We start from the raw sequence: 92,500 nt of genomic DNA on the forward strand, positions 1-92,500 counted from the left end.
GCCATCGACGATGCCGATGCCTGGCAGGCGATCTGCAAGGACGGCACCCGGGTGCGGGCCGTGGTGGAGGAGGGGATCTGCGCGGATCATCGCGGTGTTGCCATGTGGACGAATAAGCCAAGGGCCGCACGGATGGCAGAGGAAGCCGCCAAGTAGTGTGATCCAGACGCCATAAAATGACACGACCGGCCGATTGGCCGGTTTTTTTCGCGATCCCGTCGGCACTTTGCCACCTTGTTCATGGTGCGCTCAGTTTTCTCTTCCCATACTGGCCCTACAGTTCCAAAAGAGGAGAGACGAGATGCAATCATCGTTGGTTGGGCTCTCCATTCTGTGGGGGCTGGCCAGTTTTGGTGTTCAGGGGGATTTCATCGAGAGCCGTGATTCCGTTGCGCCATCCTGGCAAGCCGAGTCCAGAGTGGAGATGGAAGGTTATCTGATCGAGTCGCTGGGGGAGGATCGCTGGCTGTTCGACAACGGCAGCGAGAGTCTGCTGGTCTCCCTGCCCCAGGGGCAGTGGGTGCCGACCGGCGAGCGGCTGCGGGTCAGTGGTGAGCCGCAGCAGGAGCAGGCCGGCTGGCTCCTGCAGGTGCAGGACGTGAGCCAGGTGGCGGTCTGAGTACCCTGCCTGCTCCAGCAGTTTGAACATGTAAAAAGAGGAGGCCCTTGGGCCTCCTCTTTTTGATCTCGTTGATCTCGCGCTGATCTGAGCGGCCGGCAATCAACCCAGGTGGTTGAGCGGCAGCGCCGTCTTGTGCTTGATCCGGCGCAGCACGAAGCTGGATCGCACTCCGGTCACCCCCGGAATGTGGGTCAGCTTGTCCAGCAGGAAGTGCTGATAGTGCTCCATGTCCCGCACCACCACCTTGAGCTGGTAGTCGGCGTCGTTGCCGGTGATGAGGTCGCACTCCAGCACCTCCGGCAGTTCGCTGATGGCCCGATCGAAATTCTCGAACCGCTCCGGGGTATGCCGGTCCATGGAGATATGAATGTAGGCGGTGAGGGTCAGCCCCAGCTGGCGGGCGTTGAGCAGGGTGACATGGGTGTCGATGAGACCGGCATCTTCCAACGCCTTGACCCGGCGGGAGCAGGGGGAGGGGGAGAGTCCGACCAGCTCGGCCAGCTCCAGGTTGCTGATGCGGCCATTCTCCTGCATCAACTCCAGAATATGCCTGTCAATGCGATCAAGTTTCAGCATTCTCCGTTCCTCGTTGCAATTACTAATTCACTTTTCCTAGATTAAGGGTGAACTATTGCAAAAACAACTGAAAATACATGCTACTTCGCAACCACTCACCGGGCCGGCAGGGGTACCATGGTTGCATCTTCCGGTGGCAAGACAGAAACCCAACCCGGTCTCTGTGGCAAATGACTTTACCGGGTCAAGAGCCCCATCAGCCGTCCCACCTTATCGGGCTACGACGGGCTGGAACGAGGACATCCCCTCCCCGAAGGCAACAAAGCAGGCATCCCGGCGCCTGCTTTGTTGTTTTTGTGCGCGGCGTTCAACTCTGCTGCGGCTTGATGCGATAGAGGCAGCGGTGATCCCCCTCCAGCAGATACTGTTCCCGCTCCACCTCGGCCGGCGCCAGTAAGCGGCGAAACAGCGCCAGCTCGCTGCGACAAAAGCCCCGGCAGGCGCTCGCCGCCGCGCAGATGGGGCAGTGACTCTCCCACAGCAGCCAGCTGCCATCCTCCTCCTGACGCAAGTCAGCCATATAGCCTTCCCGGCAGCGCAGCTCCTTGAGCCTGGCCAGCCGGTCGGCCAGCGCCGGCTGGTTCAGCTCGGCCTGATAGCGGGCGAGCTGCTGCTGTTCCCGCTGATCGATCAGCCGCTCCATGCCTACCGCGCCAAACAGCTGCTGGATGTTGTCGATAAGCTGCAGGGTCAGCTCGCTGTGGCTGTCGGGGAAGCGCTGCCAGGCCTGCTCGGTGAGGTGCCACAGCCGCACCGGCCTGCCGCGCCCGCGGGCCTCGTCGTTGAAACTTACCCAGCCGTCGGCTTCCATCGTCATCAGGTGCTGGCGGGCGCCCATGGAGGTCATCTGCAGCTGCTCCCCAAGCTCGGCGGCACTCTGGGGGCCTTTGGTCTTCAACAGGTGGAGTATCTTGTCGGTGCTGGCATTCATGGGGCGGCTCTCGTGATCGGCTGGCACGCCAGAGGGGTGGCGCTCAGGTACCCATTATGGGGAGAGGGATTTTTTAAATCAACAATTCGCTTTACTTAATCCCGTTCACTGGCCAACATAAATAAACCAATAACTTTATTTAATGGGGCGAAGATGGAGAGGATCAAGGGACAGGCCAGCTTGTGGGTATTGGTGATGACGGTGACGCTGGCGGTGGCGGGCTTCAGCCTGCCATCCCCGGTGCTGGCGCCGCTGTTGCTGGATCCGGCCCAGGGCATGTTGACGCCGGAAGCGTCGGACTGGAGCCGCAAGGTGTGGCTGGGGGTCATCATGGGACTCTATCCGTTGTTCCAGCTGGTGGGTTCCCCCTGGCTGGGCAAGCTCTCCGATCGCCATGGCCGCAAGCCGGTGCTGACCCTCTGTCTGGTGGGCGTGCTGGTGGGCTATGCCCTGATGGCGCTGGGGATCGCCTGGCGTTCCCTGCCACTGCTGTTGCTGAGCCGGGTGGTGGAGGGCTTCTTCAACGGTGACATCGCCATCGTGCAGGCCATGGCGGCCGACATGAGCACCGCCAAAACCAAGGCACGCAGCTTCGCCTGGATCAACATCGGCATGAACCTGGGCTGGGTGGTGGGCCCCATGATCGGCGGCTATGCGGCCGTGGTATCCGGTGATTACAGCCTGGCGGCCTGGCTGGCGGTGGCCATGACCCTGGTCAACCTGCTGCTGGTGCTCTGGCTGCTGCCCAATCGGCCGGCGGTGGCCCGCAGTGAGCAGCCGGCACCGGCCCTCTCTTCCCGTCAACTGTTGCTGCAGCCGGTGCTGCTGCCCTACTTCGTGCTGACCCTGCTCAGCTACGGGGCGGTGCAGCTCTATTTCACCTACTTCAACGTCTGGCTGGTGGAGCGGTTGGCCTGGGATCCGGTGCAGCTGGCGCAGGCCGCCGTGCTGGTGAGCGTGCCCATGATCGCGGGATCCTGGCTGGGCTCCCGTCTGGCTCGCCATTGGCGCGGCAGCTCCCTCGGGATCGTCGGTCATCTGGTGATGGCGGCTGGCATGTTGCTCTTCATCCTGCCCAGCCACTGGTGGGGGCTGGCGCTCACCTTCATCCCGGTCGGCATCGGCATGAGCCTGGGGGAGCTGGCCACTTCGGTGGCCGTCTCCAACCGTAGCCACGCCGAGCAACAGGGGCAGGCGATGGGGCTCTATCGCGGGCTGGCGGTGGGCAGCGAGATCCTGGCGGTAGTGGTCGGCAGCCTGGTGCTGCTGGCGGGCACCGAGTGGCCCTTCTATCTGGCGGCGCTGTGTGGTTTGCTCTGCGCAGTCGGCTTCTATGGCCTGCGCCGGGCGGCGGATCGGCGGCAGCGGTTCGACGCTCAGGTGGAGGCCGGTTGACGGGATCACAGAACGAGACGGAGGGGGCTGCCGGCGCTTGCATCGTGGCGCCGACTCTGGGACGGTATGGCGGCGTATTCGTTTCGATATTTTGGAGGTGATATGAGTCGTTTTCAGGCCATTGCTCTGGATATGGATGGCACTCTGCTGACCCGGGATCACAAGATCTCGTCCGCCACCCGGGCCGCACTGGCCCAGGCCCGCGCCCACGGCATCAAGGTGCTGCTGGTGACCGGGCGCCACTTCATGACGGCTCGCCCCTTCCATCACGAGCTGGCCCTCGACACCCCCATCATCTGCAGCAACGGCGCCTACCTCTATGATCCGGTGCAGGAGAAGATCCTGAGCGGGGATCCGCTGGCGGTATCCCCCCTCGGCCGGCTGCTGGCGGAGGTGCAGGCGCACCAGATGGGAGCCCTGTTCCACCTCGATGAGGGGATCGGCTACCTCGGCTGCGAGGAGCATGTGACCCGGATGCGGCACTGGTCGGCGGCCCAGCCGGATCATCTCAAGATCTCCCTGCTGCCGGCGGAGGATCTGGCGAGCTGGCTCAGCCGGCCGGTCTGGAAGCTGGAGCTGTTCAACCAGGATCCCGCCCTGCTCCATCACTTCATGGCTGAGGTGGTCGCGCAGCTGCCCTTCACCTGCGACTGGGCGGCGCCCTATGCGGTGGAGCTGGTGCAGCCCGGCTGCAGCAAGGGCAACCGGCTGGCCCAGTGGGCCGCGAGCGAAGGGATCGCGATGGAGAACGTGGTGGCGTTTGGCGACAACAACAACGACATCAGCATGTTCGAACAGGTGGGGCTGGCGGTGGCCATGGGCAACGCGGCGTCACAGATCCAGGCGCTGGCGGATCGGGTGACTGCCGATCACAACGAGGACGGTATCGCGCTGGCGCTGCAGCGCTGGGTTCTGCCCGCCTAGGGGGCAGAAACAGAGAGGGACAGAAGCAAAAAGGGGCCCTGTCGGCCCCTTTTGGTTTGTCAGTTCCCGAAGGTGAACTGGATCACCCGATCCGGGAAGCGGATCCGGTTGTAGTCGCGGCGCAGCCCCTCGTATTGCCGGATGGCGCGCTCGCGCTGGGCGCGGTAGTAGTCGCGCTGCTTGCTGTCGTTCTCGTTGCGGATCTGGCGCTCCAGCGTCTCGATGTCGCGCTCGGTCCGCTCCATCTCGCTCTTGATGTCGCTCAGCTGCTTCTCCACCAGGTACTCCTTGCGGCCGCGATCGTACTGGGTCAGGAAGCTGGCATCGTTGGGGCAGACCCCCAGATACTCGGCGCCGGACTTGCCCTTGCTGTAGGCGAGCTCGGGAATGCAGTAGAGCTCCAGCCCCTTGGCATAGCCCCGTTTCCACTCCGCCTCGTCCACCTTGAGGCCGTATTCGCCGCAGGTCGAGACGTAGTCGCGGGTGGCGCTCGGGGTCTTGCCCTGCTCGCCATCCTGATAACCCAGGTTGTACCAGCTCATGGTGCGGCACTCTTCTTCCGACAGCGAGCTGCAACCGGCGAGCAGGAAGGGCAGGGTCAGCAACAGGATCTTGGGGGACATGGACGACGGGCTCCGAGAGAGATGATGGGGGGCATTCTAGAGAGGATGCCGGGGCAGGACAAGGAATGAAAAGCGGCGTCGGCCGACACCGTTTTTTGAGCGGTTTGTCACTATTTGCGCAGGCTGGCGACGTGGCGGCCCGTGCCCTTTCCTTGTCGCCGGTCACGGGGTAAACTGCGCCATCTTTTAACTGGCGCGTAACAAAAACAATGAAAGTCCTGACCGTCGATTACCGCTCGCCCGATGCGGCGCAGCGCTTCACCGAATCCCTGCGGACCACCGGCTTCGGGGTGCTGACCAATCACCCCATCCCGAAAGAGCTGGTGCAGTCCATCTATGACAACTGGTATCGCTTCTTCATGAGCGAGCAGAAGCAGGATTTCCTGTTCAATCGCGAGACTCAGGACGGTTACTTCCCGCCGTCGGTGTCCGAAGTGGCCAAGGGCCACAGCCAGAAGGACATCAAGGAGTACTTCCACATCTACCCCTGGGGCCAGATGCCGGCCGAGCTGAAAGAGCAGGCGATGGAGTACTACCGCCTCGCCAACGACCTGGCGGCCGAGCTGCTGGGCTGGGTCGAGCAGTACACCCCGAGCGACATCGCCGCCCACTACAGCTGCCCGCTCTCCTCCATGATTGAAGAGAGCCAAAAGACCCTGCTGCGGGTGCTGCACTACCCGCCGTTCGACGGCACCGAAGAGCCGGGCGCTATCCGCGCCGCCGCCCACGAAGACATCAACCTGCTGACCATATTGCCCGCCGCCAACGAACCTGGCCTGCAGGTGAAGGGGTCCGACGGCGAGTGGATGGACGTGCCGTGCGATTTCGGCACTCTCATCATCAACATCGGCGACATGCTGCAGGAGGCCTCCCGCGGCTACTACCCCTCCACCACCCACCGCGTCATCAACCCGACCGGCGGCAGCGCCGCCAAGTCCCGCATCTCCCTGCCGCTGTTCCTCCACCCGCGGCCGGACGTGGTGCTCTCCGAGCGTCATACCGCCCACAGCTACCTGATGGAACGGCTACGGGAGCTGGGGGTGATCTAGTCCCCGAACCGGGCTCACCACAGTGCCAAACCGGAGCAAAATTGCTCCGGTTTTTATTTGTTGGCAGGATTGCGCGCTAAATAGAATTTAATTAGTCAGTACTGCCAATAATGCGTGTTTTATCCAGATAAACGGCGTTGTGATTGCGCAGCCCCCCCCGTACTCTGAGCGTCATTTTGGGCCCCTTGTGGCGGGCCCCACGGTTGGAGTTCTTATGAAGCAGTCCCAATGGTCATCCCGGCTCGGTTATATCCTGGCCGCCGCCGGTTCCGCAGTCGGTCTCGGCGCTATCTGGAAGTTTCCCTATGTGACGGCCGCCAACGGCGGCGGCGCCTTCCTGCTGGTGTTTCTGCTGTTCAGCTTCACCCTGGGGGTGGCGGTGCTGATGGGGGAGACGCTGCTCGGCAGCCTGAGCCGGCGCGGGGTGGTGGGCGCCTTCGGTGAACTGATGGGCAAGCGCTGGCGCTGGGTCGGCGCCATGGGGCTGCTCAGCAGCCTGCTCATCTACAGCTTCTACAGCGTGGTGGGCGGCTGGACCCTGGGCTACACCGGCATGGCGCTGGCGGGCAGCCTGCAGCACGGTGACGGCGCGGCCCTGACCGCCCGCTTCAACGACTATGTGGGGGATCCGCTCTGGCCGGTGCTGACCCACCTGCTGTTCGCCGGGCTCACCTGGTGGTTCGTGCAGGGGGGCGTGCAGAAGGGGGTGGAGCGCACCCTGCGCTGGATGATGCCGGCCCTGTTCATCATGATCCTGATGCTGGTGGCGTTTGGTCTTACCCTGCCCAATGCCATGGCCGGGGTACGCCACTTCCTGATGCCGGACTTCAGCAAGCTCGGCATGTCCGGCGTGCTCGATGCCATGGGGCTGGCGTTTTTCTCCCTCTCCATTGGTCTGGGCATCCACACTACCTATGGCGCCTATCTGCCCTCCAGCGAGGGGGTCGGCCGCTCCAGCCTCTGGGTGGTATTGCTGGCAAGCCTCATCGCCGTGCTGGCGGGCTTGATGATCTTCCCTGTGCTGGCGGCCACCGGCATCGATCCCGCCTCCGGCCCGGGTCTCACCTTCATGACCATGCCGGCGGTGTTCCAGCAGTTGCCGTTCGGCCAGGGGCTGGCGGTGGTGTTCTTCGCCCTGCTGGTGGTGGCGGCACTCTCGTCCGCCATCTCGCTGCTGGAGCATCTGCAGTGCTTCGTCAGCGAGAGTCTGGGCTGGTCGCGACGGGCCGCCTGCAGCCTGATCACCGCGCTGGTGATGGCCAACGGCATTCCGGTCAGCCTGTCGTTCGGCCCCTGGGCGGACGTGACCCTGTTTGGCAAGAACATCTTCGAGCTGCTCGACTTCGTCACCTCCAACCTGATGATGCCGATGTTCGGGCTGGCGCTCACCCTGCTGCTGGGCTGGCGGCTCGGTCGCCAGGCGCTGCCCGCCGGCCTGGCCCTGCATTGGCACACCCTGCTGATGGGCTGCTGGCGCTGGCTGGCACCGCTGCTCATCGGCGGCATCCTGGTTCGCGGGCTGGTATAACCGGTTCAGGGATGAAGAGGGGCCGGCGTCGCCTGTGGGTGGCGGGCCCGCACCTTGTCGACGGCGGCCTGCCAGCGGGCGATCACGGCGTCATCCTCGCTCTTCGAGAAGACGATGTAGAGCCAGTTCTCCTGCAGCAGCAACCCGGAGTTCACCACGCTGCGGGGGGAGAACTTCATCTTGGCCAGGATGGCCGGCATGATCTGATCCCCCATGGGGAAGGCGTCTATCTTGCCGAGCACCAGGAGCTCGATGGCATCCTCGATGGTCTGGCAGCGCACCAGGTTGGTGTAACCCTCCCGGGTGAGCAGCTCGTCATCGGCGTTGCCGAGCAGCACGCCGACCCGCGGCAGCTTGCGCAGCTGGGCCAGGTCGGTCAGCGGCTTGCTGCCTCTGGTCTGGTAGATCACCACCCGGTTCGGGAACAGCGGCCCCACCCACTTGAACTGGGACTCCCGATGGGGCGTGCGCAGGATGACGAACAGGGCGAAACCGGGTTCGACCCGGGTCAGGGCGAGCGCCCGCTTGAGGGGGTAGATCTTGATGGGGTAGTGAACCCCCATCTCCTGCTGGACTTCCTGCACCAGCTGCACCGCCAGCCCGCCGAGCTTGCCGTTACTGGTGTGGGTAAAGGGGGGCAGCTCGTGGCTGATGAGGGTCAGCGGGGGCTGCGGCGTGGCCAGCGCCAGGGCGGGCAGCAGTAGCCAGGGCAGCAGCCAGTTCATCCAGTATCCGGTCAGGTGCGTCACGTCGGTGCATCCATGTTGCGCAAGGGGGTCGCCACGGGCGGTCGCTGACCGGCCTGCCGAGGCTAACTCTATTATTGCTCAAGGGATTGGGCTGCCTGATGATCTTTGCCGGCCGCGGCAGAGAATCCCTTTTTGAAGGGGGGGATGAAAAAAAGTTGATCGCGTTGTGTCAATTTTTCTTTCCATGGTTTAGGCTGTGATCCCGTTTGGCATTCAGGCCCGCTTATTCATGTCACCCCACTGCGCACTGTTCGGTCGATTTTTTGGCTCGCAAGAGAGGTGACCTTGCACGCACAGCTTGTCTGAATGTTCATTGCAAAGGTCGCCACCAGGCGGCCTTTTTTGTTGCCCGCACCGTGCGGTTATCCATGGAGTATCGATGTGATGTTGTCTTGCCCGGAGGTTGTATGAGCCAGGTTCAGTGGTCTTCCCGTCTCGGTCATGTGCTGGCAGCCGCCGGTTCGGCGATCGGTCTTGGCGCCATCTGGAAGTTTCCCTATGTGACCGCCACCAACGGCGGCGGCGCCTTCCTGCTGGTGTTTCTGCTGTTCAGCTTCACCCTGGGGGTAGCGGTGCAGGTGGGGGAGACCCTGCTCGGCAGCCACAGCCAGCGCGGGGTACTCGGTGCCTTCCGCAAGCTGGTGGGGCCGAACTGGCGCTGGATGGGTTACATGGGGATCCTGTGCGGCTTCTTCATCTACAGCTTCTACAGCGTGGTGGGGGGCTGGACCGTGGGATACGCGGCTCTGGCCATCGGTGGCGAGCTCAACCTGAGTGAGGCGAGCGCCCTCACCGCCCTCTTCACCGGTTACGTGAGCGATCCTCTCTGGCCGGCCATCACTCACCTCATCTTTGCCGGGCTCACCTGGTGGTTCGTGCAGGGGGGCCTGCAGAAGGGGGTGGAGCGAGCGCTGCGCTGGATGATGCCGGCCCTGTTCGTGATGATGCTGCTGCTGGTGGTGACCGGCCTCTCCATGCCCGGCGCCATGACCGGGGTGCGCCAGTTCCTGCTGCCGGACTTCAGCCAGCTTACCGGCCAGGGAGTGCTGGACGCGCTGGGGCTGGCCTTCTTCTCCCTCTCCATCGGTCTTGGCGTGCACACCACCTATGGTGCCTATCTGCCGAGCAGCGAGGGCGTGCTGCGCTCCGGCGTCTGGGTCGTGACCCTGGCAAGCCTCATCTCGGTGCTGGCGGGGCTGATGATCTTCCCGGTGCTCGCCTCCACCGGCATCGATCCGACCGCCGGCCCCGGCCTCACCTTCATGACCATGCCGGCGGTGTTCAACCACCTGCCGTTCGGCCAGGGGCTGGCAGTGGTCTTCTTCTTGTTGCTGCTGGTGGCGGCGCTCTCCTCCTCCATCTCCATGCTGGAGCACCTGGTGCGCTTCACCACCGAGGAGTGGGGCTGGTCGCGCCGTGGCGCCTGCCGGGTGCTGACCCTGCTGATCATGGCCTGCGGCATTCCGGTGAGCCTGTCGTTCGGCCCCTGGGCCGAGTACACCCTGTTCGGCAAGACCATCTTCGATGTGCTGGACTACCTCACCTCCAACCTGATGATGCCGCTGTTCGGCCTGGTGCTGACCCTGCTGCTGGGCTGGCGACTGGGGGATCGCATGGTGCCGGCGGATCTCTCGCCAGTGTTGCGGTTCTGCCTGCTCTGGTGCTGGCGGCTGGTGGCCCCGCTGCTGATCGGCGGGATCCTGGTGCGGGGATTGCTGTAAGAGCGGCCCGGTGCTGGCCGGGCCTGAGGGCCTAGTTGGGGGGCGTGGTGGGCAGGCGGGTATTGAGGTGTGAGCGGATCTGCAACAGCGTCTTCTGGTACTCCTCGGCATGATGCTCCATGAAGGAGGCGCTGTGGTTGAGACGCCGCTCCAGCCGGTCTACCAGCAGCGCCACCCTGGGAGCTGCCATGCCGGCCGGCCAGCACAGTTGCAGCAGCTCCAGCAACTGCCAGGCATCGCCTGGCAGGGCCGGGAACTCCTCCTGCAGCGTCAGCGCATACTGCACGGCCAGCTGGTGCTGGCCCGCCGCGCTGGCCCGCTGCCGCTCCTGGCGCAGATAGGTCAGCCGCAGCTCGCGCCGCTCCAGTTGTTTCGTCAAGTCGATGACGACCTGCTTGAACAACTGTTGCAGCAGCGGGGCCGGGGCGACCCTGGCCTGATACTGGCCGAGCTGGGTCAGGTAGCGTTTGGCGTGGTGGGGCAGGCCGCAGAACTGGCTGACGGCGAAGCCGAGCAGCTGGTTGAGGTGGTTGTCCCGCGCGCTCTCCGGCGGGTGCTTGGCCAGCAGCAGCAGGGCCTCGTCGAAGCGGTAGTCCAGGCTCAGCATCAGCGCCTTGAGCAGGGCGTCCTCATGAGCCCGCAGGGTGACGGCCTGGTTGAGGTAGCGATACTCCTGCTGCAGTGAGCTGATCCTGGCGGCGCTCGGGTAATGCCAGAGCACCGCCAGGCTGGCATTGAGGATGAAGTTCTCGATGGATACCCGCAGCTTGTGATCGGCAAAGAAGCGCAGGCAGAGGGCATTTGCCTGCTCCAGCGCCTTGCCCTCATCCTTGATCAGCAGTGCCAGCAGGATGGCCGCCTGGCGCCACTCCGGTTGCCAGGCGTTTTTTTGCAGCAGATGGCCGATCACGTCCCAGGCTGCCTCCCACTGCCCCTCGTGCAGCAAACAGGCCAGCGCCAGCTCCAGCTGCAGGGCCGGCGGCAGCCGCTCCCGGTTGCGGGCCAGATCCTTGCGCGCGCTCTCCAGCCTGCCGAGTCCCAGCAGGGCGTAGATCAATCCCTTGCGCGGCCACCAGGCGTCATATTCCGTGGTACAGACTGCGTAGTGCTGGGAGGCATGGAAGTGATCCTGCCATTGCAGCAGCATGTAGCCCTTGCTCCGGTCCAGCTGTTGTCCCAGCTCCCGATACTTCTGCTGCTCATAGAGCAGGTCCTCGCACAGGGCACAGCTCAGTTGCCACTCCCTGAGCCGCATCGGGGCCGGCAGGGCCCGGGTCAGCCCGGTCAGCTGTACCAGCTCGTGCAGGCGGGTGGTCAGTTGCTCCTGGGTAAAGGGGATGGTCAGCTGCAGGGAAAAGTAGAGATCCGAGGGGGGATAGTGGAGTGGCTCCGGGTCTGCATTGAGCAACAACAGTACGCAGCCCGGCTCCAGTAGCCCCAGATAGTGAGCCTCCTGCAGCATGCGTACTCCCTCCAGGTCCTGGTGATGGCTCTGGTGGCAGATGATGGCGTCGAACGACTGCTGGCGCAGCAGGGTTGGCAGGGTTGCCAGCTCCTTGCAGTGGGTCAGCTGGGTTGATGCTATGCCCTGCTGGCTCAGCCCCTGGGAGAGCGCCGTGCTGAGCATGGTGTCGTCTTCGATCAGGAGGATCTGCATCCTTGGCACTCCTTGGCCGGTTCAGGATCGGAACAAGTATGGCATGTGATGGAGTCAAAAAGAGCTATTACTCTGTTACAGAGGTGCCGTGCCGGTCAACCCCTCGTCCGAGTTCACCTGCGGTGGGGGGAGGGCGCCGGATTGACAAGAAACACCACCACGCCGCCATAGGCCGCCGCGTCGGCCAGCCTGCTTTCCCACGTTTGATCCCACTCACCTCCCTGTACCAGCCCCACCTTGAAGGGGAGGGTCAGCCGCGTCAGCGCCTGCAGGTAGCGCGCGTAGCCGGGCTCAGTGCGGCGGCCACGGTAGGTCTGCACCACCAGCTCGTCGACCGTGCCGGCGAGGGCGTTGAGGGTCGTCACATCGCCGGTGCGGGTCCAGTCCAGCAGGCCGGTGATGCTGATGGCGCAGTCGGCGGGCAGCTGGCTGCGCAGTTTGCGCAGGAAGTCGCCATAGTCCGCCAGCCGGTGGGTGCGGGCATCGAAGTCTATCTGGATGCCGCGCACCTCATTGCCCTTGCGCTGCCAGGCCGCCAGCTGGTTGGTCAGGCTCTTGATAAGGGCCTCATCCCAGTCGAGCCGCTCCACCCGATAGGCGAGCCAGAGCTCCTTTACCGGCAGCTTGCTCGGCGCTATGCCCTGCCCCTGAAAACGTACGGGCTGGCGCGCATCGAGGGGGCCTATCTCCCCCTGATGCAGATAGAGGCGCTCGGCCTGCTGCAGCACCGGCTGGGGCCTGACCCCGGCCCACAGCCAGAACTGGCGGTAGTGGCTCGCCTCGACGGCGGCGCTGGCCTCGGCGCCCAGCAGCGCCAGTATCACCAGTAATATTTGAGCTGTTTGGCCCACTGGCTCGTTCCGTACTGGCGTTTGAGGGTGTTGAACCAGCCCTTGCGCTGACTGAGGGGGATCTCCTGGCTGCCGCAGCTGTTGTTGCCGCTAGGGGCGTAACAGTTGATGGCGCGGTAGAGGGCGTAGGCCTTCTCCTCCTTGGCGGCCTTGGGGTTGGCGATCACCTGTTGATACCAGTCGAGCCGGCTGCGCTGCTGGCCGGCAAAAAGATCCCGGCTGCCCGCCAGGGTGTCGGCCCCCGGCCGCTGCAGGAGCGGATCCCAGTCCAGCCCCTTGCTCAGGAAGAACTCGCCGAGGCAGTTGAGCGCCTTGGGGGATCTGGGGTTGTCCGCCAGGGTGGTGACCACCGCGGTGAGCGCCGGGCATTGATACTCCAGGCTCCCTTGCCAGTCGAACGGGGCGGCCAGCGGGGCCAGCGCCAGATCCTGCAGGAAGCCCCGGTAGTCGCCGTGGGTCAGCTGCTTGTAGCGCAGGGTGTGGCCGGCACGCTGGCGCAGGGTGTCGGAGGCCTGCTCATCCTGCACCATGCGGCGCAGCAGCGGGGCCGGCGCCACGTACTCCAGCAGCGGAATGCGGTAGTGATCGCTCTGGATGGGACTCTCCTTGGCAAACACCTGCTCCAGCCGGCCGGCCCGCTCCAAGGTCATGGCCAGCGCCAGTTGCAGCAGCTGATCCTGCAAGGGGGTGGGCTGGCTGGCGAGCAGGGCGCGCCACTGCTGCTGTGCCTCGGGCAGCGCCTGACTGGCCGCCAGCGCCATGCCCTTGAGCACCTGCTGGCTGAATGCCAGGTTGTCGAGTGGCCCCTTGCCGAGGGCGGGAGCGGCGGCGATGACGGCGGCATAATCCTTGGCCAGATAATAACGCTCGGCCTGCTGCAGGTAGGCGAGCCAGGCCGGGTTGTCGGCAAACTGGGCGCTTTGCTGGGCCAGCTCGCCGTTTTGCAGCGGCTGCCACTCGTCCCAGCTCTCGTGCAGCCGCAGCCGGCGCAGATCCTGCACCAGGGTCAGCTGCGGCATGGCGGCTGAGCCGGTGAAGCCGGGTTGCATCAACAGCTTGAGGTCTATTTCGTTGAGCAGCTCCGGGTTGCCCGGCTGGCGGCTCGCCTGCTGGAACAGGCTGGCCAGCGTCGCTTCGTCCCCCCTGAACCAGGCGAGCCGGCGCAGCAGCCCGTTGGCGGAGGCGAGATAGCGCCCCTCTGGGTAGCGGCTGCGATAGTCGGCGATGAACTGCTCGGCGCGCTGCACGGCGGCCTGGTCAATCTGGTTGCGATCCAGGGTGCCCCAGTCATCGAAGGCGCTGTGCTGGGACTGGTTGAGGGCGACCCGGATCCGCATGTAGTCCGCCGTCTCTTTCAGCCAGGGCTGATCCTGGCCGGCGAGGGCGGCAAATAGCGCATCGGCCTGCGCGAACTCCCCCTGATAGAAGCGCTGGCTGGCGGCCAGGTAGTCGGCAAAGCCCTGGCCGGCGGCCGACAGCGGCGCGGCCTTGTCTTCCGGCGCCGTTTCGGCCTGCTGGGCGCACTGACCCAGCATGGCCAGCCGCTGGCGGGCCAGCTGGCTGCGCTCGTCGGCGCCAAGGGCCGGGGTGTCGACCAGCGCCTGCAGGAAGGCTTCGGCAGAAACGGGGTTGTTGCTGATGCAGCGCCCCTCGCTCCAGCCGGCGGCCCGCTCCAGGGCGGCCTGGGTGGTGTTCTGCTCGATGCCGAGACCGGCGGCCAGCGCCAGCAGGGGATCCGGCACGGCGGGGGCCGGCTCGGCCTGGGTCGGGTTGAGCAGGGCCGGGTTGAGCAGATCCTCGATGGCGAAGGGGAGCGGCAGCGGCGCCTTGGGCAGCGAGAAGGCCTGCTCATCGGCCAGCAGCAGCGCCAGGTTGGTGCGGGTGTCGTTGTCGGGGGAGAGGAACGGCAGCCCGTTCAGGTGGCACTGGGCGGCGGTCAGTTGCAGGGTGAGCGGCGTCTCGCAGCCATCCGGGCCGCAGGCCAGGACGGGCAGGCTGCACAGGGCCAGCCACAGGGGAGTCAGTTTCATGGGCGCTTCCAGCAGGAGTCGGGATGCTGGCACGCTACAAGATGCCTTCACCCCTTTCAACTGACCATAGGGGCAGGTCGGCCGGCGGCGGGCCTACTGCAGGCCGGGCCCTTTGGCCGAAAAGGGGCAGTCGCGCTGCTGGATCAGTTGTTCTCCCGAGCCCGCCGCCCCCTGCCAGTGCAGGGCGAGCTGGCCGAGGCGGCCCAGGTGGCGCAGCTCGAATTCGTAGCGCAGGCAGGGCTCGGCGAGGGGCAGGCTGGCCATGCCGGCCGGCAGCCGGTAGTCGTAGCGCAGCAGGGGGCCGTCTGTCAGCGTGCTGCGGCTGGGCAGCAGCCCTTGTGCCGTGGGGACGGGGGTGGTCAGCCGGCGGCGCAGACTCAAGGGAGCGTCAATCGCCTTCTGATAATGAAGGCCGTTCATGGCCGCCAGCTCCTCTTCCAGCCGCTGCAACTCCCCCTCCAGCCCGCTCAGCGCCGCCCCTAGCTGTTGATGGGCGGGGGCGGCGCAGCCCCCCAGCAGCAGGGTGAGAAGCAAAAGCGGGGCGCGGGTCGGGTGCATGGGCTCTCCTTTGAGCGCACGGATGGGCAGGGCCGGGCTGACTATAGCAGGGTATTGGTGGGCGGCGCGGTGCGCAGCAGGCCGGCGAGCCGCTCCAGCGCCTCGGCGACGCGGGCGTCGGTGGCCGGCTGGCTCAGGCTCAGCCGCACCCCTTGCGGCGCGGCGAACTGGCCGGCGGCGAAGTGTTCCCCGCTCGCTACCCCGACGTCAAGGGCGTTGGCGGCCTCGGCAAACTCCTGGCTGCGCCAGGGCTCCGGCAGCGGCAGCCAGGCGTGCATGGAGCCCGCCTGCCAGCAGGCCTCCGGCAACAGGTGGCGCAGCAGCTCGCCGCGACGTGCCAGGATCTGCCGCTGCTGCTCTACAAGAGGCATGATCTGGCGCTGGCTCACCAGCTTGCAGGCCAGCTCGATGAGCAGCGGGCTCACCATCCAGCTCGACAGTCGCATCGCCTGGGCGAAGGCGCCGCGCAAGTGGGGCGGGGTCAGCACGAAGCCGACCCGCAGGCCGCCGCAGGCGATCTTGGCCAGACTGCCGAGGTAGATGACCCGCTCCGGCGCCAGGTTGACCAGCGGCGTCACCGGCTGCTGGGGCAGCAGGCCGTTGACGTCGTCCTCGATGATCAGCAGATCGTGACGGCGGGCGATGGCGATGATGGCCTCGCGCCGCGCCAGGCTCATGGTGGCTGTGGTGGGATTCTGCAGGGTGGGGGTGAGGTAGAGCAGCTTGGCGCGGCGGGTGTGGCAGGCCGCCTCCAGCGCGTCGGGCAGCAGCCCCTCCTCGTCCATCGCCAGCCCCACCACCTGATTCTTCAGCTGGCGGGCGTTGCCCAGCATGCCGGGGTAGCTGAGCCCTTCGCACAGCAGGGTCTCCCCCACGCAGCCGGTGGCCAGCAGGGAGAGCATGATGCCGTGCTGGGCGCCGTGGCTGAACAGCAGATGCTCCTCGCTGCCCGCCACCCCCTGCTCGGTCAGCCAGTCGATAAAGAGCTGGCGCTGGCCGGGCTGGCCCGCCTCCTTGTCGTAACCGAGCAGGGCGTTGAGATCCCCGTCTGCCACTTCCGCCAGCATGGGGCGGATGATGGCGGCCCGATCCAGCTGCACCGGCAGGTTCTGCCACAACTCGATGCGGTGCCCCTCCTCCTTGCGGATCACCCAGGCGTTGGCCGGATCCTCATGCTCCCCCTTGACCCAGGTGCCATGGCCGACCCGGGCGGCCAGCAGCCCGCGCCGCTCCGCCTCGCCATAGGCGCGGGTGACGGTGCCGACGGTGACCCCCAGCCTGTCCGCCAGCGCCCTGTGGGTGGGCAGCCGGGTCTGGGGCGGCAGAGAGCCGTCCTGAATGGCTTGCTCGATGGCCTTCACCAGCTTGAGGTAGAGGGGGCCGGCGAAGGGGGTGAGGTCCGGGGTCCAGATTGTCATGGTGACAATAAATCCATTGATCGAAATGTATCGGCAATATAGCGTGATTTTGAACCCGATAACAATCAAAAACAGCACATTGTATCGATACAATGTGTGCAGTTCAGGAGTACAAAGATGACGATCGAATGGTATGCCACCCTGTTTGGCTTTGCGGTGCTCACCTGTGGCACGCCGGGCCCCAATAACCTCATGCTGACCGCCTCCGGCGCCAACTTCGGGGTGCGCCGCACCCTGCCCCATCTGATCGGGGTGGCGGTGGGTCAGCCGGTGCTGCAGATGGTGCTGGCGCTGGGGCTCTACCCCCTGTTCGAGCGCTGGCCGCTGCTGCGTCTCGGCTTGCAGATCTTCGGCAGCCTTTATCTGCTGTGGCTGGCATGGCGCATCGCGGTGGCCGGCGCTCCCGGTGATCCGGCCCGGCGCGCCCGTCCGCTGACCCTGCTGGAGGGGCTGGGCTTTCAGTTTCTCAATCCCAAGGCCTGGATGATGGGGATCTCCGCCATCAGTCTGTTCAGCCTGCCCGGTGCCAGCTACTGGCCGAGCCAGTTCGCGGTGATGGCCATGTTCGTGCTGGTGGCGCTGCCGGTCTGCTTCGTCTGGGTGCTGTTCGGTCATCAGCTCAGCAACTGGATCAGCACGGATCGGGGCTGGCGCCGCCTCAACGGCAGCCTGGGGGCGCTGACTGCGCTCTGCGTGGTGATGCTCTGGTACTGAGCCTTGCCAGAGGCCGCATAAAGATGCGAAGAAAGTGCATTTGCGGCCTTGTCTGACGGGCACCGGCTCTGCATATTAGAAGGCTTGTCGCCGAGTCGGTGCCCTGCATCATCAAGAGGTTGAGATGGATCTGAACTGGTTGCTTCCCCTGGCGGGCTTTGCCCTCATCACTTGTGGCACGCCGGGCCCCAACAACATGCTGCTCACCAGCGCCGGTGCGGCCCAGGGCTTTCGCCGCAGCGTGCCCCTGCTGGTGGGGGTGGTGGGGGGGATCAACCTGATGATCCTGGCCACGGCGCTGGGGCTGGGGGTGATGTTCGAACAGGTGCCGCTGCTGCACGACGGGCTCAAGCTCATCGGCTCGGCCTACCTGCTCTGGCTGGCCTGGAAGGTGGCGACCGCCAGCGGCCCGGCCGAGGGTAATCGGCCGCTGATCCCGGCCCATCAGGGGGCCATGCTGCAGCTGCTCAACCCCAAGGCGTGGATGATGGCGCTCTCCGCCATCAGCGGTTTCACCCTGGCGGGGGAGGCCTACTGGCCCTCCGCCATCTGGGTGCTCGCCATCTTCTTTATTACCGGCCTCTATACCGGGGCCTTTTGGGTGCTGTTCGGTGCCCAGGTGCGCCGCCTCATTCGCACCGCCAGAGGCTGGCGTCGTTTCAACCTCGGCATGGGGATCGCTACGGCGGCCTGCGTGCTGATGATCTGGATTTAGTCCGGGCCTGTGCCCGGGCCTTTACCGGCTGTCTTGTTGGCCCTGCGGGGCCTTTTTTATTCCTGGGCGGTGCGATGACGCGCGCCGCCCTCTGTCTGGTTTGCACGATCGATTTACACGATCGGTTCACAGAAGGAGATCCCATGAAATGTATCGGTCTGCTGGGTGGCATGAGCTGGGAGTCCACCGTCAGCTACTATCAGGCGCTCAACCGGGGCGTGCGAGCACGGCTCGGCGGCCTGCACTCGGCGCGGGTGCTGCTGAGCAGCATCGACTTTGCCGAGATAGAGCGGCTGCAACACGCCGGGGACTGGCCCGCCACCGCCCGTCTGCTGGCGGCCGAGGCGCGGGCCATCCAGGCCGGTGGCGCCGATTTTCTGCTGATCGGCACCAACACCATGCACAAGGTAGCGCCCGAGATTGAGGCCGCCATCGACATCCCGCTGCTCCATATCGCCGATGCCACCGCACGTCAGCTGCAAGCGGACGGGATCCAGAGGGTCGGTCTGCTCGGCACCCGCTTCACCATGGAGCAGGAGTTCTACAAGGGGCGCTTGCAGGAGAAGTTCGGGCTGGAGGTGCTGGTGCCTGATGCGGCGCAGCGGGAGCGGGTGCACCGCATCATCTATGACGAGCTGTGTCTCGGCGACATTCGTGACGCCTCGCGGGCCGAGTACCTGGCCATCATCAGCGCGCTGGCCGCTGCGGGCGCCCAGGCGGTGATCCTCGGCTGCACCGAGATTGCCCTGCTGGTGGGGGAGGCCGACGCCGCGGTGCCGCTCTACGATACTACCGCGATCCACGCAGAGGCGGCGGTGAGCCTGGCGCTGGCTTGACGACCATGGCTCTGCTGGCAAGCGGATAAGCCAGAAACTGTCCGGCCGCCGGCTCGGCAGGGCTTGACCTTGCCGCAGGGTTGCTGCATAGGCTGAAGGTCCGCTTTGGCCAACGAGGAGTGACTCATGCAGCGTCGCGATTTTCTCAAACTCTCCACCGCCGTCGGTGTCGCCGGTGCCCTGCCCTGGTGGGGGCGGGCGGTTGCCGCCGAGCGGCCCGCTCTGCCGATTCCTGCGCTGCTGGAGGCGGACGCCAGCGGTATGTTCCAGCTCAGGGCCCAGCCGGGCCAGATGCAGTGGCGACGCCAGCCGACCCGCAGCTGGGGCTACAACGGCAACCTGCTTGGCCCCACATTGCGTGCCCGCCAGGGGCAGGCGGTGCGAGTCCGGGTCGCCAACCAGCTGGCGGAGACCACCACGATCCACTGGCACGGGCTGGAGGTGCCGGGCACCGCCGATGGTGGCCCGCAGGCCAGCATCCCCTCCGGCAAAGAGTGGCAGGCGGCGTTTCGCATCGAGCAGCCGGCGGCCACCTGCTGGTATCACCCCCACACCCACGGACAGACCGGCCATCAGGTGGCCATGGGGCTGGCCGGACTCTTCATCCTCGACGACGAGGAGAGCCTGCGGTTGCCGCTGCCCCAGCGCTGGGGGGTGGACGATATCCCGCTGGTGCTGCAGGACAAGCGGCTCGACGGGCGGGATCAGGTGGACTACCAGCTGGACGTGATGAGCGCGGCGGTCGGCTGGTTCGGTGATCTGATGCTGACCAACGGCGCCGTCTATCCGACCCACGACGCCCCCCGCGGCTGGCTGCGGTTGCGGCTGCTCAACGGCTGCAATGCCCGCTCCCTCACGCTGGCGACCAGCGATGGCCGCCCCTTGTATGTGATCGGCAGCGATGGCGGCCTGCTGGCGGAGCCGGTGGCGTTGAGCGAGCTGGCGCTGCTGCCGGGGGAGCGCTTCGAGGTGATGGTGGATGCCCGCAACGGCCAGGCGTTCGACCTGCTCACCCTGCCGGTGCGCCAGATGGGGATGACCCTGGCGCCGTTCGATGCGGCTCTGCCGCTGCTGCGGATCCGGCCCTCCCTCATCGAGGGCAAGGGGCGCCTGCCGGACAGCCTGGCCCGGCTGCCGGCGCTGCCCGCCACTCAAGAGTTGCCGAGCCGCACCTTGACCCTGTCGATGGATCCCGAGCTGGATCGGCAGGGGATGCAGACGCTGATGAGCCGCTACGGCCACGGCGCCATGGCGGGCATGAGCATGGAGCACGGCGATACGGGCAGCATGGCCGGGATGAAGATGGACGGGCAAGGCGACGGGATGGCCGGGATGTCGATGGCGGGGATGGATCACGGCGACATGGCCGACATGAAGCAAGCGGGCGGCGCGCTGGACTTGCACGGCGGCAACCGGATCAACGGCCAGGCCTTCGCCATGAACGACCCGCAGTTTGCGGTCAAGCGCGGCCGCACCGAGCGCTGGATCATCTCGGGGGAGGGGGACATGATGCTGCACCCCTTCCACATTCACGGCACCCGTTTCCGGATCCTGAGCGAGAACGGTCAGCCGGTGGCCCCTCATCGCGCCGGCTGGAAGGATATCGTCAAGGTGGAGGGCGGGCGCAGCGAGGTGCTGGTGCGCTTCGATCACACGGCGCCGAAGGAGCGGGCCTACATGGCTCACTGCCATCTGCTGGAGCATGAAGACACCGGCATGATGCTCTCGTTCACGGTGGAAGAGTGAAATAATGGCCCGTTCGGGGCCATTGTTTTTTACTGGTCAGATCTCACTATCTGGCTGCGCCGCATACCCCTCGGCATAAAAGCGTGTAAAATTGCGCCCTGAATTTTCCGGCCGGCGCACGCCGGCCGCGACTCCTTACACGCAAGGCTGACATTGTGACAGAAGTAGATAGATTCGCGGACATTCGCCCCTACCGCGATGAGGAAGTACCGGCAGCCATCGAGCGGCTGATCCGGGATGATGAATTCATCGGCGCCATCGCCAAGTATCGCTTCGGCTCCCTGATGAGCTGGCTGGGCTGGGCCATTCGCCCGCTGATCCGCCAGTTCCTGCGCTACAAGTGGTCCAAGGTGACCACCATCCATCAGGTGCAGATGGGGGTGACCCGCTACATGAGCCGGATGATCGCCACCTCCACCCAGGGGGTGACCTTCTCCGGGCTTGAGCATCTGAAAAAGGAGCAGGGCTATCTGTTCGTCTCCAATCACAGGGACATCGCCATGGATCCGGCGTTCGTCAACTGGGGTCTGCACACCCATGGTTTCGATACCGTGCGCATTGCCATCGGCGACAACCTGCTGCGCAAGCCTTGCGCCACCGAGCTGATGAAGCTCAACAAGAGCTTCATCGTCAAGCGCTCCGCCAAGGGGCCGCGGGAGATGATGAAGGCGCTCGGCGAGCTGTCTGCCTACATCGGCCAGTCGGTGCACGAAGGCCACTCCATCTGGATTGCCCAGAAGGAAGGGCGCGCCAAGAACGGCGATGACAAGACGGATCCGGCCATCCTCAAGATGTTCTACGTGGACGGCAAGAAGCAGAAGATCGAGTTCGTCGACTACATGCGCAGCCTCAATATCGTGCCGGTCAGCATCAGCTATGAGCTGGATCCCACCGACAAGGCCAAGGCGCGCGAGCTGTACGAGAAGTCCATCAACGGCAGCTACGAGAAGGGCGAGTTCGAGGACATCGAGAGCATAGTCGCCGGCATCGTCGGCCAGAAGGGGCGGGTACACGTCTCCTTCGGCGCCCCCATCACCGAAGGCTTCAGCGATCCGGACGAACTGGCGGCGCTGATCGACAAGGCGATCTGGGGCAACTACCGCCTCTTCCCGGGCAACTACCTGGCTGCGGATGTGGCAGGCCACGCCAATACCATCGAACAGGCCGCCTTCCTGAGCCGTCAGTCGGAGGTGCCGGAAGAGCACAAGGCCATCTGGCGTGCCATGTACGCCAAACCGGTGGAGAACGCCGCCAAGGCTTGAATGACACCGGTTTTGACCAGGTGATGCGAAAAAAACGGGAGCTGATGCTCCCGTTTTTGCGTCTGGTCAAAGTCGCCGGCAATGGAGTAGTGAATAATATTGTTTCAGCTGGTACGATCACCCGGCGAACGCGCTTGCCCCGCTTGGCAAGCCGAGGATGAGTGTGTAACAGTGCACTCACCACGCCGGACAGAGCCATGGCTCCATCCCGGTCTGCACGGATAGCAGACGGTGTGACACAAGGACCTTCAACGGGTCCTTTTTCATTTTGCGGCTAAGATGTCGCCTGAATACACCTAAGGAAGCGCCATGATCACCGGCAGTCTGAATACCTTGCAGCGTACGCCGCTGCCCGCCCCGCTCGACCGCATCCTGGTCGAGGTGGTGCAAAGCGTCGACCGGTGGCGGCATGCCCCGCTCGGCAAGCAGGAGGTCGACGGCCTCAAGCTGTTCTGCCTGGTGAGCGAAGAGCTGACCGAGCCGGCGGCGGATCGCCGTGGCGAGTTCCATCAGCAGTACCTGGACATCCAGCTGCTGCTCGCCGGCGAGGAGTGGATCGGGGTCGGCCCGCACACCTACGCGAGCGAAGGGGCGGATCACCCCCATCCCGATCTCTGGTTCGTCGACGATGAACAGACCAGTTATCTGGCGTTGCAGCCCGGCGACTTCGCCATCTTCTGGCCGGGAGAACTGCATCGCCCCCTCTGCACCCCCAACCCGCCGGCCAAGGTGAAGAAGCTGGTGGTCAAGGTGCACCGGGATCTGCTGGCCGGCCTGTAACCGCTGGCGCAGCCTGACTGAGACGAGTGGCCGGAATCGTCCGGATTTGCACTTAACATATTGAAAAATTGGGCGCACTTTCCTGCGACCATAAGCCCCCGGCAGGGGAATCCCATCCATGTTGGATGACACGACACTGTCGGCATAAAGCCGAAGCACAGGAAGATGTAGAACATGAGCAAGTTGGTATTGATCCTTAACTGCGGTAGCTCTTCCCTGAAATTTGCCGTAATGGACGCCGAAACAGGTGAGGACATGCTGTCCGGCCTGGCCGAATGCTTCAATCTGGATGATGCACGTATCAAATGGAAACTCCACGGGGTCAAGGGCGAGGCCATGCTGGGCGCGGGTGCCGCGCACCAGGAAGCCCTCGACCACATCGTGGGTCACATCCTGCCGCAGGATCCGACCCTGGCCGAGCAGCTGGTGGCCATCGGCCATCGCATCGTGCACGGCGGCGAGCAGTTCTCCCGTTCCGTTCGCATCGATGACAGCGTGATCGCCGGCATCGAAGCCGCCATTCCGTTCGCTCCCCTGCACAACCCGGCGCACCTGATCGGCATCCGTGCCGCCCTCAAGGTCTTCCCGGCGCTGGCAGAGAAGAACGTGGCCGTGTTCGACACCGCCTTCCACCAGACCCTGCCAGAGGAAGCCTACCTCTACGCGCTGCCCTACAAGCTCTACAAAGAGAACGGCATCCGTCGTTACGGCGCCCACGGCACCTCCCACCGCTTCATCGCAGAAGAGACCGCCAAGGCGCTGGGCAAGCCGCTCGCAGAGCTCAACATCATCAACTGCCACCTGGGTAACGGCGCCTCCGTCTGCGCCATCCGTGGCGGCGAATCCGTCGACACCTCCATGGGGCTGACCCCGCTGGAAGGGCTGGCGATGGGTACCCGCTCCGGCGACATCGACCCCGCCGTGGTCTTCTTCATGCACGACCAGCTCGGTTACAGCGTGGAGCAGATCAACCACACCCTGACCCGCGAGTCCGGCCTGCTGGGCATGACAGAGGCGAGCAGCGACTGCCGCTACGTCACTTCCAACTACGCCACCGACGCCGGTGCCAAGCGCGCGCTGGACGTGTTCACCTACCGGGTGGCCAAGTATGTCGGTGCCTATGCCGCCGCCATGGACGGTCGTCTGGACGCCCTGGTATTCACCGGCGGTATCGGTGAGAACGCCGCCATGGTGCGCGAGATGGTGCTGGATCGTCTGGCCCTGTTCGGCTTCAAGGTCGACAAGGAAGCCAACAACGCCGCCGTGCTGGGCGGCGAGGGCCCCATCACCGCCGAAGGCAGCCGCTTGGCGCTGGTGATGCCCACCAACGAAGAGCTGGTCATCGCCCGCGATGCCCTGAGCCTGGTCGGCTAACGCCCCTCGCTCCCAGACAACGCCCGGCCCCTGCCGGGCGTTGTCGTTTGTGGGCCGGTGCCCATTTGACATGGGGTGGCAGATACGTACCCTGACCGCAGTTTCACGCACAGGAGGATGGGATGAAGGAGACGATTTTTCGCTGGCTGGCCGGGCTCGGACTGGAGGTGACCGGCATGACGGGGCTGGTGATCGCCCTCGGCTTCATCGTGCTCACCTCGCTGGTGCTGCACATGCTGCTGCACCGGGTGTTGCTGGTGCGGCTGGTGGGCGTGCTCGGCAAGACCATGCAGGTGTGGCTGCCGCCCCAACTGCAGCAGCGGCTGTTCTACCGGCTCGCCTTCGTGCTGCAGGGGGCCGTGCTGCTGGGGCAGGCCGAGATCTGGCTGCCGCGCGACTCCGAAAGCCTGCAGCTCATAGAGACGGTGGCCCAGCTCTGGATCCTGCTGTTCCTGCTGCTCTCCCTGTTCGCCCTGCTCGACTGCCTGCTGTCGGTGAGCCGCTATACCCGGCTCGGGCGGGATCTGCCCCTGCGTGGCATCTTCCAGGGGGTGAAGCTGGTGGGCAGCATCCTGGTGGGCATCCTGATGATCGCCCTGCTGCTCGGCAAGTCACCGTTGTTCCTGTTCAGCGGCCTGGGGGCCATGACCGCGGTATTGATGCTGGTGTTCAAGGACCCCATCCTCGGCCTGGTGGCCGGTATCCAGCTCTCCGCCAACCGCATGCTGAGCGTCGGCGACTGGCTGCAGATGGACAAGTACGGCGCGGATGGCGAGGTGACCGACATCGGCCTCACCACGGTCAAGGTGTCGAACTGGGACAAGACCATCACCACCATCCCCACCTATGCCCTCATCTCCGACTCATTCAAGAACTGGCAGGGGATGACAGAGTCGGGCGGGCGGCGCATCAAGCGCAGCGTCAACATCGACATGACCAGCGTGCGCTTCCTGACGGCGGACGAGCAGCTGCAGCTCAAGCAGGCCCAGCTGCTGGCGCCCTATCTGAGCCGCAAGGAGCAGGAGCTGAGCGCCTACAACCAGCAGCTGAGCGACGCCATCAGTTGCCCCATCAACGGCCGCCACCTCACCAACCTCGGCACCCTGCGCGCCTATCTGGACGCCTACCTGCGCGCCCACCCCGGCATTCGCAAGGACATGACCCTGATGGTGCGCCAGCTGGCACCGACCACGGACGGCCTGCCGCTGGAGATCTACTGCTTCACGGCGACCACCGCCTGGGCCGATTACGAAGGGATCCAGGCCGACATTTTCGACCACATTTTTGCCATCATCGAGCAATTTCATCTGCGGTTGCACCAATCTCCCACAGGTTACGATATGCGCGCCTGGCAAAAGGGGTGAACGGCCATCAGACAAGGGCTGGCGGCGGATAAAAAAAGCGATATTAATCGCTGACCCGCCGCCACTTGTCAGTTGAAATTTGCCCGGCAGAGGAGAAAAATGGCGGCCTTCTCTTCGCCCCCGGATCGCCTGCCGCTCCCGGGTCAGCCCAGAGTCTTGAACCACGTCATCCATTACAGGAAAGTTATGAAGCTCCTCCACACTACTGCGGCCGCGCTGTGCTGCAGCCTCCTCTTGGGCGCCGCGCCTGCGCTCGCTGTTGAATACGCCCTGCCTGCGGCCAACAGCCGCCTGGTGGGTGAAAATCTGGAATACGTGGTCCCGGCCGAAGAAAACGGCCAGCCGCTGGAGGCCGCCGCCGCCAAATTCCAGCTGGGGCTGACCAACATGCTGGAGGCCAACCCCAAGGCGGATCCCCTGCTGCTGCAGACCGGCGAGAAGCTGATCGTGCCGCACCAGCTGATCCTGCCGGATGCGCCCCGTGAAGGCATCGTGCTGAACGTGGCCGAGATGCGCCTCTACTACTACCCGAAAGGCAAGAAGGTGGTGGAAGTGCTGCCCATCGGCATCGGCCAGCTTGGCACCGACACCCCGGAAAACTGGGTGACCAGCGTGCAGCGCAAGAAAGCGGGCCCGACCTGGACCCCGACCGCCAAAATGCATGCCGAATATGCCGCCCGTGGCGAGACCCTGCCGGCCGTGTGGCCGGCCGGCCCGGACAACCCCATGGGGCTGTTCGCGCTCTACATCGGCAAGATGTACGCCATCCACGGCACCAACGCCCAGTTCGGCATCGGCCTGCGGGTGAGCCACGGCTGCGTGCGCCTGCGCAACGACGACATCGAGTACCTGTTCAAGAAGGTGCCGGTCGGTACCCGCGTGCAGTTCGTCAACCAGCCCATCAAGGCCAGTGTCGAGCCGGATGGCCGCCGCTACCTGGAAGTGCATCAGCCGCTCTCCCGCAATCAGGAGGAGTTCAACTCCAGCCTGCCTGCGCCGCTGCCGATGACCCCGGCGGTGACCCGCTTCATCGCCCACGCCGACAGCGACTCCCAGCTGGTCAAGCAGGCGCTGGAGCAGCGCAGTGGCATGCCGATCGCGATCAACCGCTGATTGGCACCTGCCGAGATGGCCCCGACTTCTGGTCGGGGCTTTTTTTTTGCCGCCGTGGCGGGATCGGGCCCCTGAACGTGCCTGGTGGATAAGCAGTTGCTGCGTCAGGATAAAATCTGGCGGAACGGCGCAAAGCTGGTCTGTTGGTTAAAGATGAAACGTTTGTATTGTGTTTTCTGTTTGTTAAAAAAGGTTGAGGTCATGGGATCTGCTGATTAAGCTAGGGCGGTTTTTTAAGGAAGAGTCCGTCGTCAGAACGGGCACACACGTCACATAACGGAGTTTTGAATGACAGCCAGCACACCCATGCTCATCACCTTTCTGGTGTATATCCTCGGGATGGTCCTGATCGGCTTTATCGCCTATCGCGCCACCCGCAACTTTGACGACTACATTCTCGGCGGCCGCCGGATGGGGAGCTGGGTGACCGCTCTCTCCGCCGGTGCCTCCGACATGAGCGGCTGGCTCCTGATGGGCCTGCCGGGCGCCGTCTTCATCGGCGGCATCTCCGAGAGCTGGATCGCCATCGGCCTCACCCTGGGCGCCTATCTCAACTGGCGCTGGGTCGCCGGCCGGCTGCGGGTGCATACCGAGAAGAACCGCAACGCCCTGACCCTGCCGGACTACTTCACCTACCGCTTCGAAGACAAGAGCCGGGTGCTGCGCATCCTCTCCGCCCTGGTGATCCTGCTGTTCTTCACCATCTACTGCGCCTCCGGCGTGGTGGCCGGTGCCCGCCTGTTCGAGAGCACCTTCGGCATGAGCTATGACACCGCCCTCTGGGTCGGTGCCGCGGCCACCATCACCTACACCTTCTTCGGCGGCTTCCTCGCGGTGAGCTGGACCGATACGGTGCAGGCCACCCTGATGATCTTCGCCCTGATCCTCACCCCGGTGTTCGTCATCATCGCGGTGGGCGGCATCGACACCGCCATGGTGCAGGTGGCGGCGCAGAACGCCGGCAACCTCGACATGTTCAAGAACCTGGACTTCATCGCCATCATCTCCCTGATGGCCTGGGGCCTGGGCTACTTCGGCCAGCCCCACATCCTGGCGCGCTTCATGGCGGCGGACTCCCACCACTCCATGACCAATGCCCGTCGCATCAGCATGACCTGGATGGTGCTGTGCCTCGGCGGCGCCGTGGCCATCGGCTTCTTCGGCCTCTCTTACTTCTCCACCTTCACCGAGCAGGCTGGCGGCGTGACTGCCAACCCTGAGCGGGTCTTTATCGAGCTCTCCAAGATCCTGTTCAACCCCTGGATCGCCGGCGTGCTGCTCTCCGCCATCCTGGCGGCGGTGATGAGTACCCTCAGTTGCCAGCTGCTGGTCTGCTCCAGCGCCATCACCGAGGATCTCTACAAGCCGTTCCTGCGCAAGAACGCCTCCCAGCAGGAGCTGGTGTGGGTCGGCCGCGCCATGGTGCTGGTGATCGCGCTCATCGCCATCGCCGTCGCCATGAACCCGGAAAACCGGGTGCTGGGGCTGGTGAGCTACGCCTGGGCCGGCTTTGGTGCCGCCTTTGGCCCCGTGGTGCTGCTCTCCGTGCTCTGGTCGCGGATGACCCGCAACGGCGCCCTGGCGGGCATGCTGGTGGGCGCCCTGACCGTCATCGTCTGGAAGCAGTTCGGCTGGCTGGGGCTCTATGAGATCATCCCTGGCTTCCTCTTCTCCGGACTCGCCATTGTCGTCTTCAGCCTGCTGGACAAGGCCCCCTCCAAGGCCATGCTGGAGCGCTTCGACGACGCCGAGCGCGAGTTCCAGACCCCGCCGGATGCGATTGGTCAGCCGGTTACGGTCAACTGAGTTGGCTACTGCCGATAACAAAAAGCCCCGCAATGCGGGGTTTTTTTTATGGCACTTAGTTGGGCATAGCCTGCGGTGCGACTGGTGTAGATCAGGCCGGTCGGCAAGGGTCTCTGCTCAGCCTTGCGCGGCGAGCCAGCGCTGCAACTGATGCACAAACAGCGTGGGCTGCTCGATGAGGTAGAGGTGGCCGACATCCACCACCTGCAGGCGCTGGCAGGTGGGGATAGCATTGCCAAGTGCCTCGCACACTTGCGCAAACAGCGCTCTGGTCTGTGCGCCCCGCACGATGCAGGTGGGCACGTTGAGCGCGGCAAGGCGCGACGGCGACCAATCCGGCCGCTCGCCCTGGCTCAGTTGCTTGGGCAGGCTTGCGGCCTCCGCCAGTTGGGCCTGCTGTCACTTGAGGGGTTGTGCGGCAAAATAGCCCGGGTGCCCCCCTGAGCCATCAATCAGGGTGGCCACCGCCTCTTGCAACTGCCCAGCTTCAACCTGACCAAACACGCGGCCGAACATGGCGCCGGCATCGGCCATAAAGGCGGCGAGCCCCTGCTCGTCAAGCACTCCCGGGCAGCCCGGCTCCACCAGATAGAGGCTTCGGACGTGCTCCCGCGCTTGCAAGGCGGCTGTCAGCGCCACACCCGCGCCATAAGACCAGCCGACCAGATGGACAGGCCCGCACGGCAACTGCTCCAGCAGGGCAAGCAGATCGCCGGCATGGGTCTCAAGACCGAAAGGCCCTTCTTTGCCCGCCTCACCAAAGTGGCACAGGGTGGGGGCATAGACGGTGTAGTGCTGTGAGAGCTGCTCGATATGTTCGAGCCAGAGGTATGGTTGGCCAGCGCGCCATGGATCAGCAGCAGCGGCTCACCGGAACCGGCCTACAGGCAAGGCATTGGGCTGCCATTGATGATAAAGGTGTGAGTCTGTGACTGCATATCAACGCCTCCTCGGCGTGTCGTAGTAGCGGGAGAATATATAGCAAGGGCCTTGCGGCCACTAATAGGGCCGCAACAAGTGCTCATAGGTTGGCGATAGCCGTTATATTAAGCTGCGATTATTGTTTTGCAACGCGGAGATAACAGCGTTCGATGTAGAGTCTTCCGGGGCGGAAGGGAATGAAATTATTGGTTATGAGTTTTGTTAGCGGCCAAAAAATTATCCCCAAAAGCCTTTTTTCTCATGTATCATCGTTTTTTTGATGAAATCTGTCTTGTTTTTTCGTCTATCGGACTCTTTTATCAGTTCCATCACCACATTACCAGAACTGATGTAGGTACGGATATGATATTGGTCAGTTTCGTAACATCTATCGAATAGACCCTTGAATATATCCCTTCAGGTCGAGTAATACTTCATGCATTGTTTCTCAGTGCCGAACATCACCCCGTAGTTTCCAACAACAAGCGCATGAGTTATTTGCTTACGCTTTCCATTTTCATCTTTCGCTTTGGCTATCTGTTCTACATCCAGCACCACTAATATGAGGTCATTTTCCATAGGAGATCCATACACTCATAACGCCTAGTCTAAGAGGCTGGCAAAAAATTACAAACGACTCAAACACAACAACTGTAATCCACTCGGCCCATCAGGAATGTAAATGCCGCACGTTTAAAGCAACTTTAAATGTATCTGTTAAAGCTTACATCTTGTCAGTATTAACTTTAATTCATCTATTGATAAAGGTGGACTTTTAGTATGAAGCATTGCGTGGCAGTTAGGGCAAACTGGTACCAGGTCTTTAGTTGGCTTAATCAAATACTTTTCTGAAATTCCAGCCAATGGCTTGATGTGGTGTACATGTATGAAATCTTTACCAATCTCCCCGTAAACCTCTAAAAACGAGAAGTTGCATACTTTACATCTATAGCCATGTTTATCTAGACAAGCTTTCCTAGCCTTTAAGCATCGCTCATAAAAATTAACTGTAACTTGTTTTTTAGAACCTTCGGTGAAAATACTATTATCTTCTATTTCACCAGTAAAATTTCTGTCTGGTTCAACGTTCTGACGCCATGCATAGTCGGGAACAGTTGATAAGCGTCGTTGAGCTTCATCGAGATTTGATTTTGTGAATAGAGACCTGAATTCTGGCTTAAGGATAGAATACTCCATCGATAAATCAGGACGCCCAACTTCTATCAAGGTTTGAAATCCACCTTGAATTTTATCTATTTTTGATAATGCATTTTTTGCATGTGCCACTGCCCCGTTCTTTCTTACAGAACGAAGGTAGTAATTAGCCCAATACCCAGTGGTTCTACCCACGACTGTATAGAGATGCTCCAATTCATGCTGAAATGATTCTTCTTGGTTCATAATTCCTCATGAGTGCTGGTGGTAATTATATGAAAGATTGTGCTAATTAGAGTGTTGGGGTTTTCGTATAACGTTTTTTAGACGTTATAGGCACTTCTTGATATTTGATTACATTGCCAACTTGGATTAGGTCTACGAGCCGTATATGAATGTTTTTCTCTCTTTTTTACCTTTGTTACTGTAAAGGCAAAAATAAGGAAATCAGTGGATTCCTATTTTTAACGAGGCATAGACGACATTGTCGTACCATGGTGATATCTAAATGACAAGTGTTTCTTTTTATTTCTAAAACCTAATCTCCACCGACTCTGCACTGCGCTTTGCCTCACCGTGATAAACCGCTTCGATATTATTGCCGTCCGGGTCGAGCACAAAGGCGGCGTAATAGCCAGGGTGATAATTGCGCTCGCCGGGGGCGCCGTTGTCCTGGCCGCCATGGGCCAGCGCTGCCTGATAGAAGCGATCCACCATGGCTCTGTCTTGTGCCTGAAAGGCGAGGTGATGGCGGCCGGTCAATGCTCCCAGCGCCGCCGGGCTGTCGATGGCGGTGACAAACAGCTCGTCTGCCCAGAAGTAACCCTCACCGGCGCCGCCTATGGGAATATCGAGGGCGGCCAGTGCGGCTGTGTAAAAACGCTGGCTGGCAGCCAGGTCTTGCACCACCAGCTGGAGATGGTCGATCAGCCGACCGCGATGCAGAGTTTGTGTTTCCATACACCACCTTGCTTTGCATGTTGTGGATGAATCGCCGACTGGCCCCTTGCTGTGAGCGGCAGGGGTTGGCAAGCCGATGACATGGCTACCGCCCCTGAATTTCAGCTTCCAGTGTGCTGCTTGTTACCTGCGAGAGGGTTGGCATGGCTCATGGGGGAGACTCCGACGAGGCGAATGTTGCCATTTGGCCATAGTAACGCCCCTTGGATGGGGGAAAAGGGGGCTGTGAGTTATTTCTGAGCAAGATCAATAAATTGATAGATATGGCGTGAGCAGAGGGGGCGGGCAGGAGAAGGCGGCGTGGATGCCGCCGTCCCCAAGTGATCGGTTTCTGGATTAGCGCTGCGTGCAGGTGAGAGTTGGCTGGCCGACACGCTCCAGCCTGGCTTCGCCCCCCTTGGTAAAGAGGGTGAGGTTTTGCCCTTCATAACGAGCACCGCTGGCGCTGGGGGTTTCATAGGCGAGCACCTGCAGCGGGTCAGTACCCTCACCCTCGTCCAGGTTGATCACCGCGGCGGGCCGCTTGGCCTCGTTGTAGAAGTAGGTGGAGAGAGTGACGTTTTTGCCGCACAGGTAGTTCACCGGTGCCGGCACCATCAGCTGGCCCCCTTTTATCTGCAACTCGGTGATCCGCAGCTGGTAGCTCTCTTCCACGCACTGGCGCAGATCGCCCGCCTTCCAGCAGTCGTTGCGCCCCTTGAGCCAGCCGCGCTGGATGGCGCGCTCGGTTTTCTGCTGCTCGGGTGAGAACGCGGCAATTGCCTTGGGGTAGAGGGCCGCCAGCTCGTTATCCAGCGCCGCCAGCGCGGCATCCTTGCAGATCAGGGTTTCGGCGGCGCCTTTCGCCTTGGCGCAATCGAAGGAGGGGGTGGCAGCGGTGGCCAATAAAGGGGCAAACAGCAGAGTGGCAAGCAAGGTCTTGTTCATCGAGGGGGCTCCAGCAAGGGGGACCCGGCTACTAAAGCACAATGGCGCTGGGCCGCCGAGCATTTTTTGCGCCGGGCGGCCCCAGACAAGGGGAGGGAGATCAGGCCAGCGCCAGGGACTGGCGGGCGCGCCACAGCCGCTCGTGGAAGAAGAACACGACGGTGTTGATGGCAGGCTCGATCATCGCCATCACGCCGCCGGTGAGCAGCTCGCCGCTCAGCAGGTAGGCGACGCCGAAGGCCACCGAGAAGTGCACCAGGGCGAAGCTGCTGGTCTTGGCCTGCAGGCTGTGGTGGGGCTTGAGCTTGTGCCAGCCGAGATCGTGGAAGTAGAAGGCGACCGTGTTGACGGCGGGTTCGATCAGGGCGATCAGGCTGGCGGTGAGCAGTTCACCGGTCAGCAGGTAAGCCACGGTGAAGGCCACGGTGAAGTGCAAAACGGCAAAGCTGATGGTCTTTTTCATGATGGCGGCTCCCTCTGGTGATGAGCAGAGTATCCCCCGAAACCCCACTAAATGAAAACTATTCTCATCTAATGGTTGGATAGGGAGGGCCTATCAAGTGAGAACACCCTCACCGGATTGGGAGTTGCCTGGGGCCACAGCGGCGTTAGAGTGAGCCTTTGCCATGAAAAAGGAGCTTTCATGCATATGAATATCAACGCCACCCTGATGGGGCAGTTCATCCTGTTGCTGATGATCATCGTAGGGGTACTGGCCTATTGGCTGGCTCGTCGCAGAAGCGAGCGCCCCGCCCTGATCGCCACCCTTTGCGCTTTGCTCTCCCTGTTTCCACCCTTGGGTCTGTTGGCCCTGCTGTTGCTGGTCTTGCACCTGGACAGATCCTCCGGCCCCTGATTGCCAGCCAGGGCACTCGAGCTGCCCGCCGATCCTGCCAATAAAAAGGGCCTGCAGTGGCAGGCCCTTGGCGGTGTGCGAGTGATGCAAGGCGTTACGCTTCAACCTTGTTGAGCCACTCGACCTTGTACTGGGCGCCGGCGCCCTGGGCCAGTTTGGCGCACAGAGGTTTGAGGAAGGCTTCAATCTGCTCGTCCAGCAGCCAGGGGGGGCTCACTATCAGCATGCCTGAGCCATTCATACCCCAGTCGGCGGTCTGGCCGGCCACTTCCAGCTCGGCGACCAGGACGTTGCCGAAGTTCTCCCGCTTGATGGCGCGCAGCATGTCGCGGGATTTGTCCGCCTCCTGGCCGAGGATGGGATACCAGAGGGCGTAGATGCCGGTGGCCCAGCGTTTTTGCGCCTTTTTCAGGGTATCGACCACCGCGAAGTAGTCTTCTTTGAGCTCATAGGGGGGGTCGATCAGCACCAGGCCGCGGCGCGGAGTGGGTGGCAGCAGGGCCACCAGCCCCTCGAAGCCATCACGATGGTGCACGGCGACGCGGGGGTCGTAACCCATGTTGGCGCGCAGGTCCTCCACCTCGTTGTTGTGCAGCTCCATCAGTGCCAGCTTGTCCTGCTCGCGGGCGAGGCGACGGGAGAGCTCCGGCGAGCCGGGGTAGTAGTGCAGCTGACCATCGACATTCATATCGGCGATGACGTCCAGATAGGGGGCCATGGCAGACCACTGGGCTCGCTCATCCCACAGTCGGCCAATGCCATCGGCATATTCCGCCTTCTTCTGGGACCAGTCGCCGCGCAGGTCGTAGAGACCGCCGCCGGCATGGGTGTCCAGCACGATGAAGGGTTTCTCCTTCTTCTTGAGGGACTCGATGATCAGGGCCTGGACGGCGTGTTTCAGCACGTCGGCGTGGTTGCCGGCGTGAAAGGCGTGGCGATAACTCAGCATATTAGGTCTCTGAGGGGGCCCTGCTGGGCCCCCAGTAACGATAGATAGTTCAACAGGTTGCGGCTGTCGCCGCGAAACAGGGTGAGGCTGCGCAGGGTCTGCAGCAGGACCCCTTGTTGCAGGCGCTCCAGCTCCAGCTCGTGGGCCAGCATGGCCTGATACTCCTGCTCGCCGAGCCGCGCCTTGGCGCTCGAACGCAGGGTGCGCCAGGGGCCGAGCACCGCCTCGGTCTGCACCAGCGCCGGTTGCAGGTCGGTGAGATCCACCGGGATGCTGCTCTGATCCAGCCGGTGCAGCAACAGGGCCAGATTGACGTTGCCCCCCAGCGCCTGCACGCTGAGCCAGTCCTGGCTGCGCGCGCCGTAAACCTCACCGCTCCAGTGCCAGAAGTCGAGTGGGCCTGGCAGTTCGTGGGCGGAGATCCGCTCGCTCGTCATCAGCTGTTCGTCACGCAAGGAAGGCCTGCTCCATGGTTTCCAGCTCCTCACTGAGGCTCATCCAGTCCAGCTCCACCCCTTCCAGCTCCTCCTTGATGGGGCCCTGGGACTTGAGCAGCTCGGATAGCTTCTGCTTGGCGCTCTCTTCATAGATGGCGGGATCGGCCAGCTGCTCTTCCACCGCGGCCAGCTTGGCCTGCAGCTTCTCCATGCTGGTTTCGAGCTTCTCCAGCTTCTGGCGCAGTGGTCGGGTCGCTTGCCGGAACTCCGCCTCGCGCCGCTTCTGATCCTTGCGCGCCACCGCCGAGTTGGCGGAGACGACGCCGTCGTCCTGTTTGGCGTTGGCCTCTTTCTCCTGCTCGCCGAGCCACTTGTGGTAGTCGTCCAGATCGCCGTCGAAGGCCTCGACCCGGCCACCGTGCACCAGATAGAAGTCATCTGTGGTGGTACGCAGCAGGTGACGGTCGTGAGAGACCACCACCATGGCGCCCTCGAACCCTTGCAGCGCCATGGTCAGGGCGTGGCGCATCTCCAGATCCAGGTGGTTGGTCGGTTCATCCAGCAGCAAGAGGTTGGGTTTTTGCCAGGTGATGAGGGCCAGCACCAGCCGCGCCTTCTCGCCACCGGAGAAGGGGGCCACCTTGTCCAGCGCCTTGTCACCGTGAAAACCAAAGCTGCCGAGGTAGTTGCGCAGCTCCTGCTCGGTCTTGTCCGGCGCGAGGCGTACCAGATGATCGAGGGGTGAGTCGTCCAGGCGCAGGGTCTCCAGCTGATGCTGGGCGAAGTAGCCGATGCTCACCCCGGCGCTCACTTCCAGCTTGCCGGAGAGCGGCGGGTTGGAGCCGGCCAGCATCTTGATGAAGGTGGATTTGCCGGCGCCGTTGCGACCGAGCAGGCCGATGCGCGAACCCGGTACCAGGTTGAGTTTGATCTTCTCCAGGATCACCTTGTCGCCGTAACCGGCGCTGAGGTTTTCCATGGCAATCAGCGGGGTCGGCAGGGCCGACGGCTCGCGAAACTCGAAGCTGAACTCGGAGTCGGCGTGGGCGGGCAGGATCTTCTCCATCCGCTCCATGGCCTTCAATCGGCTCTGGGCCTGGCGCGCCTTGGAGGCTTTGTAGCGGAAGCGGTCCACATAGGATTGCATGTGGGCCATCTCCCGCTGCTGCTTCTCGTACATGGACTGCTGCTGGGCCAGGTGTTCGGCGCGCTGCAGTTCGAAGTCGGAGTAGCCGCCGCTGTATTCGTTGAGCTTGCCGTTCTCGATATGGATGATGCGAGTCACCACAGAGTCGAGGAAGTCGCGGTCGTGCGAAATCAAGACGAGCGTGCCCTGATAGCCCTTGAGCCACTTCTCCAGCCAGATGACGGCGTCGAGATCCAGGTGGTTGGTCGGTTCATCGAGCAGCAGCAGATCGGAGCGGCAGAGCAGCGCCTGGGCGAGGTTCAGGCGCATGCGCCAGCCACCAGAGAAGCTGCGCACCGGCGAGCCGAGCTGCTCGTCGCCAAAGCCGAGGCCGTGCAACAGCTCGGCGGCGCGAGCGCGGATGCTGTAGGCACCTATGGTGTCGAGCTTGCCGTGCAGCTCGGCCACCAGCAGACCGTTATCATCCCGCTCGGCCTGGGCCAGCTCGGCCTCCAGCGCGCGGAACTCCTTGTCGCCGTCGATCACGTAGTCGAGGGCGGAGCAGTCCAGCGCCGGGGTCTCCTGTGCCACCCCGGCAATCTGCCAGCCGGCGGGTAGGCTGAAGCTGCCGCTGTCGATGGCCAGCTCGCCCCGTACCAGTGCAAAAAAGGTGGACTTGCCACAGCCGTTCTTGCCCACCAGACCCACTTTGTGGCCGGGGTGAATGGTGGCGGATGCGTTGTCCAGCAGCTTGCGGCCGCCGCGGATCAGTTCGATTTGACTGGCAACTATCATGGATTGGTCTGCTTGGCTCAAATGGAGGAGAAAAACTGGCGCGGATCTTACGTGAAATGGCGCCGGTTTGCACTTTAGGTACGGGCCTGCTACTGGCTGGCACCACAAAAACATGTCATAACAGAACTATCAAACAGTATGACGGTGGAGGCTAGCATGCTGCATATCAGGGACATCATGACGACCCGGGTCGCCACCGTATCCATGGACGACAGGTTGAGCGTCATCAAGGAGATCTTCGAGCAGGCCCACTTTCGCCATCTGCTGGTGCTGGAAGAGGAGGAGCTGGTAGGGGTCATCTCCGATCGCGACCTGTTTCGCGCCATCAGCCCCTATCTCGACTCCGAGGCCGAGATGAGCCGCGACACCGAGACCCTCAATCGGCGCGCTCACCAGATCATGAGCCGCCACCCCATCACCATTGCCCCCCAGCTCACGGTGCGGGAAGGGGTCAAGCTGATGCTGGAGAAGAACGTCTCCTGCCTGCCGGTGCTGGAAAACGGCGCCCTGGTCGGCATCATCAGCTGGAAGGATCTGCTGCGCGCCGCCCTCGACAGCGACGCCTTCTAGCCCGCCGGCGCGGCTTGCAAGAGAATGAAAAAGGGCTCCGCGGAGCCCTTTGTTGTTGGTCACAGGCGCCAGCCCTTGTGTCAGGGCAGCGGCTCTACCAGCAGGATATGGGAGTCATGCCCCGTCACCCGCACCTTGCTGCCGGCGAGCAGTGGCTGGCTGCAGCGCACCGTCCAGGCGGTGTCGTCCAGGTGTACCCGGCTCATCCCCTGAGTCACGTCATCCAGCAGCACCAGCTCGCGCCCCAGATACCCCTGCATCCGCTCGTTGATGGGGGCGGCGGCATCTTGATCGGAGCGATCCCGGCGGTGCTGCCAGCGCCACCAGGCCCAGGTGGTGAGCAGGGATTGCAGGGCGAACAGCAGCAGCTGGGCCTGCCAGCCGAAGGGCCAGACCAGCAGCAGCAGGCCCACCTCCAGCGCGGCGATGCCGGTCCAGAGTAGAAAGCCCACCGAGCCCAGCACCTCGATGGCCAGCAGCACGAAGCCGAGCCCCAGCCAGTGCCAGTGGGTCAGTCCCTCGAACAGGGCTGTCATGACTTGCCGCCCTTGCCATCCTTGAACAGCTCGGCCATGCCGGCCACGGCGCCGATCAGGCTGCCCGCCTCCAGCGGCATCATCACCACCTTGCTGTTGGGGCCTTCACCGATGCGGGCCAGCGCCTCTGTGTATTTCTGGGCCACGAAGTAGTTGATGGCCTGCAGATCCCCTTCGGCGATGGCTTTTGACACCATGTGGGTCGCCTTGGCTTCCGCTTCGGCGGCCCGCTCCCGCGCTTCGGCGGCGAGGAAGGCGGCCTGACGCTCACCCTCGGCTTTGAGGATCTGGGACTGCTTCTCCCCCTCCGCTTTCAGGATCTTGGACTGGCGCACCCCTTCGGCTTCCAGCACCTCGGCCCGTTTCTGACGCTCGGCCTTCATCTGGGCGTTCATGGCTTCGACCAGGGCCAGCGGCGGACGTACATCCTTGATCTCGATCCGGGTTACCTTGATGCCCCAGGGGGCGGTGGCCGCATCCATGGTGCGCAGCAGTTTCTCGTTGATGGTGTCGCGCTGGGAGAGCATCTCGTCCAGCTCCATGGCGCCCAGCACGGTCCGCATGTTGGTCATGGTCAGGTTGCGGATGGCGCTGGTGAGATCGTTGACCTCATAGCCCGCCTTGCGGGCGTCCACCACCTGCACGAAGCTGATGGCGTCTATGGTCACGTTGGCGTTGTCGCGGGAGATCACCTCTTGCGCCGGGATGTCCAGTACCTGCTCCATCATGATGATCTTGTGGCCGATGCGATCTATGTAAGGGATCAGCAGGTTGAGGCCGGGGGAGAGGGTGCGGGTGTAGCGGCCGAAGCGCTCCACGGTCCAGTTGTAACCCTGTGGCACTATCTTGATGCCGGCGCTCAGGGTGAGAAGTACCAGAAACACAAAGATCCCCAGCACAATCAATGACTCATTCATCATTTAGCTCCTTATGAAACACTTTCACTAGCCTATGGTCTTGCGTGCGGCACCACAAGCGCCTTTGTCATCATACGGTTTTGTTAATTACTAAAACGCATTAAAAAGCATTTTTTATTATTTTGAGGGATAAGCAGCCCTGCCTATAGTCGCCCCATATTAGTCGTGTTCCGAGGGATGGGCCGAAATGGATTATTTGCCGATGTTTGCCAAATTGGACGGTCGCCCGGTGCTGCTGGTGGGTGGGGGCGAAGTGGCCCTGCGCAAGGCACGCCTGCTGCTGGCGGCCGGTGTCAGGCTGACCCTGGTCTCCCCCGAGCTTGAACCCGACTTCCATGAGTTTGCCGGTCGCTTCACCCATCTGGCGGAGCGCTTCACCCCGGCCCACCTGGCCGGCCAGATCCTGGTGGTGGCCGCTACCGATGACCTCGAGGTGAACGCCCTGGTCTATCAGAGCGCCAACCAGCTCGGTCTGTTCGTCAACGTGGTGGACGACCCCAAGCGCTCCAGCTTCATCTTCCCCTCCATCATCGATCGCAGCCCCATCATGGTGGCGGTGTCCAGCGGCGGCAAGGCGCCGGTGCTGGTGCGCCTGCTGCGCGAGCGGCTGGAGAGCCTGTTGCCGCGCCACCTCGGCGGCCTGGCCGAGCTCTCCGGTCGGGTACGCGACCGGGCCAAGCGGGTGCTCTCCTCCATTTCCGACCGTCGCCGCTTCTGGGAGCGCGCCTTTGCCTCCAACACCCTGGCCGGTTTGATTGAGAAAGCCGATTGGCAGGGGGCCGAGCAGTGGTTGAACGAGGGGCTCGACAAAGCCCAGACCGAGGTGGGCGAGGTGGTGCTGGTAGGGGCGGGCCCCGGCGATCCGGGCCTGCTGACCCTCAAGGCGCTGCAACAGATCCAACAGGCCGAGGTGGTGCTCTATGACCAGCTGGTCTCCGCCGAGATCCTGGATCTGGTGCGCCGCGACGCCACCCTGGTGTCGGTCGGCAAGAAGGCGGGCGCCCACAGCGTGCCCCAAGAAGAGACCAACCGCCTGCTGGTGGAATACGCCAGGGCGGGCAACCGGGTGGTGCGGCTCAAGGGGGGCGATCCCTTCATGTTCGGCCGTGGTGGCGAGGAGCTGGAAGTGCTGGCAGAGGAGGGCATTCCCTTCTCCGTGGTGCCCGGCATCACGGCGGCTGCCGGTGCCACCGCCTATGCCGGCATTCCGCTCACCCACCGCGACCATGCCCAGAGCGCCGTTTTTATCACGGGCCACTGCCAGAAGGAGGGCAAGGAGCCCGACTGGCAGCAGCTCGCCGCCACCAGCCAGACCCTGGTCATCTACATGGGGCTGATGCGCTCCGAGCATATCCAGCAGCAGCTGGTGAACCATGGCCGAAGTGCCGCCACCCCCATCGCCATCATAGAGCGTGGCACCACGGCGCGGCAGCGGGTGCTGACCGGCACCTTGGCGGAGCTGGCCGAGCTGGCCGCCCAGGCGGTGAGCCCCTCCCTTATCGTCATCGGCGAGGTTGTTTCCTTACGCAAACAACTCGCCTGGTTTGGCGAGACGGCGCAGGGACAGGAGGCCGACAGCGGCCACGAGCTCAAGCTGGTGAGCCTGGCCTGAGGCCGAGACCCGAATAGATTTGACGGTGTTGCCATGGCGGCACCGACCTGAACCAAGACCGCGTACCGACCAGGCGCGTCAGCAATGAACCGAGGACCCAGACATGGACCGTGAAAGATTGACCCATCTGCAGCAACTGGAAGCCGAGAGCATCCACATCATCCGCGAGGTGGCTGCCGAATTTGAAAACCCGGTGATGATGTACTCCATCGGCAAGGACTCCTCCGTCATGCTGCACCTGGCCCGCAAGGCCTTCTATCCGGGCAAGATCCCGTTCCCCTTGCTGCACGTCGACACCGACTGGAAGTTCAAGGAGATGATCAAGTTTCGCGACGAGACCGCCAAAAAGTACGGGCTGGATCTCATCGTTCACAAGAACCCGGAAGGGCTCGCCATGGGCATCAACCCCTTCGTGCACGGCAGCGGCAAGCACACCGACATCATGAAGACAGAGGGGCTCAAGCAGGCGCTCAACAAATACGGCTTCGATGCCGCCTTCGGTGGGGCCCGCCGCGACGAGGAGAAGTCTCGTGCCAAGGAGCGGGTCTACTCCTTCCGCGACAAGTCTCACCGTTGGGATCCGAAAAACCAGCGCCCGGAGCTGTGGCGCGTCTACAACAGCCAGGTCAACAAGGGGGAGAGCATCCGGGTGTTCCCGCTCTCCAACTGGACCGAGCTCGACATCTGGCAATACATCTACCTCGAGAACATCGACATAGTGCCGCTCTACTTTGCGGCCCATCGCCCGGTGGTGGAGCGCAACGGCATCAAGATCATGGTGGATGACGAGCGCATGCCCATCGGCCCTGAAGACGAAGTGAAGCAGGAGCTGGTGCGCTTTCGTACCCTCGGCTGCTACCCGCTGACCGGGGCCATCGAATCCAATGCCACCACCTTGCCGGAGATCATCGAAGAGATGCTGATCACCACCTCGAGCGAGCGGCAGGGGCGGCTCATCGACCACGATCAGGCCGGCTCCATGGAGCAGAAGAAGCGTCAGGGCTATTTCTAAAAAAATGTTCTAAGGAATCGCAACATGAACAACCACATTCAGACCGCCATCAGCGAACAGGGCATTGAAGCCTACCTGCACGCCCAGCAACACAAGAGCCTGCTGCGCTTTCTCACCTGCGGCAGCGTGGACGACGGCAAGAGCACCCTTATCGGCCGCCTGCTGCACGACTCCCAGCAGATCTATGAAGATCAGCTCAAAGCGCTGGAGTCCGACAGCCAGAAGCTCGGCACCACCGGCGAGAAGCTGGACCTGGCCCTGCTGGTGGACGGCCTGCAGGCAGAGCGCGAGCAGGGCATCACCATCGACGTGGCCTACCGCTATTTCTCGACCGCGAAACGCAAATTCATCATCTCGGACACTCCGGGCCACGAGCAGTACACCCGCAACATGGCCACCGGCGCCTCCACCTGCGATCTGGCCATCATATTGATCGACGCCCGAAAGGGGGTGCTGGATCAGACTCGTCGCCACAGCTTTATTGCGAGCCTGCTCGGCATCAAGCAGTTCGTGGTGGCGGTCAACAAGATGGATCTGGTGGAGTTCAGTCAGGAGGTGTTCGAGCGCATCAGTGCCGATTACCGCGAATTCGCCAAGAAGCTCAGCGTCGACACCATCCATATCGTGCCGGTCTCGGCGCTGGACGGTGACAACGTGGTCAACCAGAGCGACAAGCTGGCCTGGTACGAAGGCGAAACCCTGCTCTCCCTGCTTGAAACCGCCGAGGTGGAACGCGAGCTGGAGCGCCATCCGGTGCGCCTGCCGGTGCAGTATGTGAACCGCCCCAACCTCGATTTTCGCGGCTTCGCGGGGACGCTCGCCTCCGGCATCCTGCGGGTGGGCGACCGGCTTGCTGTGCTGCCGTCCGGCAAAGAGAGCACGGTGACTCGCATCGTCACCTTCGACGGGGATCTGGAGTACGCCCTGCCGGGTCAGGCCATCACGGTCACCTTCGCGGACGAGATCGACATCAGCCGGGGCGACCTGCTGGTGGATGCCGCCAGAAAGCCCCAGGTGACTCAGAACGTGCTGGCCCACATCGTCTGGATGGGGGAAGAGTCCCTGCAACCGGGCCGGGTCTATGACGTCAAGCTGGCGACCAAGAAGAGCCGTGGTCAGGTGGAGGCCATCCGCCACCGCATCGAGATCAACAAGCTGGACCAGCTGGATGCGAGCGAACTCAAGCTCAACGAGATCGGCCTGTGCGAACTGAGCCTGACCGACCCGGTGGCGTTCGATCCGTATCAGGAGATCCGCGATACCGGCAGCTTCATCCTGATCGACCGGCTGACCAACGTCACCGTGGGCGCGGGCATGATAGTGGAAGGGCTGGCGGCCAAGGTTGTGGCAGGGCACTACAGCGAGTTCGAAGTCGAGCTCAACGCTCTGGTGCGCAAGCACTTCCCCCACTGGCAGGCGCTGACCATCAGCAACGATTCCGGCAAGGAGTAAGCCCATGACCTGGCAACAATCCCTGGTGCTGGGTCTGCTGGCTGCCCTCGTCGCCCTGCTGATCCAGGGCAAACTCCGGCCGGCGCAGCTCTTCTCGGGCGCCGTGCTCATCACCTACCTGAGCGGCCTGGCGGACATCAACGCCGTGGTGGCGGGCTACACCAACAGCGCCCTGCTGACCCTGGTGCTGTTGCTGCTGGTGTCGCTCGCGGTGGAAAAGACCCGGGTCATGAGCTGGTTCGCCAACCTGGTGGGCACCGGCTCCTTCAACAAGGTGCTGGTGAAGGTGTGGTTCTCCACCGCCTTCCTGTCGGCGTTCGTCAACAACACCGCCGTGGTGGCCTCCATGCTGGGGGCGGTCAAGCGCAACCCCAACCATGCGCCCTCCCGGTTGCTGCTGCCCATGTGCTTCGCGGCGACCTTTGGCGGCGTGCTGACCCTGATTGGCACCTCCACCAACCTCATCGTCAACAGCTTCCTCATCAAGATGGGGGCCAAGCCGCTCGGCATGTTCGACTTCTTTATGGTGGGGGCGGGGACCCTGGTCACCGGCCTGGTTGCCGTGTTGCTGTTTGCCCGCCACCTGCCGGAGCAGGACACCGAGATGAGCCGGGAATCCGGCTACTTTCTCGAAGCCAAGGTTGGCCCCGGTTCCCCCATGGCCGGGCGCAGCGTCAAGGAGAACGGCCTGCGCAGCCTGAAAAGTCTCTATCTTGCCGAGATCATCCGTGGCAATCAGGTGATCTGCCCGGTGCAGCCAGAACACGAGCTGCACGAGGGGGACATGCTGCTGTTTTGTGGCGATGTGGAGAGCGTCGGCGTGCTGCAGGAGCTCAAGGGGCTGGATCTCTACGGCCAGCACCGGCTCAATGGCCAGCACCTGGTGGAGGTGATCGTCAGCCACAGCTCGCGGCTGGTGGGTCAGACCATCAAGGATGCGGAGTTTCGCACCCACTTCGATGCGGTGGTGCTGGCGGTGCGCCGGGGTGAGACCCAGCTCACCGGCGGCCTCGGCCAGATTGAATTGCACGCAGGGGACACCTTGCTGCTGGCCCCCGGCCCCAAGTTTGCGGGCAACAAGTCCCTCTCCCGCGAGTTCGTGGTGGTGAGCGGGCTGGAGGCCTCCACCCGGCTCGATGCCACGCGCAGCGCCGCCGTGGTGGCGGGGTTCCTCGGGGTGCTGACCCTGTCGGTGCTCGATCTGGTGCCGCTGTTCAAGGGCTTGCTGGTGATGTTGGTGGTGCTGCTGTTCTCCCGCATCCTGACTCTGGACGAGATCCGCCGCCGTTTTCCGCTGGATATCTGGCTGGTGGTGGGCGGGGCGCTCGCCATCGCCGATCAGCTGGAAAAAAGCGGGCTGGCCAAGCTCATCGCCGACTGGCTGATGGGAGAGTTCAACGGCGCCAGCCCCATCATCGCCTTTATCGGCATCTACCTGTTTACCCTGGTGCTGACCGAGCTGATGAGCAACAACGCCGCGGCGGCGCTGGCCTTCCCCATGGGTTACCAGTTGGCGCTCAGCATGGATGTTTCGACCATGCCGTTCATTCTGGCGGTGCTGTTCGGGGCGAGCTCCAGCTTTATCCTGCCCTACGGCTACCAGACCAACCTGATGGTCTATGCGGCGGGCAACTACAAGATGCCGGATTACCTTAAATTAGCCCTGCCGGTCTCCCTGGCCTACAGCATCGGGGTGATCGTCATGGTGCCCCTGCTGTTTCCGTTTTAAGGCGGCGCAACTGGGCTTTGCAGGGAATAGGAATACACGACGACCGTGGCCCCCGTCAGTGGCGACTGGCCAGAGGCTGAGCTCCCGGGAGCCAGACCGTTTCAGCATTGAGGCGCGCGCGCCAAGCAAGGAGTGTGAATGAGCAATATCGTGTGGCATGCCCATGCCGTGGACAAACAGAGCCGGGCCGAGCAGAAGGGACAGAAGCCGCTGGTGATCTGGTTTACCGGGCTCTCCGGGGCGGGCAAATCCACCCTGGCGGGAGCCTTGGAGCAGGCGCTGGCGGCACAAGGCAAGCACACCTATCTGCTGGATGGGGACAATGTGCGCCACGGCCTGTGCGGGGATCTGGGCTTTGATGACGCCGCCCGCCAGGAGAATATCCGCCGGGTCGGCGAAGTGGCAAAACTGATGGTGGATGCGGGCCTGATCGTGCTCACCGCCTTTATCTCGCCGTTCCGTGCCGAGCGTGCGCTGGTGCGCAATCTCGTGGGTGAAGGGGAGTTTGTCGAGGTGTTTGTGGATGCCCCGCTCGCCGTCTGCGAAGAGCGCGATCCCAAGGGGCTCTACAAGAAGGCGCGGGCAGGGGAGATCACGAATTTCACCGGTATCGACTCGGCCTACGAGGCACCCGAGCAGCCAGAAATTCACCTGCTGAACGCCGGCAAGCCGGTGGAAGCCTTGGTGGATGAGCTGCTGACCGCCCTGCGGCTGCGGGGGCTGATTGACTAAGGTCGGTTGTCAGTGTCGAATATTGATAAATAAGGGGGCGTTTGCCCTCTTGTTTATTGTCTTCTAACTATTTCCTTTGTTGTCAGTAGCTAACGGATTAATAGGACATGTAGTATGGTGCTCAAAGGTGAATTTCCCTCTGACTTTTACTTTTAATAGCCGTATATAGTACTGTCAATTTTCAAATTTGTTATAAAACTATTCTTCTATGAGAAGACCTTTTTATGATGCGTGATATATTTTTGTAGTTCGGGAGTGACATCATATTTAGTTACTTTTAAAAAACAAGATATAGAACGAGCAAAGAAGAAGTTTGCAACTCTTAACCAAATTGAAACCATGTTTCTATTGCCTTCTGAATTATTATAAATTTCATTTAAACCACTGAGCCAAAGGGTCGGTGGAATTGAATGCACGAGTGTTGATAAGTCAGCAATAATACCAGAGACGAAGTCGGCATGTTCCTCACAAGAATTTTTTAACCTTTCCATTCTAGTGTTATAGAAAACACCTTCACCATTTTTCAGTTTATCAAGTCGGTGAGAATAACAGGGAGATGATTTGATTTTTTCCAATACTGTTCTTTTGAGTAAGGATAAAATTTTTCGGCTCTTTCATTATCTATCGATTTTTGGATTTTGCTAATGCGGCCTGATATATACATGCCCAAAATGTTACGGTGAAGGCTCAATCTTTCAGGTGTATCTGCATTACTCATCATGTCTAAAACATCATGAGTATCAATGATATTTCTTACTAAAGATGCAATTGAACGTTTATCTAATATTTCATTTGTATCATCTGCAGAAGGCAATAGCTTTATTAATGATACTGAGGTTGCTTGCAATGTAGTCGTCAAAAATATAGTTGGCCAATCAAAAAATTCTTCATCTTCATATGCTTTGTGAGCTCTATTTATGTATTGTTCGAACAAGGTAATACCATATGCAAGAGTACCTGCTTGTGATGAAAATAAATCAGACATAAACATTCCCTTGTTTTATAAATTAGCTTTATGCAGTAGCACGTAGTGCCGCCAGAGGTTAAAACACAGTTGTGTGTTCTTTAGCGTAGAGCAGCATGATATTCATCATATATTTCCTTGAATTTATCTTTTCGATTTTTCATATCAAATGGGAAACTTTTAAGAATTAGATTTGCAGATGCTTCTGTATATTTATGGATTTTATTTAAACCGTGATGGGATGGAATATGATATGTTGGGTTGTCTTTTATCCCAAGTTTCCATGTAACAGCGTCAAAGTAAGGGTTGTCAATTTTTACTTTTTTAGAAAGAGCTGTTTTTGTCAAGGGGTGCGTGTTTGCAAAATCGACAGGTTTTTGTATCTCAATGCCATGTTTTATTTCAACTTTTCTAACCACATAATAAGCTTTTCCACCTTCATTTTCATCCTCAACAAAACTCCCGCTATCAATCCAGTTTAGTTTTTGCGCGGTGTCATTTGTTAAATATACAGAAGCTGCCTGATCATTTCCAGATAACTCATGAGCATCAATAACTGCTGCTTTATCTATGCCCACTTTATTCAGTAGCGTAATATTGTCAATCATTGCTTTGAAATAAGATTCACGCTCAGTATCAAGCATGTATATTAAATCAGCATATTTAATTTCATCAGTGGAGGCTGAATATCTATAATAAATTGCACCTTCGCGTAGAACTTCTTTATCAGGCTTACCTTGTTCAGCTCTGATTGATTTTGATTTCTTGCAAATTATTGGTTTTCTGTGAGCTGGCTTAACCAACAAAGCATGAATTTTTAGACCGTGTTTTTCAATTACATGTGATTCGAAAAGGATCTCTGGCTGAAAATACTCTTTTAAAAAGTTTGTGATGACTACATCATCTGGGGCTTCAGCTTCTACGATCCCTATCAGCTCTCGAGGCTTATCTTTTACACCAAAAAAAAGGACACCACCATCTCGATTCGCAAAGGCTGCCATTGTCTTTGCAAATTTTGGTAGGTTGTTGTTTTCGAATTTAAGCTTGAATTCTCTATGCTCACTCTCGCGGTTGCTTACTTTATTTGTTGCCTTATCAACACTTAATTCAAGTAGCTTAGGTAACTGAATCTTTTTAGTTTTCATGATAAACCTATGATAAATAAGTGGTGATAATTACATTAGTTTCGGGACATCCACCAATTTGACGGCAGCGTAGCATGCTGCTTCGCTTGATGGGTAGCCAGTCAAGGAGTTTGCCATGACCATCGCTCGTTCACGTCAGATTAGCATGTAAGACACTCCCGATTACCATGTGGTCAGCCGTTGTATGCGGAGGGTTTCCTTGTCTGGGCAAGATGCGCATTCTGGTAATATCTAGAATGTTTGGCTAAAAATTGTAGGTTGGTACTGAACGCAGTGAAGCCGAACGTTTACCGAACAACCAAATCCATATTTATCCCGCTCTGGTTGAGGTGATCATACTCGTCCGTTGGGCTTCGCTCTGCGCTAACCCACAACCACCACGTGACCGTCCCTGAGTTTCAATATTCAGCGCTTCAATCAGTTGTCGCTGGATTTATTGGCTGGATTGCCTAGCTTCGACCTTAACCATATATTTATATCCTTTACTACCTCTTTGCGCTGACTTTTCCCGTCACTGTCCTTGAATCCATGATCGAGTTCTTCGTAACGCCGATACTCAATATTGCTTTTCCCGAGGACTTTAAGACGCTGCATCAACTCATCTGTTTTTTGCGGTGATACTGAGGTGTCCATTCCACCCTGAATGATCAGCAAAGGAGACTTTACTTTTTTAAGGGTATCCAGCTGATCGATGGAGAGCATCTGCTGCCACCAATGATAGCCATGTCCGCTCACCTCAAGATCAAATGGTTTGCTGTTAAGAACATGCTGGGCAAACCCTTTAAAACCGTCGATCTCTTTTCTCGCCGTTTCGAGATTTTTATGCTCTGCAGCGATGCTGTGTGAGACGTCATCGATAAACCAGCGGCCACCGCCATTAAAGGCGACGGTGGCATCGATATAGTCAACTGCTGCGGTCACTAGGTTGGCAATAACGGCCCCTTCACTGCCGCCCAATAGGATGAACTTTTTGTATTGCCCATCTTTTCGAACGATATCGAGCACAGTTTCGATATCCGCGACCCGCTGTGCAGGGCTGTCCTTTTCAAGGTACTGAGCAGGACAATCCTTGCGTGCCGGATCGGTACTGTATTTTAATTTTCTGTCAATGTCGTACTTTTCGACTAGCAGAATATCAGCTTCTGGCCAAACATCTTTATAGTCAGAGAGTATCGAATCAATGTTAAGCACGCTGTTGCAATCAGAACCTTGCAGAATCAACAGCAAGGTGTCTGTATCATGGGAATATTGGACCAAGTAATAGGAGATAGGCGAGCCATCATCCCTGCTGGCTGTGCGAGTCATGACCTCTTGGGCGCTTGTCGAGCATGTCAAAAATAGCAACAATAAATATATTGTTCGCATTCTCATTTTACCCTTGGCGATCAGAACAAGGCGAAACCATGCTGCACGCAGCAATCCTGCCGAATTCATAAAATGCAAATGATTCAGGTTACCATAGCATCATGGTAATGATACTAGCCCCAGCTGTTATTGGTTTTTGCATAACGTACGACCTGATATATCGCTATGTTTTCATTTCCCAGCAGCCGGATTATTTCTGGTATGCATTGAATGGGGAGCTCCATTTCATAGCCATGGGCCAAGGTTACTATTTTTTCAGCCCGTGCGGGGCCAAGAAAACCAGAGATGATTTTCTTGGCCATACCATCATGATCACGAATCTCGAAATAGACGCGGTACATGTCAGATGTGTAATCCAGTGGTGTGCCTATTTCTTGCGTCTCATATGGCGGTACTGCGTCTGTGTTGTTCATGTTGCCTCTGAACTCTTTAATTTGTTTAATGCGCCCAGGAGATATTACGCATTGGCGTATTATGTCTGAAGGGAAATGCTGCCTTTTATGGCGAAGCGTTTCCAGTGAAATTAGTAGCCTGGCTGGCTGTGGCGTTTTTTTAGTGCTATCACCTGGGCAGTGAAATAATGGCGCCAACAAAATCAGGGCTGTAATCCTTGTTAATAACGCGCATCAGGTCGCCACCCGCGTGGCTATTCCTCAAGCAAGGCTACCGCCCCTGAATTCCAGCCTCCAGCTTGCTGCTTTTCCCTGCGGTGTGGCTCTGGTCTGGTACATGGCTGACTCCGACAAGAGGGGATCTGATGGCCATGTTACCGAACGGAGCTGGTTAGGGAAGGGGGAGTGAGTGATTTCTCGGGCAAGATCAATAAATTGAGCTGCCATGGGGGGGCGGGCGATAGGGGTATCTCAGCGTCCGTACTTTCTCAATGCTCGCTGCGTATTTGGGCGGGGGGAATGAACTGCGGGATGCCACTCTGTTGAATGAGTTGCAGAGCAGATGCCAAGGTAATGACATCAAGGCCGGGCCAGTGATGGCATGGGCATCCCGGCCCAGTCAGATCTGCGTTTCCCACCAGAGATAAATGGGCCAGCTGCCGGTGACGACAGGGGCCCTTTTTTGTTGTTAGCGCACGGTCTCGGGATCAGCGGGCCAGCACCACCTGGCCGGCGGGGCTGGGATTGGCAAGTTGTGGAGAGGCGGGTTGTTGCTGGAACTGGCGTACCAGCCGATCCAGGTCACTCAGTTGCCGCACCAGCTGGTTGATGCCGTGGACGGCATGCTGACTGCCTTGGCTTGAGTCATCGGCCAGGGTCTTGATGCTGAGCACGTTGCGGTCGATATCGGCGGTGACCTGGGATTGCTCCTGCACGGCCTGGGCTATCTGGCTGCTGCCGGAGGCGACCTGCTGCAACATGCTGTTGATCTGCTGCAGTATGGTGCCGGTAGCGGAGGCCTTCTGCTGGCAGCTGGCGGAGAGATCCCCCCCTTTTTCCATCGCCTGCTCGGCGTTGGCCGCGCTGGTTTGCAGCAGGTTGATCATCTTCTGGATCTCGCCGGTGGAGGACTGGGTCTTGATGGCCAGGGATCTGATCTCGTCCGCCACCACCGAGAAACCGCGGCCCGCCTCACCGGCCCGGGCCGCCTCGATGGCCGCATTGAGAGCCAGAAGGTTGGTCTGGTTGGCAATGCTGTTGATGACATCGAGGATGCCGTCGATATCCCGGCATTGGGTCGCCAGGGTGTGGATCACCGTCTTGGAGGTGGCGATCTCGCCGTGCATTCCTTCGACCGCCCCTATGGTCTCCTGCACGCTGCGGTTGCCCTCCCGGAACAGGTCGGCGGTTTCATCCAGCAGGTCGGAGGCGGCGGTGGAGCTGTGGGACACCTCGCGGATCGACTCGGCCATCTGGGTGATGGCGGTGGCGACCTGATTGGTCTCGGCCTGTTGTTGCTGCAGGTTGCTGGTGATGGATTCGGCATTGCGCAGATCGCCTTCCGCCGAGTGCAGGATCCGGCTGCAGGTCTGCTGGGTGCGCGCCAGCACGGCGTTGAACTCGGCCTGATTCATCAGCATGGCGAGCTCGATGGCGGCGATGTTGTCGACCTTGTTGGTGTAGAGCAACTGCATCAGCGGGTTGTCGAAGCGGCTGCGGGCCAGCTTGTCGAGCTTGCCGAGGCGACGGCTCAGGGCCTGGGTGATCATGGCCGCCAGCAGCAAAGGCAGCACGGCCAGGGCCAGCAGCCAGCCGGAGGACTGCTCATAGCCCAGCGCCATCATGGCCACCAGGCTCGGCAACAGGCAGAGGGTGATTGCCAGCGTGTGGGAGAAGGCCGGCAGCCTGAGCGCCAGCGGCGCCTTGTCGGCGCGCAGCCCGGCATAGATGCGCTCGGCCCGCTGCTTGATCTCCTCGCTGGGGGCGGTACGCACCGATTGATACTCCACCACCTTGCCGTGGGCATCCTTGATCGGCGTGACGAAGGCGCTGACCCAGTAGTGATCGCCGTTCTTGCAGCGATTCTTCACCGGGCCCATCCAGCTCTTGCCGGCCCGGATATGGTGCCAGAGGTCGGCGAAGGCCTGCTTGGGCATGTCTGGATGGCGCACCAGGTTGTGGTGCTCCCCCTGCAGCTCCTCCAGCGTGAAGCCGGCAATCTGGCAGAACTCCTCGTTGGCATAGGTGATGCGGCTCTCCAGATCCGTGGTGGAGATGAGGTGCTGGTGTTCGGGATAGCGACGCTCATGCTGGGTGACAGGCTGATTGACTCTCATGGTGTGCTCCGAAACCGGGTTGTGGGGAAGGAGTCATCACCAATGCAAGGGCCGCACCAGCGGGGGTGAAAATCGTCGATCATGCGGCACTCATTCGGCACGGCGGGGGGCGATGGCCGGTGGAGAGCGGATCTGTGGGCGTGGGGCTGGCGAGTCAGAGGCGGCGGATTTGCATTTCAGGAACCGTTTTGGCAACGGCGGCGCCATTTCGAGAGCGGCGCTGGGGAGCGCAAAACAGCGGAGCCCTGACGGGCTCCGGAGGATCAGGGGGTCGGTTCGGCCGGGGCCGGCTCAGGCCCGGCGGGCGGGGTCAGCATCATGGTTTCGATCTGCAGCCCCTGCACCAGCACGGTTTTCAGATCCTGCAGGTACTCCTCCAGCGGCGGCTCCTGCAGCAGCTGGGCGAGCTCGTTGCCGACCGGGGTCAGCCGGTAGTAGAGCAGGGTGATGTTGGCCTGCTTGCGCTGCAGGCGCCAGCGCTGATCGCCGAACTCCAGCTCCACCCCGTCGGCGGGCAGCGGGCCGGATTCCAGCTCACCCCGGTGCAGCAGGCCGAGTTCGAACAGCTGCAGCAGGGCGTTGTAAGGGATGCGGTACTTGCCAAGGCCGAGCCGGGTCACCCGGGCGCGGCTGAGCAGGCTGGCTCCCTTGTGCAGCCCCAGTAGCAGGCGCTGCTCGTCGCTGCCCACGTAGTGGCAGGAGAGGGAGCAGATGCGCTGGAACAGCTGGGCCTCGCGCTGGGTCATCTCCTTGAGGGTGGAGAGCGCCCGGATGGAGAAGCGGCCCGGGGTGGCGATCTCGATGGCGAAGATGCGGCCCCACAGCTGCTGCATGGGCACCATGCTGATGTCTTCCGCCAGTTGCAGGAAGTGGGTCAGCCAGTCGCTGTCCATCTCGCCGCCGGCGGCGGTCTCCTCGCAGTGGCGGGAGGCCATCACCATGATGGATTCCAGGTTGCGCTGGCGGGCGGCCTGATCCGCCAGCTGGCGAAAGGCGGCGCGCTGCTCGAAGGTACTGTCGCTGTTGCGGGTGAGCATGCCGTCGATGCCGCGGCTGCGGGCCAGGCGCAGGGTCTGCTCCTGGCTGCTCAGGATGGAACTCTCTTTCTTGGGCGGGGGCAGGTCAGCCATGCTGGCTCCGTGATCGCAAGGTCTAGCCTTGAATGTTACTCCAACCGGGATGGCGGGCAATCCCTCAGGCAGGGGCTGGCCGGGTTCTTGCCGTCGCGGATAACAAAACGGCCCCCCGCGGGAGGCCGTGTGCCTGGTTACTGCTCTTCGTAGACGCTGACCTCGACCGCCTCCAGCGAATAGGAGGCGGTGGCCATCTCGTGACTGGAGCTGACCGTGCGCATCTTGCCCTTCACCCAGATGGCGTCCCACAGGTCATCCACCGGCGCCCCCTTGGGGTAGCTCACATAGACCACCTGGTTGGTGGGCGGGGGAGGCACATGGATGCAGGCGCCGAAGTAGGGCACCAGCAGGAAGGCGGTGATCTTCTTGGCATCCCCCTCCAGCGGCACCACGAAGCCCGGGATGCGCACCTCTTGGCCGTCCAGCTTCTTGTTGACCCCGCCCACCGGCTGGGGCACGGAGGCAAGATTGCCATCGTGGCTCACCTGGGGTGGGGGCAGCAGTTTTTCACCTTCTGGAATGAGCACATCCCAGTCAATGGTCTTGTAGTCGGCGGCCATGGCCGGCAGCGTCAGCAGGGCGGCCAGCAGCGCCACGATTTTCCACTTCATCATCTATCCTTCTCATTTTTTATGGGCGCCTGGCTAGACGCGAATGCTCATGCCATCGCTCAGGCTGTAGCGATAGGCGCGGGCGGCGGGCAACAGGCCTATCACCATGCCGGCCAGCCAGACCAGCCCCAGCAGTTGCCATTCGTGGGCACTTGGCAGCCCCAGGCTCAATTGCAGGCCATAGTGACCGAGCAGCCAGGGGGTGGCAAGGGCTTGGCCCAGGTAGAGCGCGGCCACCCCGAGCGCGATGCCGGCAGTGGTGAGGGCCATCGCCTCCAGCGCCAGCAGCAGGAACAGGTGGGAGGGGCCGGCGCCGAGAGAGCGCAAGATGGCGAGCTCACGGCGCCGCTCGTTGAGGCCGGCCAGTAGGGTGGTCAGCATGCCGATGAGGCCTGCCACCACCACGAAGCCGGCGATCACCGACAGCGCCGTCTCCGCCACGCTCATCAGGCTCCACAGCTCCTGCAGGGCGGCCCCCGGCAGGATCGCCATCAGCGGCTCGCCCCGGTAGGTGTTGACGCTGCGCTGCAGCTGGAACGCCAGGATCCGGTTGCTGAGCCCCACCATGAAGGCGGTGATGGTCTTGGGGGTGAGATCCTGTGCCAGTGCCTGCTCGGCGGTCACGTTCTTGCTGTGACGGCCGGTGTCCCAGCCCAGGTGGATCGCCTCGATACCGGCCAGCGGCACATGGATGGTGCGATCGATGGGGGTGCCGGTCGGTGCCAGGATCCCCACCACCTTGAACGGCAGGTTGTCGTGCTGGCTGAACGAGGTGTTGCCGGCGCCGTGGGCGATGACGATGGACTGCCCCAGGTGATAGCCGAGCTTCTCGGCCACCTGGGCGCCGAGCACCGCCTCGAACGGCGTGTCGAACGCTCGCCCTTCACGCAGCTCCAGCGCCTGCTGCTGACCGTACTTCAGGTGGGTGAAGTAGTCGCCATTGGTGCCGAGCACGCGAAACCCCTTGTGGGAGTCGCCAAGGGAAAGCGGGATGGTCCAGGCGATGCCGCGCTGGTTCTTGATGGCCTGATAGGCATCCCAGCCTACGTTGTTGGTGGGATTGCCGATGCGAAACACCGAATAGAGCAGCAGGTTCACCTGGCCGGAGCGGGCGCCGACGATGAGGTCCGTGCCCGACACCGTATTGGCGAAGCTCTCGCGCGCCTGGTTGCGTACCCGCTCCACCCCGAGCAGCAGGGTGACGCTGATGGCGACGGCCAGCAGGGTGAGCCCGGCGGTGAGGCGGCGGGCCCAGAGGCTTTGCAGGGCGAGTTTCAGCATGTTGCCCTCCTGTTCAGTTGTTGCAGGTTTTCCACCCGCGGAAAGAGCGGTTCGAGGTAGGGGTCGTGGCTGACGAAGATCAGGGTCGAGCCCTGCTTGTCGCACTCCTCGAACAACAGCTTGATGAAGGCGGCCCGGTTGTCGGTATCGAGGGCCGAGGTGGGCTCGTCGGCGATCACCAGCGGCGGTGAGCCGATGAGCGCGCGGGCAGCGGCCACCCGTTGCTGCTGGCCGATGCTGAGGGCATGGACGGGCCTGTGCAGCGCCTCCTCGGGCAGTTGTAATTCCCGCAGCAGGCGGCGCGCCTCCTCGGCCGGGCTGCCCTGCAGCCGGGCCCGCTTCTCGGGGGAGAAGGTGAGGGCGCTGGTGACGTTGTCCTGCACGGATAAAAACGGCAGCAGGTTGAACTGCTGGAAGATGTAACCCAGATTGGCCGCCCGGAAGTGGTCACGGGCACGGCCAGAGAGCCGGGCCAACGGTTGGCCCAGCACCTCCAGGGTGCCGTGGTTGGCGGTCTGGATCCCGGCCAGCAGGCCGAGCAGGGTCGACTTGCCCGAACCGGACGGCCCCTTGATGAACACCCGTTCCCCCTCGCCGATGGTGAGGGCGGGCAGATCGAGTACAACCTCGTGACCCGGCCAGGCAAAGGCCAGATCGCGGATCTCAACCACGGCATTTTTCATGGCGTTACCAGCTCAGTTTGTTGGCGGAGGGGGTCAGCTCGGCCGCGGTCTGGCCGCTGGGCAGGATGCCCTGCACGCTCAGCTTCTCCAGGCTCGGATAGACGCTGAACAGGGTGGCTTCCAGCCCGGTCAGTTTGGCTGGCTCCGCGCAGGTGTAGGTGTACATGGCACCCATGTCGGCGTGACCGGCATCGTCGTGCTGGTGTTCGTCGTGCTTGCCGTCAGACTTCTGGTGGTCATGGTCATGGTCATGGTCATGGTCATGGTCATGGTCATGGTCATGGTCGTGATCTTCCTTGGCGGCCTGCAGCGCCTGCTGGGTCAGCGTGCAGCCGGCGGCCGGGTCGAAGCGCAGCAGGGCATCGGGTTGCTTGAGCTGGGCCATGGCCTTGGCGTATTGCGCTTTCTCGTCATCGCTCTTGGCGGCGTGCTCGAAGCCCACCAGATCGGCGGCGGGGGCCTGCAGCTCGATCATCAGCTGGTTGCCGTCGAGCACCAGGTTGAGGTGGCCGTGGCCGTGCTCGTGGGCGCCGTGGCCGTGACTGTCGTGTTCATCGTGGTTTGCCTGCACGCCAAATGCGGCGGCCGCCAGTAACAGGGTGACTGCTTTCATCGTTAATCCTTTGAAAAATTTATTGAAAAATGGATTTAGCCGGATAAGCGATGAAGTTGTGGCGGTGCGCGGATGCGGCACTGACCTGAGGGGGTGGCATGAGGTTTGGGCAAGGCGGTGTCAAGGAGCTTGCCGATGACGAGCTGTGGCGAGGGGATGACCTGGGTCGGGGTGAGTGCCAGCTTGCCATCCAGATGCAGGGCGCAGAGGACACAGGCGTGGTTGTGGCCGGGCAGGTCGGCTTCCAGCGGATGTTGTGCCAGCACGGGTTGCAACCACAACCAGCCCAGCAGCAGCAACCAGATTTTCAGCTTGGTACGACCCATAGACCCCTATCAAAGGGGCGCCATCAGCGCCCCTTTTCTCTGGCTTAGAGATGGGACTGGATGAGCCCCATCACGGTAGCGATATTGTTGGCATCGAGCTGACCGTCCTTGACGAACAGCACCTTGCCCTCTTTGTCCAGCAGGATGATGGCCGAGCTTTCCGGCGCCAGATCCCAGGCGTTGCGGGCCATGCCCTTGGCATCCAGCACCATGGCGGACCAGGGGAATTCCTTCTTACTGTCCTCGGCACTGCTCTTCACGAAGCCGGAGGTGCCCCAGATGGCGTCATTGCTGTTGATGATGGTGACGGTCTGGTACTTGTCGTGGGGCAGCTTGGCCGCCTTGATCGCTTCGATCATGGGGGCGTTGAGCTCCTTGGCGCTGGAGCGACCGGCGATGTGCTGGATCAGAAAGACCTTGCCGGTCAGTACCTTGCTTTGCCAGGGCTGATAGCCGATCTCTTTCTCTTTCAGTACCAGCTCACCCTTGTCGCCGATGTTGACCAGCGGCACCTGGGCCGACTCCTTGATGTTGTGAGCCAGGGCCAGCGTTGGCAGCAGCGCCAGAGTAAGTACGAGATGTTTCATCCTGATGACACTCCTTTTGTTATGTTATAACGATTTTTGCATTGAGGGAATGGGGCCGAACTCATCCTAAACTGATCGGATCTGTTTAAAAAGTGTTAAATAAAAGCCAGCGTTGAGGCGTTCGACTGCCCGCCAGCACGGGGGCTGGCGGACAAAGGCGGCTAGGATGGCATGCAGTCGATAAAAATCAATTGCTTATCAACTGGTTTGAGGAGTCTGGCCGCGGTCTGCAGCCAGACTTGAGGAAGGGGGTAGGCCTCAGTAGAGCGGTTCGCTCACCAGCGGGATCTTGGCCATGGTCATCTGCTGGGCCAGCAGGGGCGAGCCGGTCAGCAGAATGTGGCGCTGATTGCCGATCACCACTGTATCTCCTTTCAGGCCGCTGTCGGCGGTGATGGCCAGCCAGGCTGGCGAGACGCTGCCAATGCTGATGTTCGGATAGATGATGCTGAGCATGTATTGGGGGGCCAGCTCGGCCAAGAGGCTTGCCATCAGTAGCGCCTTCTCGTCGCTGTCCGCCTTGTTGTTCTGCAAGGCCTGCAGCGGCGGTGCGAAGTGGTCCATCTGTTCGGGCGGAGTGGGAATGCCGCTCAGCCACTCCTGCAGCAGGCCGACACTGGTGGCGAGATCCTTGGCCAGAAACTGTTTCGCCAGGGGCCTCAGGTCGCCCTTGAACTGGTAGAACAGCTGGGAATAGTTGGGACGCACGCAGGGCAGCTTGCGATTGGCGGGGTGGACGCAGGGCACCACCCGCATCTGATAGAAGGCGTCGTCCTGATATTGCTGATAGGCCTGCCAGAACAGGGTCGACTCCATGCTGTCGTCGTGCAGGGTGAAGGCCTGCTCCAGATTGCGAAACTTGGTGGCGGTCTCCGGGCTGGTCTGGTTGATGAGGTTGATGCTGTTGTAGAGCCGCGGGCTGATGTAGGAGTAGAGGGTCTCCAGCGGATAGTTGAGGGAGGCATCGAGCAGGGTCATCTCGTGGCGGCTGGCGGCGATGACCCGCTCGTCCGCGTTCAGTTGCAGATGCTTCTGCTGACCGTCGGCCGATTGCCACTGCCAGCTCAGGGTGACCTCGTTGGCCCCGGCCATGGACGCGAACACTAGACTCAACAACAGACCTTGTGCCAGTTTCATGATGTGCATCCTGCTCGGGGTGATAATAAACAACTAGGTGAGCTGGCCGATTTTGGATGAGTCTGGCATTTGTGATTTTGATAACAGATTGATCGGGCTTTTAATTTAATTCTGGAAATAAGTCATGCAGGAAACCGTCATGAAGCGAATCACACCCTTGTTGCTGCTGTTGGCCACGCTGCCGGCCGCGGCGGGGCCGGTCATCGTCAACCAGGGAATGTCCAGCGCGGATACCTTTGCCCTGCGCGACAAGCTGGCGAAGGAACATGAGTGGCAGGAGTGGCTGCGCTTTCAGCAGGCCATCAAGTGGCTTGAGGTGCTGCCGGTAAACTGCGAGCTGATGAGCGATGCTGGCGGCAGTTATCGCTGCGGGGGGAATTACTATCGGCCCTATCAGCAGGATGGACGTGACATTTATATACAGGGGGATCCCAGCGGTGTGACGCCGGGTCAGCCCCAGCAACAGCCCACGAAAAAGGCGCCCTGAGGCGCCTTTTTCACGAAGGTTACGCTTACTTGGCAGCGTAACGCTCGGCAGAGCTCTTGATCTCTGCTTCGGCAGCGGCTTTGTCGCCCCAGCCTTCAACCTTGACCCACTTGCCAGCTTCCAGCTCTTTGTAGCGCTCGAAGAAGTGCTGGATCTGGGCGCGCAGCAGCTCGGGCAGATCGTTCACATCCTGGATGTGGTCGTACTGCTTGGTCAACTTGGAGTGCGGAACGGCCACGATCTTGGCGTCTTCGCCAGATTCGTCGGTCATCTTCAGCACGCCAACCGGGCGGCAGCGAATGACGGAGCCGGCCAGCAGCGGGTAGGGAGTCGGAACCAGCACGTCAACCGGATCACCATCCAGAGACAGGGTGGCGTTCACGTAGCCGTAGTTGCACGGATAGAACATCGGGGTAGACATGAAGCGATCAACGAAGATGGCACCGCTGTCCTTGTCGACTTCGTATTTGATCGGGTCGGCGTTCTGCGGGATTTCGATGATGACGTAGATGTCGTCGGGCAGGCTCTTGCCAGCCGGTACCAGATTCAGGCTCATGACGTTTCCTTTGAGTGTTGGAGTCAAGTTTGCAGGCCGATATTATAGCGATGTCGCGTCAAATGACCATATTTCAGGGCCACTGCGACAGAGTTGTTGGATACCGTGCAGCTTGGGTCTGCCAAATTGCCGTCACCTTGTTAGAATGCGCACTTCCCTTTACTGCGAAAGGAAGCGGTATGCATATTCACATCCTCGGGATCTGCGGCACCTTCATGGGTGGTCTGGCGGTGTTGGCAAAACAGCTTGGTTACCGGGTGACCGGTTCGGATGCCAACGTCTATCCCCCCATGAGTACCCAGCTCGAGCAACAGGGCATCGAACTGACCGAAGGCTACGATCCTTCCCAGCTCGATCCGGCGCCGGATCTGGTGGTAGTCGGTAACGCCATGAGCCGCGGCAACCCCTGTGTGGAGTATGTGCTGGACCGCAATCTGCCCTATATCTCCGGCCCCCAGTGGTTGCTGGAGCACGTGCTGCAGGATCGCTGGGTGCTGGCCGTCGCCGGCACCCACGGCAAGACTACCACCGCCAGCATGCTGGCCTGGGTACTGGAATACGCCAAGCTGGAGCCCGGCTTCCTCATCGGCGGCGTGCCCGGCAACTTTCCGGTCTCCGCCCGTCTGGGCTCGGCTCCCTTCTTCGTCATCGAGGCGGACGAGTATGACTGCGCCTTCTTCGACAAGCGCTCCAAGTTCGTCCACTACCACCCGCGTACCCTGGTGATGAACAACCTGGAGTTCGACCACGCGGATATCTTCCCGGATCTCGCCGCCATTCAGCGCCAGTTCCACCACCTGATGCGCACCGTGCCGAGCAACGGTCGAGTGCTCTTCCCCAAGGGGGACGAGAACCTGGCCGCCGTGCGCAAAATGGGCTGCTGGAGCGAGGTGGAGCTGGTGGGTCAGGACGATGCCAAGTGGAAGGCGGTCAAGCTGGCCGACGACGGCTCTGCCTTCGAGGTGTGGCTGGACGGGGTGAAGCAGGGCGAGGTGCACTGGGAGTGCATCGGCGAGCACAACGTCAACAACGGTCTGATGGCCATCGCCGCCGCCCGCCATGCCGGTGTCATGGTGGAGCACGGCATTGCGGCCCTCTGCCAGTTCAAGTCTCCCAAGCGGCGCATGGAGCTCAAGGGGGAAGTGGCCGGCATCAGCATCTATGACGACTTCGCCCACCACCCCACCGCCATCGAAACCACCCTCGGCGGCCTGCGTGCCAAGGTGGGCAAGGCCCGCATCCTGGCGGTGCTGGAGCCCCGCTCCAACACCATGAAGCTGGGAGTGCACAAGGAAGAGCTGGCAGGCTGCTTCGACGGCGCCGACGAGGTGTTCTTCTTCCAGCCGCCCAACATCGGCTGGGATCTCGGCGAGGTGACCGCCCACATGACCCGACCGGCCAAGGTGTTCAACGATCTGGAGACCCTGATCAACCGGCTGGTGGCCGAGTGCCGCGATGGCGATCATATTCTGATCATGAGCAACGGCGGCTTCGGCGGCATTCATGACAAGCTGATCGCCCGCCTCAAGGACTATCACGGCCAGCTATGAACAAAGCGATCACCCTGGCGCTGACCGGTGCCTCCGGCGCCCCCTATGCCCTGCGCCTGCTGGAATGCCTGGTGCAGGCGGACTATCGGGTCTATCTGCTCGCCTCCTCGGCGGCTCGTGTGGTGCTCAAGACCGAGCAGCAGCAGGAGTGGCCGGGCTCGCCGAAAGAGCTCTCTGCCTACCTCTGTCGCCAATATGGCGCCAAGGAGGGGCAGATCGTCGCCTGTGGCAAGGAGGAGTGGTTCTCGCCGGTGGCTTCGGGCTCGGCAGCGCCCAAGCAGATGGTGGTCTGCCCCTGCTCCATGGGCACCGTCTCGGCCATTGCCAACGGCACCTCCGACAACCTGCTGGAGCGGGCGGCGGACGTGGTGATCAAGGAGCGCGGCCAGCTCATTCTGGTGCCCCGCGAGAGCCCCTTCTCGGCGATCCACCTGGAGAACATGCTGAAACTGGCCCGTCTTGGGGTGACCATCATGCCGGCGGCGCCGGGCTTTTATCATGAGCCGAAAAGCATCGCGGATCTGGTGGACTTCATGGTGGCGCGGATCCTCGATCATCTGGGGATCGAGCACGCGCTGACCCGCCGCTGGGGCTACGCCAAAGGGTGAGATGAGCGGATAGCGGACAAACAAAAGCGGCGCCGACCTGAACAGTTCGGCGCCGCTTTTTTGCTGGCGCGGGTTAGGCTGCCTGGATGGGGGCGGTTACGTACTTGAACAGAAAATCGGTCACCTCTTCCCGGCTCGGGCGTTGTGGCTGATTGATCATCTGCATCATGACGTAGCCGAAGCCGGTCAGGGAGCGGGCCAGATCCTGCGCCGACAGCACGCTCTGGATCTCGCCGGCATCCATGGCGCGTTGCAGGTGAGGTGCAATGCGCTCCAGAGCCTTGTCCAGCAGCTTGGCGTAACGGGGCCAGACCTCTTCCCGCACCGATGAGCTCCACTCCAGCCAGATGCTGGCGTGGTCAGGCTGATCGTAGGCGGCGTCAACAAACAGCTTCACGTGGCGGCGAATGCTGTCGCTGACCGGGCCCTGGCCGGAGTAGGCCTGTTCCAGCATCTGATGCACGAAACGTTCGATCTCGGCCAACACTTCATCCACCAGCTCTTCACGGGTGTTGAAATAGTTGAACACGGTAGCAACCGAGACCTTGGCCTGTTCTGCGATTTCGGCGTGACCCGCACGGCCGATGCCGCGACGGGAGAACACCTCGATGGCACATTCCATCAATTGATTGCGTCGGGCCTCCGGCGAAAGCCGGGTTCGACGTCTAATTTCTGCGCGTGGTTCCATAGTTTTTTCATCTAATAGTTATTGATTATGGTGTTTATAGTATTGTCACCGATAATGCCCGAGGGCCTGCTAACTCTATCAATTAAAATAAGCCGATAAAAGCATCACGTATGCCTGACGCCCTCCGGCTTGAATGGTAGAATCATCGGTTTTGACGTTAATGAACGGCCAAATTTGCTTTGGCCATTATGGAGTAAGTGATGAAACACACTGTCGAGGTGATGATCTCCGAGGCTGAAGTCGCCGCCCGGATCGCCAAATTGGGTGAAGAGATCACCGCCCGTTACCAGGGCTCTGATGAAGTGGTCATGATCGGCCTGCTGCGCGGCTCCTGCGTCTTCCTGGCCGACCTGTGCCGCCAGACCCAGCTGCCCATCACCCTGGATTTTATGACCGCCTCCAGCTATGGCTCCGGCATGCACAGCACCCGTGACGTGCGCATCCTGAAAGACCTGGATGACGACATCAAAGGGAAGGACGTGGTGATCGTCGAAGACATCATCGACACCGGCTACACCCTCAACAAGGTGCGCGAGATCCTCTCTCTGCGCGAGCCGAAATCCCTGGCCATCTGCACCCTGCTGGACAAGCCGTCCCGCCGTGAAGTGCAGGTGCCGGTGGACTGGATCGGTTTCTCCATTCCGGATGAATTCGTGGTGGGCTGCGGCATCGATTATGCCCAGAAGTACCGCAATCTGCCGTTCATCGGCAAGGTAATACCGCAAGAGTAAGCAAGGTTCAGGAATATGACGGGCAAGGTGGCAGAGCGCCATTTTCTGTCTGCAGGCGGCCTTGGCCGCCTTTTCTGTCTCGAGATGGGATGAGCCATCACAGGGGTTGCAATGAACGCACTGGAAATCAGCGGCCTGAAGAAGACCTATCAGGGGGGCGTCGAAGCCCTTAAAGGCATTGATCTCTCTGTCAAACAGGGGGATTTCTTCGCCCTGCTCGGCCCCAACGGGGCGGGCAAGTCCACCACCATCGGCATCATCAGCTCGCTGGTGAACAAGAGTGCCGGCAAGGTGAAGGTGTTCGGCTACGACATCGACACTCACCTGGAAGAGGCCAAGGCCCAGCTCGGGCTGGTGCCACAGGAGTTCAACTTCAGCCAGTTCGAGAAGGTGATCCAGATCGTCACCCATCAGGCCGGCTTCTATGGCGTGCCGCGAGCCGAGGCCAAGATCCGCGCCGAGAAGTACCTGCGCCAGCTCGACCTGTGGGACAAGCGCGACATGCCGGCTCGCACCCTCTCCGGCGGCATGAAGCGCCGGCTGATGATCGCCCGCGCCCTGATGCATGAGCCCAAGCTGCTGATCCTGGACGAGCCGACCGCCGGGGTGGATATCGAGATCCGTCGCTCCATGTGGAATTTCCTCAAGGATCTCAATGAGCAGGGCGTCACCATCATACTCACCACCCACTATCTGGAAGAGGCGGAGATGCTGTGTCGCAACATCGGCATCATCGACAAGGGGCGCCTCATCGAGAACACCAGCATGAAGAAGCTGCTGGGCAAGCTGGGCCGCGAGACCTTCATGCTGGATCTGGCGCCGGGCTCCGCCGTGCCGAACCTGCCCGAGTTCAACGGCCGCATGCAGGACGAACGCACCCTGGAGGTGGATCTGGACAAGAGCCAGTCCCTCAACAGCCTGTTCGATCAGCTGTCGAGCCAGCAGGTGCAGGTACTGAGCATGCGCAACAAGGCCAACCGGCTGGAAGAGCTGTTCGTCAGCCTGGTCGAGGAGGGGAGAAAAGCATGAACCTGACCACTTACTACATCGCCTTCAAGAGCATTCTGGCCAAGGAGATCAGCCGCTTCACCCGGATCTGGATCCAGACCCTGGTGCCGCCCGCCATCACCATGAGCCTCTACTTCGTCATCTTCGGCAACCTCATCGGTGGCCGCATCGGTGACATGGGGGGCTTCAGCTACATGGAGTTCATCGTGCCCGGCCTCATCATGATGTCGGTGATCACCAACTCCTACTCCAACGTCGCCTCCTCCTTCTTCAGCGCCAAGTTCCAGCGCAACGTGGAGGAGTTGCTGGTGGCGCCGGTGCCCAACTACGTCATCATTGCCGGCTACGTCGGCGGCGGCGTGGCGCGCGGCCTCTGTGTCGGTCTCATCGTCACCCTGGTGTCGCTGTTCTTCGTGCCGCTGCAGATCCACCACCTGTTCAGCGTCTGCTTCACCGTGCTGCTGACCGCCATCCTCTTCTCGCTGGGGGGCCTCATCAATGCGGTGTTTGCCAAGACCTTCGACGACATCAGCATCATCCCCACCTTCGTGCTGACGCCGCTCACCTACCTGGGCGGGGTGTTCTACTCCATCAGCCTGCTGCCACCCTTCTGGCAGGGGGTCTCCCAGGTGAACCCGATCATCTACATGGTGAACGCGTTCCGTTACGGCTTTCTCGGGATCTCCGACGTGCCGCTCGGCACCGCCTACCTCATCATCATCGGCTTCATCGTGGCTCTCTACGGTCTGGCCTGGTGGCTCATCTCCCGCGGCACCGGGCTGCGCCACTGATGCAATGCAACGGGCACCCTGGGGTGCCCGTTTCTTTGTTGCCTCTTTTACCTCTCCTGCGCTGGCCCCATTTCGAACAGGGCCAATAACCACCCTCTTATCAAGGTTTTATCTGGCACCTTGTGATCCACCGCAATTTTCAGATTACCCCCAAAGGTATAATTTCCGCGGTTGGAAGGTCTGCAAAATGGGCCCTCCGTCTCTTTCTCTCCTCACCAGGGCAGGATCGCCTATGTCACTGATCACCGGGTTGCCAGCCATTTTTGACAGTTTTTCAGATGCCCGCCGGCAGGGCTTTCTGGCCGTGATGGCACTCAAGGAGCGACAGATCCCCCTGGTCGGCACCTACTGCACCTTCATGCCACAGGAGGTGGCCATGGCCGCCGGCGCCGTGGTGGTATCGCTCTGCTCCACCAGCGACGAGACCATAGAGGAGGCCGAGAAAGACTTGCCCCGCAACCTCTGCCCGCTGATCAAGAGCAGCTACGGGTTCGGCAAGACCGACAAGTGCCCTTACTTCTACTTCTCCGATCTGGTGGTGGGGGAAACCACCTGCGACGGCAAGAAGAAGATGTACGAGTACATGGCCGAGTTCAAACCGGTGCACGTGATGCAGCTGCCCAACCGCGCCGATGACGAGGCCTCCCGCACCCTGTGGCGCAGCGAAATAGTCCGCTTCAAGGAGTTGCTGGAGCAGCAGTTTGGCCAACCCATCAGCGAGCAGGCGCTGCGCGATGCCATCGTGCTGAAGAACCGCGAGCGCCGTGCGCTGGCGGACTTCTATCGGCTGGGTCAGCTCAACCCACCGGCGCTGAGCGGCACCGACATCCTCAAGGTGGTCTATGGCGCCACCTTCCGCTTCGACAAGGAGCAGCTCATCAGCGAGCTGCAGGAGATGACCCGCCGCATCAAGGTCGAGTACGCCGACGGCAAGCGGCTCGATGCCCGCCCGCGCATTCTCATCACCGGCTGCCCCATCGGCGGCGCGGCCGACAAGGTGGTACGCCTCATCGAGGAACACGGCGGCTGGGTGGTGGGCTACGAGAACTGCACCGGCGCCAAGGCGACCGAACAGTGCGTCAGCGAGGATGGCGATCCGTTTGATGCGCTGGCCGACAAGTATCTGGCCATCGGCTGCTCCTGCATCTCCCCCAACCACCAGCGCATGAAGCTGCTGAGCCAGATGGTGGAGGAGTATCAGGCGGACGGGGTGATCGACGTGATCCTGCAGGCCTGTCACACCTATGCGGTGGAGTCGCTGGCCATCAAGCGCCACGTGCGCGAACGCCACGGCATCCCCTACATGGCGGTGGAGACTGACTACTCCAGCGCCGACAAGGGACAACTGGCCACCCGGCTGGCGGCCTTTATCGAAATGCTGTGAGGAGGCGCCGTGTCACTCACCATCGGGATTGACTCGGGCTCCAGCGCGACCAAGGGGGTCCTGTTCGACCACAGAGAGGGCGGGCGCATCGTTCGCCGCTTTCTGGTGCCGACCCCCTTTCGCCCGCTGGCCGCCATCGAACAAGGCTGGGAGACGCTCTCGGCCGATTTGCCAGAGCGCCCCCATCTGACCCTGACCGGTTATGGCCGCGACCTGGCGTCGTTCGCCGATCGGCGGGTCACCGAGATCTCCTGCCATGGGCTGGGGGCGCGCCTGCTCTGTCCGTCGGTGCACACCGTCATCGACATCGGCGGCCAGGACAGTAAGGTGATTCAGCTCGATGGCGAGGGCAACCTCACCGACTTTCTGATGAACGACAAGTGCGCCGCCGGTACCGGCCGCTTTCTCGAGGTGATCACCCGCACCCTGGGGGCGCGGATCGAACAGCTCGACGAGCTGCTGCAAGGGGCCGAGCCCCACGACATCAGCAGCATGTGCACAGTGTTTGCCGAGTCGGAGGCGATCAGCCTGCGCTCGGCGGGCATTCCGGCCGAGTCGATCCTGGCTGGCATCGTCCGCTCCATGGCCCGGCGCAGTGCCAACTTCATCGGCCGCCTCGGCGCCAGGCCGACTGTGCTCTTTACCGGCGGCGTCAGCCACTGCGCCACCTTCCGCCACTATCTGGCGCAAGGATTGGGCTGCGACGTGACCACCCACCCGGACGCCCAGTTTGCCGGTGCGCTGGGGGCGGCCCTGTTTGGCGCACGCACCATGACGGGAGGCAAATCATGAATCAGGAGTTCCTCTACCTGTTCCACTCCACCCTCGGTACGGTCAGGCTGCGCAAGCGGCTGGAGCAGCAGCCCCACCCGTTTCGGGTCTGCGACGTACCGCGCCGGCTCAGCGCCGGCTGCGGTCTCGCCATCCGCCTGCACTGTCCGCCCGAGGAGTGGCCGCAGTGGTGCCAGCGCGGCGAAACCGCCGCCGTCTTTCGTTGTGACGAAGACGGTGAGTATTGCGAACTGGCCCGCTATCCGGCCGTCGACTAGAGCATGGTGACGTCTTCCCGGGGAGTTGGCAGCAGGGGGCATGGATGATAAAGAGCTATCCCGTGGCCGTGTATCTGTGGGGGCTGGCCAGGTTGGCGCTGGGGGGATTTTTCGTCGTCTCCGCCGGGTTCAAGCTGGCGGAGCCGGAGCTGTTCGCCGTGCAGATCGGCGCCTTCGGCCTGCTCTGGTCGCCGTTCATTCCCCTTGCCACCTGGGGGCTTATCGGGCTGGAGTTCTGCGCGGGCATGGCGGTCATCGCCAACCGGCGCTGGGGACTCTGGCTGGTGATTGGGCTGCTCGCCCTGTTTATTCCGGTGTTGGGCTATGGCATCGCCATCGGGCTCGACATCTCTTGCGGCTGTCTTGGCAGGGCTGATCTCGGCTCGCTTCCAGAGGCGCTCTTGCGGGATCTGCTGCTGTTGACGCTTGCGGGCGCCTTGCTGCGCCACTCCCGCCCCGTTTTTACCGTTCCAAAAGGAGCAGTGACATGATGAGATTGCAATCCCGCACCCTGATGGCCTCGCTGATTGCGGCCAGCTTTGCCCTCGGTGGCTGTGGCGACAACCAGTTCGAGCAGGAGACCAAACTGGAGCAGGCGGCGGTACAGCTCTCCCAGGAGACCCAGCAGGGGGGCTATCAGCTGTTGACCGTGGCGGAGCTGAAGACCCGGATGGATAAAGGAGAGGCGCTGGTGATCATCGACACCATGCCGTTCGAGGACTCCTACAAGAAGGAGCATATTCCGGGGGCCAGGAATTTTGCCTTCGTGAAGGAGGCCAAGTCCGGCGATGACTGGAGCCAGATCGTCGAGGGGAGCGGCACACCCGAGCAGCTGTTGGCCCTGCTGGGAGACGACAAGACCCGGCCCGTGGTGTTCTACTGCGGCTTCGTCAAGTGTGGCCGCAGCCACAACGGGGCAGCCTGGGCGGTCACTCAGGGGTATCAGCAGGTCTATCGGGTGCCGGGCGGCATCTTCGCCTGGAAAGGGGCGGGTTACCCGATCAGCGCCGAGTAGGCAGGAAGTGCTCAGATACAACAAAGCCCGCACATGCGGGCTTTGTTGTCAGTGGCGCAGCGACTCAGGGGCGGGCCAGCGCCACCACCCGGTTGTCGATGAGGCGGGCCTTGCCGAGATACGCCGCCATCAGGATCACTAGCTGCTCGCTCTCGTCAGTGGCCGCTTCCAGGGTGGCGGCATCGACGATGTCGATGGCATCGGTCCGAAAACCGACCTTGTCGAGGCGCTGGCTGGCCTGGGCCACCAGGGAGGGCAGGTGGTGGTCACCCGCTTCAATCTGCTCGGCGATCCAGTTCATGGTGCGCGCCAGCTCAGGGGCAATAGCTCTCTCGGCGGCGGTCAGGTAGCCGTTGCGCGAGGAGAGCGCCAGCCCGTCTTCGGCCCGCACCGTGGGCACGCCGACGATCTCGATGGGCATCGCCATGTCGGCCACCATCTTGCGAATGAGCGCCAGCTGCTGGTAATCCTTCTGTCCGAAGCAGGCCACGTCAGGCTGCACCAGATTGAACAGCTTGGTGACGACGGTGCTGACGCCGCGGAAGTGGCCCGGACGCAGCGCCCCCTCCAGCAGCGTGGAGAGACCCGGCACCTCGACGAAGGTCTGGCTGGCCAGCCCCTGCGGATACATGATCTCCGGGGTCGGCGTGAACACCATGTCCACCCCGGCCGCCTCCAGCGCGGCGCAATCCTGCTCCAGGGTGCGCGGGTAGTTGGCGAGATCCTCGGCCTTGTCGAACTGCATCGGGTTGACGAAGATGCTGACCACCACCTTCTCGGCGTGGCTGTGCGCCTCCTTCACCAGGGTAAGGTGGCCCTGGTGCAGGTTGCCCATGGTGGGCACGAATGCGATGGCGCGCCCTTCACGGCGCCATTGGCCGATCTGTTCACGCAGAGCGGCGGGATTGTTAACGACCAACATCAACTGTTCACCTTCGAAAAGATCAAAGAGAGGCGGGCAGGAGCCCGTGCGGATAAGCGCGAAGTGTCAACGCGCGGCATCATCATCGGCGGTTACCTTGGGATGAATCATCAAAAGAGGGGGCTCACTCTGCCCCGGAGGGCGAAACGGGGGCGCAGGCCCCCGCTCTCGTCACGGCATCACATCAGTTGAAGCAGTGCTCCGGGCCCGGGAAGGTCCCTTCGCTCACCTGCTTCACATAGAGCCGGATGGCGGCGCGCATGTCGCCGGTCTCGGCCAGGAAGTTCTTGGTGAACTTGGGCACATAGCCGGAGGTGATGCCGAAGGCGTCGTGCATCACCAGGATCTGGCCATCGGTGGCCGGGCCGGCACCTATGCCGATCACCGGAATGCGCAGCGCCTTGCTGATACGCTCCGCCAGCGAAGTGGGCACGCACTCGAGCACCAGCAGCTGGATGCCGGCGGCCTGCAGCTCGAGGGCCTGACGGTAGATCTCCTGGGCCTGGAACTCGTCGCGCCCCTGCACCTTGAAGCCGCCAAACACGTGGACGGATTGCGGGGTGAGGCCGAGGTGGCCGCACACCGGCACGCCGTTGCGGGTCAGATGGCGGATGGAGTCGCACAGCCAGTCACCCCCTTCCATCTTCACCATGCGGGCGCCGGCCGCCATCAGGCGGGCGGCATTCTGATAGGTCTGCTCGGGGGTGGCATAGCTCATGAACGGCATATCGCTCACCACCAGGGCATTGGTCGTGCCGCGCACCACGCATCGGGTGTGATAGACCATCTCGTCCATGTTGACCGCCAGGGTATCCTGGCCACCCTGCAGCACCATGCCCAGCGAATCGCCGATGAGCAGCACGTGAGCGCCCTCGTCGTCGAACAGCTTGGCAAAGGTGGCATCATAGGCGGTGATGGCGGTGATTCGTTGGCCTTCCTGCTTCATCTTCAGCAGGTTGGTGGTGGTGATCTTGCTCATAGAGGCTCCTGTTCGTCTGCACTCGGCGCAATGATGGCAAGACCATTGCGCGGGCAGCGGGCAACCAGTTGTGCGAGCGGCGTGCCGCAGGGCAGCACCAGAGCGGGCGCGATTTCGGCCAGGGGCAGCAGCACGAACTCCCGCTCCTGCATGCCGTAATGGGGAACGATGAGGCGCTCAGTGTTGATCACCTGATCGCCATAGAGCAGCAGATCGAGATCCAGGGTTCTCGGCCCCCACCGCTCATCTTTGCGCACACGTCCTTGTTCCAGCTCGATTTTTTGCAGTTGATCCAGCAGCGCCAGCGGCGCCAGCCGGGTGTTGAGCCGGGCCACGGCATTGACGTAGTCCGGTTGATCAGCAGGCCCCATGGGGCGGCTGCTGTAAAGCGACGAGGCCTGCACCAGCACGGAATCCGGCAGGGTCGCCAGCGCGGCGATGGCGCGGCGAGCCTGGCCGACGGGGTCGGCCAGGTTGGAGCCGATGGCGACGAAGACCTCGGTCATCACGTCAGTTGTCACTCTGCCGCTTTCGGTTTGCGACGACGGGGGCGACGACGGTTGCGGCTGTTGCTGCTGCGTTTCTCGCCATCGTTGCTGCGGGCCGCACCGCTCTGACCGCGCTCACCGCTGGCCGGGCGGCGAGTCGCTTCCCGTTGCAGCTGCGGGCGCACGTCCGGGTTGGACTCCACGTAGCGTTCCCACCAGCTGGCCAGCTCGCCGAGGCCACGTTCGACCCGGTTGCGCAGCAGCAGGAAGTCGAACGCCGCGCGGAACTTGGGATGCTCCATGGCGCGCTCGGGGTGGCGGCCCTGACGGCGGGTCAGCCGCTGCTGCAGGGCCCAGATGTCGCGCACATCGGTGGTGAACCGGCGGGGGACGGCGATGATCCGCACCTGGTTGTCCAGCACCTCGTTGATCGCCAGCATGAAGGCGTCGTACCAGGGCAGGCCGCTCTCGTTCTCCAGCACCCGGCCGCGGGCCTCGACGCAGCCCCACAACAGGGTGGCGTAGAGGAAGGCGGGGGTGACGCGCTTGTCTTCACGAACGCGAGTGTCGGTATCGATCAGCGCCTGCTCGATGAACTGCTCGTAGGGCGAGTTGCCGTGCGGGGTGAACAGCGCGGCTACCTGCGGGAACAGCTGCTGGAACAGGCCGTACTCGCGCAGCAGCTTGTAGGTGGTCAGGGCATCGCCGGCCAGGAACAGCTTGAGGGTCTCCTCAAACAGGCGGGCCGCCGGAATATCCTGCAGCAGCGGCGCCAGCTCCTTGATGGGGGCGGCGGTGCGCGGGCTGATGGTCATGTCCAGCTTGGCGGCGAAGCGCACGGCGCGCAGCATCCGCACCGGATCTTCGCGGTAGCGGGTCTCGGGATCTCCGATGAGTTCCAGCTTGCGTTCGGCCAGGTCTTCCAGCCCGCCCTCGAAATCGTGCAGGGTGAAGTCCTTGGCGCTGTAGTAGAGGGCGTTGACGGTAAAGTCGCGGCGCTCGGCATCCTCTTCAATGGTGCCGTAGACGTTGTCGCGCAGCAGCATCCCTTCATCGGACTGGGCCGACACATGTTTGCTGGTATTGACCTGATGGTGGTGACCGCGGAAGGTGGCCACTTCGATCACGTCACGACCAAAGACGATGTGGGCCAGCCGGAAACGGCGGCCGATCAGGCGGCAGTTGCTGAACAGAGATTTGATCTGCTCCGGCGTCGCATCGGTGGCGATGTCGAAATCCTTGGGCGTCTTCCCGAGCAGCAGATCCCGTACCCCGCCGCCGACCAGGTAGGCTTCGTAGCCACCCTTGTTCAGGCGATAGAGCACCTTGAGTGCATTCTCGCTGATCTCTTTGCGCGAAATCGGGTGCTGGTCACGGCTTAAGGTACGACGTTGCCCGGCGACACGGGCCGGAATGGGGGACTCCACCGACTGCTCGCCGTCTTCCTTGCCGAGCACCTTGCGGCAAAAGTTTGCGATCTGGGAAAAAATGGTACACCTCGTTATGACTTCAAATTGACGGGAGGCCAAAAAAATAGCGGCCTATCATAGCTCACGCCTAACCAAATGAAAAACCGTGCTGGCAATTGATCCCGTTTGAATCAGTGTTGCCGCAAGAAATAGCGGTCTATTCAATAGCTCACGCCTAACCAAATAAAAAACCGTGCTGGCAATTGATCCCGTTTGAATCAGGATTGCCGCCAAAAATAGCGGTCTATTCAATAACTCACGTCTAACCAAATGAAAAACCGTGACGGCAATTGATCCCGTTTGAAACGGATTATCCCGGTAAAATCACGACCAACCTCAGGCGATTCACGTCCAATCAGACAAACACGGCCGGTTCGGCTCAGCCGTCAGCCAGCGGGATCTTCTCGCTGGCGGGCGCCCGGGCCAGCTGCCAGTGGGCGATGCCCCAGTCGATGATCTCGTCGACCCGGCTCGCCATCAGCTCGGGGGGCGGGCACTGGCCGAGAAAGTGCAGTGCCCGCCACAGGGCTGGGCGCACCTCGTCCTGTGCCAGCGCGGGTGCGTGATTTTGCTTGGAGAGCTTGTTGCCGTCGGCCTGCACCGCCAGCGGCAGGTGCACCCAGGCGGGCACGGGGGCGCCCAGGGTCTGGTAGAGGGCAATCTGGCGCACCGTCGGCTCCAGCAGGTCGGCGCCGCGCACTATCTCGGTGATGCCGCAGTCCATGTCGTCTACCACCACCGCCAGGTTGTAGGCGTAGAGGCCATCGCGCCGGCGCACGATGAAATCCTCCTCGGCCAGCGCCGCCGGCACCGCAATGCGGCCCTGTAGCCCATCCTCGAAGCCGTAGACCGGGTGATGCTGGCGCAGGCGGGCGGCGCACCCCTCTGCGCTCAGTCCGAGGGTGCGGCAGTGGCCGTTGTAAAAACCGCCGCTCGCCATGATTTCGCGCCGGGTACAGCGGCACCAGTAGAGATCGCCGGCTCGGTAGAGCTGCTCGATGATCTCGTCGTAGCGGGCGTGACGCCGGCTCTGGTACATCACCTCGCCATCCCACCCGAGGCCATGGGCCTCAAGGGTCTTGAGGATAAGGTCGGCGGCCCCAGCCATCTCCCGCGGCGGATCGATATCTTCGATGCGCACCAGCCAGCGCCCCTGTTGTGCCCTGGCCTGCAAGAAGCTGCCGAGCGCCGCAATCAGGGAACCGAAGTGGAGCGGACCCGAAGGGGAGGGGGCAAAGCGACCTATATAAGGGAGGGGCGGGGATGACGGGGTGGCATTCACGGACATGGTCATTCGGATAAAAAAGGCATTGAGGCAGCATTCTGGGACGACCCGGCCAAAAGCTCAATAAAAAAGGGAGCCCGCGAGCTCCCTTTTTTGTGTCATGCCAGAGGTCGGTATCAACCGGCCATCTGTTTTTCCTTGATCTCGGCCAGTGTCTTGCAGTCAACGCAGAGGTCGGCGGTCGGACGGGCTTCCAGACGGCGGATGCCGATCTCGATGCCGCAATGTTCGCAGTAACCGAAGTCGTCGTCTTCGAGCAGCAGCAAGGTCTTCTCGATCTTCTTGATCAGCTTGCGCTCGCGGTCGCGGGTACGCAGTTCCAGCGCGAACTCTTCTTCCTGCGCGGCGCGATCCACTGGATCCGGAAAGTTGGCAGCCTCATCCTTCATGTGGTCAACGGTGCGGTCAACTTCCTGCATCAGTTGGTTGCGCCAGGCTCCCAGGATCTTGCGAAAATGTGCCTTTTGTTGGTCATTCATGTACTCCTCACCCGGTTTTTCCTGGTAAGGCGCCACACCCGCAATGGCCAGGGGGCCCAGAGATTTCCTGTTTTCGCCTGTTGGCATGCCCTGTCTCCTAATTCAGCACGCTACCCGTGCCATCCATAAATTGAGGGCGACATCTATAGCAGAAGGGTAACTTGGAGGCAAACAAGCCGTACCAATAATGTTACCCACTCCAACATTTATTCGCTGCCCTCGGGTAGCAGGTGACAAGATTCAAACGGGATAAAATCTTGCGCCACCATGCTCTGCACCCCAACATGGGGTCGATAGCATAAAATTTCAACCCCTGCCGCAATTGCTTGCTCAATAAGCAGACTATAGTGCGGATCTATATGCGCTGCCGGGCGCATTCTCACGATTCCGGAGTGCAAAACCATAAATAACAGCACGGCTCTGTGCCCTGCCGCCTTCATGGCCATTAATTCACGCAAGTGCTTGGCGCCACGGGTGGTTACCGCATCGGGGAAGTAGCCCATGCCGGCTTGCTCCCGCTCGTCGAGCAGGGTTACCGATTTCACCTCGATATAACAGGCAGGCAGGTGGTCATCTTCCAGCAGCAGATCGATGCGACTGTTCTCTTCGCCGTATTTCACCTCGGTGCGCAGCCGGGCATAGCCACGCAGCGGGGCGAGGGCATCCTGCTCGATCAGCTCCCGGGCCAGCTGGTTGGCGCGGGCCGTGTTGACGCAGATGAAGTGACCGGCCGGGCTCTCGGCGATCTCCCAGCTGTGGGGCAGCTTGCGCTTGGTGTTGCTTGATGTGGAGTACCAGACCCGGGTACCCGGCTCGGCGCAGCCGGTCATGGCGCCGGTATTGGCGCAGTGGATGGTGATCACCTCGCCGTTGTCGAGCCGCACGTCGGTCAGGAAGCGCTTGTAGCGGGCGACCAGCTGCCCGGATTGCAGGGGGGGATCGAAGATCATGGTGTGGCTCTCTTAATCGATGAGTCTGGGCATGGCTGCCGGTCAGGATGCCATCTTCTCTCTGGCCCGCAGCGGCCAGCAGGCGAGGGGCTCGTAGCGCACCCCGTCCGGGGTCGAGATGGATTGATAGAGGCAGAATCGGTCGGCCCGCAGCACAAAGTCGGGGGCGGGCAGCAGCGCCGGCGGTTCGCTCGCCTTGCGTGACAGGGTGACGTGGGGGCGATAGCCCTGCTCGCCGTTGCCAAGCCCCAGCTTCTCGCCGTGGCGACGCAGCGCCCTGGCCAGCACGGTGAGCTCGTTGGGCCACTCTCTCGGGCCAATCCAGGCGGCCTTGGCACGGCCGAACCAGCCGGTTTCATTGAGCGCTATGGTGAGCGGCGGACAGTGTTGACGCTCGACAGCAGCCATCAGCTGAGCGGTGGTGGCCTCGTCCGCTTCGCCGAGGAAGGCCAGTGTCAGGTGGAGGTTGGCGGCGGGGACCGGCTGGCCCGGCCAGGGCAGTTGATCGCGCCAGGCGACGATATCGGCGGCCAGCGCCTCGGCGGGCAGGGCAAAGAAGAGTTTGGCCATTCGGGTGAGGGTGCCTCTTTGATGCGGACGGGTGGCCCATTCTATGGCAGCCGTCCGCTCCTGTCTCGCCGGCCGACATCCACTCACGGTGGCCGGGCAGGCTGTGGCAGAATAGGCGCCGTTTTACGGCTTGCAACAAGAAGGTGCTGATCCCTTTGTCTTCTCTCCCCATAGTATCGGTGCTGCCCGCACTCTTTGCCGCCATCGACAACCATGCCAGCGTGATCCTGCAGGCGCCCCCCGGCGCGGGCAAATCGACCCTGCTGCCGCTGGAGCTGGTGCGCCAGAACCGGCTGCCCGGTCGCATCATCATGCTGGAACCCAGACGTCTGGCGGCGCGCAATATCGCGGGCTTTCTGGCGCGCCAGCTCGGGGAGAGGGTGGGCGAACGCATTGGCCTGCGGGTACGCGGCGAGAGCCGCACCAGCAGCCAGACCCGGCTCGAGATCGTTACCGAGGGGGTGCTGACCCGGATGTTGCAGCAGGATCCCGAGCTCACCGGCGTCTCCCTGGTCATCTTCGATGAGTTCCACGAGCGCAGCCTGCACGCCGATACCGCGCTGGCCTTCGCCATCGAGAGCCAGCAGGGGCTGCGCGATGACCTCAAGCTCTTGGTGATGTCTGCCACCCTGGACGGTATGGCGCTCGAGGCGCTGCTGCCGGAGGCCCCGGTGGTGCGCTCCGAGGGGCGCGGCTTTCCCATCGACTACCACTACCGCCCCGCCAATCGCCAGCAGTGGCTGGAGCCCCAGGTCGGCGCCGTGGTGCTGGAGGCTCTGGCCGCCCACCCCGGCAGCCTGCTGGTGTTCCTGCCGGGCCAGGGAGAGATCGAGCGGCTGGCGCAGTGGCTGGAAGGACGGCTGCCGGACGAGGTGACCCTCGCCCCCCTCTACGGCCGCCTCGACATGGCGGCCCAGCAGGCGGCCATCGAGCCGGCGCCTGCTGGGCGTCGTAAGCTGGTGCTCACCACCAATGTGGCGGAGACCTCCCTCACCATCGAGGGGATCTCGGTGGTGGTCGACAGCGGGCTGGAGCGGCGCGCCTCCTTCGACATCAAGAGCGGCGTCACCCGGCTGGAGACCCGCCCCATCGCCAAAGCCTCCGCCACCCAGCGGGCGGGTCGTGCCGGGCGTCTCGGCCCCGGTGTCTGCTACCGGCTCTGGAGCAGCGAGGTGCAGGAGCGCCTCGCCGAGCAGAGCCCGCCCGACATCCTCACCCAGGAGCTGACCGGCCTGCTGCTGGACGCCGCCCAGTGGGGGGCCAAGGTCGAAGATCTGCCGCTGCTGGACATGCCGCCGGCCGCCGCCGTGGCCAGCGCCCAGCGACTGCTGGTGAGCCTCGGCGCCATGAAGCCGGAGGGTGAGCAACAACTTACCCCGGCCGGCCGCGCCATGGCGGCCTTCGGTACCCATCCCCGGCTTGCCCGCATGCTGCTGCGTGCCCGCGAGCTGGAGGCCGAGGGTCTGACAGGGATTGTCGCCGATGCGGCTTTCCTGGTGGCGCTGCTGGAAGAAGATCTGCGAGGATCGGAGCGCCTCTCTGTGCTGTTCCACCGCCGCCAGGGGGCCCTGCGCCAGAGTGCGGCCCGCTGGTTCGAGCGGCTCGGCACTCGCCCCGCCAGTGCCCAGGGGCAATGGCTGGGGCTGTTGTGTGCCCTCGCTTGGCCCGATCGCATCGGCAAGCTGCGCAGCGGCAGCCGCTATCAGCTCAGTGGCGGGGTGAGCTGCGATCTGGTAGAAGGTCACCCCTGTCAGGGGCAGGGGGCGCTCATTGCCATCGAAATGGGCCAGAACGAGCGCGGCAGCCGCATCTTCATCGCCGAGCCGGTGGAGCTGGATGAGCTGGTGCGCCAGCTGCCCGAGCTGGTCGGCGAGCGCCAGTGGTTCGACTGGGACGAGCGCGAGGAGCGGGTGCGGGCCGAACGCCAGCAGGTGCTCGGCGAGCTGGTGCTGAGCCAGCGGCCGCTGACGGATCTCTCCGATGAACAGAAGGGGCGCTGCCTGCTGCAGGGGATCCGGCGCAAGGGGCTGCATGTGCTGCCTTGGGATGACGCCAGCGAGGGGCTGCTGGCCCGATTGCGCTGCGCCCGCGACTGGTTGCCCGACGAAGGGTGGCCAGCCATGGACGAGGCGAGCCTGCTTGCCACGCTCGAACAGTGGCTGCTGCCGGCGGTGAGCGGCATGACCCGGCTGGAGCAGTTGAAAAAGCTCGACCTTGCCGACATCCTGCGCCAGTCTCTGCCCTGGCCCCTGCCAAGACGGCTGGACGAGGCGCTGCCCGGCCACTTCACCGCGCCGACCGGCAGTCGGGTGCGGATCCGCTATCAGCCGGGTCAGGCGCCGGTGATCCCGGTGCGCATCCAGGAGATGTTCGGTCAGGCCACGACTCCGTGCGTGGCTGACGGCCGGGTGGCGCTGGTGGTGGAGCTGCTCTCTCCGGCCCAGCGGCCGCTGCAGATCACCGCCGATCTGGCCGCCTTCTGGGCCGGCTCCTATGAGCTGGTGAAAAAAGAGATGAAGGGACGCTACCCCCGCCACTACTGGCCGGACAACCCGCTGGAAGCGATGCCGACCAGAGTCACCAAGAAGAAGATGGGGTTGTAGGTTGCTGCCGGGCATGGCGAAGCCCAACGCCAGCAGACGCCCCTCACCCTGACGCTCTCCCAGAGAGAGGAAACCGATCGAGCTTGGTGTTTGCGCCCTTTCCCTCTGCCTTTTTCAACGAGATGGGAGAAGGGTTGGGGATGAGGGGCATCCCTTGGTTTGGCGAATGTCTGGCGAAATGAAACTCAGGATCCCGGTTCGATTGGTCAGGCCCGATCGGACGTTCGCGAATGCGACAACATAAGTAGAAAGAGAAGCAAAGAGGATTTATGGCAACGCAACGACGCAAGCGCACTCCCAAGAAGGCGGCGCCCAAACGCACCATCTGGCGCACGCTGTTCTGGCTGGGCTTCAAGCTCTCCCTGGTGGGAGCGGCCTTCATGGTGGTGTTTGGCATCTACCTGGATACCAAGGTGCGTGAACGCTTCGACGGCGAGAAGTGGCAGTTGCCAGTGATGGTCTACAGCCGGCCGCTGGAGCTCTATCCCAGCCAGCGCCTCTCCCAGACTCAGATGCTGCGCGAGCTCAACATGCTGAGCTACAAGCAGGTGCGCCAGCCCCACTCCCCGGGCGAGTATGCGGTGAGCGGCAATCGCATCGAGCTTGTTCGCCGGCCGTTTGCCTTCCATGACGGGGCCGATGCCGCCCGCGGCCTGCGCCTCACCTTCAACGGCGCGCGGCTGGAGGGGATCCAGTCGCTGGAGAATCAGCGTCAGCTCGGTTACGCCCAGATGGACCCTGTGCTGCTCGATCGCCTCAACACTGAGGATCGGGAGGATCGCCTGCTGGTGCGCCTCGCCGAGGTGCCGGACAGCCTGCTGATCACATTGCTTACCACCGAGGATCGGGACTTCTACCAGCATGGCGGCGTCTCGCCGGTGGCCATCATGCGCGCTATGGCGGCCAACCTGCTGGCGGGGCGCACCGTGCAGGGCGGCAGTACCCTGACCCAGCAGCTGGCCAAGAACTTCTTCCTGACCCGGGAACGCAGCCTGTGGCGCAAGGCGCAGGAAGCCTACATGGCGGTGCTCATCGACTATCGCTACAGCAAGGACGAGATCCTGGAAGCCTACCTCAACGAGGTCTATCTGGGGCAGAACTTCTCCCAGGGAGTCTATGGCTTCGGGCTCGCCTCCTACTTCTACTTCGGCATTCCGGTCAACGAGCTGGACATCGATCAGGTGGCCCTGCTGGTGGGTATGGTGAAGGGCCCCTCCTATTACGATCCCTGGCGCTTCCCGGAGCGGGCCAAGGCGCGCCGTGATCTGGTGCTCAAGCTGCTGATGGATCACGGCAGCCTGCAGCCGGCCGAGTATGAACTGGCCAGCAAGCAGCCGCTCGGCATCATTACCCGCGGCCAGATGAGTTATGGCCGCACCCCGGCCTTCATGGGCCTGCTCAAGCGGGAGATCCAAAGCCGCTTCGGCCCGGATCTGCTCAAGCAGTCCGGCCTCAAGATCTTCACCAGTCTGGATCCCATCGCCCAGCATGCCGCCGAGCAGGCGGTGGAGTCGGGTCTGGCCACCATCGAGAAGCAACGTGGCAAGAAGAAGCTGGAGGCGGCCATGGTGGTCTCCGACTGGCACAAGGGCGAGGTAGTGGCCATGGTGGGGGGGCGGGATCCACGCTACGCCGGCTTCAACCGGGCGCTGGATGCCCGCCGCCAGATAGGCTCCCTGGTCAAGCCGGCGGTCTACCTGACCGGCCTCTCCAACGGCCTGACCCTGGGCACGCCGCTCAAGGATCAGCCGATCCGCATTCGCGGCAAGGATGGCCAGATCTGGACCCCGCAAAACTACGACCGCAAGTTCCGTCAGAGTGTGCCGCTGATGGATGCGCTGGCCAGCTCCCTCAACGTGCCGACCGTCAATTTGGGGCTGCAGGTGGGGCTGGACAAGGTGGTGGACACCCTGCACAAGCTGGGGGTGGAGCAGGAGATCCAGCCCTATCCGTCCCTGGTGCTGGGGGCGATGGCCCTCTCGCCGATGGAGGTGAACCAGATGTACCTGCCCATCGCCAACCAGGGGCTGACCCAGCCGCTGTCGGCGATTCGGGCCGTGGTCAACAGCGACGGCAGCAAGCTCTATCAGCATGACGAAGCGGCCAAGCGGGTGACCGACGAGCAGGCCAGCTGGCTGACCCTGTTCGCCATGACCAAGACGGTGAGCCAGGGCACGGCGCGGGCGCTCGGTGCCAAGTTCCCCGGTGCCACCATGGCGGCCAAGACGGGCACCACCAACGAGCTGCGCGACTCCTGGTTTACCGGGCTCGACAACAACGAGCTGGTCAGCATCTGGGTCGGTCGCGACGACAACACCCCGGCCGGCCTGACCGGTGCCAGCGGTGCCCTGCAGCTGTTCAGTGGCTACATGAGCCAGCGCGGGGTCAACAGCCTGGCCATGAACATGCCGCAGGGGGTGAGCTGGGCCAGCTTCTCTCGCACCAGCGGCGCCCGAGTTGCCAGCGACTGCCCCGGCAGTCTGCAGGTGCCGGCCAAGCTGGCCGGGCTGGCCGAGCCCATGAGCTGTGCCACTCCGGTGTCCAGCCCGGTCAATGCGCTGGACAACTGGTTCAACGGTTTCTTCAACTGACCGCGGCGGGCAGCCCTGGCTGCCCGTCTGCCCGGAGTGCTCATGAGCCTTCCCCTGTTCGATGCCATCCACCACGTGGCCATCATCGCCAGCGACTATGCGCGCTCGCGCCACTTCTACCACCAGGTGCTGGGGCTGCCCATCATCGCCGAGACGCTGCGCGAGGAGCGCCAGTCGTGGAAACTGGATCTGGCGCTGCCGGACGGCAGCCAGCTGGAGCTGTTCAGCTTCCCGGCGCCGCCCCCGCGCCCCTCCCGGCCGGAGGCGTGCGGCTTGCGCCACCTGGCCTTTCGGGTCTCGGATCTCGACCGGGTCATCGCCCATCTACAGGGCCATGGCGTCGAGGTGGAGCCGGTGCGGGTGGACGAGCTGACCGGCCGCCGCTTTACCTTCTTCGCCGACCCCGACGGCCTGCCGCTGGAGCTTTACGAAGCCTGGTGACGGGGCGTTCGCCGTCATGACGCCATGCCCAAAAGCAAGCAGCCGCCCGGTGTGCCGGGCGGCTGCTTTTCATGGATGCATTCTCGGGATCAGGCGGTGGTGAGTAGGGTGACCGCGACGGCCATCACCAGCATGCCGACCCAGCCGATGGGCTTGAGTCGCTCGCCAAACAGCAGCAGGCCGCCGAGGGCGGTGCCCAGAATGCCGATGGCGCCCCAGGTGGCGTAGGCCACGGCCAGATCGATCTTGCCGGTGCTGACCGCTTCCGACAGCAGGGTGAAGGCACACAGCACCAGCAGGATGCCGAGGAATCCCCACCCCTTGTGACGAAAACCGACCGAACGGTTGATCGCCATGTTGGCGCCGATATCCAGCAAGGCCGCGCCCAGTACTATCATCAGCGGGTGCATACGGCCTCCTCGTTGGCACGGGGTGTGCGAACGGCCGGTTCATCGTGGCGCTCGCCCATCGTCACCAGAACAATCCCCACTATGGCCAGCGCCAGTCCGATCAACTCCTGAGCATTCAGCTGGTAGTCGAGGAACAGCACGGAGACGACGGTGATCAGCGCGATCCCCAGCCCCTCCCAGAGCGCGAAGGCAATGCCAATGGAGATTGTTTTGGCGGCTTTGGCCAACAACAGGTAGGAGAAGGAGATGAGCAGCCACATGGGCAGATAGTTGAGCCAGCCGGCTTCGTTCTCCGGGATCATGGCCATGCTGGAGGTGCCGGCGACCTCGGTCAGGATGGCGCCCGTCAGGAAGATGCGGGCCAGGAGCATGCGATTGAATAACATAAAATGTCCTTTTGTTGCTGCGACGGGGCCATGATAGTCGCAGCCCGGCGGGAGGCTGGAATCGCTGAGCGTCGACAATTCAGACGCTGACGGTTTGCCTTGGCAGAAGCGGGCGAGGTAAGGTGAATATCGGATACCCAGCTCTCGACCCGGATCATGAAGCTCTACCAGATACAACTCTTTGTGGAATCAGCTAGTAGCGGCTCCATCGCCAACACGGCGCGCCGGCTTGGCAAGAGTCGCAGCGCTGTCAGTACGGCGATAGCTGCACTGGAGGTGGAGCTTGGCGTCGAACTTTTTGAACGAGGGGCCAACCAGAGCCGGTTGACCGAGATTGGCGAGCAGGTGCTGGACGACTGCAAGCGGCTGCTGCAGGCGGCCAACAGCCTCAAGCTCAAGTGCGAGCACCACGCCTCCGGCGCCGAGGTGGCGCTGCGGGTGGCGCGGGACGACGCCATTCCCGAGGCGGTGTGGCGGGAGATGCTGGGCCAGCTGCGCCACCGGTTTCCCGGCACCAGCATCTCGCTGGTGCTGGCCTCGCCGCCCGAGCTGCCCGCCCTGGTGGAGGAGGGGTTTGTCGACGCCGCTTTCGGCCTCATCACCGAGGAGCAGGAGCGCAGCGGCCTCAACATCGAGGTGCTCAACCCGATCCGCACCCTGATGGTGGTGGCGCCGAGCCACCCGCTGGCCAGCCTGAAGCGGGTACTGCAGCAGGATCTGACCGGCCACACCCAGGTCACCCTCTCCTACGTGGATGAATTCTCGGTCAAGAGCCTGCTGCCCATCGGCGGCCACCACATCGGGTTGTCGAGTTTCGAGCTGATGCGCGATGCGGTGCTCGACGGCCTCGGCTGGGCCGTGCTGCCGTCGCCGCTGATCCAGAGTCAGCTGCGTCAAGGCTCTCTGATCACGCTCAAGCACAAGTTCAGCCTGCAGTGGCGGGACTACGGCGTCTATCTATCGGAAAATGCCTATCACGGCAGGGTGCTGGCCTGGCTGCGCAAGGCGATCCAGGCCTATCTCGAACCGTTCGAGTGAGTCTTCTGCTCATGGATGGTGGCAGGCGGATCGCGCGGGGCTTGTGATCCATCGCGGCCTGATGGTACATACTGTCTGTACCCTCATGCAGCGCCTGGAGGCGTGAACGATATGAGCAGTGCCCAAGACAAGGACGAGATCTGGCTGGATGACGACATCATCGAGCTGGATGACGACGAGGCCGTGGTGACCAGGATGGCCAACCCCTGGCAGGTGCTGATCGTCGATGACGAACCGGACATTCATCATGCCACCCGGCTGGCACTCTCCAACATTCAGTACAAATCCCGCCCGCTAGCCCTGCTCAACGCCTACAGCGGTGCCGAGGCTGCCCGCATGCTGCAGGCCAACCCGCGCATCGCCCTGATCCTGCTCGACGTGGTGATGGAGACCGAGGACGCCGGCCTGCGGTTGGTGCACCAGATCCGCAACGAGATGAAGAACGGCCTGGTCCGCATCGTGCTGCGCACCGGCCAGCCCGGGCAGGCCCCCGAGCAGCGGGTGATCCTCGACTACGACATCAACGACTACAAGACCAAGACCGAGCTGACGGTGCAGAAGCTCTACACCACCGTCATCGCCTCCCTGCGCTCCTACGAGACCCTCTGCGCCATCGACAAGAGCCGGCAGGGGCTCGGCAAGATACTGGAGGGGGCGGGGGATCTCTATCACCTGCATTCGCTGCGGGAGTTTGCCTCCGGCGTGCTCAAGCAGATCAGCGCCATTCTCGATGTGGGCACCGAGGGGGCCATCTGCGCCGAGCGCCGACCCGGCTCGCAGGAGCTGGAGATCCTGGCCGCTACCGGCGACTATGAATCCCTGCTGAGTGACGTGCCGCTCACTACCTTCCCGGCTCTGCATGACTCTGTGATGAGTGCGCTGGCCAATCGCTGCAACCGCTTCGAGCATCCCCAGGATGCGCTTTACATCGCCGCCCAGAACGGGCGCGAGTTCGTGCTCAACTTCACCCCTACCCAGCCGCTCGACCCGCTCGAGTGCGATCTGTTGGACGTGTTCTGTCAGCGCATCTCGGCGGCATACGACAACCTCTATCTCTACAACCAGCTGTTGCGCGCCCAGGAGGCCACCGTGGTGGCGCTGGCGGCGCTGGCGGAGTTTCGCGATTCGGATACCGGTGATCACGTGCTGCGGGTGCAGAAACTCTCCGATGCCATCGTGGCGGAGCTGCAACAGGCGGGAGCCTATCCCGACGAACTGACCCCCGGCTTCGTCGACATGATCGGCATGGCCAGCATACTGCACGACGTGGGCAAGGTGGGCACGCCGGACCACATCCTGCACAAGCCTGGGCGGTTCGAGCCGGACGAGCGGGCCATCATGGAGCAGCATGCGGACATCGGTGCCAGCATATTGCACAAGGCGGGAGAGATGGTGGAGGGGACCAGTTATCTGTCGCTGGGGGCCGAGATCGCCCGCGGCCATCATGAGCACTTCGATGGCAAGGGTTATCCGGAGCAGCTGGCCGGCGAGCAGATCCCGCTGTCGGCCCGCATCGTGGCGGTGGTCGACGTGTTTGACGCCCTGCTCAGCAAGCGCCCCTACAAGGAGCCCTGGTCGCTGGCCCAGACCATGGAATACATCATGTCGCGCTCAGGCAGCCAGTTCGATCCAGAGGTGGTGAAGGCGCTCAACCGGCTGGTCAGCGAATCGCGCTTGCCCTACGAGCTGTAGGGGAGAGCAAGAGACAACAAGGGGGCCACGGGCCCCCTTGTTGTTGGCGGGGACTGGCTGAGGGATCAGCGCTGGCCGTAGCGTACCCTGGGCTGGCGCTGGCGAAACGGCAGCAGCAGAAGGCCGAGCAGCAGATCGCCGACAAGGGCCGCGAGCAACCCCGCCGCCATGCCGCAGACGATGGCGGCTTGCTTGAGCGGTACCACATAGCTGTAGTTTTGCAGGGTATCCTGCCAGAGCTGGGGCTCGGCGCGCAGCAGCAGGTGGGAGAGCTGTCGGTACCAGGGAGCATCCTTGTAGACGCTCTCCTGCTGCAGGGTCTGACGCTGGCTGACCAGCAGTTGCAGGCTGGCCGCATCCTTGGCGAAGACCGGATCCGGGTTGGTGCGGTAGTGGTTGACCAGGGCCGTCAGATCGCCGTCGAAGTGCTGATCCGCCGTCTCCTGAAAGGGGGCAAGGCTGAGGCTGGCCTGTTGCAGCCGGGCATCCAGCCGCTGGTAGTAGAGGTCGATCAGACCCGGGATCTGCACGCCGGCCAGCAGGCCAAGGGCAAACAGCATCATCCTGAGGTAGCTGCGCATATTGCTGTTCATCTCGCGAAAGGGAAGAGCTCCATACTAGCCGCAAGGTCGGGGACGGCCAAGCCCGCCATCTGGATCGGAACATTCCAGGGAGGGCTTAAACGGAACCTGTTCTGCCGCGCTGTTTTCCCCATGAACTTTGCTTCCTCCCTCATTTGTGTGATTCACGTCACGCTTCTTATGTTCTAAAATACGGCCCCATTTTTCGGGGAGGAGAGTCCTTATGCGCAAATTTATACCCTGTTATCTGTTGGGTGGTCTCATCGCCGTCAGCTGGGCCGCTCTGCCTGAGCACGGCCCCTGGGATCAGTGGGATCTCGTCGTCTTCCATCTGGTCAATGGCTGGCTGGGTCAGGCCCAATGGTGGGCCGATCTGGTGGCGGTGACCAACAACCGGTTGTTCGATCTGGCGGTGCTCTCCTGCATGGGGCTTATCCTCTCCCGCTGCTTCTGGCGTGCTGACGAGCAGGGGCGTCGCCGGTTGGTGGCCATGGGGTGTGTCATGTTGCTGGGGGCCCTAGTGATCAACCAGTTTGGTCATCTGCTGCCGGTCAGCCGGCCCAGCCCGACCCTGATGGTGGCGGATGCACTGCGGGTCACCCAGCTCAGCGGGATCCCGACCAAGGATTCGTCCAGCGACAGCTTCCCCGGCGATCACGCCCTGTTCCTGATGATCTTCGCCGGTTTTGCCCTGCGCTATCTGCCACGCTGGGCCGGGGTGACGGCGCTGCTGATGGTGCCGCTGTTCTCGGCGCCCCGCATCCTCTCCGGTGCCCACTGGCTGACGGATGTCTATGTCGGCGCCCTCTCCTTGACCCTGCTCTGTCTGCCTCTGTTGCTGTCGACCGGTCTGTCGGATGCGCTGATCGGCTGGATCGCCCAGCGGCTGCCACGCCTGCCGGGCTGGCAGTGGCTGGCGGGCAAAACATCGGCGAGTCAGTAATAAAAAAGAAGGTCGGTGCATACCGGCCTTCTTTTTGTCTACTTCCCGCCGGTGACTGTGGTCGTCGCGAAATGACCATGACTACCACCGGCGGCCCCAGGCCTGCTGGCCCTCATAGAGAAGTATTAGCAGATTCGTTCGGGCGTGCCTAACAAGAGTTTCTCCAAGGAATCGTTTGCAAGGGATGAATGCTTGATCAGGGCCAAGATTTTTTATTTTTGCTGCCTTAGAATCGCCGCCCGTTGCTGGAGAACTCTGTATGTTAATTAATCTTTTGCGCCTGATATTCATCATCTGTGCGCTGGCGTTCATCTTCATGCTGGTACGGGCCTGGTGGCACAAGCGGCAACAGGGTGCGCTGGAGTCGACCCCCTTCTGGCCGGTGGCGGCCATCGGTTTTGTCGCCAATTTTCTCGATACCCTGGGGGTCGGCAGCTTCGCGGTGAAGACCGCCTGCTACAAGCAGTTCAAGCTGATCGACGATCGGCTGCTGCCGGGCACCCTCAACGGCCAGTGCGTGTTGCCGACGGTCACCCAGTCGCTGATCTTCATCGGTGCCGTGCAGGTGGATCCGCTCACCCTCATCGGCATGATGGTGGCCGCCGCTGCCGGCGCGGCCTGGGGGGCGCGCCACGTCGCCTCGTTCGATCGCCAGACCATCCGGCTGGTGATGGCGGTCTCCCTGCTGGTGGTGGCCGGCCTCATCTTCGCCGGCCTGCTGGGGCTGTTCCCCCTCGGTGGCAATGCCATGGGGCTGACCGGTTACAAGCTCGGGATAGCGCTCGCCGGCAACTTCCTCTTCGGTGTGCTGATGAACGTGGGCATCGGCCTGTTCGCCCCCTGCATGACCCTGGTCTATCTGCTCGGCATGAATCCGCTGGCGGCGTTTCCCATCATGATGGGCTCCACCGCCGTGCTCAGCGTCTTCTCGGCGGGCACCTTCATCCGCAAGGGGGCCTTCGACGCCAAGGCGGTGCTGGCGGTGGCCATCTTCGGCCCGGTCGGCGTGGTGCTGGCGGCCATGCTGGTCAAATCCATGGACATGGCGATGCTCAAATGGCTGGTGGCCTTCATCGTCATCTATACCTCCTGGACCATGTACGCCTCCTGGCGGGCGGCGCGGCGGGCGCCACAACCCCGGCTGGCAGGCGTCACTGGTTAGCCAGTACGGCGCGTGCCGGTGCTGGCCGTGGAGTATTGATGTGATTGCAGGCCTTTAGCGTTATCTATACCTCCTGGACCATGCCCGCTTCTTGGCGGCCGGCGCGGCGGGCGCCACAACCCCGACTGGCAGAGGTCGCAGGTTGGCCTGCACCAGCGCCGCCTCTGCCCTGGCTCCCAGAAACACATAGAGCCCGAGGGCCAGCAGCAGCCCCACGGCGCACCCCATCACCCCCACCGCCGGCCAGAGCAGTTCGCTCTGGCCCAATGAGCCCTTGAACAGCAACAAGAGCCCCTCGATGGAGACTGCGATCAGAATGGCGGCGATGAAACGGGTAATGGTGCGGCGAATGGCGCTGTGGCGAAAGATGTCTTTATGCAGCAGCACCTCCTCTTCCAGAATGGTCTTGCCCAGATCGAATACCGCTAGCGCCAGGGTCAGAAAGATGATGGCGCTGAAGGCCCCCAGCCGGTTCTGCTGCGCTCCGCACAGCAGCAGATAGAGCTGCTCCAGCCCGTGCCAGATGAGCGTCGCGACGATCAGAAACAGCGCCAGACTCAGCACCACATAAACCCCCTTGAACCAGGGCATGGCCCGGCGCCGCTCCCTGTCCCCCATCAGCCAGGCGATAAGTTGGTTCAGGCAGAGGGTCAGTTCACGGCCATGACCTCTCACTATCAGATGCAAACGGGCTTGCGGCGCCGGCACTGGCGGCAGGATCCCGAGCGGTTCCCGGCTGGGCGCCTGATGCAGGATAAAGGGGTAATCCTTGAGTGAATCGGGTGGCGCCATCAGCAGCCCCAGCAGCAGGGGGGCTAGTTCGGCTTCGTACTCCTGATAGCGTCGCAGCACATCGATGGGGCTCATTTCCGCCATACCTACCTCGCTCACAAAGGGTGGGTCTTGCTGACGGCTGCAAATTGTGGGCCTGCTTTATGACAACGACTGTGGTGGGGGTTGCACCGTTTGGTGACAAATCACGGTTGCCGACGGGCAGATTGCACCGGCAGCGGGCATGGCGAGGGGAGAATGAAAAAGGGCCCGTGAAGGGCCCTTGTACGACAGATGGCGACGGCTTAGCCGGCCAGCTTGGCGAAGCTGCGCTCGGCGGCGGCCAGGGTGTGTTCGATCTCCTTGTCGCCGTGGGCCAGCGACAGGAAGCCCGCCTCGTAGGCGCTCGGCGCCAGATAGACGCCTTCTTCCAGCATCAGGTGATAGAAGCGCTTGAAGCGCTCCATGTCGCAGCGGGTCACCTGCTCGTAGCGGGTGATCTCGGTCTCGTCGGTAAAGAAGAAGCCGAACATGCCGCCCACGTAGTTGATGGCGAGCGGGATGCCGTGTTTGGCGGCGGCGGCTTTGAGCCCTTCTGCAACCCGGGCGGTCTTGGCACTCAGCTGTTCATAGAGGCCCGGCTCCAGCAGCAGATCCAGCATGGTGAGGCCGGCGGCCATGGCCACCGGGTTGCCGGAGAGGGTGCCGGCCTGATAGACGGGGCCGGTCGGGGCGATATGCTGCATCACCTTCTTCTTGCCGCCGAAGGCGCCGACCGGCATGCCGGCACCGATGATCTTGCCGAGGGTGGTGAGATCCGGGTCGATGTTGTAGTGGCCCTGGGCACCGCGCAGGGAGACGCGAAAACCAGTCATAACCTCATCCAGGATCAGCAGGGCGCCAAACTCGTCACAGATGGCGCGCAGCCCTTCCAGGAAACCAGGCACCGGCGGGATGCAGTTCATGTTGCCGGCCACCGGCTCGACGATGATGCAGGCGATCTCGCGGCCGTACTGGCTGAAGGCTTCGCGCACCGAGTCCAGATCGTTGAACACGCAGGTGAGGGTGTGCTTGGCAAAGTCGGCCGGCACGCCCGGACTGTTGGGTTGACCCAGGGTCAGCGCGCCGGAGCCGGCCTTGACCAGCAGGGAGTCGGCGTGGCCGTGGTAGCAGCCTTCGAATTTGACGATCTTGTCGCGGCCGGTGTAGCCGCGGGCCAGCCGGATGGCGCTCATGGTCGCCTCGGTGCCGGAGTTGACCATCCGCACCTGCTCCATGGAGGGGACGATCTGGCGTACCTTCTCGGCCATCAGCACTTCGATCTCGGTGGGGGCGCCGTAGCTCAGCCCTTTCTCGACGGCCTTGATGACGGCGGCCTTGATGGCCGGGTGGTTGTGACCCAGCAGCATGGGGCCCCAGGAGCCGATGTAATCCACGTAGGCCTGGCCGTCCACGTCATAGAGGTAGGCGCCATCGGCGTGATCGATGAAGCGGGGTGTGCCGCCGACCCCATTGAAGGCGCGGACCGGTGAGTTGACGCCGCCCGGAATGGTCTGGCGGGCCTGTTCAAACAGCTGATCTGATTTTGACATGGATCATCCTTAATGGGATTTTGGTCGTCACACAGGTGCAGGTGGCCGATTGCGGCTCGGCAGTCGGGGGGAGCTGGAGTATGCTTGCGCTCTTGACTCCCTGGCCAAGGACTGCCCCGTGTTAAATGAAACGGGCCGACTATAGCAGAAAGGCCCGGTGCTGGGCAGCCGGGCAGCAGGCTGGATGTCGTCACCTCCGTCAGCAAACGAATGTGGTTTTTTTCATGTCGCAACAAGCTTTCTCCTCTGCCGAACCGCTCTCGCCTCCCCGTGGCCCCGTCCTGCGGCGGATCATTCATCAAGACAAGATGCCTCTGCTGGTGCTGCTGTTGGCGGCACTGGTCGGAACCCTGGCCGGGCTGGTCTGTGGACTGTTCGAGTCCGGCGTCCACTGGCTGGCGCAGCAGCGCATTGATCTGCTGGCCGATCGCCCCTGGTGGCAGCTCGGTCTGCTCGGCTTCGGTTTCAGCGCCCTGCTGGGGATGATCGGTTATTTCCTGACCCACACTTTTGCGCCGGAGGCCGGGGGCTCCGGCATTCCCGAGATCGAGGGTGCCATGGACGAACTGCGGCCGGTGCGCTGGTGGCGGGTGTTGCCGGTCAAGTTCTTCGGCGGTATCTGCACCCTTAGCTCTGGCATGGTGCTGGGGCGGGAGGGGCCCTCGGTGCAGATCGGCGGCAACCTCGGCAAAATGGTGGCGGATATCTTCCGGCTGCCCAAGGAGCATGGGCACGCCCTGCTGGCGGCCGGTGCGGCCGGCGGTCTGGCCGCAGCCTTCAATGCGCCGCTGGCGGGGATCCTGTTCGTGATGGAGGAGATGCGTCCGCAGTTTCGCTACTCTTTTCTGGCCATCAAGGCGGTGGGCATCTCTGCCATCATGGCGACGCTGATGCTGCAGAACATGAAGGGGCAGGGGGCGGTGATCAGCTTGCCTCACTACGATGCACCGGCCCTCAAGGCGCTCTGGTTGTTCCTCTTCATGGGGGCCGCTTTCGGCGTGTTGGGGTTCGTCTTCAACAAATTGGTGCTGGCCTGCCAGGATGGTTATCTGGCACTGCATCAAAACAAGCGCCATCGCTTCGTCGCCATCGGCATGCTGGTGGCAGGCACCTTCGGCGTGCTGTCGCTGTTCGCCCCGGCGGTGACCGGTGGCGGCACCGAGCTTATCCCTCACCTGATGGGCGGGGAGTATGCAATGGCCACCCTGTTCCTCATCTTCTCCATCCGACTGGTCGCCACTCTGGTCTGTTTCTGCTCCGGCGCGCCGGGTGGGGTATTCGCGCCGACCCTGGCGCTGGGCACCCTGTTCGGGGTGGTGTTTGGTCACCTGTTCCACTCGGCCTTCCCCGAACTTGGCATCGAACCGGGCGCCTTTGCCATCGCCGGTATGGGGGCGCTGTTTGCCGCCACCGTGCGTGCGCCCATCACCGGCATAGTGCTGGTGACCGAGATGACCGACAACTATCAGCTGATCCTGCCCATGATGATCACCACGGTCGGTGCGACCCTGGTGGCTCAGTGGTTGGGGGGCCGCCCCATCTATTCCCAGATCCTGGAGCGAACTTTACGGCTCGCGGCGCGTCAAAAGCGGGGAGAAAGCGGCGCCAGTGCCGGTTAACTCTTTGTCTGCCGGCCTGAATCTGCTGTGTCGCGTATAGTGAAGGGAGCGTGGCCGCAGTATGCGCAGTAACATAAAGAGGCCTTATGTCCCAGATAATGAAGTGGTTGGCAGTGCTGATGGTGGGGGTGCTCATCGGCTATTTCGTCGGTAATCGCCAGGAGCTGGCCCAGAGCAGTCTGTTGACGGTTCAGCAGGAGACGCTGGAGCGCCAGGCCAAGGCCATTGGCCAGCTCAAGAGCGAGCTCGGCATCAAGGAGACCCTGCTGGCTACCCAGAAGGCAGCGTTCGAGCAGTTGCAGCAGGCGCTCAAGGATCAGGAAGCCCAGGTGCAGGAGCAGAAGCGCCAGCTGGCTTTCTTCGAGCGGATCATGCGTCCCACCGGCGAGCAGGTGGGGGTGGTGATCGACAACCTCACCCTGCAGGAGACCAGTATCCCTGGCCGTTATCACTATCGGCTGGCGCTGACCCAGCCCGCCAAGAAGCGCGAGCTGTTCCGCGGTCAGGTACAGATAAAGGTGGAAGGAAGCCAGGGTGACAAGCCCAGAACCCTCGGCAGCCGTGAGCTGGGCATGAAGGTAGGAGAGGGGCGCTATGCACTGCGTTACTTCCAGCTGCTGGAAGGTAACTGGCAGTTGCCGGAAGGCTTTGTACCAGACCGGGTGCGGATCACCATCGGCAAGGATGGCCGGCAACCGGCCCAGGAGCTGCTGGCCGAATGGGGCGAGGTGATCAAGCCGCTGGTGGTCGCTCCACCGGCACCTGTGCCGGCCACACAGTAAGAAGCTTGGTGAATACTTGAACTGAATGGTCGGGTATTGGATAATTTCGCGGTTTCCATGTTTGTGGATTTAACGGTTGTGAGGTCAGTAATGAGTGCAGTAGCAGAAGCCCCGTTGCCCATCCAGATGACGGATGCGGCAGCCAACAAGGTGAAGACCCTGATCACCGAAGAAGAAAATCCCGAGCTCAAGCTGCGGGTGTACATCACGGGCGGTGGCTGCTCCGGTTTCCAGTATGGTTTCACCTTCGATGAGAAGATCAACGAAGGGGATACCGTGGTCGAGAAGAGCGGGGTCACCATGGTGATCGATCCCATGAGCCTGCAGTATCTGGTTGGCGGCAGTGTGGATTACACCGAAGGTCTGGAAGGCTCCCGCTTCACCGTGACCAACCCCAATGCCACTACCACCTGTGGCTGTGGTTCCAGCTTCTCTATCTGATATATAGAGATACCGCGTGATATCGAAGGGCCCCAAGGGGCCCTTTTCGTTTTGGCACCCATTCTTATAGTCGGACGCTCTGGACCAGCAACTAATGCTCAAGAGACCTTGATGGGCTTCCTTTGGGTTGCTGTTGGGGCGCTTTTTATCCTGATTGGTGGTTAGTTAAACACTTTAACGTCTTTTTCAAAAAAACACGGAGTTTTCGCTTGTCAGCGAGAATCATATCCCTATAATGCGCCTCCATCAGCACGGCGCAGTGCGCGTCTGGTCTGGCTTGCAAAGCAAGCTGGTGAAGGTTATAGTTATCGACCCTGCTCTTTAACAATTTGAATCAAGCAATCTGTGTGGGCACTCACAGCATCGAGCATCAAAAACAATTTTTGATTTTCAATGTCTGATGAAGTGACCAAAGCAACTTTTAAGTTGCAGCAGTTAATTCAGCAATTCATTGAGCCGCCTTAATTGGCAACCAAACTTAAATTGAAGAGTTTGATCATGGCTCAGATTGAACGCTGGCGGCAGGCCTAACACATGCAAGTCGAGCGGCAGCGGGAAAGTAGCTTGCTACTTTTGCCGGCGAGCGGCGGACGGGTGAGTAATGCCTGGGAAATTGCCCAGTCGAGGGGGATAACAGTTGGAAACGACTGCTAATACCGCATACGCCCTACGGGGGAAAGCAGGGGACCTTCGGGCCTTGCGCGATTGGATATGCCCAGGTGGGATTAGCTAGTTGGTGAGGTAATGGCTCACCAAGGCGACGATCCCTAGCTGGTCTGAGAGGATGATCAGCCACACTGGAACTGAGACACGGTCCAGACTCCTACGGGAGGCAGCA

General features: G+C 62.0%; 94 protein-coding genes, 1 rRNA gene and 1 pseudogene (1 of these 96 cut by a window edge). 46 read left to right on the plus strand and 50 right to left on the minus strand.

Features of this window, described 5'->3' with window-relative positions; genetic code table 11:
- Nucleotides 1–301: 301 nt before the first annotated feature.
- On the plus strand, nt 302–619 hold the full coding sequence (locus tag AB5Y81_RS19630; protein WP_005304873.1) for a hypothetical protein: 318 nt from the start codon (nt 302–304) through the stop codon (nt 617–619).
- Between the two features lie 102 nt (nt 620–721).
- Here AB5Y81_RS19630 and AB5Y81_RS19635 read toward each other — a convergent pair whose 3' ends face one another.
- Entirely contained in the window at nt 722–1,198 is a 477-nt protein-coding gene (locus AB5Y81_RS19635; protein ID WP_005304871.1) for an Lrp/AsnC family transcriptional regulator, read from the minus strand.
- Between the two features lie 307 nt (nt 1,199–1,505).
- Nucleotides 1,506–2,129: a metalloregulator ArsR/SmtB family transcription factor gene (locus AB5Y81_RS19640; RefSeq protein WP_279485280.1), complete on the minus strand. Its 624-nt coding sequence runs from the start codon at nt 2,127–2,129 to the stop codon at nt 1,506–1,508.
- Between the two features lie 153 nt (nt 2,130–2,282).
- On the opposite strand from AB5Y81_RS19640, the gene AB5Y81_RS19645 reads away from it, so the two are divergent.
- Together AB5Y81_RS19645 and AB5Y81_RS19650 are read left to right on the plus strand one after the other, a co-directional pair.
- Entirely contained in the window at nt 2,283–3,524 is a 1,242-nt protein-coding gene (locus tag AB5Y81_RS19645) for an MFS transporter (RefSeq protein ID WP_279485281.1), read from the plus strand.
- A gap of 102 nt (nt 3,525–3,626) precedes the next feature.
- The gene (locus AB5Y81_RS19650) at nt 3,627–4,448 is read left to right on the plus strand and encodes a Cof-type HAD-IIB family hydrolase (RefSeq protein WP_010636207.1); all 822 of its coding nucleotides are present in this window, start codon (nt 3,627–3,629) and stop codon (nt 4,446–4,448) included.
- A 59-nt stretch (nt 4,449–4,507) separates the two neighbouring features.
- Here AB5Y81_RS19650 and AB5Y81_RS19655 read toward each other — a convergent pair whose 3' ends face one another.
- Nucleotides 4,508–5,071, minus strand: a complete 564-nt coding sequence (locus AB5Y81_RS19655; protein ID WP_279485282.1) for a DUF2799 domain-containing protein — start codon at nt 5,069–5,071, stop codon at nt 4,508–4,510.
- 209 nt (nt 5,072–5,280) lie between these two features.
- On the opposite strand from AB5Y81_RS19655, the gene AB5Y81_RS19660 reads away from it, so the two are divergent.
- Nucleotides 5,281–6,120 carry an isopenicillin N synthase family oxygenase gene (locus AB5Y81_RS19660; RefSeq protein WP_010636209.1) on the plus strand — a complete coding sequence of 280 codons (840 nt, stop codon included), beginning with the start codon at nt 5,281–5,283 and terminating at the stop codon, nt 6,118–6,120.
- 214 nt (nt 6,121–6,334) lie between these two features.
- Entirely contained in the window at nt 6,335–7,648 is a 1,314-nt protein-coding gene (locus AB5Y81_RS19665) for a sodium-dependent transporter (protein WP_010636210.1), read from the plus strand.
- A gap of 5 nt (nt 7,649–7,653) precedes the next feature.
- Here AB5Y81_RS19665 and AB5Y81_RS19670 read toward each other — a convergent pair whose 3' ends face one another.
- Nucleotides 7,654–8,373 (minus strand): ABC transporter substrate-binding protein, encoded by a 720-nt coding sequence (locus tag AB5Y81_RS19670; protein WP_005304833.1) that lies wholly within the window; start codon nt 8,371–8,373, stop codon nt 7,654–7,656.
- A 431-nt stretch (nt 8,374–8,804) separates the two neighbouring features.
- On the opposite strand from AB5Y81_RS19670, the gene AB5Y81_RS19675 reads away from it, so the two are divergent.
- Complete coding sequence (locus AB5Y81_RS19675; RefSeq protein WP_024941676.1) at nt 8,805–10,118, plus strand: sodium-dependent transporter; 1,314 nt, start codon at nt 8,805–8,807, stop codon at nt 10,116–10,118.
- Nucleotides 10,119–10,149: 31 nt separating this feature from the next.
- On the opposite strand, the gene AB5Y81_RS19680 is transcribed toward AB5Y81_RS19675, so the two are convergent.
- From AB5Y81_RS19680 to AB5Y81_RS19700, 5 genes are all read right to left on the minus strand, one after another.
- Nucleotides 10,150–11,775, minus strand: coding sequence for a hypothetical protein (locus AB5Y81_RS19680; RefSeq protein WP_279485283.1), 1,626 nt, complete (start codon nt 11,773–11,775; stop codon nt 10,150–10,152).
- A gap of 113 nt (nt 11,776–11,888) precedes the next feature.
- A complete protein-coding gene (locus tag AB5Y81_RS19685) occupies nt 11,889–12,626 on the minus strand; it encodes a DUF3142 domain-containing protein (protein ID WP_279485284.1) in 738 nt (245 codons plus the stop codon).
- Nucleotides 12,596–14,656: a hypothetical protein gene (locus tag AB5Y81_RS19690; protein WP_279485285.1), complete on the minus strand. Its 2,061-nt coding sequence runs from the start codon at nt 14,654–14,656 to the stop codon at nt 12,596–12,598. Before AB5Y81_RS19690 ends, AB5Y81_RS19685 begins: the two co-directional genes overlap by 31 nt.
- A 93-nt stretch (nt 14,657–14,749) precedes the next feature.
- Nucleotides 14,750–15,214, minus strand: a complete 465-nt coding sequence (locus tag AB5Y81_RS19695; protein WP_010636216.1) for a hypothetical protein — start codon at nt 15,212–15,214, stop codon at nt 14,750–14,752.
- A 41-nt stretch (nt 15,215–15,255) separates the two neighbouring features.
- Nucleotides 15,256–16,632, minus strand: a complete 1,377-nt coding sequence (locus AB5Y81_RS19700) for a PLP-dependent aminotransferase family protein (RefSeq protein WP_279485286.1) — start codon at nt 16,630–16,632, stop codon at nt 15,256–15,258.
- 117 nt (nt 16,633–16,749) lie between these two features.
- Between AB5Y81_RS19700 and AB5Y81_RS19705 the strand changes: the two genes are divergently transcribed.
- The 10 genes from AB5Y81_RS19705 to putP all read left to right on the plus strand — a co-directional run bounded on the left by AB5Y81_RS19705 (nt 16,750) and on the right by putP (nt 28,342).
- A complete protein-coding gene (locus tag AB5Y81_RS19705; protein ID WP_005304811.1) occupies nt 16,750–17,346 on the plus strand; it encodes a LysE family translocator in 597 nt (198 codons plus the stop codon).
- A 124-nt stretch (nt 17,347–17,470) separates the two neighbouring features.
- On the plus strand, nt 17,471–18,061 hold the full coding sequence (locus AB5Y81_RS19710; protein WP_024941670.1) for a LysE family translocator: 591 nt from the start codon (nt 17,471–17,473) through the stop codon (nt 18,059–18,061).
- Nucleotides 18,062–18,204: 143 nt separating this feature from the next.
- On the plus strand, nt 18,205–18,897 hold the full coding sequence (locus AB5Y81_RS19715) for an aspartate/glutamate racemase family protein (protein ID WP_279485287.1): 693 nt from the start codon (nt 18,205–18,207) through the stop codon (nt 18,895–18,897).
- A 126-nt stretch (nt 18,898–19,023) separates the two neighbouring features.
- Nucleotides 19,024–20,643, plus strand: a complete 1,620-nt coding sequence (gene cueO / locus AB5Y81_RS19720; protein WP_368146771.1) for a multicopper oxidase CueO — start codon at nt 19,024–19,026, stop codon at nt 20,641–20,643.
- A gap of 155 nt (nt 20,644–20,798) precedes the next feature.
- The gene (locus AB5Y81_RS19725; protein WP_010636222.1) at nt 20,799–21,905 is read left to right on the plus strand and encodes a 1-acyl-sn-glycerol-3-phosphate acyltransferase; all 1,107 of its coding nucleotides are present in this window, start codon (nt 20,799–20,801) and stop codon (nt 21,903–21,905) included.
- A 309-nt stretch (nt 21,906–22,214) separates the two neighbouring features.
- Complete coding sequence (locus tag AB5Y81_RS19730; RefSeq protein ID WP_005304798.1) at nt 22,215–22,685, plus strand: YhcH/YjgK/YiaL family protein; 471 nt, start codon at nt 22,215–22,217, stop codon at nt 22,683–22,685.
- Between the two features lie 174 nt (nt 22,686–22,859).
- The gene (locus AB5Y81_RS19735) at nt 22,860–24,059 is read left to right on the plus strand and encodes an acetate kinase (RefSeq protein ID WP_123247351.1); all 1,200 of its coding nucleotides are present in this window, start codon (nt 22,860–22,862) and stop codon (nt 24,057–24,059) included.
- A gap of 122 nt (nt 24,060–24,181) precedes the next feature.
- Nucleotides 24,182–25,423, plus strand: a complete 1,242-nt coding sequence (locus AB5Y81_RS19740) for a mechanosensitive ion channel family protein (RefSeq protein ID WP_019840872.1) — start codon at nt 24,182–24,184, stop codon at nt 25,421–25,423.
- A 186-nt stretch (nt 25,424–25,609) separates the two neighbouring features.
- Entirely contained in the window at nt 25,610–26,536 is a 927-nt protein-coding gene (locus AB5Y81_RS19745; protein ID WP_005304791.1) for a L,D-transpeptidase family protein, read from the plus strand.
- A 288-nt stretch (nt 26,537–26,824) separates the two neighbouring features.
- Nucleotides 26,825–28,342, plus strand: a complete 1,518-nt coding sequence (putP, locus tag AB5Y81_RS19750) for a sodium/proline symporter PutP (RefSeq protein ID WP_279485289.1) — start codon at nt 26,825–26,827, stop codon at nt 28,340–28,342.
- A gap of 117 nt (nt 28,343–28,459) precedes the next feature.
- Here putP and AB5Y81_RS19755 read toward each other — a convergent pair whose 3' ends face one another.
- The 7 genes from AB5Y81_RS19755 to AB5Y81_RS19785 all read right to left on the minus strand — a co-directional run bounded on the left by AB5Y81_RS19755 (nt 28,460) and on the right by AB5Y81_RS19785 (nt 32,768).
- Complete coding sequence (locus AB5Y81_RS19755) at nt 28,460–28,645, minus strand: alpha/beta hydrolase (protein WP_279485290.1); 186 nt, start codon at nt 28,643–28,645, stop codon at nt 28,460–28,462.
- A 96-nt stretch (nt 28,646–28,741) separates the two neighbouring features.
- Entirely contained in the window at nt 28,742–29,155 is a 414-nt protein-coding gene (locus AB5Y81_RS19760) for an alpha/beta fold hydrolase (RefSeq protein ID WP_338630216.1), read from the minus strand.
- Between the two features lie 525 nt (nt 29,156–29,680).
- On the minus strand, nt 29,681–29,842 hold the full coding sequence (locus tag AB5Y81_RS19765; protein WP_279485291.1) for a hypothetical protein: 162 nt from the start codon (nt 29,840–29,842) through the stop codon (nt 29,681–29,683).
- A gap of 138 nt (nt 29,843–29,980) precedes the next feature.
- Nucleotides 29,981–30,664: an HNH endonuclease gene (locus AB5Y81_RS19770; RefSeq protein ID WP_279485292.1), complete on the minus strand. Its 684-nt coding sequence runs from the start codon at nt 30,662–30,664 to the stop codon at nt 29,981–29,983.
- Nucleotides 30,665–30,949: 285 nt separating this feature from the next.
- A complete protein-coding gene (locus AB5Y81_RS19775; RefSeq protein ID WP_219326063.1) occupies nt 30,950–31,378 on the minus strand; it encodes a VOC family protein in 429 nt (142 codons plus the stop codon).
- A gap of 336 nt (nt 31,379–31,714) precedes the next feature.
- Entirely contained in the window at nt 31,715–32,305 is a 591-nt protein-coding gene (locus AB5Y81_RS19780) for an MliC family protein (RefSeq protein WP_279485293.1), read from the minus strand.
- Between the two features lie 100 nt (nt 32,306–32,405).
- Nucleotides 32,406–32,768 (minus strand): DUF2061 domain-containing protein, encoded by a 363-nt coding sequence (locus AB5Y81_RS19785; protein WP_005304770.1) that lies wholly within the window; start codon nt 32,766–32,768, stop codon nt 32,406–32,408.
- Between the two features lie 186 nt (nt 32,769–32,954).
- On the opposite strand from AB5Y81_RS19785, the gene AB5Y81_RS19790 reads away from it, so the two are divergent.
- The gene (locus AB5Y81_RS19790; RefSeq protein WP_026139273.1) at nt 32,955–33,161 is read left to right on the plus strand and encodes a hypothetical protein; all 207 of its coding nucleotides are present in this window, start codon (nt 32,955–32,957) and stop codon (nt 33,159–33,161) included.
- Nucleotides 33,162–33,255: 94 nt separating this feature from the next.
- Here AB5Y81_RS19790 and AB5Y81_RS19795 read toward each other — a convergent pair whose 3' ends face one another.
- From AB5Y81_RS19795 to AB5Y81_RS19805, 3 genes are read right to left on the minus strand one after another with little or no spacing between them, the layout of a single operon-like run.
- Nucleotides 33,256–34,110: a 23S rRNA (adenine(2030)-N(6))-methyltransferase RlmJ gene (locus AB5Y81_RS19795; protein ID WP_124251071.1), complete on the minus strand. Its 855-nt coding sequence runs from the start codon at nt 34,108–34,110 to the stop codon at nt 33,256–33,258.
- Nucleotides 34,104–34,565: a DUF2390 domain-containing protein gene (locus AB5Y81_RS19800; protein WP_279485294.1), complete on the minus strand. Its 462-nt coding sequence runs from the start codon at nt 34,563–34,565 to the stop codon at nt 34,104–34,106. The genes AB5Y81_RS19795 and AB5Y81_RS19800 overlap by 7 nt, the downstream gene beginning before the upstream one ends.
- Nucleotides 34,558–36,468, minus strand: coding sequence for an ABC transporter ATP-binding protein (locus AB5Y81_RS19805; RefSeq protein ID WP_279485295.1), 1,911 nt, complete (start codon nt 36,466–36,468; stop codon nt 34,558–34,560). The genes AB5Y81_RS19800 and AB5Y81_RS19805 overlap by 8 nt, the downstream gene beginning before the upstream one ends.
- 156 nt (nt 36,469–36,624) lie before the next feature.
- Here AB5Y81_RS19805 and AB5Y81_RS19810 point away from each other — a divergent pair, with 156 nt between their 5' ends.
- On the plus strand, nt 36,625–37,038 hold the full coding sequence (locus AB5Y81_RS19810; protein ID WP_005304756.1) for a CBS domain-containing protein: 414 nt from the start codon (nt 36,625–36,627) through the stop codon (nt 37,036–37,038).
- An 80-nt stretch (nt 37,039–37,118) separates the two neighbouring features.
- Here AB5Y81_RS19810 and AB5Y81_RS19815 read toward each other — a convergent pair whose 3' ends face one another.
- Both AB5Y81_RS19815 and AB5Y81_RS19820 read right to left on the minus strand, forming a co-directional pair.
- Nucleotides 37,119–37,574 (minus strand): NfeD family protein, encoded by a 456-nt coding sequence (locus AB5Y81_RS19815; protein ID WP_010636234.1) that lies wholly within the window; start codon nt 37,572–37,574, stop codon nt 37,119–37,121.
- Nucleotides 37,571–38,491: an SPFH domain-containing protein gene (locus AB5Y81_RS19820; RefSeq protein ID WP_005304750.1), complete on the minus strand. Its 921-nt coding sequence runs from the start codon at nt 38,489–38,491 to the stop codon at nt 37,571–37,573. The genes AB5Y81_RS19815 and AB5Y81_RS19820 overlap by 4 nt, the downstream gene beginning before the upstream one ends.
- Nucleotides 38,492–38,678: 187 nt before the next feature.
- Between AB5Y81_RS19820 and cysG the strand changes: the two genes are divergently transcribed.
- The 5 genes from cysG (at nt 38,679) to cysC (ending at nt 45,028) form a co-directional block, all read left to right on the plus strand.
- Nucleotides 38,679–40,103 (plus strand): siroheme synthase CysG, encoded by a 1,425-nt coding sequence (cysG, locus tag AB5Y81_RS19825; RefSeq protein ID WP_279485296.1) that lies wholly within the window; start codon nt 38,679–38,681, stop codon nt 40,101–40,103.
- Between the two features lie 103 nt (nt 40,104–40,206).
- On the plus strand, nt 40,207–41,115 hold the full coding sequence (cysD, locus tag AB5Y81_RS19830; RefSeq protein WP_054543456.1) for a sulfate adenylyltransferase subunit CysD: 909 nt from the start codon (nt 40,207–40,209) through the stop codon (nt 41,113–41,115).
- Between the two features lie 24 nt (nt 41,116–41,139).
- On the plus strand, nt 41,140–42,567 hold the full coding sequence (gene cysN, locus AB5Y81_RS19835) for a sulfate adenylyltransferase subunit CysN (protein ID WP_279485297.1): 1,428 nt from the start codon (nt 41,140–41,142) through the stop codon (nt 42,565–42,567).
- 4 nt (nt 42,568–42,571) lie between these two features.
- Nucleotides 42,572–44,296, plus strand: a complete 1,725-nt coding sequence (locus AB5Y81_RS19840) for an SLC13 family permease (protein ID WP_279485298.1) — start codon at nt 42,572–42,574, stop codon at nt 44,294–44,296.
- Between the two features lie 138 nt (nt 44,297–44,434).
- Nucleotides 44,435–45,028: an adenylyl-sulfate kinase gene (gene cysC / locus AB5Y81_RS19845; RefSeq protein WP_279485299.1), complete on the plus strand. Its 594-nt coding sequence runs from the start codon at nt 44,435–44,437 to the stop codon at nt 45,026–45,028.
- 206 nt (nt 45,029–45,234) lie between these two features.
- On the opposite strand, the gene AB5Y81_RS19850 is transcribed toward cysC, so the two are convergent.
- The 3 genes from AB5Y81_RS19850 to AB5Y81_RS19860 form a co-directional block, all read right to left on the minus strand.
- The gene (locus tag AB5Y81_RS19850) at nt 45,235–45,603 is read right to left on the minus strand and encodes a hypothetical protein (protein ID WP_368146773.1); all 369 of its coding nucleotides are present in this window, start codon (nt 45,601–45,603) and stop codon (nt 45,235–45,237) included.
- Nucleotides 45,552–46,013 carry a hypothetical protein gene (locus AB5Y81_RS19855; RefSeq protein ID WP_368146775.1) on the minus strand — a complete coding sequence of 154 codons (462 nt, stop codon included), beginning with the start codon at nt 46,011–46,013 and terminating at the stop codon, nt 45,552–45,554. Before AB5Y81_RS19855 ends, AB5Y81_RS19850 begins: the two co-directional genes overlap by 52 nt.
- An 80-nt stretch (nt 46,014–46,093) precedes the next feature.
- Nucleotides 46,094–47,137 carry a helix-turn-helix domain-containing protein gene (locus tag AB5Y81_RS19860; protein ID WP_123247360.1) on the minus strand — a complete coding sequence of 348 codons (1,044 nt, stop codon included), beginning with the start codon at nt 47,135–47,137 and terminating at the stop codon, nt 46,094–46,096.
- A gap of 115 nt (nt 47,138–47,252) precedes the next feature.
- Between AB5Y81_RS19860 and AB5Y81_RS19865 the strand changes: the two are divergent.
- Nucleotides 47,253–47,363, plus strand: a pseudogene (locus AB5Y81_RS19865) (alpha-amylase family glycosyl hydrolase); the annotation flags it as partial.
- 191 nt (nt 47,364–47,554) lie between these two features.
- Here AB5Y81_RS19865 and AB5Y81_RS19870 read toward each other — a convergent pair.
- The 11 genes from AB5Y81_RS19870 to AB5Y81_RS19920 all read right to left on the minus strand — a co-directional run bounded on the left by AB5Y81_RS19870 (nt 47,555) and on the right by AB5Y81_RS19920 (nt 57,601).
- Nucleotides 47,555–48,442 (minus strand): alpha/beta hydrolase family protein, encoded by an 888-nt coding sequence (locus tag AB5Y81_RS19870; RefSeq protein WP_368146777.1) that lies wholly within the window; start codon nt 48,440–48,442, stop codon nt 47,555–47,557.
- A gap of 173 nt (nt 48,443–48,615) precedes the next feature.
- Nucleotides 48,616–48,915 (minus strand): hypothetical protein, encoded by a 300-nt coding sequence (locus AB5Y81_RS19875; RefSeq protein WP_279485304.1) that lies wholly within the window; start codon nt 48,913–48,915, stop codon nt 48,616–48,618.
- A 686-nt stretch (nt 48,916–49,601) separates the two neighbouring features.
- Nucleotides 49,602–51,230, minus strand: a complete 1,629-nt coding sequence (locus AB5Y81_RS19880) for a PAS domain-containing methyl-accepting chemotaxis protein (protein ID WP_279485305.1) — start codon at nt 51,228–51,230, stop codon at nt 49,602–49,604.
- Nucleotides 51,231–51,493: 263 nt separating this feature from the next.
- Nucleotides 51,494–52,360: a TIGR03899 family protein gene (locus tag AB5Y81_RS19885; protein ID WP_019840503.1), complete on the minus strand. Its 867-nt coding sequence runs from the start codon at nt 52,358–52,360 to the stop codon at nt 51,494–51,496.
- Between the two features lie 137 nt (nt 52,361–52,497).
- Complete coding sequence (locus AB5Y81_RS19890; protein WP_010636242.1) at nt 52,498–52,977, minus strand: DUF3299 domain-containing protein; 480 nt, start codon at nt 52,975–52,977, stop codon at nt 52,498–52,500.
- 30 nt (nt 52,978–53,007) lie between these two features.
- Nucleotides 53,008–54,255, minus strand: a complete 1,248-nt coding sequence (locus tag AB5Y81_RS19895; RefSeq protein ID WP_279485306.1) for an ABC transporter permease — start codon at nt 54,253–54,255, stop codon at nt 53,008–53,010.
- Nucleotides 54,249–54,938 (minus strand): ABC transporter ATP-binding protein, encoded by a 690-nt coding sequence (locus AB5Y81_RS19900; protein ID WP_005304683.1) that lies wholly within the window; start codon nt 54,936–54,938, stop codon nt 54,249–54,251. Before AB5Y81_RS19900 ends, AB5Y81_RS19895 begins: the two co-directional genes overlap by 7 nt.
- A 4-nt stretch (nt 54,939–54,942) precedes the next feature.
- A complete protein-coding gene (locus AB5Y81_RS19905; protein WP_268037477.1) occupies nt 54,943–55,551 on the minus strand; it encodes a DUF2796 domain-containing protein in 609 nt (202 codons plus the stop codon).
- A 35-nt stretch (nt 55,552–55,586) separates the two neighbouring features.
- Nucleotides 55,587–55,877 (minus strand): hypothetical protein, encoded by a 291-nt coding sequence (locus AB5Y81_RS19910; protein ID WP_279485307.1) that lies wholly within the window; start codon nt 55,875–55,877, stop codon nt 55,587–55,589.
- Between the two features lie 44 nt (nt 55,878–55,921).
- Nucleotides 55,922–56,464 carry a YtfJ family protein gene (locus AB5Y81_RS19915; protein ID WP_010636247.1) on the minus strand — a complete coding sequence of 181 codons (543 nt, stop codon included), beginning with the start codon at nt 56,462–56,464 and terminating at the stop codon, nt 55,922–55,924.
- A 258-nt stretch (nt 56,465–56,722) separates the two neighbouring features.
- Entirely contained in the window at nt 56,723–57,601 is an 879-nt protein-coding gene (locus AB5Y81_RS19920) for a hypothetical protein (RefSeq protein ID WP_042051354.1), read from the minus strand.
- A gap of 124 nt (nt 57,602–57,725) precedes the next feature.
- Between AB5Y81_RS19920 and AB5Y81_RS19925 the strand changes: the two genes are divergently transcribed.
- Nucleotides 57,726–58,088 (plus strand): hypothetical protein, encoded by a 363-nt coding sequence (locus AB5Y81_RS19925; protein WP_017780517.1) that lies wholly within the window; start codon nt 57,726–57,728, stop codon nt 58,086–58,088.
- A 25-nt stretch (nt 58,089–58,113) separates the two neighbouring features.
- Here the strand turns inward: AB5Y81_RS19925 and ppa are convergent, their stop codons facing one another.
- The gene (ppa, locus tag AB5Y81_RS19930; RefSeq protein ID WP_005304649.1) at nt 58,114–58,644 is read right to left on the minus strand and encodes an inorganic diphosphatase; all 531 of its coding nucleotides are present in this window, start codon (nt 58,642–58,644) and stop codon (nt 58,114–58,116) included.
- 179 nt (nt 58,645–58,823) lie between these two features.
- Here ppa and mpl point away from each other — a divergent pair, with 179 nt between their 5' ends.
- Nucleotides 58,824–60,194: a UDP-N-acetylmuramate:L-alanyl-gamma-D-glutamyl-meso-diaminopimelate ligase gene (mpl, locus tag AB5Y81_RS19935; RefSeq protein ID WP_005304646.1), complete on the plus strand. Its 1,371-nt coding sequence runs from the start codon at nt 58,824–58,826 to the stop codon at nt 60,192–60,194.
- Entirely contained in the window at nt 60,191–60,802 is a 612-nt protein-coding gene (locus AB5Y81_RS19940; protein WP_005304643.1) for a flavin prenyltransferase UbiX, read from the plus strand. The genes mpl and AB5Y81_RS19940 overlap by 4 nt, the downstream gene beginning before the upstream one ends.
- Before the next feature lie 73 nt (nt 60,803–60,875).
- Here AB5Y81_RS19940 and AB5Y81_RS19945 read toward each other — a convergent pair whose 3' ends face one another.
- The gene (locus AB5Y81_RS19945) at nt 60,876–61,490 is read right to left on the minus strand and encodes a TetR/AcrR family transcriptional regulator (protein WP_005304640.1); all 615 of its coding nucleotides are present in this window, start codon (nt 61,488–61,490) and stop codon (nt 60,876–60,878) included.
- Nucleotides 61,491–61,690: 200 nt separating this feature from the next.
- Between AB5Y81_RS19945 and hpt the strand changes: the two genes are divergently transcribed.
- The 8 genes from hpt to AB5Y81_RS19985 all read left to right on the plus strand — a co-directional run bounded on the left by hpt (nt 61,691) and on the right by AB5Y81_RS19985 (nt 67,468).
- On the plus strand, nt 61,691–62,221 hold the full coding sequence (gene hpt / locus AB5Y81_RS19950; protein ID WP_005304637.1) for a hypoxanthine phosphoribosyltransferase: 531 nt from the start codon (nt 61,691–61,693) through the stop codon (nt 62,219–62,221).
- 111 nt (nt 62,222–62,332) lie between these two features.
- Nucleotides 62,333–63,250 carry an ABC transporter ATP-binding protein gene (locus tag AB5Y81_RS19955; RefSeq protein WP_139726210.1) on the plus strand — a complete coding sequence of 306 codons (918 nt, stop codon included), beginning with the start codon at nt 62,333–62,335 and terminating at the stop codon, nt 63,248–63,250.
- Nucleotides 63,247–64,020 carry an ABC transporter permease gene (locus AB5Y81_RS19960; RefSeq protein WP_005304632.1) on the plus strand — a complete coding sequence of 258 codons (774 nt, stop codon included), beginning with the start codon at nt 63,247–63,249 and terminating at the stop codon, nt 64,018–64,020. The genes AB5Y81_RS19955 and AB5Y81_RS19960 overlap by 4 nt, the downstream gene beginning before the upstream one ends.
- A gap of 232 nt (nt 64,021–64,252) precedes the next feature.
- Nucleotides 64,253–65,404, plus strand: a complete 1,152-nt coding sequence (locus AB5Y81_RS19965; protein WP_279485308.1) for a double-cubane-cluster-containing anaerobic reductase — start codon at nt 64,253–64,255, stop codon at nt 65,402–65,404.
- A gap of 9 nt (nt 65,405–65,413) precedes the next feature.
- A complete protein-coding gene (locus tag AB5Y81_RS19970) occupies nt 65,414–66,196 on the plus strand; it encodes an acyl-CoA dehydratase activase (protein WP_279485309.1) in 783 nt (260 codons plus the stop codon).
- Nucleotides 66,193–66,453, plus strand: coding sequence for a DUF3343 domain-containing protein (locus tag AB5Y81_RS19975; protein WP_279485310.1), 261 nt, complete (start codon nt 66,193–66,195; stop codon nt 66,451–66,453). The genes AB5Y81_RS19970 and AB5Y81_RS19975 overlap by 4 nt, the downstream gene beginning before the upstream one ends.
- A 44-nt stretch (nt 66,454–66,497) precedes the next feature.
- Nucleotides 66,498–66,944, plus strand: a complete 447-nt coding sequence (locus AB5Y81_RS19980; RefSeq protein ID WP_368146779.1) for a MauE/DoxX family redox-associated membrane protein — start codon at nt 66,498–66,500, stop codon at nt 66,942–66,944.
- The gene (locus tag AB5Y81_RS19985) at nt 66,941–67,468 is read left to right on the plus strand and encodes a rhodanese-like domain-containing protein (protein ID WP_042007043.1); all 528 of its coding nucleotides are present in this window, start codon (nt 66,941–66,943) and stop codon (nt 67,466–67,468) included. Before AB5Y81_RS19980 ends, AB5Y81_RS19985 begins: the two co-directional genes overlap by 4 nt.
- Before the next feature lie 64 nt (nt 67,469–67,532).
- Here AB5Y81_RS19985 and panC read toward each other — a convergent pair whose 3' ends face one another.
- The 8 genes from panC to thpR all read right to left on the minus strand — a co-directional run bounded on the left by panC (nt 67,533) and on the right by thpR (nt 74,610).
- The gene (gene panC / locus AB5Y81_RS19990; RefSeq protein WP_042007042.1) at nt 67,533–68,390 is read right to left on the minus strand and encodes a pantoate--beta-alanine ligase; all 858 of its coding nucleotides are present in this window, start codon (nt 68,388–68,390) and stop codon (nt 67,533–67,535) included.
- Nucleotides 68,391–68,574: 184 nt separating this feature from the next.
- Nucleotides 68,575–69,369, minus strand: coding sequence for a 3-methyl-2-oxobutanoate hydroxymethyltransferase (gene panB / locus AB5Y81_RS19995; protein ID WP_005304470.1), 795 nt, complete (start codon nt 69,367–69,369; stop codon nt 68,575–68,577).
- Nucleotides 69,366–69,875 (minus strand): 2-amino-4-hydroxy-6-hydroxymethyldihydropteridine diphosphokinase, encoded by a 510-nt coding sequence (gene folK, locus AB5Y81_RS20000; protein WP_017785860.1) that lies wholly within the window; start codon nt 69,873–69,875, stop codon nt 69,366–69,368. The genes panB and folK overlap by 4 nt, the downstream gene beginning before the upstream one ends.
- An 11-nt stretch (nt 69,876–69,886) precedes the next feature.
- Entirely contained in the window at nt 69,887–71,386 is a 1,500-nt protein-coding gene (gene pcnB, locus AB5Y81_RS20005; RefSeq protein WP_017781508.1) for a polynucleotide adenylyltransferase PcnB, read from the minus strand.
- 319 nt (nt 71,387–71,705) lie between these two features.
- Nucleotides 71,706–72,614 carry a tRNA glutamyl-Q(34) synthetase GluQRS gene (gene gluQRS, locus AB5Y81_RS20010; protein ID WP_279485312.1) on the minus strand — a complete coding sequence of 303 codons (909 nt, stop codon included), beginning with the start codon at nt 72,612–72,614 and terminating at the stop codon, nt 71,706–71,708.
- Nucleotides 72,615–72,727: 113 nt separating this feature from the next.
- On the minus strand, nt 72,728–73,177 hold the full coding sequence (gene dksA, locus AB5Y81_RS20015) for an RNA polymerase-binding protein DksA (RefSeq protein WP_005304459.1): 450 nt from the start codon (nt 73,175–73,177) through the stop codon (nt 72,728–72,730).
- A gap of 119 nt (nt 73,178–73,296) precedes the next feature.
- Nucleotides 73,297–74,040 carry a DNA/RNA nuclease SfsA gene (gene sfsA / locus AB5Y81_RS20020; RefSeq protein ID WP_279485313.1) on the minus strand — a complete coding sequence of 248 codons (744 nt, stop codon included), beginning with the start codon at nt 74,038–74,040 and terminating at the stop codon, nt 73,297–73,299.
- Nucleotides 74,041–74,082: 42 nt separating this feature from the next.
- Nucleotides 74,083–74,610, minus strand: coding sequence for an RNA 2',3'-cyclic phosphodiesterase (gene thpR, locus AB5Y81_RS20025; protein ID WP_279485314.1), 528 nt, complete (start codon nt 74,608–74,610; stop codon nt 74,083–74,085).
- A gap of 155 nt (nt 74,611–74,765) precedes the next feature.
- On the opposite strand from thpR, the gene hrpB reads away from it, so the two are divergent.
- The 3 genes from hrpB (at nt 74,766) to AB5Y81_RS20040 (ending at nt 80,245) form a co-directional block, all read left to right on the plus strand.
- On the plus strand, nt 74,766–77,213 hold the full coding sequence (gene hrpB / locus AB5Y81_RS20030) for an ATP-dependent helicase HrpB (RefSeq protein WP_279485315.1): 2,448 nt from the start codon (nt 74,766–74,768) through the stop codon (nt 77,211–77,213).
- Nucleotides 77,214–77,482: 269 nt separating this feature from the next.
- The gene (gene mrcB, locus AB5Y81_RS20035; protein WP_279485316.1) at nt 77,483–79,804 is read left to right on the plus strand and encodes a penicillin-binding protein 1B; all 2,322 of its coding nucleotides are present in this window, start codon (nt 77,483–77,485) and stop codon (nt 79,802–79,804) included.
- A gap of 42 nt (nt 79,805–79,846) precedes the next feature.
- The gene (locus AB5Y81_RS20040) at nt 79,847–80,245 is read left to right on the plus strand and encodes a VOC family protein (RefSeq protein WP_208201541.1); all 399 of its coding nucleotides are present in this window, start codon (nt 79,847–79,849) and stop codon (nt 80,243–80,245) included.
- 89 nt (nt 80,246–80,334) lie between these two features.
- Here the strand turns inward: AB5Y81_RS20040 and AB5Y81_RS20045 are convergent, their stop codons facing one another.
- A complete protein-coding gene (locus AB5Y81_RS20045) occupies nt 80,335–80,655 on the minus strand; it encodes an SMR family transporter (RefSeq protein ID WP_005304440.1) in 321 nt (106 codons plus the stop codon).
- Nucleotides 80,643–81,041: an SMR family transporter gene (locus AB5Y81_RS20050; protein ID WP_017787639.1), complete on the minus strand. Its 399-nt coding sequence runs from the start codon at nt 81,039–81,041 to the stop codon at nt 80,643–80,645. Before AB5Y81_RS20050 ends, AB5Y81_RS20045 begins: the two co-directional genes overlap by 13 nt.
- Nucleotides 81,042–81,197: 156 nt before the next feature.
- Between AB5Y81_RS20050 and AB5Y81_RS20055 the strand changes: the two genes are divergently transcribed.
- Both AB5Y81_RS20055 and AB5Y81_RS20060 read left to right on the plus strand, forming a co-directional pair.
- On the plus strand, nt 81,198–82,079 hold the full coding sequence (locus AB5Y81_RS20055) for a LysR family transcriptional regulator (RefSeq protein WP_208201540.1): 882 nt from the start codon (nt 81,198–81,200) through the stop codon (nt 82,077–82,079).
- A gap of 111 nt (nt 82,080–82,190) precedes the next feature.
- A complete protein-coding gene (locus AB5Y81_RS20060; protein ID WP_017766313.1) occupies nt 82,191–83,771 on the plus strand; it encodes a response regulator in 1,581 nt (526 codons plus the stop codon).
- Between the two features lie 65 nt (nt 83,772–83,836).
- Here the strand turns inward: AB5Y81_RS20060 and AB5Y81_RS20065 are convergent, their stop codons facing one another.
- The gene (locus AB5Y81_RS20065; protein ID WP_019839291.1) at nt 83,837–84,364 is read right to left on the minus strand and encodes a DUF2937 family protein; all 528 of its coding nucleotides are present in this window, start codon (nt 84,362–84,364) and stop codon (nt 83,837–83,839) included.
- Nucleotides 84,365–84,575: 211 nt separating this feature from the next.
- Between AB5Y81_RS20065 and AB5Y81_RS20070 the strand changes: the two genes are divergently transcribed.
- A complete protein-coding gene (locus AB5Y81_RS20070) occupies nt 84,576–85,295 on the plus strand; it encodes a phosphatase PAP2 family protein (RefSeq protein WP_279485317.1) in 720 nt (239 codons plus the stop codon).
- Between the two features lie 259 nt (nt 85,296–85,554).
- Nucleotides 85,555–86,457 (plus strand): sulfite exporter TauE/SafE family protein, encoded by a 903-nt coding sequence (locus tag AB5Y81_RS20075; RefSeq protein WP_201971338.1) that lies wholly within the window; start codon nt 85,555–85,557, stop codon nt 86,455–86,457.
- A gap of 60 nt (nt 86,458–86,517) precedes the next feature.
- On the opposite strand, the gene AB5Y81_RS20080 is transcribed toward AB5Y81_RS20075, so the two are convergent.
- Together AB5Y81_RS20080 and hemL are read right to left on the minus strand one after the other, a co-directional pair.
- Nucleotides 86,518–87,333, minus strand: a complete 816-nt coding sequence (locus AB5Y81_RS20080; RefSeq protein ID WP_279485318.1) for a hypothetical protein — start codon at nt 87,331–87,333, stop codon at nt 86,518–86,520.
- 200 nt (nt 87,334–87,533) lie between these two features.
- Nucleotides 87,534–88,820 (minus strand): glutamate-1-semialdehyde 2,1-aminomutase, encoded by a 1,287-nt coding sequence (gene hemL, locus AB5Y81_RS20085; protein ID WP_279485319.1) that lies wholly within the window; start codon nt 88,818–88,820, stop codon nt 87,534–87,536.
- A gap of 224 nt (nt 88,821–89,044) precedes the next feature.
- Here hemL and clcA point away from each other — a divergent pair, with 224 nt between their 5' ends.
- The 4 genes from clcA to AB5Y81_RS20105 form a co-directional block, all read left to right on the plus strand.
- Entirely contained in the window at nt 89,045–90,439 is a 1,395-nt protein-coding gene (clcA, locus tag AB5Y81_RS20090; protein WP_005304409.1) for a H(+)/Cl(-) exchange transporter ClcA, read from the plus strand.
- A gap of 86 nt (nt 90,440–90,525) precedes the next feature.
- Nucleotides 90,526–91,221, plus strand: coding sequence for a DUF6776 family protein (locus AB5Y81_RS20095; protein ID WP_279485320.1), 696 nt, complete (start codon nt 90,526–90,528; stop codon nt 91,219–91,221).
- Nucleotides 91,222–91,311: 90 nt separating this feature from the next.
- Nucleotides 91,312–91,662, plus strand: coding sequence for an iron-sulfur cluster insertion protein ErpA (erpA, locus tag AB5Y81_RS20100; RefSeq protein WP_005304404.1), 351 nt, complete (start codon nt 91,312–91,314; stop codon nt 91,660–91,662).
- A gap of 480 nt (nt 91,663–92,142) precedes the next feature.
- Nucleotides 92,143–92,500: ribosomal RNA gene (locus AB5Y81_RS20105) — 16S ribosomal RNA — on the plus strand (it continues 1,187 nt past the right edge of the window).

It is taken from the genome of Aeromonas sp. s2 (assembly GCF_040907935.1).
GTDB classification, from domain to species: Bacteria; Pseudomonadota; Gammaproteobacteria; order Enterobacterales; family Aeromonadaceae; genus Aeromonas; species Aeromonas dhakensis.

Coding starts and splice junctions, on each gene's coding strand:
- AB5Y81_RS19630 (WP_005304873.1), top strand. CDS start 302: ATGCAATCATCGTTGGTTGGGCTCTCCATTCTGTGGGGGCTGGCCAGT.
- AB5Y81_RS19635 (WP_005304871.1), bottom strand. CDS start 1,198: ATGCTGAAACTTGATCGCATTGACAGGCATATTCTGGAGTTGATGCAG.
- AB5Y81_RS19640 (WP_279485280.1), bottom strand. CDS start 2,129: ATGAATGCCAGCACCGACAAGATACTCCACCTGTTGAAGACCAAAGGC.
- AB5Y81_RS19645 (WP_279485281.1), top strand. CDS start 2,283: ATGGAGAGGATCAAGGGACAGGCCAGCTTGTGGGTATTGGTGATGACG.
- AB5Y81_RS19650 (WP_010636207.1), top strand. CDS start 3,627: ATGAGTCGTTTTCAGGCCATTGCTCTGGATATGGATGGCACTCTGCTG.
- AB5Y81_RS19655 (WP_279485282.1), bottom strand. CDS start 5,071: ATGTCCCCCAAGATCCTGTTGCTGACCCTGCCCTTCCTGCTCGCCGGT.
- AB5Y81_RS19660 (WP_010636209.1), top strand. CDS start 5,281: ATGAAAGTCCTGACCGTCGATTACCGCTCGCCCGATGCGGCGCAGCGC.
- AB5Y81_RS19665 (WP_010636210.1), top strand. CDS start 6,335: ATGAAGCAGTCCCAATGGTCATCCCGGCTCGGTTATATCCTGGCCGCC.
- AB5Y81_RS19670 (WP_005304833.1), bottom strand. CDS start 8,373: ATGAACTGGCTGCTGCCCTGGCTACTGCTGCCCGCCCTGGCGCTGGCC.
- AB5Y81_RS19675 (WP_024941676.1), top strand. CDS start 8,805: ATGAGCCAGGTTCAGTGGTCTTCCCGTCTCGGTCATGTGCTGGCAGCC.
- AB5Y81_RS19680 (WP_279485283.1), bottom strand. CDS start 11,775: ATGCAGATCCTCCTGATCGAAGACGACACCATGCTCAGCACGGCGCTC.
- AB5Y81_RS19690 (WP_279485285.1), bottom strand. CDS start 14,656: ATGAAACTGACTCCCCTGTGGCTGGCCCTGTGCAGCCTGCCCGTCCTG.
- AB5Y81_RS19695 (WP_010636216.1), bottom strand. CDS start 15,214: ATGCACCCGACCCGCGCCCCGCTTTTGCTTCTCACCCTGCTGCTGGGG.
- AB5Y81_RS19700 (WP_279485286.1), bottom strand. CDS start 16,632: ATGACAATCTGGACCCCGGACCTCACCCCCTTCGCCGGCCCCCTCTAC.
- AB5Y81_RS19705 (WP_005304811.1), top strand. CDS start 16,750: ATGACGATCGAATGGTATGCCACCCTGTTTGGCTTTGCGGTGCTCACC.
- AB5Y81_RS19710 (WP_024941670.1), top strand. CDS start 17,471: ATGGATCTGAACTGGTTGCTTCCCCTGGCGGGCTTTGCCCTCATCACT.
- AB5Y81_RS19715 (WP_279485287.1), top strand. CDS start 18,205: ATGAAATGTATCGGTCTGCTGGGTGGCATGAGCTGGGAGTCCACCGTC.
- cueO (WP_368146771.1), top strand. CDS start 19,024: ATGCAGCGTCGCGATTTTCTCAAACTCTCCACCGCCGTCGGTGTCGCC.
- AB5Y81_RS19730 (WP_005304798.1), top strand. CDS start 22,215: ATGATCACCGGCAGTCTGAATACCTTGCAGCGTACGCCGCTGCCCGCC.
- AB5Y81_RS19735 (WP_123247351.1), top strand. CDS start 22,860: ATGAGCAAGTTGGTATTGATCCTTAACTGCGGTAGCTCTTCCCTGAAA.
- AB5Y81_RS19740 (WP_019840872.1), top strand. CDS start 24,182: ATGAAGGAGACGATTTTTCGCTGGCTGGCCGGGCTCGGACTGGAGGTG.
- AB5Y81_RS19745 (WP_005304791.1), top strand. CDS start 25,610: ATGAAGCTCCTCCACACTACTGCGGCCGCGCTGTGCTGCAGCCTCCTC.
- putP (WP_279485289.1), top strand. CDS start 26,825: ATGACAGCCAGCACACCCATGCTCATCACCTTTCTGGTGTATATCCTC.
- AB5Y81_RS19765 (WP_279485291.1), bottom strand. CDS start 29,842: ATGGAAAATGACCTCATATTAGTGGTGCTGGATGTAGAACAGATAGCC.
- AB5Y81_RS19770 (WP_279485292.1), bottom strand. CDS start 30,664: ATGAACCAAGAAGAATCATTTCAGCATGAATTGGAGCATCTCTATACA.
- AB5Y81_RS19775 (WP_219326063.1), bottom strand. CDS start 31,378: ATGGAAACACAAACTCTGCATCGCGGTCGGCTGATCGACCATCTCCAG.
- AB5Y81_RS19780 (WP_279485293.1), bottom strand. CDS start 32,305: ATGAACAAGACCTTGCTTGCCACTCTGCTGTTTGCCCCTTTATTGGCC.
- AB5Y81_RS19785 (WP_005304770.1), bottom strand. CDS start 32,768: ATGAAAAAGACCATCAGCTTTGCCGTTTTGCACTTCACCGTGGCCTTC.
- AB5Y81_RS19790 (WP_026139273.1), top strand. CDS start 32,955: ATGAATATCAACGCCACCCTGATGGGGCAGTTCATCCTGTTGCTGATG.
- AB5Y81_RS19795 (WP_124251071.1), bottom strand. CDS start 34,110: ATGCTGAGTTATCGCCACGCCTTTCACGCCGGCAACCACGCCGACGTG.
- AB5Y81_RS19805 (WP_279485295.1), bottom strand. CDS start 36,468: ATGATAGTTGCCAGTCAAATCGAACTGATCCGCGGCGGCCGCAAGCTG.
- AB5Y81_RS19810 (WP_005304756.1), top strand. CDS start 36,625: ATGCTGCATATCAGGGACATCATGACGACCCGGGTCGCCACCGTATCC.
- AB5Y81_RS19815 (WP_010636234.1), bottom strand. CDS start 37,574: ATGACAGCCCTGTTCGAGGGACTGACCCACTGGCACTGGCTGGGGCTC.
- AB5Y81_RS19820 (WP_005304750.1), bottom strand. CDS start 38,491: ATGAATGAGTCATTGATTGTGCTGGGGATCTTTGTGTTTCTGGTACTT.
- cysG (WP_279485296.1), top strand. CDS start 38,679: ATGGATTATTTGCCGATGTTTGCCAAATTGGACGGTCGCCCGGTGCTG.
- cysD (WP_054543456.1), top strand. CDS start 40,207: ATGGACCGTGAAAGATTGACCCATCTGCAGCAACTGGAAGCCGAGAGC.
- cysN (WP_279485297.1), top strand. CDS start 41,140: ATGAACAACCACATTCAGACCGCCATCAGCGAACAGGGCATTGAAGCC.
- AB5Y81_RS19840 (WP_279485298.1), top strand. CDS start 42,572: ATGACCTGGCAACAATCCCTGGTGCTGGGTCTGCTGGCTGCCCTCGTC.
- cysC (WP_279485299.1), top strand. CDS start 44,435: ATGAGCAATATCGTGTGGCATGCCCATGCCGTGGACAAACAGAGCCGG.
- AB5Y81_RS19855 (WP_368146775.1), bottom strand. CDS start 46,013: ATGTCTGATTTATTTTCATCACAAGCAGGTACTCTTGCATATGGTATT.
- AB5Y81_RS19860 (WP_123247360.1), bottom strand. CDS start 47,137: ATGAAAACTAAAAAGATTCAGTTACCTAAGCTACTTGAATTAAGTGTT.
- AB5Y81_RS19870 (WP_368146777.1), bottom strand. CDS start 48,442: ATGACTCGCACAGCCAGCAGGGATGATGGCTCGCCTATCTCCTATTAC.
- AB5Y81_RS19875 (WP_279485304.1), bottom strand. CDS start 48,915: ATGAACAACACAGACGCAGTACCGCCATATGAGACGCAAGAAATAGGC.
- AB5Y81_RS19880 (WP_279485305.1), bottom strand. CDS start 51,230: ATGAGAGTCAATCAGCCTGTCACCCAGCATGAGCGTCGCTATCCCGAA.
- AB5Y81_RS19885 (WP_019840503.1), bottom strand. CDS start 52,360: ATGGCTGACCTGCCCCCGCCCAAGAAAGAGAGTTCCATCCTGAGCAGC.
- AB5Y81_RS19890 (WP_010636242.1), bottom strand. CDS start 52,977: ATGATGAAGTGGAAAATCGTGGCGCTGCTGGCCGCCCTGCTGACGCTG.
- AB5Y81_RS19895 (WP_279485306.1), bottom strand. CDS start 54,255: ATGCTGAAACTCGCCCTGCAAAGCCTCTGGGCCCGCCGCCTCACCGCC.
- AB5Y81_RS19900 (WP_005304683.1), bottom strand. CDS start 54,938: ATGAAAAATGCCGTGGTTGAGATCCGCGATCTGGCCTTTGCCTGGCCG.
- AB5Y81_RS19905 (WP_268037477.1), bottom strand. CDS start 55,551: ATGAAAGCAGTCACCCTGTTACTGGCGGCCGCCGCATTTGGCGTGCAG.
- AB5Y81_RS19910 (WP_279485307.1), bottom strand. CDS start 55,877: ATGGGTCGTACCAAGCTGAAAATCTGGTTGCTGCTGCTGGGCTGGTTG.
- AB5Y81_RS19915 (WP_010636247.1), bottom strand. CDS start 56,464: ATGAAACATCTCGTACTTACTCTGGCGCTGCTGCCAACGCTGGCCCTG.
- AB5Y81_RS19920 (WP_042051354.1), bottom strand. CDS start 57,601: ATGAAACTGGCACAAGGTCTGTTGTTGAGTCTAGTGTTCGCGTCCATG.
- AB5Y81_RS19925 (WP_017780517.1), top strand. CDS start 57,726: ATGCAGGAAACCGTCATGAAGCGAATCACACCCTTGTTGCTGCTGTTG.
- ppa (WP_005304649.1), bottom strand. CDS start 58,644: ATGAGCCTGAATCTGGTACCGGCTGGCAAGAGCCTGCCCGACGACATC.
- mpl (WP_005304646.1), top strand. CDS start 58,824: ATGCATATTCACATCCTCGGGATCTGCGGCACCTTCATGGGTGGTCTG.
- AB5Y81_RS19940 (WP_005304643.1), top strand. CDS start 60,191: ATGAACAAAGCGATCACCCTGGCGCTGACCGGTGCCTCCGGCGCCCCC.
- AB5Y81_RS19945 (WP_005304640.1), bottom strand. CDS start 61,490: ATGGAACCACGCGCAGAAATTAGACGTCGAACCCGGCTTTCGCCGGAG.
- hpt (WP_005304637.1), top strand. CDS start 61,691: ATGAAACACACTGTCGAGGTGATGATCTCCGAGGCTGAAGTCGCCGCC.
- AB5Y81_RS19955 (WP_139726210.1), top strand. CDS start 62,333: ATGAACGCACTGGAAATCAGCGGCCTGAAGAAGACCTATCAGGGGGGC.
- AB5Y81_RS19960 (WP_005304632.1), top strand. CDS start 63,247: ATGAACCTGACCACTTACTACATCGCCTTCAAGAGCATTCTGGCCAAG.
- AB5Y81_RS19965 (WP_279485308.1), top strand. CDS start 64,253: ATGTCACTGATCACCGGGTTGCCAGCCATTTTTGACAGTTTTTCAGAT.
- AB5Y81_RS19975 (WP_279485310.1), top strand. CDS start 66,193: ATGAATCAGGAGTTCCTCTACCTGTTCCACTCCACCCTCGGTACGGTC.
- AB5Y81_RS19980 (WP_368146779.1), top strand. CDS start 66,498: ATGATAAAGAGCTATCCCGTGGCCGTGTATCTGTGGGGGCTGGCCAGG.
- AB5Y81_RS19985 (WP_042007043.1), top strand. CDS start 66,941: ATGATGAGATTGCAATCCCGCACCCTGATGGCCTCGCTGATTGCGGCC.
- panC (WP_042007042.1), bottom strand. CDS start 68,390: ATGTTGGTCGTTAACAATCCCGCCGCTCTGCGTGAACAGATCGGCCAA.
- panB (WP_005304470.1), bottom strand. CDS start 69,369: ATGAGCAAGATCACCACCACCAACCTGCTGAAGATGAAGCAGGAAGGC.
- folK (WP_017785860.1), bottom strand. CDS start 69,875: ATGACCGAGGTCTTCGTCGCCATCGGCTCCAACCTGGCCGACCCCGTC.
- gluQRS (WP_279485312.1), bottom strand. CDS start 72,614: ATGTCCGTGAATGCCACCCCGTCATCCCCGCCCCTCCCTTATATAGGT.
- dksA (WP_005304459.1), bottom strand. CDS start 73,177: ATGCCAACAGGCGAAAACAGGAAATCTCTGGGCCCCCTGGCCATTGCG.
- sfsA (WP_279485313.1), bottom strand. CDS start 74,040: ATGATCTTCGATCCCCCCCTGCAATCCGGGCAGCTGGTCGCCCGCTAC.
- thpR (WP_279485314.1), bottom strand. CDS start 74,610: ATGGCCAAACTCTTCTTTGCCCTGCCCGCCGAGGCGCTGGCCGCCGAT.
- mrcB (WP_279485316.1), top strand. CDS start 77,483: ATGGCAACGCAACGACGCAAGCGCACTCCCAAGAAGGCGGCGCCCAAA.
- AB5Y81_RS20040 (WP_208201541.1), top strand. CDS start 79,847: ATGAGCCTTCCCCTGTTCGATGCCATCCACCACGTGGCCATCATCGCC.
- AB5Y81_RS20045 (WP_005304440.1), bottom strand. CDS start 80,655: ATGCACCCGCTGATGATAGTACTGGGCGCGGCCTTGCTGGATATCGGC.
- AB5Y81_RS20050 (WP_017787639.1), bottom strand. CDS start 81,041: ATGTTATTCAATCGCATGCTCCTGGCCCGCATCTTCCTGACGGGCGCC.
- AB5Y81_RS20055 (WP_208201540.1), top strand. CDS start 81,198: ATGAAGCTCTACCAGATACAACTCTTTGTGGAATCAGCTAGTAGCGGC.
- AB5Y81_RS20060 (WP_017766313.1), top strand. CDS start 82,191: ATGAGCAGTGCCCAAGACAAGGACGAGATCTGGCTGGATGACGACATC.
- AB5Y81_RS20065 (WP_019839291.1), bottom strand. CDS start 84,364: ATGAACAGCAATATGCGCAGCTACCTCAGGATGATGCTGTTTGCCCTT.
- AB5Y81_RS20070 (WP_279485317.1), top strand. CDS start 84,576: ATGCGCAAATTTATACCCTGTTATCTGTTGGGTGGTCTCATCGCCGTC.
- AB5Y81_RS20075 (WP_201971338.1), top strand. CDS start 85,555: ATGTTAATTAATCTTTTGCGCCTGATATTCATCATCTGTGCGCTGGCG.
- AB5Y81_RS20080 (WP_279485318.1), bottom strand. CDS start 87,333: ATGGCGGAAATGAGCCCCATCGATGTGCTGCGACGCTATCAGGAGTAC.
- hemL (WP_279485319.1), bottom strand. CDS start 88,820: ATGTCAAAATCAGATCAGCTGTTTGAACAGGCCCGCCAGACCATTCCG.
- clcA (WP_005304409.1), top strand. CDS start 89,045: ATGTCGCAACAAGCTTTCTCCTCTGCCGAACCGCTCTCGCCTCCCCGT.
- AB5Y81_RS20095 (WP_279485320.1), top strand. CDS start 90,526: ATGTCCCAGATAATGAAGTGGTTGGCAGTGCTGATGGTGGGGGTGCTC.
- erpA (WP_005304404.1), top strand. CDS start 91,312: ATGAGTGCAGTAGCAGAAGCCCCGTTGCCCATCCAGATGACGGATGCG.